This is a genomic window from Pyxidicoccus caerfyrddinensis, from assembly GCF_010894405.1.
GTDB lineage: Bacteria > Myxococcota > Myxococcia > Myxococcales > Myxococcaceae > Myxococcus > Myxococcus caerfyrddinensis.
The window spans coordinates 112,905-227,828 of sequence record NZ_JAAIYA010000011.1; the positions used below are offsets into that span (position 1 = coordinate 112,905).

General features: G+C 71.0%; 89 protein-coding genes (2 of these 89 running past the window's edge). 42 read left to right on the plus strand and 47 right to left on the minus strand.

Annotation, left to right across the window (positions count from 1 at the left end; genetic code table 11):
- On the minus strand, positions 1-418 hold the 5' end (the start) of the coding sequence (locus G4D86_RS26360; protein WP_163996800.1) for an EAL domain-containing protein. The gene continues 761 nt to the left of window position 1, outside the view; 418 of the gene's 1,179 nt are visible here — the first part of the coding sequence; it begins with the start codon at positions 416-418; its stop codon lies off the left edge, out of view.
- Positions 419-536: 118 nt separating this feature from the next.
- The gene (locus tag G4D86_RS26365) at positions 537-1,778 is read right to left on the minus strand and encodes a hypothetical protein (RefSeq protein WP_163996801.1); all 1,242 of its coding nucleotides are present in this window, start codon (positions 1,776-1,778) and stop codon (positions 537-539) included.
- Between the two features lie 72 nt (positions 1,779-1,850).
- Between G4D86_RS26365 and G4D86_RS26370 the strand changes: the two genes are divergently transcribed.
- Positions 1,851-2,879, plus strand: a complete 1,029-nt coding sequence (locus G4D86_RS26370) for a zinc-binding dehydrogenase (protein ID WP_240360483.1) — start codon at positions 1,851-1,853, stop codon at positions 2,877-2,879.
- A gap of 8 nt (positions 2,880-2,887) precedes the next feature.
- Here the strand turns inward: G4D86_RS26370 and ybaK are convergent, their stop codons facing one another.
- The 5 genes from ybaK to cglC all read right to left on the minus strand — a co-directional run bounded on the left by ybaK (position 2,888) and on the right by cglC (position 7,174).
- Complete coding sequence (ybaK, locus tag G4D86_RS26375) at positions 2,888-3,364, minus strand: Cys-tRNA(Pro) deacylase (RefSeq protein ID WP_163996802.1); 477 nt, start codon at positions 3,362-3,364, stop codon at positions 2,888-2,890.
- A 4-nt stretch (positions 3,365-3,368) separates the two neighbouring features.
- The gene (gene purK, locus G4D86_RS26380) at positions 3,369-4,511 is read right to left on the minus strand and encodes a 5-(carboxyamino)imidazole ribonucleotide synthase (RefSeq protein WP_163996803.1); all 1,143 of its coding nucleotides are present in this window, start codon (positions 4,509-4,511) and stop codon (positions 3,369-3,371) included.
- Positions 4,508-5,005, minus strand: coding sequence for a 5-(carboxyamino)imidazole ribonucleotide mutase (gene purE / locus G4D86_RS26385; RefSeq protein ID WP_163996804.1), 498 nt, complete (start codon positions 5,003-5,005; stop codon positions 4,508-4,510). The genes purK and purE overlap by 4 nt, the downstream gene beginning before the upstream one ends.
- Before the next feature lie 128 nt (positions 5,006-5,133).
- Positions 5,134-6,570 (minus strand): vWA domain-containing protein, encoded by a 1,437-nt coding sequence (locus tag G4D86_RS26390; RefSeq protein ID WP_163996805.1) that lies wholly within the window; start codon positions 6,568-6,570, stop codon positions 5,134-5,136.
- Between the two features lie 85 nt (positions 6,571-6,655).
- Entirely contained in the window at positions 6,656-7,174 is a 519-nt protein-coding gene (gene cglC, locus G4D86_RS26395) for an adventurous gliding motility lipoprotein CglC (protein ID WP_240360484.1), read from the minus strand.
- Between the two features lie 274 nt (positions 7,175-7,448).
- Here cglC and G4D86_RS26400 point away from each other — a divergent pair, with 274 nt between their 5' ends.
- The 6 genes from G4D86_RS26400 to G4D86_RS26425 all read left to right on the plus strand — a co-directional run bounded on the left by G4D86_RS26400 (position 7,449) and on the right by G4D86_RS26425 (position 14,585).
- Entirely contained in the window at positions 7,449-8,279 is an 831-nt protein-coding gene (locus tag G4D86_RS26400; RefSeq protein ID WP_163996807.1) for an outer membrane beta-barrel domain-containing protein, read from the plus strand.
- Entirely contained in the window at positions 8,276-9,058 is a 783-nt protein-coding gene (locus tag G4D86_RS26405) for an outer membrane beta-barrel domain-containing protein (RefSeq protein ID WP_163996808.1), read from the plus strand. Before G4D86_RS26400 ends, G4D86_RS26405 begins: the two co-directional genes overlap by 4 nt.
- On the plus strand, positions 9,055-11,112 hold the full coding sequence (gene gltC, locus G4D86_RS26410) for an adventurous gliding motility protein GltC (protein WP_163996809.1): 2,058 nt from the start codon (positions 9,055-9,057) through the stop codon (positions 11,110-11,112). The genes G4D86_RS26405 and gltC overlap by 4 nt, the downstream gene beginning before the upstream one ends.
- A gap of 101 nt (positions 11,113-11,213) precedes the next feature.
- Positions 11,214-12,494 (plus strand): MFS transporter, encoded by a 1,281-nt coding sequence (locus G4D86_RS26415; RefSeq protein ID WP_163997036.1) that lies wholly within the window; start codon positions 11,214-11,216, stop codon positions 12,492-12,494.
- Positions 12,495-12,504: 10 nt separating this feature from the next.
- Positions 12,505-13,542, plus strand: a complete 1,038-nt coding sequence (gene plsX / locus G4D86_RS26420; RefSeq protein ID WP_163996810.1) for a phosphate acyltransferase PlsX — start codon at positions 12,505-12,507, stop codon at positions 13,540-13,542.
- Positions 13,539-14,585, plus strand: coding sequence for a phosphatase domain-containing protein (locus tag G4D86_RS26425; protein WP_163996811.1), 1,047 nt, complete (start codon positions 13,539-13,541; stop codon positions 14,583-14,585). The genes plsX and G4D86_RS26425 overlap by 4 nt, the downstream gene beginning before the upstream one ends.
- Before the next feature lie 54 nt (positions 14,586-14,639).
- Here the strand turns inward: G4D86_RS26425 and G4D86_RS26430 are convergent, their stop codons facing one another.
- Positions 14,640-15,758, minus strand: a complete 1,119-nt coding sequence (locus G4D86_RS26430) for a hypothetical protein (protein WP_163996812.1) — start codon at positions 15,756-15,758, stop codon at positions 14,640-14,642.
- A gap of 28 nt (positions 15,759-15,786) precedes the next feature.
- Complete coding sequence (locus tag G4D86_RS26435) at positions 15,787-18,036, minus strand: TonB-dependent receptor plug domain-containing protein (RefSeq protein ID WP_163996813.1); 2,250 nt, start codon at positions 18,034-18,036, stop codon at positions 15,787-15,789.
- A 661-nt stretch (positions 18,037-18,697) separates the two neighbouring features.
- On the opposite strand from G4D86_RS26435, the gene pcnB reads away from it, so the two are divergent.
- Both pcnB and G4D86_RS26445 read left to right on the plus strand, forming a co-directional pair.
- On the plus strand, positions 18,698-20,431 hold the full coding sequence (pcnB, locus tag G4D86_RS26440; RefSeq protein ID WP_163996814.1) for a polynucleotide adenylyltransferase PcnB: 1,734 nt from the start codon (positions 18,698-18,700) through the stop codon (positions 20,429-20,431).
- A complete protein-coding gene (locus tag G4D86_RS26445; protein ID WP_163996815.1) occupies positions 20,428-21,363 on the plus strand; it encodes a DMT family transporter in 936 nt (311 codons plus the stop codon). Before pcnB ends, G4D86_RS26445 begins: the two co-directional genes overlap by 4 nt.
- A 57-nt stretch (positions 21,364-21,420) precedes the next feature.
- Here the strand turns inward: G4D86_RS26445 and G4D86_RS26450 are convergent, their stop codons facing one another.
- Entirely contained in the window at positions 21,421-24,147 is a 2,727-nt protein-coding gene (locus G4D86_RS26450; protein WP_163996816.1) for a galactose-binding domain-containing protein, read from the minus strand.
- Between the two features lie 225 nt (positions 24,148-24,372).
- Between G4D86_RS26450 and G4D86_RS26455 the strand changes: the two genes are divergently transcribed.
- Together G4D86_RS26455 and G4D86_RS26460 are read left to right on the plus strand one after the other, a co-directional pair.
- On the plus strand, positions 24,373-25,980 hold the full coding sequence (locus G4D86_RS26455) for a sigma 54-interacting transcriptional regulator (protein WP_163996817.1): 1,608 nt from the start codon (positions 24,373-24,375) through the stop codon (positions 25,978-25,980).
- Positions 25,981-26,077: 97 nt separating this feature from the next.
- The gene (locus G4D86_RS26460) at positions 26,078-26,581 is read left to right on the plus strand and encodes a cupredoxin domain-containing protein (RefSeq protein ID WP_163996818.1); all 504 of its coding nucleotides are present in this window, start codon (positions 26,078-26,080) and stop codon (positions 26,579-26,581) included.
- Here the strand turns inward: G4D86_RS26460 and G4D86_RS26465 are convergent.
- Together G4D86_RS26465 and dinB are read right to left on the minus strand one after the other, a co-directional pair.
- The gene (locus G4D86_RS26465) at positions 26,481-29,840 is read right to left on the minus strand and encodes a serine/threonine-protein kinase (RefSeq protein ID WP_240360485.1); all 3,360 of its coding nucleotides are present in this window, start codon (positions 29,838-29,840) and stop codon (positions 26,481-26,483) included. The genes G4D86_RS26460 and G4D86_RS26465 overlap by 101 nt on opposite strands.
- 226 nt (positions 29,841-30,066) lie before the next feature.
- The gene (gene dinB, locus G4D86_RS26470; protein WP_163996820.1) at positions 30,067-31,269 is read right to left on the minus strand and encodes a DNA polymerase IV; all 1,203 of its coding nucleotides are present in this window, start codon (positions 31,267-31,269) and stop codon (positions 30,067-30,069) included.
- A 48-nt stretch (positions 31,270-31,317) separates the two neighbouring features.
- On the opposite strand from dinB, the gene G4D86_RS26475 reads away from it, so the two are divergent.
- Positions 31,318-31,731 carry a secondary thiamine-phosphate synthase enzyme YjbQ gene (locus G4D86_RS26475; protein WP_163996821.1) on the plus strand — a complete coding sequence of 138 codons (414 nt, stop codon included), beginning with the start codon at positions 31,318-31,320 and terminating at the stop codon, positions 31,729-31,731.
- A gap of 130 nt (positions 31,732-31,861) precedes the next feature.
- Here G4D86_RS26475 and G4D86_RS26480 read toward each other — a convergent pair whose 3' ends face one another.
- Together G4D86_RS26480 and G4D86_RS26485 are read right to left on the minus strand one after the other, a co-directional pair.
- Positions 31,862-32,809: an RluA family pseudouridine synthase gene (locus G4D86_RS26480; protein ID WP_163996822.1), complete on the minus strand. Its 948-nt coding sequence runs from the start codon at positions 32,807-32,809 to the stop codon at positions 31,862-31,864.
- The gene (locus tag G4D86_RS26485) at positions 32,806-33,939 is read right to left on the minus strand and encodes a serine/threonine-protein kinase (RefSeq protein ID WP_163996823.1); all 1,134 of its coding nucleotides are present in this window, start codon (positions 33,937-33,939) and stop codon (positions 32,806-32,808) included. Before G4D86_RS26485 ends, G4D86_RS26480 begins: the two co-directional genes overlap by 4 nt.
- A 132-nt stretch (positions 33,940-34,071) precedes the next feature.
- Here G4D86_RS26485 and G4D86_RS26490 point away from each other — a divergent pair, with 132 nt between their 5' ends.
- On the plus strand, positions 34,072-36,165 hold the full coding sequence (locus G4D86_RS26490) for a serine/threonine-protein kinase (RefSeq protein ID WP_163996824.1): 2,094 nt from the start codon (positions 34,072-34,074) through the stop codon (positions 36,163-36,165).
- Between the two features lie 96 nt (positions 36,166-36,261).
- Here the strand turns inward: G4D86_RS26490 and G4D86_RS26495 are convergent, their stop codons facing one another.
- On the minus strand, positions 36,262-37,266 hold the full coding sequence (locus tag G4D86_RS26495) for a helix-turn-helix transcriptional regulator (protein ID WP_163996825.1): 1,005 nt from the start codon (positions 37,264-37,266) through the stop codon (positions 36,262-36,264).
- A gap of 128 nt (positions 37,267-37,394) precedes the next feature.
- On the opposite strand from G4D86_RS26495, the gene G4D86_RS26500 reads away from it, so the two are divergent.
- The 11 genes from G4D86_RS26500 to moaD all read left to right on the plus strand — a co-directional run bounded on the left by G4D86_RS26500 (position 37,395) and on the right by moaD (position 48,460).
- Complete coding sequence (locus G4D86_RS26500; RefSeq protein ID WP_163996826.1) at positions 37,395-38,351, plus strand: SDR family oxidoreductase; 957 nt, start codon at positions 37,395-37,397, stop codon at positions 38,349-38,351.
- Between the two features lie 167 nt (positions 38,352-38,518).
- A complete protein-coding gene (locus G4D86_RS26505) occupies positions 38,519-39,307 on the plus strand; it encodes an isoprenyl transferase (RefSeq protein ID WP_163996827.1) in 789 nt (262 codons plus the stop codon).
- Complete coding sequence (locus G4D86_RS26510; protein ID WP_163996828.1) at positions 39,304-40,134, plus strand: phosphatidate cytidylyltransferase; 831 nt, start codon at positions 39,304-39,306, stop codon at positions 40,132-40,134. The genes G4D86_RS26505 and G4D86_RS26510 overlap by 4 nt, the downstream gene beginning before the upstream one ends.
- An 84-nt stretch (positions 40,135-40,218) precedes the next feature.
- The gene (gene rseP, locus G4D86_RS26515; protein ID WP_205519744.1) at positions 40,219-41,856 is read left to right on the plus strand and encodes an RIP metalloprotease RseP; all 1,638 of its coding nucleotides are present in this window, start codon (positions 40,219-40,221) and stop codon (positions 41,854-41,856) included.
- A gap of 7 nt (positions 41,857-41,863) precedes the next feature.
- On the plus strand, positions 41,864-42,361 hold the full coding sequence (locus tag G4D86_RS26520) for a septal ring lytic transglycosylase RlpA family protein (protein WP_163996830.1): 498 nt from the start codon (positions 41,864-41,866) through the stop codon (positions 42,359-42,361).
- Between the two features lie 11 nt (positions 42,362-42,372).
- The gene (tsaB, locus tag G4D86_RS26525) at positions 42,373-43,110 is read left to right on the plus strand and encodes a tRNA (adenosine(37)-N6)-threonylcarbamoyltransferase complex dimerization subunit type 1 TsaB (protein ID WP_163996831.1); all 738 of its coding nucleotides are present in this window, start codon (positions 42,373-42,375) and stop codon (positions 43,108-43,110) included.
- Positions 43,111-43,162: 52 nt separating this feature from the next.
- Positions 43,163-44,197: an aspartate-semialdehyde dehydrogenase gene (locus G4D86_RS26530; protein WP_163996832.1), complete on the plus strand. Its 1,035-nt coding sequence runs from the start codon at positions 43,163-43,165 to the stop codon at positions 44,195-44,197.
- A 127-nt stretch (positions 44,198-44,324) separates the two neighbouring features.
- Positions 44,325-45,224 (plus strand): MXAN_2561 family MXYO-CTERM-anchored protein, encoded by a 900-nt coding sequence (locus G4D86_RS26535; RefSeq protein WP_163996833.1) that lies wholly within the window; start codon positions 44,325-44,327, stop codon positions 45,222-45,224.
- Positions 45,221-45,958, plus strand: coding sequence for an MXAN_2562 family outer membrane beta-barrel protein (locus tag G4D86_RS26540; RefSeq protein WP_163996834.1), 738 nt, complete (start codon positions 45,221-45,223; stop codon positions 45,956-45,958). Before G4D86_RS26535 ends, G4D86_RS26540 begins: the two co-directional genes overlap by 4 nt.
- Before the next feature lie 7 nt (positions 45,959-45,965).
- Positions 45,966-47,795, plus strand: coding sequence for a PKD domain-containing protein (locus G4D86_RS26545; protein ID WP_163996835.1), 1,830 nt, complete (start codon positions 45,966-45,968; stop codon positions 47,793-47,795).
- Complete coding sequence (moaD, locus tag G4D86_RS53885) at positions 47,792-48,460, plus strand: molybdopterin converting factor subunit 1 (RefSeq protein WP_163996836.1); 669 nt, start codon at positions 47,792-47,794, stop codon at positions 48,458-48,460. Before G4D86_RS26545 ends, moaD begins: the two co-directional genes overlap by 4 nt.
- A gap of 3 nt (positions 48,461-48,463) precedes the next feature.
- On the opposite strand, the gene G4D86_RS26555 is transcribed toward moaD, so the two are convergent.
- Together G4D86_RS26555 and G4D86_RS26560 are read right to left on the minus strand one after the other, a co-directional pair.
- Entirely contained in the window at positions 48,464-49,120 is a 657-nt protein-coding gene (locus G4D86_RS26555) for a hypothetical protein (protein WP_240360486.1), read from the minus strand.
- 150 nt (positions 49,121-49,270) lie between these two features.
- On the minus strand, positions 49,271-50,902 hold the full coding sequence (locus G4D86_RS26560) for a M50 family metallopeptidase (RefSeq protein WP_163996838.1): 1,632 nt from the start codon (positions 50,900-50,902) through the stop codon (positions 49,271-49,273).
- Positions 50,903-51,065: 163 nt separating this feature from the next.
- On the opposite strand from G4D86_RS26560, the gene G4D86_RS26565 reads away from it, so the two are divergent.
- The 3 genes from G4D86_RS26565 to G4D86_RS26575 all read left to right on the plus strand — a co-directional run bounded on the left by G4D86_RS26565 (position 51,066) and on the right by G4D86_RS26575 (position 55,306).
- Positions 51,066-51,542 (plus strand): hypothetical protein, encoded by a 477-nt coding sequence (locus G4D86_RS26565; protein ID WP_338050621.1) that lies wholly within the window; start codon positions 51,066-51,068, stop codon positions 51,540-51,542.
- 67 nt (positions 51,543-51,609) lie between these two features.
- Positions 51,610-53,565 (plus strand): acetate--CoA ligase, encoded by a 1,956-nt coding sequence (acs, locus tag G4D86_RS26570; protein ID WP_163996839.1) that lies wholly within the window; start codon positions 51,610-51,612, stop codon positions 53,563-53,565.
- A gap of 388 nt (positions 53,566-53,953) precedes the next feature.
- Positions 53,954-55,306, plus strand: a complete 1,353-nt coding sequence (locus tag G4D86_RS26575) for an aminotransferase class I/II-fold pyridoxal phosphate-dependent enzyme (protein WP_163996840.1) — start codon at positions 53,954-53,956, stop codon at positions 55,304-55,306.
- A gap of 45 nt (positions 55,307-55,351) precedes the next feature.
- Here the strand turns inward: G4D86_RS26575 and G4D86_RS26580 are convergent, their stop codons facing one another.
- The 14 genes from G4D86_RS26580 to G4D86_RS26645 form a co-directional block, all read right to left on the minus strand.
- The gene (locus G4D86_RS26580) at positions 55,352-55,981 is read right to left on the minus strand and encodes a histidine phosphatase family protein (RefSeq protein ID WP_163996841.1); all 630 of its coding nucleotides are present in this window, start codon (positions 55,979-55,981) and stop codon (positions 55,352-55,354) included.
- The gene (locus tag G4D86_RS26585) at positions 55,978-56,613 is read right to left on the minus strand and encodes a hypothetical protein (RefSeq protein WP_163996842.1); all 636 of its coding nucleotides are present in this window, start codon (positions 56,611-56,613) and stop codon (positions 55,978-55,980) included. Before G4D86_RS26585 ends, G4D86_RS26580 begins: the two co-directional genes overlap by 4 nt.
- Positions 56,610-57,488: a ribonuclease HII gene (locus tag G4D86_RS26590; RefSeq protein ID WP_163996843.1), complete on the minus strand. Its 879-nt coding sequence runs from the start codon at positions 57,486-57,488 to the stop codon at positions 56,610-56,612. The genes G4D86_RS26585 and G4D86_RS26590 overlap by 4 nt, the downstream gene beginning before the upstream one ends.
- A gap of 270 nt (positions 57,489-57,758) precedes the next feature.
- Positions 57,759-58,142 carry a carboxypeptidase regulatory-like domain-containing protein gene (locus G4D86_RS26595; protein WP_240360487.1) on the minus strand — a complete coding sequence of 128 codons (384 nt, stop codon included), beginning with the start codon at positions 58,140-58,142 and terminating at the stop codon, positions 57,759-57,761.
- A 47-nt stretch (positions 58,143-58,189) separates the two neighbouring features.
- Positions 58,190-59,668, minus strand: coding sequence for a B-box zinc finger protein (locus G4D86_RS26600; protein ID WP_163996845.1), 1,479 nt, complete (start codon positions 59,666-59,668; stop codon positions 58,190-58,192).
- Between the two features lie 11 nt (positions 59,669-59,679).
- Positions 59,680-61,458 carry a M61 family metallopeptidase gene (locus G4D86_RS26605; protein ID WP_163996846.1) on the minus strand — a complete coding sequence of 593 codons (1,779 nt, stop codon included), beginning with the start codon at positions 61,456-61,458 and terminating at the stop codon, positions 59,680-59,682.
- A 26-nt stretch (positions 61,459-61,484) separates the two neighbouring features.
- Positions 61,485-62,798 (minus strand): RsmB/NOP family class I SAM-dependent RNA methyltransferase, encoded by a 1,314-nt coding sequence (locus G4D86_RS26610; protein WP_240360502.1) that lies wholly within the window; start codon positions 62,796-62,798, stop codon positions 61,485-61,487.
- 868 nt (positions 62,799-63,666) lie between these two features.
- Positions 63,667-65,322, minus strand: coding sequence for a metallophosphoesterase (locus G4D86_RS26615; RefSeq protein ID WP_163996848.1), 1,656 nt, complete (start codon positions 65,320-65,322; stop codon positions 63,667-63,669).
- 131 nt (positions 65,323-65,453) lie between these two features.
- Positions 65,454-66,263, minus strand: a complete 810-nt coding sequence (locus tag G4D86_RS26620) for a hypothetical protein (RefSeq protein ID WP_163996849.1) — start codon at positions 66,261-66,263, stop codon at positions 65,454-65,456.
- Positions 66,260-66,961: a DUF4956 domain-containing protein gene (locus G4D86_RS26625; protein ID WP_163996850.1), complete on the minus strand. Its 702-nt coding sequence runs from the start codon at positions 66,959-66,961 to the stop codon at positions 66,260-66,262. Before G4D86_RS26625 ends, G4D86_RS26620 begins: the two co-directional genes overlap by 4 nt.
- Before the next feature lie 6 nt (positions 66,962-66,967).
- Positions 66,968-68,677, minus strand: coding sequence for a dTMP kinase (gene tmk / locus G4D86_RS26630; RefSeq protein WP_163996851.1), 1,710 nt, complete (start codon positions 68,675-68,677; stop codon positions 66,968-66,970).
- A 6-nt stretch (positions 68,678-68,683) separates the two neighbouring features.
- Positions 68,684-69,397 carry a VTC domain-containing protein gene (locus G4D86_RS26635; protein ID WP_163996852.1) on the minus strand — a complete coding sequence of 238 codons (714 nt, stop codon included), beginning with the start codon at positions 69,395-69,397 and terminating at the stop codon, positions 68,684-68,686.
- A gap of 20 nt (positions 69,398-69,417) precedes the next feature.
- Positions 69,418-70,737, minus strand: a complete 1,320-nt coding sequence (locus G4D86_RS26640; protein ID WP_163996853.1) for an ICP22 family protein — start codon at positions 70,735-70,737, stop codon at positions 69,418-69,420.
- A gap of 223 nt (positions 70,738-70,960) precedes the next feature.
- Positions 70,961-71,623 carry a hypothetical protein gene (locus G4D86_RS26645; RefSeq protein ID WP_240360488.1) on the minus strand — a complete coding sequence of 221 codons (663 nt, stop codon included), beginning with the start codon at positions 71,621-71,623 and terminating at the stop codon, positions 70,961-70,963.
- Positions 71,624-71,762: 139 nt separating this feature from the next.
- Between G4D86_RS26645 and G4D86_RS26650 the strand changes: the two genes are divergently transcribed.
- Positions 71,763-74,072 (plus strand): serine/threonine protein kinase, encoded by a 2,310-nt coding sequence (locus G4D86_RS26650; RefSeq protein ID WP_163996854.1) that lies wholly within the window; start codon positions 71,763-71,765, stop codon positions 74,070-74,072.
- Between the two features lie 18 nt (positions 74,073-74,090).
- Here the strand turns inward: G4D86_RS26650 and G4D86_RS26655 are convergent, their stop codons facing one another.
- Both G4D86_RS26655 and moeB read right to left on the minus strand, forming a co-directional pair.
- Positions 74,091-74,423 carry a rhodanese-like domain-containing protein gene (locus G4D86_RS26655; RefSeq protein ID WP_163996855.1) on the minus strand — a complete coding sequence of 111 codons (333 nt, stop codon included), beginning with the start codon at positions 74,421-74,423 and terminating at the stop codon, positions 74,091-74,093.
- Between the two features lie 8 nt (positions 74,424-74,431).
- Positions 74,432-75,598, minus strand: a complete 1,167-nt coding sequence (moeB, locus tag G4D86_RS26660) for a molybdopterin-synthase adenylyltransferase MoeB (RefSeq protein ID WP_163996856.1) — start codon at positions 75,596-75,598, stop codon at positions 74,432-74,434.
- A gap of 128 nt (positions 75,599-75,726) precedes the next feature.
- Between moeB and G4D86_RS26665 the strand changes: the two genes are divergently transcribed.
- A complete protein-coding gene (locus tag G4D86_RS26665) occupies positions 75,727-76,116 on the plus strand; it encodes a HesB/IscA family protein (RefSeq protein ID WP_163996857.1) in 390 nt (129 codons plus the stop codon).
- A gap of 112 nt (positions 76,117-76,228) precedes the next feature.
- On the opposite strand, the gene G4D86_RS26670 is transcribed toward G4D86_RS26665, so the two are convergent.
- From G4D86_RS26670 to G4D86_RS26685, 4 genes are all read right to left on the minus strand, one after another.
- A complete protein-coding gene (locus tag G4D86_RS26670) occupies positions 76,229-76,747 on the minus strand; it encodes an acyl-CoA thioesterase (RefSeq protein WP_163996858.1) in 519 nt (172 codons plus the stop codon).
- 136 nt (positions 76,748-76,883) lie between these two features.
- On the minus strand, positions 76,884-77,618 hold the full coding sequence (locus tag G4D86_RS26675) for a deoxynucleoside kinase (protein ID WP_163996859.1): 735 nt from the start codon (positions 77,616-77,618) through the stop codon (positions 76,884-76,886).
- A gap of 11 nt (positions 77,619-77,629) precedes the next feature.
- Complete coding sequence (locus G4D86_RS26680; RefSeq protein WP_163996860.1) at positions 77,630-78,451, minus strand: glycerophosphodiester phosphodiesterase family protein; 822 nt, start codon at positions 78,449-78,451, stop codon at positions 77,630-77,632.
- 88 nt (positions 78,452-78,539) lie between these two features.
- The gene (locus G4D86_RS26685; RefSeq protein ID WP_163996861.1) at positions 78,540-80,405 is read right to left on the minus strand and encodes a hypothetical protein; all 1,866 of its coding nucleotides are present in this window, start codon (positions 80,403-80,405) and stop codon (positions 78,540-78,542) included.
- A 417-nt stretch (positions 80,406-80,822) separates the two neighbouring features.
- Between G4D86_RS26685 and G4D86_RS26690 the strand changes: the two genes are divergently transcribed.
- Positions 80,823-83,294: a serine/threonine protein kinase gene (locus G4D86_RS26690; RefSeq protein WP_163996862.1), complete on the plus strand. Its 2,472-nt coding sequence runs from the start codon at positions 80,823-80,825 to the stop codon at positions 83,292-83,294.
- A gap of 219 nt (positions 83,295-83,513) precedes the next feature.
- Positions 83,514-84,260 carry a hypothetical protein gene (locus G4D86_RS26695; protein WP_163996863.1) on the plus strand — a complete coding sequence of 249 codons (747 nt, stop codon included), beginning with the start codon at positions 83,514-83,516 and terminating at the stop codon, positions 84,258-84,260.
- A 24-nt stretch (positions 84,261-84,284) separates the two neighbouring features.
- On the opposite strand, the gene G4D86_RS26700 is transcribed toward G4D86_RS26695, so the two are convergent.
- Both G4D86_RS26700 and G4D86_RS26705 read right to left on the minus strand, forming a co-directional pair.
- The gene (locus tag G4D86_RS26700) at positions 84,285-85,520 is read right to left on the minus strand and encodes a hypothetical protein (protein ID WP_163996864.1); all 1,236 of its coding nucleotides are present in this window, start codon (positions 85,518-85,520) and stop codon (positions 84,285-84,287) included.
- 90 nt (positions 85,521-85,610) lie between these two features.
- Positions 85,611-87,179 (minus strand): hypothetical protein, encoded by a 1,569-nt coding sequence (locus G4D86_RS26705; protein ID WP_205519747.1) that lies wholly within the window; start codon positions 87,177-87,179, stop codon positions 85,611-85,613.
- Between the two features lie 197 nt (positions 87,180-87,376).
- Between G4D86_RS26705 and G4D86_RS26710 the strand changes: the two genes are divergently transcribed.
- Entirely contained in the window at positions 87,377-87,814 is a 438-nt protein-coding gene (locus G4D86_RS26710; protein ID WP_163996865.1) for a metallothionein, read from the plus strand.
- Here G4D86_RS26710 and G4D86_RS26715 read toward each other — a convergent pair.
- From G4D86_RS26715 to nadA, 3 genes are all read right to left on the minus strand, one after another.
- A complete protein-coding gene (locus G4D86_RS26715; RefSeq protein WP_163996866.1) occupies positions 87,807-88,541 on the minus strand; it encodes a class I SAM-dependent methyltransferase in 735 nt (244 codons plus the stop codon). The two genes, G4D86_RS26710 and G4D86_RS26715, sit on opposite strands and share 8 nt — an antisense overlap.
- A 144-nt stretch (positions 88,542-88,685) precedes the next feature.
- Positions 88,686-89,285, minus strand: coding sequence for a zinc ribbon domain-containing protein (locus tag G4D86_RS26720; protein ID WP_163996867.1), 600 nt, complete (start codon positions 89,283-89,285; stop codon positions 88,686-88,688).
- Between the two features lie 78 nt (positions 89,286-89,363).
- Positions 89,364-90,296, minus strand: a complete 933-nt coding sequence (gene nadA, locus G4D86_RS26725) for a quinolinate synthase NadA (RefSeq protein WP_163996868.1) — start codon at positions 90,294-90,296, stop codon at positions 89,364-89,366.
- A gap of 355 nt (positions 90,297-90,651) precedes the next feature.
- Here nadA and G4D86_RS26730 point away from each other — a divergent pair, with 355 nt between their 5' ends.
- From G4D86_RS26730 to G4D86_RS26745, 4 genes are all read left to right on the plus strand, one after another.
- A complete protein-coding gene (locus G4D86_RS26730; protein WP_163996869.1) occupies positions 90,652-93,066 on the plus strand; it encodes a hypothetical protein in 2,415 nt (804 codons plus the stop codon).
- Positions 93,063-93,851 (plus strand): methyltransferase domain-containing protein, encoded by a 789-nt coding sequence (locus G4D86_RS26735; protein WP_163996870.1) that lies wholly within the window; start codon positions 93,063-93,065, stop codon positions 93,849-93,851. Before G4D86_RS26730 ends, G4D86_RS26735 begins: the two co-directional genes overlap by 4 nt.
- Positions 93,848-96,763 carry an ATP-binding protein gene (locus G4D86_RS26740; RefSeq protein ID WP_163996871.1) on the plus strand — a complete coding sequence of 972 codons (2,916 nt, stop codon included), beginning with the start codon at positions 93,848-93,850 and terminating at the stop codon, positions 96,761-96,763. The genes G4D86_RS26735 and G4D86_RS26740 overlap by 4 nt, the downstream gene beginning before the upstream one ends.
- Before the next feature lie 161 nt (positions 96,764-96,924).
- Positions 96,925-98,499: a peptide MFS transporter gene (locus tag G4D86_RS26745; RefSeq protein WP_163996872.1), complete on the plus strand. Its 1,575-nt coding sequence runs from the start codon at positions 96,925-96,927 to the stop codon at positions 98,497-98,499.
- Positions 98,500-98,585: 86 nt separating this feature from the next.
- Here the strand turns inward: G4D86_RS26745 and G4D86_RS26750 are convergent, their stop codons facing one another.
- Both G4D86_RS26750 and uvrA read right to left on the minus strand, forming a co-directional pair.
- Positions 98,586-100,040: a POT family MFS transporter gene (locus G4D86_RS26750; protein ID WP_163996873.1), complete on the minus strand. Its 1,455-nt coding sequence runs from the start codon at positions 100,038-100,040 to the stop codon at positions 98,586-98,588.
- Between the two features lie 370 nt (positions 100,041-100,410).
- Positions 100,411-103,308, minus strand: a complete 2,898-nt coding sequence (gene uvrA / locus G4D86_RS26755) for an excinuclease ABC subunit UvrA (protein WP_163996874.1) — start codon at positions 103,306-103,308, stop codon at positions 100,411-100,413.
- A gap of 185 nt (positions 103,309-103,493) precedes the next feature.
- On the opposite strand from uvrA, the gene G4D86_RS26760 reads away from it, so the two are divergent.
- The 3 genes from G4D86_RS26760 (at position 103,494) to G4D86_RS26770 (ending at position 108,698) form a co-directional block, all read left to right on the plus strand.
- Complete coding sequence (locus G4D86_RS26760; RefSeq protein WP_163996875.1) at positions 103,494-104,396, plus strand: DMT family transporter; 903 nt, start codon at positions 103,494-103,496, stop codon at positions 104,394-104,396.
- Between the two features lie 282 nt (positions 104,397-104,678).
- Positions 104,679-107,624: a choice-of-anchor D domain-containing protein gene (locus G4D86_RS26765; protein ID WP_163996876.1), complete on the plus strand. Its 2,946-nt coding sequence runs from the start codon at positions 104,679-104,681 to the stop codon at positions 107,622-107,624.
- 168 nt (positions 107,625-107,792) lie between these two features.
- On the plus strand, positions 107,793-108,698 hold the full coding sequence (locus G4D86_RS26770; protein WP_163996877.1) for a metallophosphoesterase family protein: 906 nt from the start codon (positions 107,793-107,795) through the stop codon (positions 108,696-108,698).
- A 19-nt stretch (positions 108,699-108,717) separates the two neighbouring features.
- On the opposite strand, the gene G4D86_RS26775 is transcribed toward G4D86_RS26770, so the two are convergent.
- Positions 108,718-109,926, minus strand: coding sequence for a dienelactone hydrolase family protein (locus tag G4D86_RS26775; protein ID WP_205519749.1), 1,209 nt, complete (start codon positions 109,924-109,926; stop codon positions 108,718-108,720).
- Positions 109,926-110,834 carry a phosphatase PAP2 family protein gene (locus G4D86_RS26780; RefSeq protein WP_163997039.1) on the minus strand — a complete coding sequence of 303 codons (909 nt, stop codon included), beginning with the start codon at positions 110,832-110,834 and terminating at the stop codon, positions 109,926-109,928. The genes G4D86_RS26775 and G4D86_RS26780 overlap by 1 nt, the downstream gene beginning before the upstream one ends.
- Positions 110,835-111,038: 204 nt before the next feature.
- Here G4D86_RS26780 and G4D86_RS26785 point away from each other — a divergent pair, with 204 nt between their 5' ends.
- Positions 111,039-112,514 carry an adenylate/guanylate cyclase domain-containing protein gene (locus G4D86_RS26785; RefSeq protein WP_163996879.1) on the plus strand — a complete coding sequence of 492 codons (1,476 nt, stop codon included), beginning with the start codon at positions 111,039-111,041 and terminating at the stop codon, positions 112,512-112,514.
- Positions 112,515-112,527: 13 nt separating this feature from the next.
- On the opposite strand, the gene G4D86_RS26790 is transcribed toward G4D86_RS26785, so the two are convergent.
- Positions 112,528-113,526: an SMP-30/gluconolactonase/LRE family protein gene (locus G4D86_RS26790; RefSeq protein WP_163996880.1), complete on the minus strand. Its 999-nt coding sequence runs from the start codon at positions 113,524-113,526 to the stop codon at positions 112,528-112,530.
- A 147-nt stretch (positions 113,527-113,673) separates the two neighbouring features.
- Between G4D86_RS26790 and G4D86_RS26795 the strand changes: the two genes are divergently transcribed.
- Positions 113,674-114,618, plus strand: coding sequence for a LysR family transcriptional regulator (locus tag G4D86_RS26795; RefSeq protein WP_163996881.1), 945 nt, complete (start codon positions 113,674-113,676; stop codon positions 114,616-114,618).
- Between the two features lie 42 nt (positions 114,619-114,660).
- Positions 114,661-114,924, plus strand: partial view of a GNAT family N-acetyltransferase gene (locus G4D86_RS26800; RefSeq protein WP_163996882.1) — the beginning only. The gene runs 546 nt beyond the window's last position; only the first 264 of its 810 coding nucleotides appear in the window; the start codon lies at positions 114,661-114,663; the stop codon falls past the right edge of the window.

Genomic DNA, 114,924 nt, shown 5'->3' on the forward strand with positions numbered 1-114,924 from the left:
CGTTGTCCTCGAACGCCGCCTTCTCGGTGATTTCGAGCACGAGGTGACGGGGCGTGAGGCCGTACCGGGCCAGCAGCGCCACGGTGGAGCCGTCCCCGAAGCGCGGGTCGCTCAGCACGTCCGGGCTGACGTTGAAGAAGAAGGGCGCGCGGCGCTGCTCGTCGTTCAGCGTGGAGATGCACTGCAGCGCGGACGTCCAGCACGCGCGCTCCAGCTCCCACGTAAAGCCCTCCGCCCGCGCCTGGGTGAAGAGCACCTGCGGCTCCCTCCACTGCCCGGGCCCCCGCGACAGGACCTCGTGCCCGATGACCTTGCCGTGCAGCAGGTCCACGATGGGTTGGAACACCGACGAGACGTTGGGTTCATCACCGTTCCACAGCCAGGCGGGGGCCTGGGTGGAAGCCGAGGAGGGGCTCATGTGGGGAAAGTGTAGCCCAAAGGGCCCACGGCTTCAGGCCACCCCCGTGAGAATGCCGTGGCGGCCGGGTAACGCGGGGCCCCCTCGTCCCCGCCTCCCCGGCCGGCCAGTCGGCCCCTCAGGCCTCCCGGACCCGCTCCAACCCCCCGGAATTCGAGGATTCTTCCTCGGAAGGGAGCGGGGAAACGGCCGGCAGCGGCTCTCCCCCAGTAGTGGACACTGGAGCCGTCACCGACAGCGCGGCCTGGGTGGCAACGGCGTCCAGGGCCTGGCCCTCCTCCCACTGAACCGAGGAAAGGGAGCGGAAACGGCGGGCCAGGGCGGACAGCTCCGCGGCCTTGAGCTGGGCCTGACCGCTGCGCAGCGACAGCAGCGCCACGCGGGCCCGCTCCAGCAGGGCCACTTCGGCGCGCAGCCGGGCGACGATGCGCTCGCGGCGCCCCTTCAGCTCGCCCAGGTGCGCCACCTCCTCCGCCAGCGAGGCCGCGGCCAGCTCCAGTTGCCGCCGCGCCACCGCGTCCGTGCTGGCGCGGGCGCTGCGCTCCAAATCTTCGCGCTCGGCCTGGAGCTCCGCCTGGGCGCGCTCCTCCAGCTGCGCCTCCACTCCGGCCCACTCGGACGCCAACTCCACCGCGTCGCGGGTGATGCGCGCCAGCGTGCGGGCCAGCTCCTCGCGAGCAGGCTCACGCGGCAACAGGGCCAGCGACTGGCCACATTGCCGGTACAGCGACAGGGCCCGCTCGGACAGGGTGCGGAAGTCACCCGACAGCTTCGGAAGCAGCTCCTCTGCGCGCGCCTCCACGGGGTCCGCGGACAACCCCAGGTGGGCGGCCACCGCGCTCAGGCCCACGAAGAGGCCGAGGATGCCGCCCGTCACGCCCGCTCCCAGCAGTGCCGGCGTGGCCAGGTCCGCCAAGCGGGCGGAGAAGACGCGCGCCACCTCGAGGCCGGCCAGGGTGAGCCCCACGCTCAGTCCCGCGCCCAGGCCGAAGTGCACGAGGGTGGGGCGCACCTCCGCCACCTGTCCCTTCTCACCGCGCTCGCTGAGCCGCGCACGCACCAGCAGCGCCCCCGCCGCCGCCGCGCTGCACGCCACTGTCCACCCGGGCGCCATGCCCAGCGCGTACGGAATCGCGGTGAGCAGCAGCCCCAGTCCCCCCAGGAGGATGCGGTCCCATCGGTCTCCCTGCGCGCACGCCAGCACCACGGCGGCGGGCACCAGCCACGCCAGCGGCAGCGGCAGCCCCACGCGCAGGGTGGCCAGGTGCACCAGTCCCGCCCCGGCGCCCGCGGCGAGGGCGCGCGTGACGGTCCGCTCGAAGGCTTCGCGGTGGTGGAATTGCAAAATGGTGGCGCTCATCGACTCCCCACGTAGTTGCGTCAGGCTGGGAATTCCCCCTTTCACGCGCGGGCGAATAAAAAGGTCTTCCGGATGAGCACCCCTCCCGTTCCCCAGACGATGCGAGCGTTGGTCCTCACCGCCTATGACGGGCGGCCGACGTCGCTGCAGGTGCAGACGCGCCCCGTGCCGAAGCCCACGTCCAGTCAGGTGCTGGTGCGCGTGGCGGCGTCCCCCATCAACCCGTCGGACATGATGTTCGTCCGCGGCATGTACGGGGTGAAGAAGCCGCTGCCCACGGTGCCGGGCTTCGAGGGCAGCGGCACGGTGGTGGCCGCGGGCGGCGTCACCGGCAAGCTGCTGGTGGGCCGGCGCGTGGCGTGCGTGGCCCCGGCCGAGGGGGACGGGCTGTGGGCGGAGTACGCGGTGGTGGGGCTGTCACAGGTCATGCCCCTGCGCTCACACATCACCGACGAGCAGGGCGCGAGCCTCTTCGTCAACCCCTTCACCGCCTGGGCGCTGATGGAGCGCGCGCGGGAGGGCGGGCACGTGGCGCTGGCGCAGACGGCGGCCGCGAGCTCGATGGGGCGGATGCTGCTCGCGCTGTCCCTGCGCGCGAAGGTGCCCATGGTGCACGTGGTGGGACGGCCGGAGCAGGTGGAGCTGTTGAAGAAGCTCGGCGCCGAGCACGTGCTCAGCAGCCACGAGCCCGAGTTCGAGGAGCGGCTGCGCCTCATCTGCCACGAGCTGAAGGTGTCGCTCGCCTTCGACGCGGTGGGCGGGAAGCTCACCGGGCAGCTGCTGCACGCGATGCCCGATGGCGGCACCCTCATCGTCCACGGCCTGCTGTCCGAGCAGGAGTGCCGCATCCACCCGGGCGAGTTCATCTTCGGCGGCAAGAAGGTGGAGGGCTTCTGGATGGAGCGCTGGGGGCGCCAGGGCTTCGGGCGCGAGAAGCTCAAGGCGGGCATGGCCGTGCCCGCACTGGTGGGCCGCGTGCTGGAGACACCCGTGCGCGCGCGCCTGCCGCTGGAGTCCGCGGGCGATGCTGTGCGCATCGCCTGCTCGGACATGACGGCGGGCAAGGTGCTCTTCGTGCCGGGGCAGGGCGCCGCCGCGTAGCGCGGGCGTCAGGCCTTGTCGCGGGAGATGGGGCCCGTCTTCGCCTTCGTCACGCGCAGGTAGTCCGCGGGCGTGAGGACGAGTTGCGTGCCGCGCACGCCCGCAGACACCGCCACCACGTCGAACAGCTCCAGCGTCTCGTCGACGAAGACAGGGTAGTCCTTCTTGCTGCCAATGGCGGTGCAGCCGCCGCGCACGTAGCCGGTGAGCGGCTGCAATTCCTTGAGCGGCACGGTGTCCACCTTGCGGTCGCCGGTGAGCCGCGCCAGCGCCTTCAAGTCCAGCTCCGCGTTGCCGGGCACCACCGCCATCAGCACGCCCGTGCGGTCGCCGCGCGCCACCAGCGTCTTGAAGACCTGCTCGGCGGGCATGCCCACCTTCGCGGCCACCGACTCCGCGGACAAGTCGTCCGGGTCCACCTCGTAGTCGCGCAGCTCGTACTTCACGCCGAGCGAGTCCAGGATGCGGGCGGCGTTCGTCTTCACGGCGTCACACCCCCAGGGCGGTGGCCGCGGCCTTCACGCGTGCGAGCGCGTCCTCGGGCGTGGTGCCCACCGCGGACAGGTGCCCCATCTTCCGGCCCTTGCGCGCGTCCCGCTTGCCGTACAGGTGCAGCCGGACGCCGGGCATGGCCAGCACCTGCTCGAAGCGCGGCCCGCCTTCCTTCAGCCACAAGTCTCCCAGCAGGTTGACGATGGCCGCGGGGCGCACCACCTCCACCGAGCCCAGCGGCAGGTTGCACGCCGCGCGCACCGCCTGCTCGAACTGCGACGTGAGGCACGCGACTTCCGTGGAGTGGAAGCTGTTGTGCGGGCGCGGCGCCACCTCGTTGACGAGCAGGCTGCCATCGCCCAGCAGGAACATCTCCACCACCAGCAGCCCCTCCACCTGGAGCGACTCGGTGATGGCGCGCGCCAGCTCCGTGGCCTGCGCCGACACCTGCGGCGGTAGCGGGCCCGGCAACAGCGACCACGCGAGGATGCGCTCCTCGTGGTGGTTGTACGCGGGCGGGTACACCGCCGTCTCGCCCTTCGGGCTGCGCGCCACCAGCACGGACAGCTCGGACTTCAAGTCGAGCGCGGCCTCCACCACCACGGAGCGCTCGCCCAGCTCCTTCCACGCCGTCGCGGCCTCGGAGGCGGACTTCACCTCCCACTGGCCCCGGCCGTCGTAGCCGCCCTCGCTGGACTTCACGAAGCAGCGGCCGCCCAGCGCTTGAATCGCCTCGGACAGCTCCTGCTCGGAGTGCGCCTCGCGCCAGGGGCCCAGGGGGAAGCCGCCCTTGGCGAGCCAGCCCTTCTGCCGGCCGCGATGCTGGACGATGCGCAGCACGTCCGAGCCGGGGCGCATGGGCGCATGGCGCGCCACCGCGTCCAGCGTGGCCAGGGACACCTTCTCGATTTCGAGCGTCACCGTGTCACAGCCGCGTGCCAGCTCCTCGGCGGCGGCGGTGTCGGAGAAGGACGCGGTGATGCAGCGGTCCACCACGGAGAGGGCGGGGCAGGTGGCGTCCGGGTCCAGCGCCTGCACCTGGAAGCCCAGCGTGCGCGCCGCCAGCGCCATCATCCGCCCGAGCTGGCCTCCGCCGAGGATGCCAATCGTCCCGCCAGGCAGCACCACGCGCGACTTCATGAAATCTCCCGGTGGGCCATCACCTCGTCGGTGCGCGCCTTGCGCCAGGCCGCGAGCCGCTCGCGCAGCTCCGGGTACTTCAGGCACAGGATGGCGGCGGCGTGCAGGGCCGCGTTGGCGGCGCCCGGCTTGCCGATGGCCTGCGTCCCGACGGGCACGCCCTTGGGCATCTGGACGATGGAGAGCAGCGCATCCAGCCCGCTGAGCAGCGTGGTGGGCATGGGCACGCCGATGACGGGCAGCAGCGTCTTGCTGGACACCATGCCGGGCAGGTGGGCGGCCCCTCCCGCGGCGGCGATGATGACGGACAGGCCGCGCGACTCCGCGGTGGACGCGTACTCCATCATCCAGTCCGGCGTCCGGTGGGCGGACACCACGCGCACCTCATGGGGGATTCCCAGCTCCTTGAGGATGTCGACGGCCGGCTGCAGGTACTCCAAATCGCTCCTGCCGCCCATGATGACCCCGACCCAGGGGGGAATCGTACTCGCCATGTGGTGTGCGCGCCTCCGTGCGCTCTCTCCGGCCGAAGGCGGAGGAAACGCGGAGATAGGGCGGGGGGATTCCGTCGGTCAACACGGAAGGTGAGGCGGTCCTCCAGTGGACGCCCGCCCGCCCGGCTTCAGTACGTCGAGCCCACCTTGCCGAAGCTCTTCATGGCCTTGACCTTGCTGCGCTTGACGGCCGAGCGCGTCTCCTCGTCGTTGTCCGCGCTGTCGTACTCGTCCAGGGTGGCCTGCTGCTCGGCCACGTCGGCGGCCACCGCGGCGGCGCCGGACACGGCGCTGGCCTCGTGGAAGAGGGCCTGGTTCTGCTGCAGGTAGCCCTTCGCCTCGTCCTTGCGGCCCCCGCGCAGGGCCTCGGCGGCCTTCTGCATGTTGACGGCGCTGCGCGCCCGGGCCGCGTACACCGTGGCCTCCTTGTCCTGCCGGGCCAGCACCTCCTCGCGGCGGTCCGTCACCACCGAGGACAGCGTGGCCGCGTTCTCCACGCCCACGTTGCGGATGAGGTCCGTGTAGGCCAGCTTCAAATCCGTCACCCGCACCGTGTGGCCCACCGTGTCATCCGTGACGTTCAGCCGCACCACCACGCGCTCCAGCTGGCCCGCGGAGAAGTCCGGCAGCGGCACGCTGACGACGTTGCCGGACTGGCTGGCGCGGTAGCCCATCACCTCGCCCAGCGACGTGCCCGGGGGCAGGGTGAAGGTCAGCGTCACGTCGCGCGCCACGGAAGTCGTGGCCTGCTGCAAATCCTTCTGGAAGAGGGTGGCCAGCTGCCCCGCGTCCTCGAGGAAGCCGTACGCACCCGCGCCGTACTCGGCGAACGCCTGCATCAGGTCCTCGTTGAAGTCGGTGCCCACGCCGATGGCGCTCAGGGTGATGCCGGCGGCGCGCAGCTCCCGCGCCTGCTGCGTCAGGCCCTCGTCGTCGGTGACGCCCTCGGTGGGCTGGCCGTCGCTCATGAGGATGAGGCGGTTGACGTGGAACTGCCCCTGCGCCGTGGCGAGCTGGAAGCGGCCGGCGGACAGGCCCGCGCCGATGTTGGTGCCGCCCTCGTCCCAGATGCCGTCCACGTACTGGAGCATCCGCTCCCGGTTGCCGGGCGTGGCCTGCAAGGACGGCAGGCTCTTCACGTCCGAGCCGTAGTGGACGATGGCCAGCCTGTCCTCGTCCCGCAGCAGGCTCACGAGGTGCCGCGCGGCCTGCTTCGCCTGCGCCAGCTTGTAGCCGCTCATGGAGCCCGAGCGGTCGATGACCAGCGCCAGGTTCACCGCGCTGCGCTTCGCCCCCGGCACCTCGGCGCCGGTGAGGTCCACCGTGGCAAAGACTTCAGAGGTGCCCGCGGGGATGTAGGGGTGCGACAGGCGGCTCGTCATGGTGAGCGAGCCGGGCGTCGCCGTCACGGGCTGGGGCGGGGTGGGGGGCACCGGCGGCGCCACCACCACCACGGGGACCGGAGGCTGCGGGGGCTTCACCACTCCCAGCTGCGGCAGCCCCAGCACCAGGGCGGTGAGGGCGAGGCCACCAGCGAGGCTGAGGAAGAGGACCGTTCGGTTCATGGCAGGGCTCCTGGCGCAAACGACGCGGGCCCTGCCTTTACGAACGAAGCGCGGGAAAAGGTCTACCCCCCGCGCCGGAAAACGTTCAGTTGCTGGACTGCGCCACCGGGGCGCCCGCGCAGAAGAAGGGCGAGTTGTTCTCGCCGAACGTGCGCCGGTAGAAGGCCTCGTCCGAGGAGCGCAGGGCCTCCAGCGTGTCCTGATCCAGCAGGAGCGCGCGGCAGCCCATGCGCTCCGGCAGCCCCTCCAGCACGCCGCTGGTGTCCTTCACCTCGCACGCGTTGGAGCCTTCCACGCACTCCTTGCTGCAGTAGCCCTTGGCCTCGGCGTTCTGGTTCACCGTGCCGTCCTCATTGGTGGCGCGGGGGAAGGCCGCGTCGCGCACGCAGATGAGGTCCTCGCACTCGATGGAGCCGAAGGAGATGAAGTCCTGCTTCGGAGCCACCTCCTTCTCGAGGATGGGCATGAACTTGCGGCCGAAAGTCGTTTCCTCCTCGGCGGACGCCTTGCGCACCAGGGTGCACTCCTTGCCGATTTCGCTGCTGACCTCGCAGCCACCCAGAAGCAGCGCGGCGGACATCAGGAGGGCGGTTCGCACGGACATCTTCATGACACCTCTAAGAAGGGGGGAGGGGCGCGGGACCTCTGGACCCGCGACGGCCCCAGGAAGGGTAGCACAGCACCCCCTGACGCCAACGCCCCCGTACCACGGTCTGAGCCTGTGGAAATGTGAAGGAATACCGGAGGGATACAGGGTAACCAGGCATGCGCGGCATGGTTGATGGTTGGGAATGCGACCGATAGGATGGGGAAACCGAGAGTCGCGCTGTACCCCCGGTGGCAGTTACGCCCCCCCTCCCTTCACGGAGCCTCCGGATTTGAACCGCCCCACGTTGCTGCTCGCCCTGTGTCTGGTGCCCTCCCTGGCGCCCGCGCAGAGCCAGGAAGGCATGGGACTCGACCTGACGAAGGAAGAGTCTCCTGCCGCGTCGTCCCCTTCTTCCGAGGACACACCCGCTGCACCGCCCGCGGAGGAGGCAGCGCCCGCCGTGGCCGCCACCGCGGAGGAGACTCCAGAGCCCGAGCCCATCGCACCGCTGACCGACATCACCCAGGAGGACCGGGTGAAGAGCGTCCAGCGCAAGGTCTACCGAAAGAAGGGTCGCTTCGAGCTGACGCCGCTGGTCAGCATCTCGGTGAATGATCCGTTCTACTCCAAGGTGGGCGCGTCGCTGCGCGGCGCCTGGTACCTGGCGGACACGCTCGCCATCGCCGGCCGCGCGTCGGTGATGCAGGTCGTGCCGTCCGACGACGTGCGGACGGCCAAGCGCACCTTCAACAGCAAGATCTACAACTCCGTGCCCGAGTGGTCCGCCATGGGCGACCTGGAGTGGAGCCCGCTGTACGGCAAGGTGGCGTTCCTCAACTCCATCCTCCACTTCGACGGCTACCTGCTCGCGGGTGCCGGCGTGGTGCGGACGGAGACGTCCGCGCTGCCCGACCGCGGGCTCAACCCGGCCGCCGACCTGGGCCTGGGCATGCGCTTCGTGGCCAAGGACTACCTGGCCGTGAACGTGGCCCTCATCAACACCTCCTATGTGGATCAGCCCCTGGGCAGCAGCAAGGGCGCCATCCAGAACATGATGACCCTCAACGCCGGCATCTCGCTGTTCCTGCCGTTCAGCTCGACGGGGAGGGACGCGGAATGAAGTGGACCCTTCGTCTGCTCCTGGCGCTGTGCCTCGTGGTGCCCGCGCTGGGCCACGCCCAGTCCTCCTCCAAGGAGGAGGAGGAGGCCGGCGACGTCTCCGAGGTGGACAAGGACCGGCTCGGGCCACTGCGTGAGCGCGTGCGTCCCGTCTCCGGGCACCTGTTCCTCAAGAAGGGGCGCTTCGAGTTCAGCCCCTCCGCCTCGGTGTCGCTGCGCGACGCCTTCTTCAGCAAGTACATCTTCGGCGGCACGCTCACCTACCACCCGCTGGAGACGCTGGGTGTCGGCCTGCGCCTGGGCTACGCGCTCAACACCGTGGCCGGCGCGGCGCAGATCTGCACCTTCACGGACGGCACCGAGGGCGGCGCCACGCGCGGCTGCGGCTCGCCCACCATGAACCAGCTCGACGGGCAGGCCCCCGGCCAGCTCAAGCTGCTGGCTGGCGCGGACGTCCAGTGGGCGCCCATCTACGGGAAGCTGTCGCTCTTGGCCGAGAAGTTCATCAGCTTCGACCTGTACGGCGTCGCGGGTGCCTCCGCGGTGCAGTACCGCGGCCCGGACCTGTCCACGCCCACCGGCGCGAAGAACTACATGACCGGCGGCGGCAACCTGGGCGTCGGTGCGCGCTTCTTCTTCAACCGCTGGGTGACGCTGCGCACGGAAGTGCGTGACCTCATCTACGTGGAGAAGAGCCGCACCGCCGACAACTACCTGCGCAACCAGCTGATGTTCGAGCTGGGTGTGTCCTTCTTCTTCCTCAACGGCTCCGAGTCATGATCCGCTCCTTCCGGCTCATCCGTCTCGCCGTCCTCGGGCTCGCGCTCGCCTGGACGGCCCCCAGCTTCGCCCAGAGCTTCGAGGGCCTGGACCTCGGCGCCGCGTCCAAGAAGAAGAAGCGCGGCACGACCCCCAGCAAGAAGAAGAAGACCACCACCACGCGCAAGACGCGTGGGGGCAAGTCGACCAAGACGCCGACGCCGCCGGAGGAGGACGCCGCCGCCTCCACCGAGACGCCGGCCGCCGAGTCCGCGCCCGCCGTGGCCACGCCCGCCGCTCCCGCGACGACCACGCCCGCTCCCGCGCCGACCCCGGCCGCGCCGCCGGCCTCCGCGTCCACTCCCTCGTCCGGTAGCTCCTCCGGTGGGCTGGGGTTGGACCTGACGCAGGAGGCGCCCAAGCAGACGGCGCCCACCATGTCCTTCGACGCGGTGGACGTGTCCGGCAAGACGGCGGACCGCCAGCGCCTGGACATCGCGGTCAACCTCTTCAAGAACGACGAGTACGAGAAGGCCGCCATGTCCGCGCACGAGCTGCTCGCGGACGCGAAGCTGGCGGGCCTGCACACCGAGGCGCGCTACGTCCTCGCCAAGTCGCTCTACCGCATGGGCATGTACCACTCGTCCCTGGGTGAGTTCTCCAAGCTGCTCGCCCTGGGCCCGTCCACCAAGTTCTTCAAGACGAGCCTGGAGTGGCTCTTCTTCATCAGCCGCAAGACGAAGAACGAGACGGTCATCCTCGACGAGATTGCCCGGCACGCGAACCAGGAGTTCCCCGAGAAGTACCGGAACGAGTTCCGCTACCTCCTGGCGCGCTACCACTTCGTGCGTGGCCGCGCGCTGGACCAGGTGGGCCAGCCGGCGGACGCGGACAAGAGCTTCGAGGAAGTGAAGCGCCTGTCGCTGAGCATTCCTCGCAATGACCCGTTCTTCCCGCGCGCGAAGTACCTGGAGGGCCTGTCCGCCTTCCGCAACGGCAGCCGCACGAAGGACGCGGCCTCCAAGCGCGGCAACGGGGAGATGCTGGCCTCCGTCGAAGCGATGAAGGAGGTCATCCGCCTCACCCGGCCCATGCCCGGCAAGTCCGCCGAGCAGGCGAAGCTGGACAAGTCCCTGCGCGAGCTGGCCTTCATGCAGCTGGCCCGTACGCACTACGGCATGCAGCAGAACCGCTACGCCCTCTTCTACCTGGGCAAGGTGGAGCGCGGTAACACGCAGTGGCTGGAGTCCCTCTTCGAGGCCTCCTGGGCCAACTACCGCGTGGGCCAGTACGAGCAGGCGCTGGGCAACCTGATTACGCTCTCGTCGCCCTTCTTCCGCGAGGAGTACTTCCCCGAGGCGCTCATCCTGAAGGCGGTCATCTATTACGAGAACTGCCGCTACCGGGAGTCCAACCTCATCCTCCAGGACTTCGAGCGCACGTACCTGCCGGTGCATGACCAGCTCGAGGCGCTGGTGAAGAAGAACATGGACGCCGGGGAGTACTACTCGGTGCTCGCCGAGGTGCAGAAGAAGAACAAGGACGGCCTGGAGAAGAACGAGACGGACATCATCCTGGAGCGCATCCTCCGCCTCGCCCTCACCGACCAGGACCTGAGCAAGACGAACGACTCCATCCTCGAGCTGGAAGGGGAGATGGACGCCTTCGCGAACCGGGCGGACACCTTCAAGTACTCCGACTTGAGCAAGACGCTGCTGGAGGGCCTCAAGGTCCAGCGCACCGCGCTCATCTCCAAGGCCGGCATCATGGCCAAGGGCAAGCTGGAGACGGAGCTCGTCGCGCTCAAGCAGCTGCTGGCCAACGGCCTGCGCATCAAGTTCGAGACGACGACGAAGGAGAAGGAGTTCCTCGAGGAGCAGCTCAAGGCGGGTGGCCGCACGGCCATCGTCAAGAAGTACAAGTACTCGGTGGCCGTCTCCGACGACCAGCTCTACTGGCCGTACGAGGGCGAGTACTGGCGCGACGAGCTGGGCACGTACCAGTACACGCTGACGAAGGGCTGCATCGAGCGCGACACGGCGAACCGGAACGTCCAGTCCGCCGAGGCGATGTAGTCGTACCCGTCACAACGGGGACTTCTCCACCCCACCCACCGCCGGGGGCGCTATGTTCCGCGCTCCCGGCGGTTTCGTTTTTGAAAAGGAAGGTGTTCCTGGTGGTGAGGCGGGCGGCGTCACTGCGCGTCGTCTTCGGAATCGTCGCGCTGGACCTCATCGGGTTCGGCATCCTGATTCCGCAGCTGGGCGTGTACGGGGTGAAGTTCGGCGCCTCACCGTTCACGGTGGGGCTGCTGATCTCCGTCTATTCGTTGATGCAGCTGGTGGCCGCCCCGGTGCTGGGCCGCTTGAGCGACAGGTACGGCCGGCGGCCGGTGCTGCTCATCAGCCAGGTGGGCTCGCTGGTGGGCTACGTGCTGTTCGCCTTCGCGCACTCGCTGCCGCTCCTGTTCGTGGCGCGCATCATCGACGGGGTGTCCGGGGGCAACATCTCCACCGCGCAGGCGGTGGTGGCGGACATCACCCCACCGAAGGACCGGGCCCGGGGCATGGGCGTCATCGGCGCGGCCTTCGGGCTGGGCTTCGTGCTGGGGCCGGCGCTGGGCGGCTTCCTGGGGGCGTGGGGAGGCAACCTCGCCATCGGCCTGTTCGCCGCGGGGCTGGTGGCGCTCAACCTCGTGTGCACCTTCTTCTTCCTGCCCGAGTCGCGGGCCCCGGGTGGCCCGGAAGGGCACGCGCGCACGCTGAAGGGCGCGTCGCTGGCCATGCACCTGCCGGTGGTGGGGCGGTGCCTGGTGCTGGTGCTGGTGTTCACCACCGCGTTCGCGCAGATGGAGGGGACCTTCTCCGTCTACCTGCTGACGCGCTTCCTCTCGACGGGGCCAGTGCCGCTCCAGGGCGGGCTGTTCCTGCAGGCGGCGCTGCCGGACGCGGCGGTGCTGCGCGAGGCGAGCCTGCGGGCCGGCTGGCTGTTCGCCGTGGTGGGCGTGCTGTCGGCGCTGGTGCAGGGGGGGCTGGTGCGGCGGCTGGTGGGCGGGGGAGAGGGCAGGCCCGGGCGCGAGGCCCCGGTGGCCGCGGTGGGCTTCGGGCTCACGGCCGCGGGGCTGGCGCTGCTGCCGGTGGCCCCCGGTTATGCGTGGCTCTTCCCGGTGATGGGGTTGTTGGCGGTGGGCTCGGCGCTGGTGAACCCGTGTCTGTCCGCCCTGGTATCTGTTCATGCCCCGCCGGAGCGGCTGGGCGCGGTGCTGGGGGCGTACCAGGCCTTCGGCTCGCTGGGGCGGATTGTGGGGCCGGCGCTGGGCGGGTGGCTCTTCACCCGTCTGGGGCCGGGGGCGCCGTACGGGACGGCGGCGGTGATGGTGGCGGGGGCGGGACTGCTGGCGTTATCGCTGGTGGCCCAGGCGAGAATGGCAGGCGCGGGGGCCGAGCAAAGGTCCTAAGATGGAGGCCATGGTGGGGACGCAGCCGCAGCCGGTGACGATTGCCTTCGATGTCATGGGGACGGACCACGGTCCCGCGGAAGTGGTCCGGGGCGCGGCGATGCTGTCGCTGGAGTCCCCCCACATCCACACGCTCCTGGTGGGCGACAGGACGCTCATCGACGAGGCGCTGGCCGAGGTGAAGCACAACGGCGAGCGCATCTCCGTGCAGCACGCGGCGGACTTCGTCGGCATGGACGAGAAGCCGGGCGAGGCGCTGGCGCGCAAGCCGAATGCCTCCGTGGCGGTGGCCGCGCGGCTGGTGGCCGAGGGCGAGGCGCAGGCGCTGGTGTCCGCCGGCAACACGGGCGCGGGCGTGCTGGCGTGCGCCCGTCACTTCCAGCTCATCCCCGGCGTGCGCCGCGCGGCGCTGGCCACGGTGTACCCGACGCGCTCGGTGCGTGGCGCGAAGGAGGACCCGTTCTCCCTCATCCTCGACGTGGGCGCCACGGTGGAGGCCAACGCGGAGGACCTGGTGACGTTCGCCGTCATGGGCTCGGCCTATGCGCGCATCATCTCCAAGAATGACAGGCCGAAGGTGGCGCTGCTGTCCAACGGCGTGGAGCCGCAGAAGGGCCCGCCGCGGGTGGTGGAGGCTCACGCGCGGCTGTCGGAGATGCACGACATCAACTTCATCGGCAACGTGGAGGGCATCGACATCCCGAAGGGCACCGCGGACGTCATCGTCACGGACGGCTTCGTGGGCAACGTGTGCCTGAAGATGCTGGAAGGCGTCCACGAGACGGTGGTGGAGCTGGCCCAGTATGCCTACAAGGAGAGCCTGCGCTGGCGCGCGGGCCTGGCCATGCTGTCCAGCGGCATCCAGCGCATCAAGGACATCACCGACTGGAACCAGTACGGCGGCGCGCCGATTCTGGGGTTCGACAAAATCTTCATCAAGGCGCACGGGCGCTCGAAGTCGCGGGCCATCGCCAACGCGGGGAAGGTGGCGGCGAAGGTGGTGGCGAACAACCTGACCACCGCCATCCGGGAAGGCCTGAAGAAGTGAGTCTGCCGGACCGCATCGACCCGCGTCCCCCGCGGCGAATCTACCGGTGGGACCTGGACAAGACGTACCTCCAGACGGAGTTCGACTCGCTCCGGGACCTGGTGCGTACGGCGTTCCAGAAGGCACACGAGAAGGTGGCGGTGCCGGGGGCGAGCGCGCTCATCCGCGAGCTGTCGGAGCAGGGTGACTCACGGCTGTGCATCGTCTCCGGCAGCCCCAAGCAGATGCGGGCGGTGCTGGAGGAGAAGCTCAAGCTGGACGGCGTGAAGTGGGACGAGTTCGTCCTCAAGGACAACGTGGGCAACCTCCTGCGCGGCCGCTTCCGGGCCCTGCGCGGGCAGGTGGGCTACAAGCTGCCGGCCATTCTGGAGAGCCGCGTGCACGCGCCGGTGGAGGCCGAGGAGGTGCTCTTCGGCGACGACGCGGAGGCGGACGCGTTCATCTACTCGCTGTTCGCGGACCTGATTGCCGGCCGTGTCGACGAGCGGGTGCTGTCGCAGGTGCTGGAGGCGGGCGGGGTGTACCCGGACGACCAGGCGCGGGTGCGCGAGGCGTGGAAGAAGATTCCGGTGTCGGACCCGGTGCGGCGCATCTTCATCCACCTGGACCGGCTGACGCCGCCCGCGCAGTTCTCCGCATATGGCCCGCGCGTGGTGCCCATCTTCAACTACTTCCAGGCCGCGCTGGTGCTGCTGGCGGACGGACACCTGACGGCGCCGCAGGTGCTCAAAATCGCCGTGGAGATGGTGCAGACGGCGGGGCACAACATCATCACCCTGTCGAACTCCTTCCAGGACCTGTTGCGGCGCGGGTTGCCGTTGCAACAGGCGGCGATTGCGCTGTCGCAGGCGCTGGAAGGGCCCAACAAGCTGCTGGCGGCGATGCGGCCCATGCCGGACATCCTGGCCGCGTTCAGCAAGCGCCTGGCCGCGCTGGGCACGCCGCCACCTCCGCCGCCGGTGCAGGCGGTGGACTACGTGAAGCTCATCCACCACGCGCTGCCGCGCACCCACAAGGGGCGGGGCAAGCCGTCGGAGGAGTAGGGCGCGAGGCCCGGCGCGACTCGCGCACCGGGCCCCGCGGGTGGACTCACGGAACTACGGGCAGGGGAACACCGCGTCGAGCGCGGCGACGGCGGCGTCCACGTCCACGTCCTCCGCGTTCGTCTTCGCCACCTCGGCCTTCAGCACGTCGGCCTTCGGCGGATTGATTTCGCGCACCGCGCGGTCGAAGAACGGGCCCAGCGTGTTGATGAAGGCCATGCGCGCCTGCGAGCCCTCCTCGTTGCCGCACGTCAGCTCCGTCAGGCGCTGGCGGAGGATGAGCGCGGTGCCGCGAAGCAGCGCCTTGTCGTACTGATTCCGGGCGCGCAGCTGCAGCTCCGTGTTCGCCGCGGTGCCGGACTCGTTGTCCAGGTTGCGCCAGCAGCGCACCGCGAGCGCGGCGTCATAGGCGCGCTCGTGCGTCTCCGGCGCCAGCTCTCGCACGTAGCGCGCCAGGCCCTTGGGCTCGCCGCGCGCGGTGCCGCCCGTGTAGTAGGCCCAGGCGCTGTCGCAGTCCTTCGGCGCGCTGCCGCAGCTCATCACCTCGGACAGCGGGGAGACGTAGAAGAACCAGAGCAGCGCCGCTTCGATTCGCGCGGCCTGCACGCGCGGCGCCTCACCCTTGCCGCCCCGGGTGAAGGCGTCGGTGATGATGGGCAGCAGCTTCGCCGGACCCACGCAGCGGTCGGGGGCTGTCGCCGGCACGCCCTCGTCCCGGCACCTTCCGCCGTTGGGCGCCGCCGGGTAGTGGACGTCCTCGCGGCGCTGCACGCGCGAGCCGATGCCCTCGGGCTGCGTGTACAGGTCGTACGTCTCCACGAACTCCTGCGCAGTGGGGACCTTGCCGCCCTTCCACAACTTCGTTGCGATTTCGTCGAACGCCGCCACACGCGCCACGGTGGAGATGTTGGGGTCGATGGGCGAGTACGTGTTCTCGTCCGAGATGCACGCGGGCCACGCGTCCGTGGTGCTGTTGTTCGCGGTGGCGTTGCGCGGCTGGTAGTCCGTGGCGGCCGGCTGGCAGGCGGTGACGTTCTCCGTGTAGTGCGGCGGGTTCGGACAGTCGACGTCGGTGCCGCCGGCGTCCGGCGGGTCCGTGGGCTTCGGGTCGTTGTCGTCGCAGGCGGTGGACAACAGGGCCACCGCGGCCAGGGAGAGGAAGATGCGCTTCATGGATTGCTTCTCCTGCGGGGGAAGGCGCTCAGAAGGGAGTCGCCTCCAGGGAAACCACGAGTCCTCGGCCCGGACCATTCACGCTCGAGCCGTGCGAACGGTATGCCGCGTCCGTCACGTTCTCCAACACGGCGGCCACGACGAACCGCGTCCCCAAGCGCCACGCGGCTCGCGCTTCGAGCACCGCGTAGCCCGGTGTACCGCCGAGCGGAATTCTCGCGTCCGAGCGGTCCGCCACCGCCAGCCGTGTCTGCTCTCTCGCCCAGCGCAGGCCGGTGCTCGCGGACAGGCCGGAAGGGTGGGCCCAGAGCAGCTCCACGGTGCCGTTGAGCGGAGGCACACGCGACAGTGGCACGCGAGGCGAGTAGGGCACGTCGGGGTTGCTGGGACGGTCCGCGAGGTTGGGGCCCTCGCCCCAGGTCCATGCGATGCCGGCCTGTGCGATGAAGGCCGCGGGCAGGCGCACGCGCGTGCTGCCTTCGAGGCCGTAGAGCATGCTCCGCTCCGGCGCGTTGACGAGCTGGAAGCGCGACCAGGACGCATTGCACTGCGGCGTCGACGGCGGGCAGTCCGTGACGTTGCGAGGCCGCCGGCTGATGGCTCCGTCCAGCCGGGTGGCGAAGCCCCAGCCCTCCAGCGTGACGTGGCGGGTGTGCACGCGTGAGCCCAGGTCCAGCGTGGTGGCGCGCTCGGGAGACAGCGCCGCGTTCTCGAACTGGAAGCCCGGGCCCGTCTGCTGCCGCGAGGTGAGGTCGTCCAGGTTGGGCGCGCGGAAGGAGCGGTCCACGTGCGCCAGCAGCGTGAGGACCTGTGCGGCCCGCCACTCGACGCCCGCGTGGCCCACCCAGGGCACCCACGTGTTGTTGACGGCGAGCGTGCCGGACTCGACGTCCTCCGGGGCCCGCGCGGACGCGAGCCCCAGCCGGGTGCCCGCGCGCGCGGTGACGTCCGGGTGCACCGACCACTCGGCATCCACGAAGGCGCCGCCCGTGAAGTAGCGCGAGCCCTGGAGGTACTGGCCACGGCTGCGCACCAACTCCACCTCGAGGGCGGTGAAGGTGGTGCGTGCCTTCGAGCGCACGAAGTCCTGCGCGCCGTCCGCGCCGAAGGTGAGGCGCAGGGGCCGTGAGGCCACGGTGTACGGCTTGGGAGTCACGCGCACCGTGGCGCCCAGGGTGTCCACGGTGTCCGTGCCCCGGTCCACCACGGCGAACGCGGGTCGGTTGAAGGTGCGCTGCTCGTGTTGCTGCTGCCACGAAAGAGTGGCGCGGGCGGTGAGGCCGTCGGGCTCCGCTCGGGACCAGGCCGCATACGCGAGCGTACGGAACTGCGCGTCGTACTGGAGGCACTCGTCGAAGCGGGAGAAGGGCGGCGCGCACTGGTCCGTGCGCGGGGCGTTGAACTGGCGATAGAGGTACGCCGCCGCCGTCAGCGAGTCCGTGGCGCTGGCCCGCCACACGAGGCGCCCGTCCGCCGTCACCTCATCGAAGCCCGTGCCGAGCTGCGTGCGGTCGTCCTCGTCGAAGCGAGGCACCTCCGGCAGTTGTCCGTCCGTGAGGTTGCGCACCGGGCCGCCGCTCTCCAGTAGACCGATGCGCCGGCCGCCCACGCCGCCGATGAAGCCGAGCCGCTCCGTGGCGCCCTGCACCTGCACGCGCCCGCCGCGCTCGCTGTCCGAGGTGGCGCCGCGCAGGAAGAAGGTGGGGCGGAAGGGCGTGGGCTGTCGGGGCGGCTCCAGCGGGTGGGCCAACATCACGCCCCCCAGCGCGTCCGAGCCGTAGGGCGTGGAGGCCCCGCCGCGCAGCACCTCGACCGAGTCCAGCGTGCGCGAGTCGAGCGTGAAGAAGTACTGGTTGGGCCCCTGGCGCCAGGTGCTCGTGTTGAGGCGGACGCCGTCGAACAGCGCCAGCGTCTGCTGCCCGGTGAGGCCGCGCACGAAGGCCGAGCCCTGCGCGTGCGCCGTCTGCTGCACGAAGACGCCTGGCTCCCAGCGCAGCGCATCGGGCGCGGAGCGGGGCAGCCGGCGCTCCAGGTCCGCGCGGGTGACGGTGCTCGACGCGCGGCCCTCCGGGGCGTCCTCCGTGGCCGCCTGGCCGGAGATGACCGTCTCCCGGTTGGAGGGCTCGCTGTGCGGGTCCGCCGGAGCCTGCGCCTGAACGGGCCTGTCCGCCGCCACCAGGTCCTGCGCCCACGTCGGCGCGCCGCACAGCAGCCCCAACGCCACGCCAGGGGCGAGCAGGGCGGAGCGCACGGACGGGGCGGGACGGGGAAGACGCATCAGGACCGGAAGACCCACGATACCCGGGCGCCGCGCCGTGTCAGCCTCGTGGCCGCACCTGGGGACCGCCACCGGCTCCGAGCTTGCCTGCCCGCCCACCAGCCATGCGGCATCTCCCGCCCGGCCCCTGCCCGAGCGGCCCGCAGCCCGCTTCCCGGGCGGCCTCCAGAACGTTTCACGTGCGTGGCGTGTTGATACGGGACAAAGTGCCCCGGAAGAACGGGTGTTTCCACGCGTTTCAGGCCAGTCAGCCACGTGAGCGACACCCTTCGACGTACCCGGAGCGAGCCCGGAGCAGGATGACCTTCCACGTCTCCCCGAATGTTCCACCGCGAAGGGATTCCCCGCCCATCCGCCCGTGGGGGTGCGGGGAAGACCCTACCCCCCGGGGAGGACGCAGCGGCGAGGGCCCGGTGGCCCCCGCCGGCCCGGTGACGCCGGTCAACATTGTCTTCACTCGCTACTCCCTGGCCGGGTGGATGCGGTATAGACGGCTGCCCTTGAAGCGCCCCCTGGGGGGCGTCTATTGGCGATGACGCGAGATTCGACTGAAACGCCGCCTGCCGGCATGACGCTGCCACCTGCGCCCGAAACTGACGCGCGCGAGGTTGCCTCCTTCGAGGCGGCAGCGACTTCCGAGCGCGGCGCACAAGAGGTTCCCATGAGTTCAAACCCGGAGCTGTCGGCGCCCCCCGAGCGGGCCAGCGCCTCCGAGCCCGTGGCCGCCGACGCGGCCCCTTCCGAAACCGAAATTCCTTCCACCCCCACCCCCGAGTCCCCCGAGCCGCCCGCCCAGGCCGCCCGCGCGGATGAAGAGGTCGACGACGACGAGGCCGACGACGACGAGGCCGAGGGCGTCTTCGACGAGACCGGCTTGTCCGCCGAGGCCGTGCTCGCCGCCGCCGAGGCCGCGGACGCCGCGGAGCGCGGCGACGAGGAGGTCGAGCAGGTCCCCGTCGTCCTCGAGCCCGAGCCCGAGCCCACCCCCTACGAGCGCGAATTGCACGCGCCCCACGTCCGCCCCACCGGCGAGCCGGCGGAAATCGACCCGGACGAGCTGGACCCGGACGCCCTCAAGGTGGTGCTGCGCCTGCACCAGCACGGCCATCAGGCGTACATGGTCGGCGGCTGCGTGCGCGATCTCCTTCTGGGCCGCAAGCCGAAGGACTTCGACATCGCCACCAGCGCGACGCCCAACGAGGTGCGCGGCATCTTCCGCAACTGCCGCCTCATCGGCCGGCGCTTCCGGCTGGCGCACGTCTACTTCAAGGGCGGGAAGATCATCGAGGTCTCCACCTTCCGCGCCAACCCGACGGAGCTGGAGCCGGCCCCCGTTGGAGAGGATGAGGGCGAGTCGTCCGGTGAGGACCTGCTCATCACCCACGACAACGTCTTCGGCACCGCGCAGCAGGACGCGCGCCGCCGCGACTTCACCATCAACGGCCTCTTCTACGACGTGGCCGAGGGACGGGTCATCGACTACGTCCGCGGCCGCCGGGATCTGGACGAGCGCTTCATCCGGACGATTGGCGACCCGGAGATTCGCATGCGCGAGGACCCGGTGCGCATCCTCCGCGCCGTGCGCTTCGCCGCGAAGCTGGGCCTGGACATCGAGTCGCGCACCTACGCGGCCATGGAGGGCGCGGTGGAGGACCTGCCGCGCTGCGCGCCCGCGCGCCTGCTGGAGGAGACCTTCCGCCTCATCCGCGGCGGCGTGTCCGCCCCGGCGCTCAAGCTGCTGGACGCGCTCGACGCGCTCAAGATCCTCCTGCCGCCCGTGAATGCGTACCTCAAGCAGCACGGCAAGGAGGGCGAGAAGACCTTCTACGCCTTCGCCGAGGCGCTGGACCGGCGCGTCGCCGCGGGCGAGCCGCTGGACGACGCCATCCTCCTGGCCACGCTGCTGATGCCCATCAGCCGCTCGCCGGGCCAGGACGAGGCGCAGCAGGCCCAGGCCGCGTCGCAGGAGGGGGCCCGCCCGTCGGTGTCGCACGTGGTGGAGGACCTGCTCGCGGGCTTCGTGCAGTCCGCGCGCCTGCCCCGCCGCATCGCCGAGCGCTGCCGCATGCTGCTGCTGGCCCAGCGCACGCTGTCCGGCGAGCGCCGCCGCCGCAGCGCCGCCTTCAAGCGCCACCCGCTCTTCAGCGAGGCACTCACCGTCTTCGAGATGACGGTGGAGGCCACCAGCGAGGGGCGTGAGCAGCTGGACGCGTGGAAGTCCGGCGAGGTGCCGCCGCCGCGCGCGGATGCGGCCGACAGCGAGGGCTCCGACGCCGGAGGCCAGCGCAAGCGCCGCCGCCGTCGCCGTCGCCGCCGTCCTTCCGGGGGCGGGGCCTCCGGTGAGGGGGCGTCGTCTGGTTCGTCCGCGTCGGGCTCCGACGCGGGCGACGCTTGAGCCTTCCGACTCCGACGACTCCGAGCCCCTCGCGGGCCCGGGTCTACGGAGGGCTGATGCTGGGCGTGGTGGCCGTGTCCTGGGCCGCCCCGCTCATCCGCTTCGCGGAGGCGCCTTCGCTGGCCATCTCCGCGTGGCGCCTCACCTTCGCCTCCGTGCCGCTGCTGCTCCTGGCGCTGCTGCGGGGCCGCGGTGAGTTCTCCGCGCTCACCCCGCGCACGTGGGGTTGGCTGACGCTGTCGGGGCTGGCCCTGGCGCTGCACTTCGCGACGTGGATTGCGTCCTTGCAGTACACCACCGTGGCCAGCTCGGTGGCGCTCGTCACCACGACGCCCATCTGGGTGGTGCTGTTCGCCTGGCTGTCCCTGTCCGAGCGCGTGGGTCCGCGCGGGCTCGGCGCCATCGGCCTGTGCCTCGCGGGCAGCGTGCTCATCGGAGCGCGGGACTTCGCGCTGGGAGGACAGGCACTCTGGGGCGACGTGCTCGCGGTGCTGGGCGCGATTCTGGCCGCGGCGTACTTCGTCATCGGCCGGCGCGTGCGCGAGGCGCTGTCGCTGGGCACCTACGTGGGCGTCGTGTACTCGGTGGCCGCGGTGGCGCTGCTGGTGGCGCACGCCTTCGTGGACTCGCCGCTCACGGGCTTCACGCCGCGCACCTGGTGGGTGCTCGTGGGGCTGGCCGTGGTGCCGCAGCTCATCGGCCACTCGATGCTCAATGCCTCCGTGCGCCACCTGTCCGCGCCCTTCGTCTCGGTGGCGGCCCTCGGCGAGCCGGTGCTGGCCACGCTGTGGGCCGTGCTGCTGCTGAGCGAGACGCCCGATATGGTGCAGCTCCTCGGTGGAGGCATGGCCCTGGTGGGCGTGGTGCTGATGGCCCGCGAAGAGGCCCTGCGCCAGCCCCCGCCGCCGGACATGGTGCCGGCGGCGGACTGACGTCCAGGCCCCGCCGCCCGCACGCCTCGTTCCCTGGGAGTGCGGGCGTCAGCTCCTTCACTCCAGCATCAGGGCCGGTGGATGCGCGAAGTCCCTCATCATGGGCGCTTCCGGCCCGGAGTTGAGCACGCACTCGCCGGTCCAGCGCTCGGCGATTGCACAGCCCGACTTGGGGTTGCCCCATCGGCCCGTGATGTTGAGCCAGGCCAGGCTGCCGGTGTACGTGCCCGGCTGCTGCCAGGGGAAGACGACCGGCCGCACCCACCCGTCCCAGGGGATTCCGCGGCTGGTGTCGTCGAAGAGGGAGTCCCCGTTGAAGAGCTCCCTGTAGGTGTGCCGGCCCGGCTCCGGGTAGAGGCCATGCGAGCCCAGCGCAGCGTAGAGCTCCGGGTTCCAGCCCAGGAGGGTCAGCCACTTGGAGCCGTAGAGCAGCGTCTGCCCTCCCGAGTGCTGGCTCAGGAACACCTGGTGCGGCCGGCCATCGATGAACCGCAGCGTCATGTGCTCCAGGTCTCCCACGTGGTTGCCGAAGGTGGAGTACTCGCCCATGCATCCAATCAAGTCATTGTACAATCCGAGGCACACCCGCTTGCCATTGTTGTACGGGTAGACGGTCCAGTAGATGAGGTCGGTGATGTTCGTGGGCTGGTCTCCCTGCGTGCGGTGGACGACCTCCACATAGAGCGGCACGTGCTTCTGTTCCGGATTCTGGCCCTTGAGGAATGGCGGGTTCGTGCAGGAGTCACAGCCCAGGTGCTCCTTGGTGACCAGGTAGTCGCCCCTGTCGTACACATTGGCCAGGAAGTACTCGACCGAGGAGGGCAAGTAGGACTCCGCCCAGTGCAGCCAGATGCGGGGCGCGAACTGGATTGCCGTCTGCCCGTCCACGGGCAGCCCCCTCAGCTCCGGGTTGGCGGTGGCGCTCTTGTTGAGGACCCAGAAGCGGCTGAGGTCGGAAGGGCCGTAGTGTTGCTGGCCCTTGAAGGTGGACAGGCTCAGGCCCCGGTGATCCTTGGGGTCCACCTGCGACAGGTTCACGTTGTATTTCGCGTGAGAGCCCGCGTCGTCCCAGACATAGGTGGAGGTGCCCGGGAGCACGTACTCGCTCTTCACGCACCGGATGAGCTGGGTGGAGGGCTTTTCGTAGCCCAGCGTCGTGACGGTGCCCAGGCAGGTGTAGCCCGCCGGAGGCACGGGGTCCCAGAAGGAAACCCTGTAGGTTCCCGGCGAGCCCTCGTTGTTCCAGATCCACTGGTAGTCGGTCGGAGGCGCGAGCAGGTCCCCCTCGCCGGACACCACGAAGGTCATCCAGGGCGCGTTGCCATGGCCGGGCATGGCCACGTCTCCGAGCGAGTAGTAGCCCGGATGCTGGTCGAGCTTCGCGCGGTAGACGGTCACGGCGTCTTTGGCTCCCGAATTGATGTCGCTGTAGATCCACTCGAACTGGTTCGTCGCCTGGACGAGGAGGCGCTGTGGGAAGCGCAGCAGGGCCCTGTCCGCGCTGACCGTGAACTCGGCGCTCTGGCCGGGGTCGCGGGTCGCCGCGACCAGCTTGTAGGTTCCCTCCGGAAGCATACGGGTGAGCCGCGCGTGGGTGCCTCCTCCGCCGTTGTCATCCTCCGCGAGCACGTTGTCGTTCGCGTCCAGCAGGTAGAGATAGGCATTGGCGGACGAGGTGAGCTGGAACGTCACCTCTTCGCTCGGTCCGGAGACGTCCACGAGGAGCTTCCGGTTGGCCGGGCTGGACGGGGACCGTCCGCCGGAGCTGATCCAGTGGCCATACACGACGTTGCCCACGCGGGCCGCCATCCCGGGCGATTGGGGAGCGAAGACCTGGACCTCGGCGAGGCTCAGGGCGTTGGTGCCGTCGAGCTGTACGCGGACGTACCTCGCCGGGCGGTTGATGGTGAAGGTGGTCTGCGTTGGCGCGGTGCCCGTGTAGGGGAAGTCCTGCCAGCTCGTCCCGTCCTCGGAGACACGCACCCGGAAGTTCTGGAGCCGGTCCGAGCAGCAGTCAGTGCGGTTGTGGAGGACCACGGTGGAGATGGGTTGCGCGCCCTGGAGGTCGACCTGCCACCAGGGCTGGGCCTGGTGGTTGGTGTGGGTGACGGAGCCTGCGCTCCAGTCACCGTTGGTGGAACCGTCCACCGCGAGCGCTGCCGCGCCGCCGACGCCCGGGTAGACGCTCGACTGCGTCGTCGGCTTGCCGAGCGCGAGGTTGAAGGACTGGAAGACCTGGACCTCGGCGAGGCTCAGGGCCGTGGCAGTGGTGCTGTGGAGCTGTACGCGGACGTACCTCGCCGGGCGGTTGATGGTGACGGTGGTCTGCGTCGGCGCGGTGCCCGGCGCGGGGGGGATGTCCTGCCAGTTCGTCCCGTCCTCGGAGACGCGCACCCAGACGTACTGGAGCCGGTCCGAGCAGCAGTCGGTGCGGTTGTAGAGGACCACGGTGGAGAGGGCGTACGTGCCCTGGAGGTCGACCTGCCACCAGGGATGGGCCTCGTAGTCGGAGTGGGTGACGGAGCCTGCGCTCCAGTCACCGTTGGTGATGCCGTCCACCGCGAGCGCCGCCTCGCCGCCGCCGCCCGGGTAGATGCTCGACTGCGTCGTCGGCTTGCCGAGCGCGAGGTTGGGGAGGGTGTCCACTGCTTCCCGCACGCTGGCGACGGGGGTGTCGTCGGGTGGCGGGGTGTCGGTGGGAGCCTCCGTGGAGCACGCGCCGAGGAGCGCGGCTCCCGCGAGGCATGAGAGCCAGGGGCGTATGAAGGTTCGTGAAAGGGCCATGTGCCTGCCTGTGGGGGGACGCACGACCGCTGGTGGCCGGCGAGATGCCGGCGAGCCGCGACCGCGCGACGGGGCCCAGAGCAGCCGGCGTGCCATGGCCTGCTCACAGGAGGCCGGCCCTCCCAGGCCGGGGCGGCGGGCTGTTTCCACGCGTGGAAACGGAGCTCCGACGCGTGGAGCTCCGACGCGTGGAAGTGCCGCGGGAAGTCTGCTTTGCTTCGGGCCGTGTCCTCCCAGCCCCGACCCCCGGCGTGGGACCACTCCACCGCCGATGCCTCGCGAAGCCCGCTCACCGCGGAGGGCTCCCGGCTCGTCCCGGCACTGACCATCGCCGCGCACCCGCAGGCCCATCGCGTCGGTGAGCGGCTGTTGCTGGAGTCGCTGGCCGCGGGCCGTCCGGTGCACCTGTCCCGCAACGAACCGGACTTCCTGCGGCCCGGAGGGGCCTTGGGCCTGCACCTGGCCGACCCCTTCCTGAGCCGCAAGCCGCTCGTCTTCGCGCCGGGCGCGGCGGAGGGCGGCGTCCGGCTGGAGCCGAGCGAAGGGGGCCGCGTGGCCGTCGGCGGCGAGGTGCTGCGCGCGCCATGGGAGCTGACGGCGCAGGAGGTGGCCGAGGGCGTGCCACTGGAGCTGGCCGGGCGCGTGCTGCTGGTGCTGCACCTGGCGGACGCCGCGGCGAAGCAGGCCGAGGACGCGCTGGGCATGGTGGGCAGCAGCGTGGGGCTCCAGCGCGTGCGCCAGCACATCATCCGGGTGGCGGACCTCGACGTACCGGTGCTCATCCGAGGAGAGACGGGCTCGGGCAAGGAGCTCATCGCCCAGGCCATCCACCGGCACGGCACGCGCAAGGACAGGCCCTTCGTCAGTGTGAACCTGGGCGCCATCCCCCGTGAGCTGGCGGCCGCGGAGCTGTTCGGCTCGCGCAAGGGGGCCTTCACCGGCGCGGTGCGGGACGAGCCCGGCTTCTTCCAGGCCGCCCATGGGGGGACGCTGTTCCTGGACGAGGTGGGCGAGGCGCCCCCCGAGGTGCAGGTGATGCTGCTGCGGGTGCTGGAGACGGGGCAGCTCTACCCCGTGGGCGAGCGCACTCCCGTCTCCGTCGACGTGCGGCTCGTCGCCGCGACGGATGCGCACCTGGAGGAGCAGATTCAAGCGGGGCGCTTCAAGGCGCCGCTGCTGCACCGGCTGGCCGGCTACTCCATCCGCGTGCCGCCGCTGCGGGAGCGGCGGGAGGACATCGGGCTGCTGTTCCACCACTTCGCTCGCGCGGAGCTGGAGGCGCTGGGGGAGGCCGGACGCCTGAATCCCGCGGAGCCCTACGCCGAGCCCTGGCTCCCGCCGGCGCTGGCCGCGCGCCTGGTGGGCCACCCGTGGTCAGGCAACATCCGCGAGCTGCGCAACGTGGTGCGGCAGCTCGTCATCGGCAACCGTGGCCAGCCGTGCCTGCGGCTCGACGCCCAGCTCGAGCAGGAGCTGTCCCTGGCGAAGCTGGCGCCCCCGGGCCGCCCCGCCGCCGCACCGCCGCCCCCGGCCGAGGCCCCCGCCGCGCCCCGCCGCAAGCCCTCCGGGATTTCCGAGGCGGAGCTGCTGGCCGCCCTTCATGAGAACGACTGGGACTTCCAGGCCGCCGCTGACCAGCTCCGCATCCACCGGTCGTCCATCTACGACTTGATAGACAAGAGCCCGAACCTGCGGACCGCCGGGGAGCTGAGCGCCGAGGAAATCACCCGCTGTTTCCACGAGTCCCAGGGGGACCTGGATGCGATGACCCGGCGCCTCCAGGTGTCGAAGCGGGCGCTTTGGCGTCGCGTGAAGGAGCTCGGCCTCGCCTAGGGGGCGCACCGGGGCCGGGAGGCCTCTGCTGTCGCGGAGTCTTGGATTTCTGGCATACCCGGTGTTCATGCCCGAGTCCGACGTGGGAGCCAACGCGATGAATCAGAGAGCTGAGCTGCGGAGTCATGCGTCCGAGGTGTCGCAACGCGGTGTGAGGCAGGCCCTGGCGCGCTTGCTGATGACGGGGCTGCTGCTGGGGCTGCCGTTCGCCGGGCTCGTGGTGGGCGCGACGTCGGAGGCCGCGCAGGAGGCGCTACCGCCCGACCCGGCGCCCACCAGGTGCAAGAGCTATCACCACGAGGTGGTCATCGACTTCAGCGGAGAGGGCATCGTCTTCATTCCGTCCCGGTGCCTCGAGGTGGGGGGCACGGTCCGGTTCATCAACCTGTGCGAGGAGGAGACCCTCGTCACCGTCCATGGACCCGAGCCGTACTTCGGCCTGTTGTTGCCTCGCGAAGGGAAGACCGACCGGGTCTTCAAGACGGAGGGCAGCTACATCATCAAGGCCGCCGAGGGGTGTCCCGAGATGCCCCACGACTCCAGGACCGGGACGCTGGAGGTGGCAACGGGCCCTGGCCCTGAAGAGGGTGCGTCGCCGTGAGTCGGGGGTTCAGCGCGAGGGCCTGCTCGCGGTCCTCGCGGGCCTGGCGTGTCAGCCCGGCTTCTTCACGCAGGCTTGAGCGCAGCAGCAGCGCGTCCGCCCAGCGGGGGCGCGCGGCCAGCACCTCGTCCGCCAGGGCGAGGCCGCGCTCCAGGGCGGGGCGCGGCTCCAGCCCCGCCGTCCTGCGCCAGGCGGCCCACTCGCGACAGAAGTGGCCGAAGGCGACGCGGTAGTCCAGGCGCTGGGGCTCCAGCTCGAGCGCCTTCTCGAAGGCGTGGGCGGCTTGCTCGAAGTCCTCGGGGCGCGCCCGCCGCTGGCGCGCGAGCCAGCGGGCCCGTAGCCCTCGCACCTCGCCCTGGGCGAGCCAGGCCAGGGGCTCCCGGGGGCCGCGCTCGAAGGCCTGGCGCAGGGCCGCTTCGGCCCGGTCGAGGCTCCCGCGCGGCTCCCCCGCGTGCTCCAGCTCGAAGGCCGCCCTCCGGGCATGGACCCGGGCCAGGCTGGCCGGGTAGTGCGCGCCGCCCGGAAGCAGCGCGCTGGCTTCCCGGTAGGCCGTCTCGGCCGCCAGGAGGTCGGGACGCGGGTCCTCCCCGGTGAGCGCGCGCCAGGTGGCGCGCTCGGCGTGGGCCTCGCCGACGTTGTGGTGGCCAAAGCCCTGCTGGGGGGCGACCTCGATGGCCCGGCGCGCGGCCTGCTCGGCCTGTTCGAGGAGGGGGAAGGGGGCGTCGCCGGAGTCCCACGCCACCCGCGCCTGCTCGATGAAGACCGCGCTCCGGCCGTTGTGCAGCTGCGCGATGCGGTCGTTGATGCGCAGGCCGTCGTCGAAGAACTCCAGGGCGGTGGCCAGGTCCGGCCCGGCGTCGCCTCCCTGGCTCCGGCGCCGCTGGGCGAGCTCCAGGTGCAGCGTGCCCCCCAGGAAGCAGGGCACGTAGTTGCGCGGGTTGAGTTTGCGCGAGGTGTCGAGCGCGGCCCGGGCCTGCTCCAGGTCCTCCAGGGGCGCCGCGGCGCGCGGCTGGGTGGCCCGCGTGAGGTAGGCGATGCCCAGGTTTATCCATGCGTCCGGCAGCCGCTCGTCGAGCCGGATGGCCTCGCGGTAGGCCGCGATGGCCTCCCCGCGATGGGCGCGCGAGTCCTCTCCCTTCTCGTCCTCGTAGTCCGCCTGGATCTTGAAGACGAGGCCCCGGGTGGCGTGGAACTCGTAGTCCTGGTCCTTCGCGGGAATGCTCTCCAGCAGCGCCACGGCCTGGCGGAGCGGGGCATCGGGGTCCAGGCTCCGGGCCTGGAGGGCGCGTGCCCGGCGCCAGAGGCTCTGCACCTGCTCCATCCGGGCCCGGGGCGGCTCGGGCACCAGGTGCATGGCGGCGCGCGCGGCCAGGAGGGCCTTCTCGAGCGGCTCCTCCACGTCACCGCCCCGGCTCATGCGGTACTCCGCCAGCCGGTTGTGGAAGCGCGCTTCCAGGACTCGCGCCAGCCCGAAGTCCGGGTCTGACTGGAGCGCGCGGGCGACCGCCTCCAGCCCGCGGGTGAAGGGGGGCAGGACGTCGCCCTGGCCGTAGAGCTCCATCACCATCGCGGTGTACTCGAGCCTCGCCAGGGACCTGTGGACCTCGGGCACGCTCTCGCCGGTGGCGGCGGCGGCGGTGTAGGCGCGGCGGCCGGCCTCGAAGTCGGCCAGCGCTCCCTCCCGGTCGCCCTGGTTCCACCGCCGGGTGGCGCGGGCCTGGAGGATGTCGCCCCGGAGCTGGGGCGCCTCGTGGAACCAGGGGAGGCGGTCCTTCATCGCGTCGAGCCAGGTGAGGGCCTCGTCCAGCCGGTCCTCGTAGAAGGCCAGCAGCGCCGCCACGTACTCGGGGGAGGGCACGTCGGCGCCGTGGCTCTGGCGCAGCCAGTCCAGGGCGGGCGCGCGGTACTGGCGCTGGACGTCCTGCTTGCGCGACTCGCGCTGCTCCGGGGCGCGGAGCCGCTCGGCCTCCAGGAGCTGCTCCTGGTACAGGTGCCCCAGCACCAGGGCCAGGGACCAGGCGACGCGGGGCTCACGGAAGCCCTGGCTCCAGGCGGCCTCCAGGTGCTCGCGGGCCAGGGCCTCGTCGCCCAGGGCCAGCGCGCCGCGTCCCAGGGCGTAGTGGCCCGGGCCCGCGGCCAGCGCGCCGGCCTCGTGAATCTCGGCCTCCAAGGCGCGCATGTGGCCGCGGAGGGCCTCGCGGTCCGCGCGGGTGTCGTGGAGCTGGGAGAGGCCGGAGTAGCGAGCCAGGGCCTCGATGCGCTCGACGCGCTCGGTGAACCGGCGTGAGAGGTCCTCGCGCCGGCTGGCCTCCTGCCGGGTGAGGGCGACCTGGACGGCGGCGAGCGCCACGGCGAGCAGGGCCGCGGCCGCCACGCCCACCACGATGCGGTGCTTGCGGAGCGTCTTGCGCAGCCGTTGGCCCGGGCCGGAGGGGCGCGCCCGCACGGGCTCGCCTCCGAGGAAGCGGTCCAGGTCCTCCGCCAGGGCGCGCGCCGAGTCGTAGCGGGCCGCGCGCTCCTTCTCCAGGCACTTGAGGACGATGGCCTCCAGGTCCACCGGCAGGGCGGGGTTGAGCGCGCGCGGCGGGCGGGGCTCGACCGTCGCGATGTTGCTGAGCACCTCCAGCCCGTTGTCGCCCGGGATGGGAGGCTGGCCCGTCAGGAGGGAGTAGAGCGTGGCGCCGAGGCTGTAGACATCGGCGCGTCGATCCAACCGGGACACCTCGCCGCGCGCCTGCTCGGGCGCCATGTAGTGAGGGGTGCCGAGCACTTCGCCGGTGGCGGTGAGGCCCGGCGCCTTCCAGTCGCGCGCCAGCCCGAAGTCCATGACATAGGGCTTGAGGCGGCCATCCTCGGTGCGCTCGACGAGGATGTTGCCGGGCTTGAGGTCCCGGTGGATGAGGCCGGCCCGGTGGGCTGCGTGGACGCCTTCGGCGGCGTCCCGGAGCAGGAGGGCCGCCTGCTCCACGGTGAGCTGGCCCGCGAGCTGGTTCAGCGGGAGCCCGTCCACGTACTGCATGGCGATGAAGGCGCGCCCCTGGACCTCTCCCACTTCGTACACCTGGCAGACCCGCTCGTGCTCGACACGGGCCTGGGCGCGGGCCTCGGAGAGGACGCGCCGGGTGAGCCCGCTGTCTGCTTCCCGCACGAACTTGAGGGCGGCATGGCGGCGCAGCCGCGGGTCATAGGCGAGGAAGACCTGCCCCATGCCGCCCTGGCCGAGGAAGCGCACGCCCTGGTAACGCTCCCAGCCGGGCACGGGAAAGACGGGAGCCTCCGGAGAAGGAGGCCGGGCCGAGGGGGGACCCTCCAGGGTGGGTGCACCCGCTGCTCCGTCTCCGACGGCCCCGCTCATGGCTCGCGCTCCCGTGGATACGGCAAGGCGTCAGCGTAACGCCGTCGAGCCGGGTGAGGCGACCGCGCGGACGCCGGAGCCCTCCCGCGCGATGGCGAGGCCGGGTCCGCGTCCCCTCGGTGAAGGGGAGTCAGCGCTTGGGCTTGTCCACCGGGCGCTCGGAGCGGTGCTCGTCGTCGGCGGGGGCCTCGCTGCCGGCGATGTCCGCCGTCGTTATCGCCTTGCTGCCGAAGCGCTCCGCAATCTTGTCCAGCGCCGCGTTCAACTTCGCGGCGCGCGGAGGCGCCGCGGGGAAGAGGCCGAGCTGCGGAGGCACCTCGTCCAACTGCACACTCACGCCGGTGAGGCGAATCGGCTTGCCCTCATGCGAGCGCTCCATCAGCTCCAGCGCCGTGCGGTAGATGGCCTGCCCGTCGTCCGTGGCCTCGCGCAGCGTGGTGCGCCGGGTGATGAGCGTGAAGTCCGCAAACTTCAGCTTGAGCTGCACCACGCGGCCCTTCACTCCCGCGCGCCGCAGCCGGCGCCCCACCCGCAGCGCCTGCGAGTGCACGTGCGTCTTCAGCGCGTCCATGCCGGTGAGGTCCTCCTCGAAGGTGTCCTCCGCGCCCACGCTCTTGGCGGCGCGGTCCGGCACCACCTCGCGCACGTCGATGCCCTGGGACAATTCCCACAGGTGCCGGCCGCTGGAGCCGAGCCGCTCCTCCAGCCACTCCGGCTCCCGCGCCGCCACGTCGCCAATGGTCCGAAGCCCGGCGAGCTTGAGCGCCTCCTCCGTCTTCGGCCCCACGCCCCACAGGCGCGACACCGGCAGTGCCGCGAGGAAGGCCACCGTCTCCTCCGGCCGCACCTCGCGCTGGCCGTTGGGCTTGGCCAGGTCCGAGGCAATCTTCGCCACGAACTTCACCGTGGCGATGCCCGCGGAGGCCGGCAGGGACAGCTCGTCCGCAATCTCCTTGCGGATGCGCCGGGCGATGTCCGCGGGCGAGCCGAACAGGCCCACCGACGCCGTCACGTCGAGGAAGGCCTCGTCGAGCGAGAGCGGCTCGATGAGGGGCGTGTAGCGCTCGAAGATGGCGAAGACCTGCTCGCTGGCCTCGGCGTACGCGGAGAAGCGCGGCTTCACCACAATCGCGTGTGGCGCGGCCTTCATGGCGCGGGCCATGGGCATGGCGCTGCGCACCCCAAAGGGACGGACCTCATAGGACGCGGCGACGACCACCCCTCGCTGTGCGTGCCCGCCGACAATGATCGGCTTGCCTCGCAGGGCCGGGTTGTCGCGCTGCTCCACGGACGCATAGAAGGCGTCCATGTCCACATGGATGATGGCTCGCATGGTGTGAGTCACTGTAGTGGGCCCCTCTGACGCTCGATGGCCGCCGACATGAAGACCCTGACCGAGTACCTGTGGTTCGAAACCAAGGAGCGGCGCGAGCTCGTCCGGCTCACCGACACGGTGGCGGGGCTGGTCCGCAAGAGCGGCATCCAGGAAGGGATGGTCCTCGTTTCGGCCATGCACATCACCGCCGGCGTCTTCGTCAACGATGACGAGTCCGGCCTCCATGAAGACATCTGGGAGTGGCTCCAGACGCTGGCGCCCTTCGGTCCCGACTACCGCCACCACCGCACCGGCGAGGACAACGGCGACGCGCACCTCAAGTCCATGCTCGTGCACCACCAGGTCATCATCCCCATCACCGCGGGGAAGCTGGACCTGGGGCCATGGCAGCAGGTGTTCTACGCCGAGTTCGACGGACAGCGCCGAAAGCGCGTCATCGTGAAGGTGATGGGCGCGTAGGGCTACACCCTGAGAGGGCGTCTCCGCGAGGAGGACGTGGAGGGTGGGACGGGGCGGACGCCCCGGCACGCCGCGACTGAGCAGGAGCCGCGGAGGAGGCTCCTGCTTCGCGCAATGCAGCGGTGTCGAATCAGTCCTGGCGCTCGCCCGGCAGCGGCAGGCCCAGGCGCTCCAGCTCCGCGCGCAGCTCCGGGGGCAGGGGGCTGCTCACGCGGAGCTGCTGCTGCGTCTGGGGATGGGGCAGGGACAGCGAGCGCGCGTGCAGGAAGAAGCGGCCCAGGCCCGGCGCCTCGCGCCCGCCGTAGAGCGTGTCCCCGACGATGGGGGCACCCACGCCGGCAAGGTGCGCACGCACCTGGTGCAGCACGCCGGTGAGGATCTGCACCTCCACGAGGCTGAAGTCCCCCGTGCGGGCCAGCACCGTGAAGCGGGACACGGCGTCACGCGCGTCGTCGGCCCCGAAGGGCGCGGGCTCCACGCGGTCCGGGTGGCGCGGGTGGTGGCGCAGGGGCACGTCGATGTCGCCCTCGTCCGCCAGCGGCCCCGTCACCAGCGCCACGTAGCGCTTGTCCACCGTGCGTCCACCGAAGGCCTCGCGCACAGTGGTCCACGCCTCGCGCGTGCGAGCCGCCACGAGCACGCCGGACGTCTCCACGTCCAGCCGGTGGCACAGCCCGCCCTCACGCGGGTCCACCGAGGCCTGCGCGCACTCGGGGTAGCGCGCCACCAGGGCGTTGGCGACCGTGCCCGTCTCGCCGGGCTGCAGGGGGTGCGAAGGCCGGCCCGCGGGCTTGTCCACGAACACCAGCGCCGCGTCCTCGTGCAGCACCACCAGCGGGAAGTCGGTGTCGGGCACGGCCTCGCGCGACTCCTCCTCCACTTCGACGGCGATGCGCTGCCCGGCCTCCAGCGTGAGGCCCTTCTTCGCGGTGCGGCCATTCACCTTCACCGCGCCGGACTCGAAGAGGCGCTTGAGGCGTGCGCGGGACAGGCCGAGCGCTTCGCCGATGAAGAGGTCCACCCGCTGGCCCGCCTTGTCGGCGTCCACGGTGAGGGAGTGCAGCTTGGGGGGATTCACTCGGAAAGGGCCTCGTAGACTTCCTCGGCCGTCTGGAACCGGTCGTCCGGCTCCTTGCGGATGAGGCGGTGGGCCACGCGCGCGAGCTGCGGGTCCCCGTGAAGATTCAGCGCCAGCACCGGTGGCGGCTCCGTCTCCAGCACCTGGCGCCAGAGCTCGTGCGGCGTCTTCGCGTCGAAGGGGGGCCGCCCGCTCAAGAGCTCATAGAGGATGACCCCGAGGCTGTACAGGTCGGAGCGTCCGTCCAGCGGCTCGCCCAGAATCTGCTCCGGCGCCATGTAGCGGTAGGTTCCCACCAGCTTGCCGGCCTCCGTAATCGCCACGTCATCCGCGAGGAACTTGGCGAGGCCGAAGTCCATCAGCCGCACCTGCCGGTCCTCGTCCACCATGATGTTGGACGGCTTGAGGTCGCGGTGCACCAGCCCGTGGCCGTGGATGTAGGCCAGCGCCTCGCACACCTGGAGCATCGCGTCCTTGAGGCGCCCCATGCGCTCGGGGCGGTTGAGCTCGTCCACGCGAACCACGTGGCCGCGGTCCTCGACTTCGGGCTTGCGGGGCGCGGGGGGCGGCGGGGCGAGGCCCTCCAGCGAGTCGTCCGAGTCGTACGCGGCCGACATGCCACCGGCCAGGCCGCCGCCCGCGAAGCTGGCGAGGTCCTCGCTGGGAGCCTCATCGGCGAAGGCGGCCAGGCCGAAGACGGCCTCGCCGCTCTCCTGGGACTCGGAGAGGCTGTCGCTGCCGGTGCCGAAGTCGTCGTCGGCGGTGCGCCGCACGGAGAGGGGGCTGCGCGGCGTGAGGCCGTTGGCGTTGGAGAGCAGGTCCTCGCCGCTCATGTCGAGGTAGTGACGGAGGGTGAGCCCCTCGATGAGTTCCATGGCGAGGTACGGCCAGCCCTGGTGGACGCCGGACTCGAAGACCTTCACGACGTTGGGGTGGGACAGGTCCGCGAGCGTGTTGAACTCGCGGGCGAGTCTGCGCGCGGCACGAGCGTCCAGCGCGGGGCCGGCTGAAAGCAGCTTCAGCGCGACCTCGTCGTTGGTTCGGCGGTCCAGGGCCCGGTAAACGGTCCCGGCCCCGCCACTGCCAAGCGTCTCCAGGACGCGGTAGGGACCAATGACCTTCGGGGGCATGGGGTGCGGGGATCCTACGGACCGCGTCGGGTCAGGGTCAAACGCGATTCGTGCCCGTTTGCCTGGAGTTGGGCAGAGCGAGCCGGGCGGGATTTCACTTTTCCATCAAACCTGGGAGAACCTGACTCCAACATGCACTCAGGGAAGTACCAGCTCGTTCGCAAGCTCGCCACGGGGGGCATGGCGGAGGTCTTTCTCGCGAAGGCCGCCGGGCCGATGGGCTTCGAGAAGACGCTCGTGCTCAAGCGCATCCTTCCGCACCTGGCGGAGGACCCGGCCTTCGTCGAGATGTTCCTCGGCGAGGCCCGGCTGGCGGCCCAGCTCGAGCACCCGAACGTGGTGCAGATCTTCGACTTCGGTGAAGCCGAGGGCAGCTTCTTCCTGGCGATGGAGCTCATCGACGGGCCCAACCTGCGCAAGTTGGTGAAGCGCGCGCAGGAGGTGCCACTGCCGCCACCCCTGTGCGCGAAGCTGGTGGCCTTCGCCGCGGAGGGGCTGGCGTACGCGCACGAGTTCCGGGACCCGGCGACGGGCGAGCCGCTGGGGCTGATCCACCGCGATGTGAGCCCGGACAACATCCTGGTGTCGCGGCAGGGTGCGGTGAAGGTGGTGGACTTCGGCATCGCCAAGGTGGCGGGGCAGGGGCACCGCACGCAGACGGGCGTGGTGAAGGGGAAGGTGGCGTACATGCCACCCGAGCAGCTCCAGACGAAGCCGCTGGACCGGCGGGTGGACGTCTATGCGCTCGGGGTGGTGCTGTACGAATTGCTCACGGGGAAGCGGCCGTTCGACGCGACGACGGACGTGAGCATGATGCAGGCGATTCTGTTCGAGCCGTTCGTTCCTGCCTCGCAGCGGCGGCCGGATTTGCCGGCGGCGCTGGTGCAGGTGCTGGAGCGGGCGCTCGCGAAGGACCGGGACAAGCGGTACCCGGACTGCCGGGCGCTGCAGGCCGATTTGGAGCGGTTCGTGATGTCCACCGGCGAGTCGGTGGGCGCGTACCAGATTGCCCAGTTCGTGGCGCAGTGGATGGCGGATGGGGGCAGTGTCCCGGTGGGCGTGACGCCGCAGGCGGTGGCGCCGCGAGTGCAGACGGGGCCGAAGCCGGCGACGGCGCCGAGGTCCATGGTGGCTCCGGTGGAGCCGCTCGTGGACTCCACGTCGCCCACGACGCCGATGCCGATTTCGATGCGCTCGGTGGTGGGGGAGGTGCCCCGGCCGACGATTGAGGAGCTTCCGGCGTTGCACTCCGATGCGGGTGCCCACGTGCGGTCGACTGTCGAGGACCTCCCGGCGCTCGGCCCCGCGCCACGTGCCACGGTCCAGGAGCGGGCGAATCCCGCGTCCGGACGGGAGCCGTCGTCTTCGCGGCCTCGAACGGAAGCGATTCCCGCGCCCGGTCTGGCCGTGGCTGGACGTCGCTCGGGCGAAGCGTGGAAGCCGCCGGAGGCCGTGGTGATGGAGGCGGTGGGGCCCGTGGCTCCGTCGGCGCCGGTGCGTGCGGAGGCTGCCGCGAAGGTCGACGCGGACGATGCGGTGCATACCCGGAGCGCGGAGTTCGCCGCGCCCCAGCCGGTGCGGAAGGACTCTCGGAAGCTCGTCGCGGTGGCCGTGGGTGGGGTGTTGCTCGCGCTGGGCGGAGCCGTCGTGCTGTTCGGCTCGAGTTCGGAGCGCGCGGTGCCGGTGTCCATCAAACCGCTGCCGGAGCAGGTGGCTCCTGTGGAGGCGGAGGCGGCTCGGGGGCCGGCGACTCCGACTCCGGAGGCTGTGGCGGCTCCTGTGGCTCCGTCCTCGGAGAACAGTGTGGCGGAGAGCGCGGCGCGGCAGCCGGTGGTGGCGGCTCCGTCGCAGATGGGCGCTCCGTCGGGGGCTTCGGAGAGCAAGCCCGTGACGGCTCCGCCTCCTATCAGCGGGGCCGCGACTCCGGTGGCTGAGCCCGTCGTGGAGAAGAAGGCGGCGACTCAGCCTCCTCCGCGTCCGCGAACGGTTTCGCGTCCTCCGGCCGTTGTCGCCAAGGGCTCGCTGGAGTTCCGCATCCGCCCGTATGCGGTCGTGTCACTCGACGGGAAGGTGCTCGGCCAGACGCCGCTCGCGGCCGTCGAGGTACCCGTGGGCAAGCACACGCTGCGGCTCGTGAACAAGGAACTGGGCAAGGACGTGACGAAGTCCTTCGAGGTGAAGGCGGACCAGCCCAACGTGTTCAAGCTCAATCTGGAAGCGGAGTAGGCGTCACGGGTACCAGGTGGGCACTGGCTGGGGAATCACGCAGGTCAGATAGGTGCCTTGCGCACTGCACTGCTGCGTACCGCCGCAGAATGACAGTCAACGCTTCATCTTCCGCGAGACGCCTCGTCGCGGAGCCACATGGCCATGCGCAGCCAGAATCCCGTTCGCCAGTCCGAGCAGGCGGTTCCGCAGACCCTCCGGCGTAAGCACTTCGAAGCCGCCGCTCACCTCACAGAGTTGGCCGACGGCGATGCTCTCACGCTCGAAATCCACGGTGACAGTCTTCAACCCAGCTCGCGTTCTCGCAGCCGCATCGAAGCGCGCATGCTCCGTCCGCGGACGTATCTGCCGCAGCTTCTCCGCCGCCTCCACGGTGAGCCGCAGAGTGACTTCAAAACTCGCCCGCTTCTCCGCGAAGCGCTTGCACCACTCCCTCCAGAACGACGACAAATCAAAGCGCGCCGGCCGGGCGAACGTTTCCGCCAGCATCCGCGCCCCCTCTACCCGTGAGCCCCGGTAGACGCGCGGCTCGCCTTCCTTTCCCGCGACGAGGTACCAGCGGTCCGCCTTGATGACGAGCGCGTACGGGTCCACCACCCGGCTGCTCTGCTTCCCGTCGAAGTCCCGGTACACCAGCGACACCCGGCGGTCCTGCCACACGGCATCCCGCAGCACGGCCAGATACGGAACAGGCTCGCGCTCGGCGAACCACGAGGACGCGTCCACATGGATCCGCTGCCGTGCGTACTCCAGCGCCGGCTGCTGGATGGCCGGCAGCGCCGCCGCGAGCTTCACCAGCCCCGTGCGCAGCGGCGCCGACAACCCCAGATCCTCCAGCGCCCCCGGCGCACCCACCGTCGCCAGTGCATGCAACTCCGCCCGGGTCATCCCGGTGAGCTGCGTGCGCCAACCTTCCAGCAGCGCCACACCGCCCTCCGCCCCGCGCAGCGCGTACACCGGCACGCCCGCGCTGGAGAGCGCCTCCACATCCCGATGAATCGTCCGCTCGGATACCTGGAGTTCACGCGCCAGCGCGCCCGCCGTCATCTTCGGGCGCGTCTGCAGCAACAACGTCAACCTCACGAGTCGGTCGGCTCTCATTCGCCACGGACTGTACGCGGGGAATCATGACAGCAGATGTCAGGATTTACCCAATAGGGTGCCCGTCAGAACGACCGGCGAACCCCGCGAATGCCTCCACCATCCCGGTCCTCAAGGAGAGCCCAGCCATGAAGCCACTCGAAGGACGCATCGCCCTCGTCGCAGGCGCCACGCGCGGGGCAGGGCGCGGCATCGCCGCCATGCTCGGAGAGGCCGGGGCCACCGTGTACTGCACCGGCCGCAGCGTCCGGGGCCAGCCTGCCTCCGGCCCCAAGCGCCCGGAGACCATCGAAGAAACCGCCGAGCTCGTCGATGCGCGCGGAGGCAAGGGCATCGCCGTCCGCGTGGACCACTCCGTGGAAGAAGAGGTCATCGCCCTCTGCGAGCGAATCCGCCGCGAGCAGGACCGGCTCGATATCCTCGTCAATGACATCTGGGGCGGCGAGAAGCTCGTCGAGTTCGGCCCGCCGTTCTGGAAGCAGTCCGCCGCGAAGGGGCAGCTCATGTTCGAGCGCGCCGTCTTCACCCACCTGCTGACGAGCCGCTACGCCGTCCCGCTCATGGTGGAGCAGGACCGCGGCCTCATCGTCGAAGTCACCGACGGCAACATCTTCGGCTACCGCGGCAGCCTCTGGTACGACCTGGTGAAGATGTCCGTCATCCGTCTGGCCTTCGGCATGTCTCGCGACCTACGCCGCACGAAAGTCACCGCGCTCGCCCTGACGCCGGGCTTCCTGCGCTCGGAGGAGATGCTCGAGGCCTTCGGCGTCACCGAGGCCAACTGGCGCGACGGCGCGAAGGTGGAGCCGGACTTCATCTGCTCGGAGTCTCCGTTCTTCGTGGGCCGCGCCGTCGCCGCGCTCGCCGCCGACCCCAACGTGGGCTCCAAGGCCGGCCGCGTCTTCGCCTCCTGGGACCTCGCGCGCGAGTACGGCTTCACCGACGTCGACGGCACCCAGCCGCACTGGGCCGAGCACTTCGAGCGCACCTACCGCACCCCGTACAAAATCGCGGACGAGGCCGCCTACGCGTCGTGGCTCGACGGCTCCATCGAGACCGTGCGGCCCAACTGGCCCGTCTACTGAGTCCGCGAGCAGGCAGGCGAGCAGAGGAGGGTCTGCCTACTCCGCCCCACATCTTGAAATCGCCTCGGCCGCTCAACCCCGTCGAGCGACCGGCCGGGGGCCCGGGGTGACGGTTGGGCCACGCGCCCGTGGACGCAACGCGGCGGCGTGGATAGGGTGCGCGGCTCATGGATCGCCCCTTGGTTTCCGCCCTCGAGCTTCAGGTGAAGGCCCGTCCCGTGCCTCGCCATGTGGGCATCATCATGGATGGCAACGGCCGCTGGGCGGAGTCCCGGGGCCTGCCCCGGCTCGAAGGCCACCGCGAGGGCAGCTCCAGTGTGCGTGAAGTCACGCGGACCGCGCGCCGCCTGGGCATCCAGGCCCTCACGCTGTACGCCTTCTCCTCGCAGAACTGGGCCCGGCCCGCCGAGGAGGTCGCCGGCCTCATGGAGCTCCTGCGCGACTACCTCGAGCGCGAGCGCCCCGAAATCCTCGACAACGGCATCCGTCTCAACGCCATTGGCGACGTGGAGAAGCTGCCCCGCTACGTGCGTGATCCACTGGACCGGCTGATCGCCGACTCCGCGCACAACACCGGCATGGTGCTGTCGCTGGCGCTGTCCTACGGCGGGCGCGAGGAAATCCTCCACGCCGCCACGCGCATGGCGGAGGCCATTGCCAAGGGTGAGCTGGCGGCCGGCCGCGTCGAGGAGAAGGACTTCGAGCAGTTTCTCTGGACGAACGGGCTGCCCCCGCTGGACCTGGTGGTGCGCACCAGCGGCGAGCTGCGCGTGTCCAACTTCCTGCTCTGGCAGGTGGCGTACGCGGAGCTGTGCTTCACGGACGCCCTGTGGCCGGACTTCCGCACCGATGAGTTCCTCCGCTGCGTGTCTCAGTATCAGCAGCGCGAGCGGCGCTTCGGACTCACTTCCGCCCAGGTGAAGCGGGAGGATCCTCCCCAGCGGGCCAAGGCGTGAACGACAAGAACCGAAACCTCGTCATCCGCGTCGTCTCGGCAGTGACGCTCCTGCCGCTGGTGCTGCTGCTCCTGTTCCTGGGAGGCATCTGGAGCGCCGGACTGCTCGCCGTGGCCGCCGCCGCCTGCGTGGGGGAGTACTACCTCATCGTCCAGAAGCGGCTGACGGTGGCCGCCTGGGTGGGGATGCTCTTCGCCGCGGCGCTGCCCTTCCTGCCGCTGAAGGACGCCGCCCGCACCGGTGAGACGGCCTTCTGGCTGACCATCGTCTTCGCGTTCTTCGCGTGGATCTACCACCTCTTCAAGGGCCCCCTCGCCGAGGCCCCCACGCGCACCGCGCACCTCGTCAACGGCTTCCTGTACGGCGCGGTGGGCCTCACCGCCCTGTCCGCCCTGCGGCTGTTGCCCGGGGACGGCCTGGCGTGGGTCATCTGTGCGCTGGTCATCACCTGGGCCAACGACACCGCCGCCTACTTCTTCGGCCGCTTCCTGGGGAAGCACAAGCTCTACCCCGAGGTGAGCCCGAACAAGACGTGGGAGGGCTTCTTCGGCGGAATGGTGGGCTCGGTGGGCGGCATGTTCATCGCCCGGGGCTTCTTCTTCCCCGTCTTCACCGTGTGGGACTGCGTGCTCCTGGGCGTGGTGGGCGGAATCCTGGGGCCCATCGGCGATTTGTGCGAGTCCATGCTCAAGCGGGCGTACGGCGTGAAGGACTCGGGGTTCCTCATCCCCGGGCACGGCGGCGTCCTGGACCGCATCGACGCGCTGTTGTTCAACGCACCCCTGGTGTTCGTCTACGTGCAATTCGTCCGCGGTCTCCTCCCGTAGCCGCGCGCGATTTCGCCCGCCCGCCTGCCTGGCAGGCCCCGTTGAGCGTTGTCCGGCCGGGCGCCCAATATTACTGTTGCGCCCATGCCTCAGCTCCAGAACGCTGGATTCTTCATCCTGCTGTTGGGCGTGCTCGTGACGGTGCACGAGCTCGGCCACTTCCTCGTGGCCAAGGCCTGTGGGGTGAAGGTCCTGAAGTTCTCCATCGGCTTCGGACCGAAGCTGATTGGCTTCACCAAGGGTGAGACGGAGTACCAGATTGCCCTGCTGCCCCTGGGCGGCTACGTGAAGATGGCGGGCGACCTGCCCCACGAGGAGCTCAGCCCGGAGGAGGCCAGCCGGGGCTTCCTGGCGCAGCCGCCCTGGAAGCGCGGGCTCATCGTCCTGGCGGGGCCGGCGTTCAACCTCATCTTCCCCATCCTCATCTACTTCTTCGTCTACCTCGGCCCGCACCAGGCCAGGTCCACCCTGGTCCGCACCGTCGTCCCCGGCCAGGCCGCCGCCGCCGCCGGCATCCGTCCTGGAGACCGGGTGCGCTCGGTGGATGGGGTCGAGACGAAGACCTTTGGCGACATGCGGGAGGTCTTCGTCGGTCGCTACGAGCGGCCCGTCCCCGTGGTGGTGGAGCGGGAGGGCAAGCAGGTCACCTTCCAGGTCACGCCGCAGAAGAAGGTGGACTCGACGCCCATCGAAACGGTCGAGCGAGGGGAGATTGGCGTGGGCGCGGACTCTCCGCCGGCCATCGTGGGCGTCGCGCGGGGCTCCGTCGCCGAGCAGGCGGGCCTGCGCACCTTCGACCGCGTCCTGTCCGTCAATGGCGTCAAGGTGGAGGACGAGGGGCAGCTCGAGCAGGCCCTGGAAAAGCTCCCCGAGGGGACGCCGCTGCAGCTCGCCGTGCGCCGGCTGGACGCGGTGGAGGCGGGGGCGGTGATGGGCCGCCTTCCGCGCGTGGTGCAGGTCACCGTGCAGAAGCAGGCGGGCGCGGGGCTGGCGGCGCTGGGTGCGGAGCGTGCGGACATGTACCTGGCCATCGTCGCCCCGGGCAGCGCGGCGGCCAGGGCCGGCATCCAGCCGGGAGACAAGGTCGTCTCCATCGATGGAGAGCCGCTCGAGTCCTTCCAGGAACTGCAGCAGAAGCTCAGCGGCCTGAAGGAGCAGCCCTTCACGCTCGTGTGGCGGGGAGCGGCCGGAGAGCGCACGGAGAAGCTGGCCCAGGCCCCGCTGCCGGTGACGGATGGGATGGGCAACCCGAGCACGTCCCTGGCGCTCGGCGTGCGCGGCTGGCTGTTGACTCCCTCGGACGTGCCCCCGGCGGATGAGGTGACGGTCTACATCGGGCCGGGCGAGGCGCTCCGCGAGGCGGCGCTCATCGTCCCGAAAATCGTCGGGCAGATGGTGAAGGTCCTCGGTGGCCTGTTCGTGGGCACGGTGCCCCTGAACACGGTGGGCGGGCCCATCATGATGTACCAGATGGCGTCCAAGACGGCCGAGCAGGGCCTGGACAGCTTCCTCAACCTGATGGCCCTCATCTCCATCAACCTGGGGGTGATGAACCTGCTGCCCATCCCCGTGCTGGACGGCTTCCACCTGCTGTCCGCCGCGTGGGAGGGCGTGCGCCGCCGCCCCATTCCGGTGCGCGTGCGCGAGGTGGCCAACATGGTCGGCCTGGCGCTGCTCATCATGCTGATGCTGCTGGCCGTCAAGAACGACATCATGCGCTAGAGGTGCCATGCGAGCTCCCGCCGTTGCCTTCGTTCTCGGGTTGAGCCTCCTCGCGGCGTGCGCACCGCGCGCCGCGAAGCCACAAACGCCGGAGACGACGGCCACGCGGCAGGAGCCGAAGTCCTCCGGCTCGCCGCGCGTGACGAAGCGCGAGCAGATGCCGCGCACGTACCTGGGCGAGGGGCTGGCGTCCTTCTACGGCCCGGGCCTGCACGGCCGGCCCACCGCCAGCGGCGAGCGCTTCAACCAGAACGCCCTCACCGCCGCGCACCGCAAGGAGCGCTTCGGCTCGTGCGTGCGCGTGGTGAACATGGAGAACGGCAAGCAGGTGGACGTGCGGGTGAATGACCGCGGGCCCTTCGTGGAGGGCCGCATCATCGACCTCTCCAAGGCGGCCGCGCAGAAGCTGGACATGCTGGACAAGGGCGTGGCGCGCGTGCGGCTGTACCGGTGCGAGACGCCCGTCTCGGAGATTCCCCGGGCGTCGTGGGCCGCGCCGGTGTAGGGAGCGGCCCCATGTTCCTCTCGCTGGACACCTCCACGCTGACGCTGTCGCTCGCCCTGGTGGAGCGCGAGCCCTCCGGCGCCCTGCGCGCCCTGGAGCACGTGGTGGTGCCCCCGCCCCAGAAGCAGAGCGAGCTGCTGCCCGGCGTGGTGGGCGAATTGCTCTCGCGGCACGGCGTGAAGCTGGCGGACTTGGAGGGGCTGGCGGTGGGGCTGGGGCCGGGCTCCTTCACGGGGCTGCGCATCGGCCTCGCCACGGTGAAGTCGCTGGCGTACGCGACGGGCCTCAAGGTGGCCGGGGCGTCGTCGCTGGCGGCGGTGGCGCTGGAGGGGCCGGAGGGCGTGCCGCTCTACTGCCTCGCGGTGGCGCGCAAGGATGACCTGTACCTGGGCGCGTACCAGCGCACGGGCACCACGGTGGAGGCGCTGGAGCCGGAGACGGCCATGTCGCCCCAGGAGGTGGCGGCGCGGCTGGCGGCCGAGCCTCGCGCGGTGGCGCTGGGCCCCGCGCTGACGGACTACCGCGCCGCGCTGCAGTCGCACGGGGTGGCGCCAGAGCGGCTGTTGGCCGGGCCGGCCTTCCCTTCCGCGGTGGAGCTGGCGCGGCTGGTGCGCTTCCCGGAGGAGCGCTCGCTGCAGGCGCTCTTCGCGCTGGAGCCGCACTACGTGCGCGCCTCCGAGCCGGAGCGCAATCCGAAGTTCCCCCCGCTGCCGGGGCCGGTGCCCACGGCGCGGTTGAAGGAAGACTGAAGCGCACGCGCGGTGCTCGCCGCGTCGTGCGCGGTGACGTAAAGGACGCGCCATGAAAAACGATTTCAGTATCGCCGTGGTGGGTGCCACCGGCGCGGTGGGCCGTGAGGTGCTGGCCGCGCTGTACGCCCAGGACGTGCCCGCCGAGCGCGTGCGCGCCTTCGGCTCGGAGCGCTCGAAGGGGCTGGAGGTGGAGTACGGCGAGGACTCGCTCGAGGTGGAGCGCGCCACGGCGGAGGCCTTCCGGGGAATCGGCGTGGTGCTGCTGGCCACCCCGGCCGAGGCATCCCGCACGCTGGCCCCGGCCGCGCAGGCAGCGGGGGCGTGGGTGGTGGATGCGAGCTCCGCCTTCCGGAGCGACGGCAACGTGCCCCTGGTGCTGCCCGGCTTCAACACCGAGGCGCTGGGCCCGGGCTTCACCTTCAAGGGCCGCGTGGTGTGTCTGCCGGGCGCCGTCACCACCGCGGTGGTGCACGTGGTGGAGCCGCTGCGCCGGGCCTTCGGCGTGGCGCGCGCGCAGGTGACGGCGATGATGGGCGTGTCCAGCGCGGGCGTGCGCGGGGTGGCGGAATTGGAGAAGCAGACGGCGGACCTCTTGTCCGGCCGCGAGCCGGAGCCCCAGGTCTTCCCCCACCGCGTGGGCTTCAACCTGGTGCCCCAGGTGGGCGGCTTCATGGTGAACTCGCCGTGGACGGAGGAAGAGGGCGGCTGGACGCTGGAGGGGGCCCGCCTGTTCTCCGCGCGCGGCGACGTGCCCGTCATCGCCGGCACCGCGGTGCAGGTGCCCACCTTCTACGGCCACGGGATTTCGCTCCACGTGCAGCTCAAGAAAGCGGGGCCCGTGGAGCAGGTGCGCGCCGCCCTCAAGACGTCGCCGGTGCTCAAGGTGCTGGACACCCCCGGCGAGCGCATCTACCCCATGCCCATGCTCGTCATGTCGGACCCCGCCGTGCACGTGGGCCGGGTGCGCGCCTTCCCCCAGGCCCCGGAGTGGGTGACGCTCTTCGCCGCCGTGGACAACGCCAGCCGGGGGGCCGCCCTCAACCTGGTGGAGGCCGGCTTCAAGCTGGCCGAGCGCCCCGCCTGACAAATTGGCAGACCGCCCCCGGCCGCCCCCTGCCTGTTTGGCGCGGGGCGGCCGTCCGCCCCGGGGGAAATGCGCCGGCACAATGGGGGTTGTGGGTGGCCTCCCGCTTGCTAGCGTGCGCGTACCCATGCGTTTCCTATTCGTTGGTCTCCTGCTCTTCGCATCGACCGCCCTGGGGCAGACCCTCTCCCTGACGGTCGACAACATCACCGATACCGCCAAGGTCATCGGGCTCAACGGCGAGGATTGCGGCGACAAGCTGCAGGTCCGCTGGACCTTGACCGGGGGCGTTGCCTGTCAGGACATGCTGCTGTGGGTCACCAAGGACAGCTCCTGTAAGGACGCGCCGGTGACAGCGACAGGGGACTATGAGCTGCCGTCGGTGGCCATCACCAGCGTCAACAACCCGGGCAACCTGTTCCGCGAGATTGAAGTCGACAAGCTGCCCGTCTTCGCGGCGACGGACGGAGGTGCGGGCACGTGCTCCACGGCAAAGGTGGAGCAGACGATGCGCGTGTGCGCTTCCGTCAAGCTGACGAACGTCAACATCTGTAGTGACACCGCCCTCCGGGTGGCGACGCCCGTGCTGGTGCGCTTCGACACCCAGCCCCCGCCCAAGCCCACCATCGACGCGGTGTCGCCCCGCGACTCCGCGCTGGGTGTCACGGTGTCGGCCGAGGCGGACTCCACCGTGGTCGTCACCGCCACCCTTCCGGACGCGGATGGAGGCACGGGGACGGTGGTGGCCACGGACGAGACGACGGCTGTCGAGGGCATCGCGAACCTGGAGGGCCTGGAGAACGGGGTGACCTACCAGGTGACCGCCAAGGCGACGGACGTCGCGGGCAACTCCACCGACTCGGACCCGTCCGAGGGCACACCCGTCAAGAGCGACGGTTTCTATGAGGCCTATATCGGCGCGGGCGGCACCGAGACGGGCGGCTGCGGCGCGGCGGGCGGAGGCCTCGCGGGTGGCGCGGTGCTGGCCGCCCTGGGGTTCTGGCTGTCGAGGAGGAAGCAGTCATGAGGCGGGCAAAGGCCCTCGGTTTCGCGGCGCTGCTGGCCGCGCTTCCGGCATGGGGACAGGATACGACTTCGTCGTTGGTGGAGGAGAAGGTGCCGGTGGGCTCGCCGCGCACGGGCGCCATCGTCCTCCGGCTGGGCGGGTACAGGCCCCTCATCGACGAGGAGGAGGCGCTCAACGGCGCCACGCCGTACAAGGACACCTTCGGTGACGCCTCGCTGCTGCTGTTCGAGGCGGAGCTGCAGCGCTTCTTCTACCAGGGCATCGGCACGGCGGGCTTGAGCCTGTCCGCCGGCTACGGGGAGAAGTACGCGGCGGCGAGGCTGTCCGACGGTAGCAAGGCCGGGGAGCAGACGGCGCTGCGGGTGATTCCGCTGGGCTTCAACCTCTTCTACAAGTTCGACTATGCGGCCTTCGAGTGGGGCATCCCCCTGGTGCCGTACGGCAAGCTGGGCCTCATCTACACGCCGTGGTGGATTACCAAGGGCAGCGGCACCGAGGTGGTGGGCGGCAACCAGGGCTCCGGCGGCAAGTGGGGCTGGGGCGCCACCGCCGGCGTGGCCTTCATGCTCGACGTGCTGGAGCCGCGTTTCGCGCGCGACTTCGACTCGGACCTGGGGGTGAACCACTCCTACCTGTTCGCCGAGTACATCTACGCGGATGTGAACGATTTCGGCGGGGGCGGGCTCAACCTGTCCAGCCGGCGCTGGATGTTCGGACTGGCGCTGGACTACTAAGCGGCTCATGCCGCTTTCCCCGCGCCGCGCTGCTTCGCTTGTCTCGCTCCTGCTGCTGACGGCCGCCGTGGGCTCCACGGTGGCCGGCTGCCGCCGCGCGGTGCGCCCGGACCTGGGGCAGGACCGCACGGTGGAGGCGGGCGTCCCGGTGGAGCTCGGCTCGCGCGAGGAGGGCGCTCCCGCCGTCACCTGGGAGTTGGGTGACGGCACCGCCTCCCGGCAGGCCGCGCGCCTGTCACATGCCTTCGCGAGGCCCGGCACGTACACCGTGCGCGCGCTGCACGAGGGCCAGGAAGTGGGCCACGTGCAGCTCACCGTGGTGCCCCGGCCGGTGCTGCGCGCGGTGCCCGCGGGCGCGCAGACGGTGCTGTGGGTGCCCCGGCTGCGCGGCAGTGTGGAGCCGCTGGTGGACTTCTACGAGCGGCTCATCGGCCCGGAGAACGCGCGGCGCTCGCTGGAGGAGGCCCCGCTGGTGTCGCTGCTCCTGCGCGGCCTGTACGGCGGCCCCGGCGGCGTGGTGGACCCGGAGGAGGGCTTCGGCTTCTTCCTCATGCCCGACTTCGACGGCGTGGTGGCGCTGCTGGGCGTGTACGAGCCCGCCGAGGCCCTGGACGCGGTGGGGCGCGAGCTGGAAGAGGCGGGCCACACGGTGATGCGGCAGGAGGACGGCTCGGCGCGAGTGGTGCCCGAGGACAACGGCCCGCCGATGCTGCTGTTCGAGGACCGGGGCTACGTCTACCTCGTGGTGCCGGAGAGTCCCGACGCGCCGGAGGAGGGCGAGCCCGTGCAGGCGCAGCTCGTGGTGTCTCCGGACCCGGAGGTGGTGCGGCGCCAGGTGAAGGGGCTCACCGGGGCCGGCCTGTCGGAGGAGCCGCTGCTGGGCGAGCTGCGCGGGAAGGTGGCCGAGGGCAGCGCGTACCTGTACTCGGGCGCGCGGCCGGAGCCTCAGGAGGAGCCGGGCCCGGTGCGCGGCTTCTTCGCGTCGCTGGGCGTGGGCGCGGGGGCGGAGACGATGGAGCTGGATGGCTTCCTCGCCTCGTCGCGGCCGCTGTTGCGCGGCGAGGGCGCGCCGGAGTCGGCGCTGCTGGAGCAGGCGGCGCTGGGGCCCATGGCGGCGGCGCAGCTGTCGGTGCCGCCCGAGGAGCTGGCGAAGCTGGCCTTCGGCGCGCCGGGCTCTCCCCGCCGCGAGCGCACGCTGGAGCGGTGGCGCCAGCAGGGGCTGGACGCGGAGGCGCTGTTGAAGGCGCTGCGCGGCGACGTGGCGATGCTGGTGTACTTCGACGCGCCCGCCTTCTTCCGCAACTTCATCCGCAACAAGCGGCCGGAGCCGAAGGGCACCGTGGTGGTGGAGGCGGGCCTCACCTCCGCGGAGGCGGTGCGCAAGCTCATCGACCAGCAGCTCCAGGACACGTCGCTGCGCTACACCACGCAGCCGCTGCCGGACGGCGTGCTGTACCGCACGCAGGTGCGTGAGCAACCCGTGGAGCTGCGCATCACCGAGCAGCGCGCGACGCTGCTGGCGGGCGAGCTGCTGGAGGGGCGCCCGCGCGGAGACGTGGGCGCGGCGCTGCGCGAGCGCTTCGGCGGCGCGGCGTTCGGCGCGGGGCACGTGTCGGTGATGGTGGACCTGGGGCGGCTGCGCGCGGACCTGCAGGCGCCGGAGGAGGTGCCGGGCGTGCCGGCGGGGCAGCTCGACGCGGCGCAGGCCTTCACCGGGGCGCTGTTGGATCAGCTCACGCCGCTGGACTCGGCCTTCCTGGACTTCTCGCTGGCGGAGGGCGGTGCGCGGCTCAAGGGGCGCGTCTCGCTGCGCGGCACGCGGGAGGTCTCGCGTTGAGCGGGCGAGTCACGGTCCTCTACTTCGCCGCGGCCCGGGAGCGCGCGGGCGGGGCGCGCGAGGCGCTGGAGGTACCCGAGGGCGCGCTCGTGCGCGACGTGCTGCGGCTCATCACCGAGCGGCACCCGGCGCTGGCGCCGCTGCTGCCGCACCTGCGCGTGGCGGTGGACCAGGAATTCGTGGGCCCGGAGGCGCCGGTGCGCGGTGGCGCGGAGGTGGCGCTGATTCCGCCGGTGGCGGGCGGCTCGCCGGGGTTGTTCCGCGTGGTGGACCGGCCGCTGCGCCTGGAAGAGGTGGTGGAGGCGGTGGGCGGTGAGGCCTTCGGCGGGCTGGTGACGTTCAGCGGCTCCGTGCGGAACCAGACGAAGGGCCGGCGCGTGCTGCGGCTGGAGTACGAGGCCTACGCGCCCATGGCGGAGAAGAAGCTGGCGGAGATTGGCGCGGAGGCGGCGGCGCAGTGGCCCGGGACGCGGCTGGCCATCGTCCACCGCGTGGGCACGCTGGTGCCGGGGGAGCTGGCGGTGGTCATCGCCGCGGCGGCGCCCCACCGGAAGGAGGCCTTCCGCGGCTGTGAGCACGCGATTGAGCGGCTCAAGCAGGACGTGCCCATCTGGAAGAAGGAGTTCTTCGAGGACGGCGACGTCTGGGTGGGCCTGGGGCCCTGACGCTCAGCGGACGCGGAAGAAGCCGGGGACGTGGATGTCGGTGCCGGCGTCGGTCTGCTGGGCGCGCTCGTCGTCGGTGAGCGGGCGCAGCGGGGTGTTCAGGCCCATGGCCTTGCGGCGCGCGGCTTCCTGTTCGGCGGCGGCCTTCAGGGCGCGCGCGTTGGACTCGGCGGCGCGCTCCGGGGTGGGGCCCGCGATGAGGAAGCCCACCGGCAGGCTGAGGAAGAGGGCGCTGACCACCATCAGCCAGCCGAAGTCCTTCAGCTGGAGGCGGCCGACGCGCTCCTTCACCACGGAGCTCTGCACCACCAGGTGGAGCTGTCCCTCGGTGAGGCGGAGCGTCGTGCCCTCGGACAGCTCCACGGACGTGCGGCCGTCCTGTCGGCGCAGGTCGGTCTCCGGGACGGAGCCGAAGGCATCTCCGCGCACCCGGCGCAGGGTGCTCACGGCGGGCGGCAGGTGGATGCGCCAGCCGCGCTCGGTGCGCTCGGCCAGGAGGAAGGGCTCTTCAGGGAGCGTGAAGCCGTAGAGGGGCAGGGCGGCCTTCTCGTCCGGGGCGGCGTGGACCTGGTCCTGCTCGGGGCCGTAGCTCCACGCCTCGGACAGGTTGGTGCCCCAGTAAAGCTCGCAGTACAGCCCTCCGCTCGGCTTGGTGCTCATCGCGCGCTGAAGCATAGGTCCTTCACCATTCCACGGCCCTTCGAAGTGTCCCGAGACGTCCCGCAGGCGACGTCCGCCGCCTGGCAGGTCCCTGGACAGCCGGGAGGGGGAAGAGGTTCCACGGGGCGGCACGCGTGTGCCGGGACCCCGTCACGGAGGCGTGCCCGCGGCGGTCGTGGGCTGACTGCCTTGTGTCGGCGTTGAGGGGGCGGACGTCGGCGCCGGAGCTTGCCCGGCCTCTACGCGCACGGTTCCACCCGAGGGTGTTGGGGGCGTCGCGGCCGGTACCGCGGCCTGGGCGGTCTCCCTGGTTCCAACCGTGCCCGGCGAAACCGGAGGCGAGGCGGCCGCCGGCGGTGCTCCTGGGGAAGCGGGTGTCGCTCCGCCGGATGCGGCGCCGTTGCCGGCCGCGACGGTCGGCGCGGCAGGGACGGGGAGCGCGCCCGCATCCGATGCCATCGCGGCGGCCGTGCTCTCGGTCGCGGCAACCGTGGCCGTGGTGCCCGCGTCGGCCGCTGCCGCCGGAGCCGGAGCACTCCCGGTGGCCACCGTCGCGCCCTGTGCCGGTGTCGACGCATCCAGCGCAACCGTGCCGCCCGTGGCGACCGCGCCCGCATCCGAGGGAACGACCGCCGCCGCCGGCCGTGCCACCGGAGCTCCACTTCCTGGCGCGGCCGTCACCGGTGCGGAGGCCGCTGGCACGGGCGCTCCCGGTGGAGTCGCCGCGCCCGCCACCACCGGTGCTGGAGGCTGCGCCGGCTCCGGAAGCGCCCGGCGAATCTCCGCGCCCGCCATCGCGACAATCGCCACGGCGATGCCGAGGAAGCCCACCGTCTGCGCCACCGTCTCCACGCGCGCGGGCAGCTTGCGTCCGCTCGCCGCCTCCACCAGGAGCAGCACCACCCGGCCGCCATCCAGCCCCGGCACGGGCAGCATCGTCAGCAGCGCCAGCGCCACCGAGGCGGCCACCAGCGCCCGCAGCAGCGCGTCCGCCCCGGAGGCCGCCGCGTCGGACGACTCCTGCCGCATCAGCGCCCCGGGCCCCACCGTGTCGTCCTGCCGCGGCCCCTTCACCAGCCGCACGAGCATCGCCAGCCCCTCGGTGGCCACGTTGCCCATGTGCGCGAACGAGTGCCTCAGCGCCTCACCGGCCTGGTGCGTCCGGTACACGTACTGCTGGCTCACGCCGATGCGGCCCGTGCCTCGCTCGTCCGGACGCGGGCGTACCCGCACCATGCGCTGCTCGCCATGCCGGTCCACGCCCAGCTCCAGCGTGCGGCCCGGCGCCTCGGCCACCTTCTCCACGAAGTCCGTCCAGCTGCGCAGCGGCTGACCGGCCACGCTGACGATGCGGTCTCCCGGCAGCAGCTGCGCCCGCGCCGCCTCCGAGCCGGGCTGCACCGTGCCCACCGTCAGCGGCACCACCACGTGCGTGCCCGACGTGTACAGCGCGAAGAGGATGCCCAGCGCCAGCGCCGCGTTGGCCAGCGGTCCCGCCAGGATGATGAACGCCCGCCGCAGCGGACCCACCGCGTGGAAGCTGGCCGGCTCCGCCGCGTCCGCGCGGTGCGGGTTCATCCCCTGCACGTGCGCGGTGGCGCCCAGCGGCACCGCGGCGAACACGTACTGCGTCCCCCACAACCGGAAGGACAGCAGGGGAGGACCGAAGCCGAACACGAAGCGCGGCACCTTCACGCCGAGCAGCCGCGCGGCGACGAGGTGCCCCAGCTCATGCAGGGCCAGCAGGGCCCCGAGGGCCAGGAGGACGAGCGCGTAGTGCATCCGCCGAGTGCCGTGTCCCTACAGCTCGTAGGCCCGGCAGTCGGAGAGGAGGGTGCCGTCCACGGTGGACTGGGGGTTGCGGTATTCAGCCATGAGGCCGAGTCTAACCGCGGCCGCCACGGCGCACTGCACCCAATGCGCCCCGTGGGGTATGGTGCGCGCCGTGTCCACCCCGAGACGCTTCCAGCTCCTCGTTCCCGCCCTCCTCGTGGTCGGCCTGGCCGGCTGCCTGCCCTATCCCCAGGACCAGGGCGACTATGTCCTCACCCCCGTCGAGGTCTTCCGCGACGAGTGTGGGCTGTACGAGTCCAATCGGGACAAGTTCGCGGGCACCCTGCAGGTGACCGGCCGTGTCGTCAGCCTGGACTTCGGCCTGCTGGACAGCCGGCTCACCGGCTACTTCCTGGAGAACGGGGACGACTTCGCCATCGACGGCAGCGTGGTGAACGCCGTCGCCGAGGTGAATGGCGAGGAGTGCCTGCTCGACCAGGTCAACCTCCACCTGGAGGGCACGACGCAATGTGAGACGCAGTTCGACGGCGTGCTGCGCGTGCGCTACGAGGCCCAGCGCCCGGACACGTGCGTGTGCGAGCTGTGGATGCGCTACGAAGCCGTCAAGGATTCGAAGCGCTGCGACTAGTTCGCTTGAGCCTTTCCCCGTGGGTTCCTAGAACAGAGGGGCGGTAGCCCATTCTGCGGAGGAGCCCATGGCTGAAACGCAGCACGAGATCCAGTCGGTCCTGACGGAGACACGCGTCTTCCCCCCGCCCGAGGCCTTCGCGCGGCAGGCCCACCTGCGCAGCATGGCGGACTACCAGCGGCTCTGGGACGAGGCCGCGAAGGACCCGGAAAAGTACTGGGGAGACAGGGCCCGCGAGGAGTTGTTCTGGAAGGAACCCTTCCGCACGGTGCTCGACTGGAAGCCGCCGCACGCGCGCTGGTTCGTCGAGGGCCGCACCAACCTGACCTACAACTGCCTGGACCGGCACCTGGACAAGCGCCGCGACAAGCCCGCCATCCTCTTCGAGGGCGAGCCCGGTGACCGGCGCCGAATCACCTACGGCGAGCTGTCCGCCGAGGTGAACCGCCTGGCCAACGGGCTCAAGTCCCTGGGCATCCGCAAGGGAGACCGCGTGGGCATCTACCTGCCCATGGTTCCCGAGGCGGCGGTGGCCATGCTGGCCTGTGCCCGCATCGGCGCGGTGCACTCGGTGGTGTTCGGCGGCTTCTCCGCCGAGGCGCTGCAGGAGCGCATGAACGACATGGGCGCGCGACTGCTGCTCACCGCCGACGGCGGCTGGCGCAAGGGCGCGGTGGTGCCGCTGCTGAAGAACGTGGAGGCCGCGCTCCCCCACATGCCCACCGTGGAGAAGGTGGTGGTGCTGCGGCGCACGAGTGACTCGCTGGCGTTGTCCGGGCCGAAGCTGCTGGCGTGGGACGCGCTGGTGAAGGCCCAGTCCGACGTGTGCGAGCCGGAGTGGGTGGAGAGCGAGCACCCGCTGTTCATCCTCTACACGTCCGGCTCCACCGGGAAGCCCAAGGGCGTGCTGCACACCACGGGCGGCTATGCCGTCATGACGTCGCTCACCATGCGCTGGGTGTTCGACCTGCAAGAGAACGACGTCTACTGGTGTACCGCGGACGTGGGCTGGGTGACGGGGCACAGCTACGTCGTGTACGGCCCGCTGATGAACGGCGTCACCACCGTCCTCTACGAGGGCGCGCCCACGCAGCCGGGGCCGGACCGCTTCTGGGAAATCATCGCGCGCTACAAGGCCACCATCCTCTACACCGCGCCCACCGCCATCCGCGCATTCATGCGCCTGGGCGAGGACCACCCGCGCAAGCACGACCTGTCCTCGCTGCGCCTGCTGGGCAGCGTGGGCGAGCCCATCAACCCCGAGGCCTGGATGTGGTACCGCGAAGTCATCGGCGGCAACCGGTGCCCCGTGGTGGACACGTGGTGGCAGACGGAGACAGGCGCCATCATGATTTCGCCGCTGCCGGGCGCCACGCCGACGAAGCCTGGCTCGGCGACGCTGCCGCTGCCCGGCATCCACGCGGAGATTCTGGACCGGCAGGGCAACGCGGTGCCGAAGGGGCAGGGCGGCCTGCTGTTCATCACCCGGCCGTGGCCCTCCATGCTGCGCACCATCTACGGAGACCCGGAGCGGTACGTGCGCACGTACTTCAGCGAGCTGCCGGGGAAGTACTTCACCGGCGACGGCGCGCGCACGGACCCGGATGGATACTTCTGGCTGATGGGCCGCGTGGATGACGTGGTGAACGTGGCCGGTCATCGCCTGGGCACCGCCGAGGTGGAGAGCGCGCTGGTGGCGCACCCGCGCATCGCCGAGGCCGCCGTGGTGGGCCGCCCTGACGATTTGAAGGGCACCGCGTTGGTGGCCTTCGTCACGCTCAAGCAGGGCAACGCGCCGTCGCCCGAGCTGAAGAAGGAACTCGCCGCGCACGTGGGCAAGGAGATTGGTGCCATTGCCCGGCCGGATGAAATCCGCTTCGCGGAGGCGCTGCCGAAGACGCGCTCCGGGAAGATCATGCGCCGGCTGCTGCGCGACGTGGCCGCGGGCAAGCAGTCCACGCAGGACACCACCACGCTGGAGGACCTCAACGTCCTCGCGGCGCTGCGGCAGAACGACGAGTAGCGCACGCAGGCTCGCACCGTGGGGCAATGACAGGCCCCGGAGTCGCCTCGAATCAACGGGCGGCGCCGGGGCCTTCGCATGTGCGGCTCCCAGGTGCGCGGCAGCCACTCCGACCCACCCGGTCACCCGCTCGAACATGTCGAGACAGACGGCTACCGGTGAGTCTCCAGGCAAGCGCTTGCTCGGATTGCCTGAGTCGCATGCAAGGGCAGGTTTTCGCTCTGTGCCGCACATTCCTTCGAGTCGGAAGAAACGAATACAGCCCGGTCGTCTTAGTAGCCCGGTTGACAGTGAAAAGATGCAAAGGCATTAAATACGACCCGGCTCGCCCCCCAAGCGTCTTGGCTCTCGTCCCCGCGATGCCCCCCTCCTCCCCTGGAAGTGCTTCATGGATTTGCGTGACCAGTTGGAATCCCCCCTCTTCACCCACTTCATCTCCAACTACGCGCAGCCGACGGGGCCGGACCTGCTGGGGCGGACGGAGGAGTTCTTCCAGTGGCAGGAGGCGCGGCGCCAGACGGGACTCTGGCCGTACTCGCGGAGCCTGGAGTCAGCTCCCACGGCGGAGTGCGGAGTGCGGGCGGAGACGGGTGAGGCGCAGCTGGGATTGAACTTCGGCTCGCAGGACTACCTGGGGCTTTCCACGCATCCGGAAGTGGTGGCCACGGCGCACAGGGCCATCGAGCAGTACGGTTTGCACAGCGCGGGCTCGGCGATGCTGGGGGGCAACACGGCGCCGTCGCTGATGCTGGAGAAGGCGCTGGCGGAGCACCTGCAGATGCCGCACGTGGCGCTGTTCTCCACGGGCTGGGGCGCGGGCTTTGGCACCATCGTCGGGCTGGTGCGCCCGGATGACCACGTGGTGCTGGACGCGCTGTCGCACCAGTGCCTGCAGCAGGGCGCCGCCGCCGCCACGCAGAACGTGAGCCGCGTGCCGCACCTGAGCAACCGCGCCATGCGCCGCAAGCTGCAGGAGATTCGCGCCCGCGACGCGCGCAACGGCGTGCTCGTCGTCACCGAGGGCCTGTTCTCCATGGACTCGGACGTGCCGCGGCTGGAGGAGCTCCAGTCCATCTGCCGCGAGTTCAGCGCCACGCTGCTGGTGGACGTGGCCCACGACCTGGGCGCGCTGGGGCCTCGCGGCACGGGCAGCCTGGGCGTGCAGGGGCTGCTCGGGAAGGTGGACCTGGTGGTGGGCGCCTTCTCCAAGACGTTCGCCTCCAACGGCGGCTTCATGGCGACGCGCAACCCGGCGGTGCGCCAGTTCGTCCGCGTCATGGGCGGGCCGCACATCTTCTCCAACGCACTGCTGCCCATCCAGGCGGCGGTGGTGCTGGAGGCGCTGCGCATCGTCCGCTCGGAAGAGGGTGAGGCGCTGCGCATGAAGGCCCGGGAGAACAGCGTGGCCCTGCGCACCGCGTTCTCGGAGCGCGGCATCGAGTGCCTCGGTGAGCCCTCCAACGTCGTGCCGGTGCCGGTGGGCGACCCGAAGGTGGCCCGCCTGGCCGCCAAGCTCGTCTTCGAGCGCGGCATCTTCTCCAACCTGGTGGAGTACCCCGCGGTGCGCCTGCGCGAGACGCGCTTCCGCATGCAGGTCATGGCGACGCACACGCCGGAGCAGGCGCGCCACGCCGCCGAGGTGGTGTCCGGCGCGATTGAAGAGGCCCGCCGGCTGGTGAAGTCGCAGTCCCGGCCCTCCCGCGCGGCGCTGCGCGAGGAGCGCACCCACGTCGAGCTGTAGCCGGTGCCCGCGAGGCCCCGCTCCATTCACGGAGCGGGGCGCCGCTCACGTGTCGTCGCGGCTGACGTCCTTCAGGTGGGTGACGTCGCCCCACGTCACCAGCCGCAGCGTGCCGTCGTGGTCGTCGAACTGGTTCCACCCCGCGTTGAGCACGGAGAAGGCGCGGGGCGTGCTGTGCGGAATCCCCAGGCTGTGGCGGAACAGCAGGCTCAGCACGCCGCCGTGGGTCACCGCCACCACCCGCTCTCCCCGGTGGCGACTGCCCAGCTCCCGCAGGCACTCCATCGCGTGCGCCAGCCGTTGCCCCGTGCTCTCTCCCTCGGGGACGACGTAGTCCGGCCCGCCATTGGAGTAGCGCTCGAACACCTCCGGGTGGCGGTGGTTCGCCTCTTCCCGCGTCAGCCCCTCGAGGATGCCCAGGCCCCGCTCGCGCAGCCGCGTGTCCGGGACGACGGCGTGCCCCGTGCGCGCGGCGATGCGCCGGGCCGTCTCCAGCGCCCGGCCCAAGTCACTGCTGTAGAGCGCCTGGAAGCGCACCACCGCGAGTCGCACGGCGAGCGCATCCGCCTGGCGCAGCCCCTCGCGGCTCAGCGCGCTGTCCCGGTGCCCCTGCAGCCGGTTCTGTGAGTTCCACTCCGTCTCGCCGTGTCGGATGAGGATGAGCTCGGTCTTCAACGGGCCCGCTCCAGGTGGGTCATCGCTTCTTCGAGCAGCGCGGCCACGCCCCGGCGCACCACGTGCACCACCTTGTGGCTGTAGGCCGGCCCGCCGTGCGTGTAGTGCCCGCTCACCTTGTGGTGCAGCTCCGTGGCGCCCCACACCAGCACCAGGTCCGCCCAGTCCAAGTCACTGCGCGCCCGGTCCGACGTGCGCCGCTCGGTGCCGTCCACCATGCGCAAATCAATCTGGTCCCCGAGCTTCTCCTCCAGCTCCTCGCGCACCGCCGGCGAGCCGCCCACGATGACCACCTTGCGCACGCCGTGGCGACGGCAGCTCTCCACGAAGGCCACCTCCGCGCGCCGGTTGGCCGAGCCCCCGCACCGCGCGCAGTGACTGCGCGGCTCCACGCGCAGCGGCTCCTTGCCGCTCGCCTGCGCCACCTTGAGGCACGCCGTGTCCGCGCACACGTAGAAGAAGCGGCCGTCCAGCAGCTCGGCGGCCTTGAGCAGCTTCGGCTCGCTCATGCGCTGCTTGCCTTCGCGGGTGAGCTTCGCCTCCTCCAGCACGGCGCGGGCGCGGGCGCGGGCGTCGGGCAGGGTGATGCCTCGCGCCGCCATCCAAACGTCGATGTCCTGGTCCGAGCTCACGGTTTCGTCGTCGGGGAAGGCATAGCGGGGAACAGCTCCGTCTGCACGGCGGAGGGCGTGGAGGCGGGCCCCAGTCCGAGCGCCTCGCGCACCGGCGCGAAGCTCCGGCGGTGGATGGGCAGCACGCCCTTCTCCTTCAGCGCCTGCACGTGCTGCGGCGTCGGGTAGCCCTTGTGGGCGGCCAACCCGTAGCCGGGGTACTGCGTGTCCAGCTCCGCCATCAGCCTGTCGCGCGTCGTCTTCGCGAGGATGGAGGCCGCGGCGATGCTCATGGAGAGCGTGTCACCCTTGATGATGCCGCGCTGGGGCGAGGGGCACTCCGGAATCTTCCGCGCGTCCACCAGCACGAAGTCCGGCCTCAGCCCCAGGCCCTCCACCGCGCGGCGCATGGCCAGCAGGCCCGCGTGGTAGATGTTGATGCGGTCGATTTCCTCCACCTCCGCCCGCCCCACCGCCCACGCCACCGCGTCGCGCTTGATGGCCACCGCGAGCTCCTCGCGCTTCTCCGCGTCGATAATCTTCTTCGAGTCGTCCAGCCCCTTGAGCCGGTAGCCCTTCGGCAGCACCGCCGCGGCGGCCACCACCGGGCCGGCCAGCGGCGCCATGCCCGCCTCGTCCACGCCCGCCACGTGCGTCAGGCCCTGCTCCCACAACTCCACCTCGAACTTCAGCAGGTGGCGCAGGCGCTGGCCCTCGGAGCGGTTGCGCTCCTGCCGCGCCCGGATGCGCCGGGCAAGCTCCCGCGCGCCCCGCCGCGAGTCCTCGTCCAGGGCCTCCAGCAGGCCGGCGGGCACGGGGTGGGAGTGGGTGACGTAGCGCTCCGTCAGCTCGGAGAGCGCGCACTGGAGAAGCTGTTCCACGCTGTCTGTGGACATGATGATGACCGGTGATGCCTACCCGAGAGGTAGCGCGCCGGCATGACCTCGTGGAGGGGGAACCCGTCTTCCGCCCGGACACGTTCCCCCTCCCGCGCACGGGACGGCGCCCGGCTGGCGGGTCGCCCTGGAGGCGGAGAGGGTGGGGCGCAGGGAGGGCAGGCGGGCGTTGCGCATGGCGTTAGCCGTACCCCAGGCGAAGGGGGCAGCACAACCTCCCCGGTGCGAAGCCCGGAAGTCCCGCGCGCAAAAGCGGGCCGGGCCCCGGCCCTACGGATTCAGCTCGAGCTGCAGCGTACCCGGTTCCGGTACGCAGTTGCAGGTGTCACACGTCCACTCGACGCGCTGCGCGGACGACACCTTGGAGCCGGCGTTGGCCACCACGCGCACCGGGCTGGGCGCGAGCGACTCGTTGATGGCGGTGGTGACACCGAACTCGTCGGTCACCCCGGTGATGCTCACGTTCGACGTCAGGTTGGTGGCCGTCACGGTGGCACCCCGGACGCGAGCCCCCTCCGCCGTCACCACCTCCACCCTCAACGCCACCAGCTCCGCCTGACAATCATCCTCTCCGCGCTCGACACGCGGAGCCTCGTCGCAGCCGGCGAGGAGAGACAGACCAAGGAGCCACCACCACCCACGCACCCGAACCATGATGCGCTTCAAGGTGGTGCTCGACGGGGCTCGCGGCAACGCTGTTGTCAGTCGGAAGACGGAGGCACGCGCTCTCGCGCGAAGCGCGCCGCGCTCGAGTCCGGATAGCGGTGCAACACGTACCGGTAGACCTCTTCCGCGCGCGCCGTTTCGCGCATCCGCTCGCCCAATACACGCGCCAGAAGTACCAACGCACGGGGCGCGGTGGGGTCATCTGGCGCCACATCTGCCGCGGACTCCAACGCCGCTACCGCCAGTGGGAAGTTTCCTTCCACGGCCGCGGCCTGTCCGACGAACAGGTGGTGCGCCGGAGGGACTCGCACCTCTGACTGCACCCGCAGTGTCGTGTACAGGGCCATTGCCTGGGGCACGTCCCGCGCCTCCACGGCGGACGCCAGCGCGGAGAGCCCGTCGCTCATGGTCTGCCGGGCCGCGTCCTTCACCTCGGTGAACGATTCCACCCCGTCCGGCAGGGTGGGCAGCGGCGCGTCCTCGCGCAGGGGCGGGGCCACCAGGCGCGGCCCGGTGTCTCCGAGGATGGGGACCCAATAGTCCCGCGCCACGCCGTACCCCAGCGAGTCCCCCCGGACGAACAGCAGCAGCCCCAGCACGTGCGCCGCAGTGAAGGGGGCGACGAGCGTGACAGCCTCCGCCAGCACGCGTGAGATGAAGACCAGGTCCAGCCACCGCAGCGCATGGGCGATGCCGTGCGCCCCCAGGTGCACCACGCCCAGGAGCACGAGCGCGCCCACGGTGAGCAGGTAGTCGCGGCCCAGGGCGCGCACCATCCGCAGCACGGCCGGCACGTTGTAGATGGCCGTGGGCGGCATGCCCGCCGCCGTGACGAGCAGCGCCTGGGGCTGCCACACGACGCCCAGCAGCAGCAGGCCCCAGAGCACCGGGTCTCTCAGCAGCTCAGGGGGGACGTTGTCCCCCGTCAGGATGAAGCCGAGGCCGTACCAGCCGGTGTGCCCCGGGCGCAGGAAGGCGGTGTAGACGATGGCCGGCATCCACACCGCGGCGAAGGCCGTCAGCCCGCGGATGCCGGGGATGATTGCGTCGTTGAAGAAGTCGGTGAACTCCGGCGTCTCCAGCTCCGTGTCACCCAGGGAGGATCGCCGCACCAGGATGAAAAAGGTGGCCCAGAACATGCTGCCGTACAGCGCCAGGGGCAGCACCTTCAGGAAGGGGGCGGTCGTCTCCAGCAAGAACCCGAGGGCGGCCAGCACGAGGCTCACCGCCGTCAGCACCTGGAGCCCGGACGCGGTGAAGACGTAACGCCAGGCGCGCGTCAGTCGCCGGGCCAGTGGCTCGCGGCCGCGGTGGGCGAGGATGGGCTGGGCTCCGCCTCCGCAGAGGCCGCACGCCACCAGCTCCACCGTCTGCGCGCGCCGCCCCACCGCGCAGTCGGGGCACAGCGCCGCCTCGCACGTCTGGCAGCGCCAGCCGGCGGGCGCGCGCGGATGTTGCTGGCAGAAGGGCTGCGGCGAGTCCGCGTCCACGGCATCCGGGGGAAGGGCGTTCATCGCCCCGGAGCCTATGACGGGCCGGGGGCCTCGTCCCAGGGGGCTCCGAGCCACGCCTGGAACGCCGCCTTCTGCGCGTCCGTGGGGCGCTCCACCCGGGACAACCACACGACCTCGGCGGGCTTCTGGCCCAGCACCACCGGCACCTCCAGCAGCCTGTCCCGGCGGAACACCGTCACCCGCACCGTCTCCCCGGGCCGCCGGTCCTCGCACCGGCCGAGCAGGCCCGCGCCGTCCACCTTCCACCCGTCCAGCGCCACCACGTCGTCTTCCACGTAGAGGCCGGCCTCCTGCGCGGGCGAACCCTCCAGCACCAGGGCCACCGTGGAGCTCCCCTTCGTGGTGAGGCCCAGCCAGCCCTTCGCACGGACCTCGCCGGCCTTGCCCTTGGGAGGCGGGGTGCCGCCCTTGTCATTGGCGGACTCGCGCGGCCGGAAGCTGGGCTCCAGCCCCACGTGCGAGAAGACGGAGTAGTCCAGCTCCTCGGTGGTGCGCAGCGCCCGGTCGAAGAAGGGCGTCAGGTCCGTGCCGGCCACCTCGCTCGCCGCCGCCTCCACGCCCTCTTCGGGGACTCCGGAGCCGTCGCCGTAGCGCTGCCACAACAGGCGCATCACGTCGTCCAGGCTCTTCACGTCGCCGGTGGCGCGGCGGATTTCGAGGTCCAGCAGCGCCGAGACGACCTCACCCTTCAGGTAGTACGAGATGGCGCTGTTGGGCGAGTGCTCGTCCGGGCGGTAGTGCTTCACCCAGCTCACCAGCGACGCCTCGGCCAGCGTCTGCACGCGGCGTCCCGGGGTGGAGTGGAGCGTGGTGAGCGTCTCACCCAGGCGGGTGACGTAGCGCTGCGCGGACATCAGCCCCGCGCGGCGCACGAAGAGGTTGTCGTAGTACGCGGTGGAGCCCTCGAAGGCCCACAGCAGCGAGGTGTAGTTCTCCTGCGAGTAGTCGAAGGGCACCAGCGCCCGGGGCTTCACCCGCTTGATGTTCCACAGGTGGAAGTACTCGTGCGCGGCCAGCGTGAGCAGGTCCTCCCAGCCGCGCGAGCTGGACAGCCCCGCGCGAGGGAAGAGCAGGGCGGTGCTGGCCTGGTGCTCCAGCCCGCCGCGGCCCTTGTCCGTCAGGTACACCAGGAAGAGGTAGCGGGGGACGGGCAGCCCGCCGTACAGCCGCGCCTGGGCCTCGCAGATGCGCTGCAGGTCCGAGCACAGCCGCTCCGCGTCGGACACGGTGTCACCCCACACGACGACTTCGTGCGGCACGCCCGCGGCGGTGAAGGTGAGGGGCGTGTGCGGCCCCACCTCGAAGGGGCTGTCCACCAGCGTGTCGTAGTCCCGCGCGATGAAGGCGTCCTCGCGCTGCCCCAGCGCGCAGAACGCCCGCCAGCCCGGAGGCGCGTCCACGGTGACGTGGTGCTCCAGGTCGCGCGTGGCCTCCGTGTAGAGGAAGACACAGGCGCCGTTGAAGAAGGCGTGCGTGCCGTCCAGGTGGCTGGTGCGCACCGTGAGCTCGTTGGCGTAGACGCGGTAGCGCAGGGTGACGGCGCGGCCGCCCGCCTGCACGCGCCAGGTGCGCTTGTCCACCCGCCCCACCGTCAGCGGCGCGCCGTCTGGCCCGGACGCGGCCATGTCCTGCACGTGCCGGGCGAACTCGCGCACCAGGTAGCTGCCGGGCGTCCACACCGGCAGCATCGCGTGGAGCACGTCGTGCCCCTCCGGGAAGGTGGCCTCCACCTCCAGCAGGTGCGAGTGCGGCCGGGACATGGAAACGCGGTAGCGGACGGCGTGGGGCATGACCGGGGTCTCTCTGCTCGGGGAGGCTACTTCGCGCGGACGAGCACGGCGCCGAAGAAGCCGTCTGTGCCGTGCGTGTGCGGTGCCAGCCGCAGGTAGGGGCCGGGGGCCACCTTCGGTCCCAGCTCCGGGCCCAGCAGCTCCGCCACCGGGCGCACGGTGAAGTCGGGGTGCTTGGCCAGGAAGTCCTCGATGACGCCCTCGTTCTCCGCTTGGAGCACGCTGCACGTGCCGTAGATGAGGCGGCCGCCGGGCTTCACCAGCATGGCGAAGCGCGCGAGCAGCGCCTTCTGCCGGCCCACGTGCATCTCGAGGTCCTCGGGCGTGAGGCGGTAGCGCGCGTCCGGCTTGCGGCGGAAGGTGCCGGTGCCGCTGCACGGTGCATCCACGAGCACGCGGTCCGCCTTGCCCTTGAGCGGCTCCAGCGCGGCGTCCGCCTCCGGTCCCTCATGGGGGATGAGCTGGGCGCGCACGTTGTGCACCCCGGCGCGGCGCGCGCGCTTCTTGAGGTCCTCCATGCGGCGCTCGTCCACGTCCAGCGCGTGCAAATCTCCGCGGTTCTTCATCTGCGCGGCGAGCTGTAGCGTCTTGCCGCCAGCGCCCGCGCACGCGTCCACCACGCGCGTGGGCGGCGCGTCCACGAGCATGCCGAGCAGCTGGCTGCCTTCGTCCTGCAGCTCCAGGAAGCCTTCGCGGAAGCTCTCCAGGGCGAAGACGTTGAGGCGCGACTCCAGGTGCAGGCCCATGGGGGACAGCGGGGTGGGGGTGGTGTCCACGCCCTCGGCCTTGAGGCGCTTGGCGAGCGCGTCGCGGTCGCCCTTGAGGAGGTTGGCGCGGCCGGTGAGGGGGGCGCGCTCGTTCATCGCCTCGGCGGCGCGGGCGGCGTCGCGGCCGAACTGCTTGCGGAAGAGGTCCGCGAGGAAGTCCGGCAGCGAGGCGGCGATGGGGAAGCGCTCGCGCTCCGGCAGGGCCTCCAGCACGGCGGCGGCTTCCGGCAGCGAGCCGAGGGCCGCGGCGTCAGCCGGGCTCAGGGCGCTGGTGCGCACCACGGTATCGACGGGCTCACCGTAGAGGACGCGCGAGGTGGCCAGGCGCAGTACGTCCTGGCGCGTCTTGTCGAGCGCGTCGAAGCGCGGGTGGGCGCGGGAGAGGAGGAAGTCCACCGTGCGCTGGCGGCGCAGCAGGCCGTAGACGCGCTCGGCCACGGCGCGGCGCTCGTTGGAGTAGAGGTTCTTCTTGTGGCGCAGGACGAAGTCGAGCGCGCGGTCGGACAGGCGGCCCTCGTGACGGACGGCGCCGTAGGCCTCGAGGCACGCCTGGAGGACGAGGTCCTCGCGCACGGGGCGCTCGTAGCGCTCGGGGTTCCGGGCGCGCTCGGCGGGGGAGACGCGCTCGGGGCGCTCGCCGCGGTCAGCGCGCTTGGAGTGGCCGAAGCGGCCGGTGCCGTCCGAGCGCCAGGCGCGCTCGGTGCGGCCGGTGCCCTCGCCACGGTCGGAGCGGCCCGGGCGCTCGGAGCTCTCGGAGCGCTCGTGCGACTCGGTGCCACGTGCCTGCTCGGCGCGGCGCGGGCGCTCGGTGTCACGCGGGCGCTCGGAACCCTCGGTGCGGCGCGGACGCTCGGAGCCCTCGGTGCGGCGCGGGCGCTCGGAACCCTCGGTGCGGCGCGGGCGCTCGGAACCCTCGGTGCGGCGCGGACGCTCGGAACCCTCGGTGCGGCGCGGACGCTCGGTGTCGCGCGGACGCTCGGACCGCTCGGCGCGAGGCGGGCGCTCGGCGTCGCGCGGACGCTCGGCGTTGCGCGGGCGCTCGGTGTCGCGCGGGCGCTCGGTGTCGCGCGGACGCTCGGACCGCTCGCTGCGTGGGGGGCGCTCGGAACGCTCCGGGCGCTCGGTGCGGCGCGCGTCTTCGGAGCGCCGGGGGCGCTCGGTGGACACGGGCTTCTTCCCGGACCCTTCGGCGGAGAACTTCTTCGGGGCCGGCCGGGAGACCGGGCGGGACTTGCGTTTGATTGCCATGGCGGAATGGGCCTTTGCATTCCCCAGGCCGGGTTGACAAGCCCGGAAAGCAAAACCGGGTGTCCGATGGACTCGAGTCCACCGGTCCACCCGGACGGGCCGCCGTCTCCCCGGAGGGGCGCGGAACCCCTCGTTTCAGAGGGGAGTGGAGCCCCCGCCCGGTGCTCCGGGCGAGGGATGGGGGTTCACGTTGCTACTTGCGGCGACGACGGCGGGCCAGCCCGGCCACCAGCAGGCCCAGGGCGGGAATCAGGGTCGCCGTGGGGCTCGCGGCGCAACCGCCGCCCCCAGGACCCGTGCCGTCATTCGTCGCGTCCGTGGTGTCCGGCGGGGTCGCGGGCAGGCCCGGGCGATCCTCCACCGGCGTGTCCGTGCCGGGGTCCGTCGGCTCCGGGTCCGCGGGCGTCTCACCCGTGTCCCCCGAGGCGGCCGTCACCTGCACCACGGCGGTGGCCGTCTGCAGCTGCGTGCCCTGCGTGGCCGTGGCCGTCACCGTGTAGTTGCCCGCCTTCGCGTAGGTGTGCGTCACCGACTCGCCCTCGGCCGTGCCGCCGTCGCCGAAGTCCCACGTCACCTTCGCGCCCGCCACGGGCGGGGTGGCGCGGAAGAGCGCCTGGTGCGGGGCCACGCCGCGCTCGCCCTCCACCGTGACGGTCAGCGTGCCCGCGGGCGGCTGCTCCAGCGGGGGCAGGTCCTTCCTCAGCGTGAAGCTGTCCAGCACCTTGCCGTCCGTCTTGATGAGGTTCGCGGTGAGGGTGCCGTCGACGACATTCACGTCGAGGAAGCCGTGGGCCTGGTCGTCGCGGATGAGGCTCCAGTCCGGCCGGGACGTGGCGAAGGGACGCAGGGACGCGCCGCCGCCGCCCACCACGAGGTAGGGGATGCCCTTGCCCGCGGCCGCCACGGCGTCGCCCTGCATCGGCTTGCTGCGCTCGTAGTTGTGGTCATGCCCGGTGAGCACCAGGTCCACGCCGTACTTCTCGAAGATGGGCGCGAAGTTGCGGCGCATCGCGAGCTGCGAGCCGTGCTCGCCGCTGGACCAGGGCGGGTGGTGGAAGAACACAATCTTCCAGGGCTGCGTGGTGGCGGCCAGGTCCTTCTCCAGCCACGCCTTTTGCGCGGCCAGCGCGCAGCGGTCCGCCGACGCCAGGCCGATGGCGCAGTTGGAGTCGAGCGCCACGAAGTGCACATGACCCCAGTCGAACGAGTAGTAGCGCTCGCTGTTCGCCGGGTTGTTGGACGGCAGGTAGAGGTTGTCCAGGTACGGCTGCCCCTGGTTCGTCACGTACTCGTGGTTGCCGAGCGACGCGAAGAGGGGCACCTCGGCCAGCAGGTCCGCCATCGGCGTGAAGAGGTTGCTCTGGATTTCGGACTCGGTGCCGGACGAGTAGGCGTTGTCGCCCAGCGCCACGAACAGCTCCGGCTTCGTCTTGAGCATGGCCGAGGCCACCAGCTTCTGGTCCGTGCCGCCGGTGCCGAAGTCACCCACCGCGGTGAAGTGCACGTTGCGGGTGCCGGGCACGGGCGCGGTGCGGAAGTGCTTCGCCGGCGTCGTCTTGCCGCAGGCGTCCACCACGTAGGTGTACTCGGTGGCGGGCTTCAGCCCCGTCAGCACCACCGCGTGGATGCGCCCCTTGTCCACCGAGGGGACCGTCTGGTCGGCCGCTCCCACGCCATACCGCACGGCGGGCGAGCAGTCGGCCGCGAGGCGGAAGGCCACCGTGGCGGTGTCCGGTCCCACCTTCTGGAGGAACGGGTCGCGAGGCAGCACGCCCGCGCAGGCGACGCCTGTCACGAGCATCAGCGCCGCCACCAGGGGCGCGAAGGTGATGGTGGAAGTCCGGTGCATGAGGCCTCCTCCCGAACCAACTCGGGGCGGAAGCCCAACCGTTCATTCACCAACCTTCATCCACTCATCGTTGTGTGACGGGCAGGCGGCGGAGCGAGCCCTGTTGCGTCCGCCGCCTCTCCGGACGGGCGCTACTTCTTCACGTCGTAGGAGACGAGCTCCTCGGTGCGCTCGCCTTCCTCACGAATCTTCCCCACGCCGGGCGCGAGCCAGTAGGTGCGCTCCTTGCCCTCCTTCACCTCTCCCGCGTCGTTGAGCTTGTCGCGCTGGACCTTGATGACGTTGGTGAAGGTGCCTGCCTTCGTCTGGAGCGTCAGGCCCTTCTCCACCACGCGCCAGCTGTACGTCGGGTCGCTGTCCTCCTTCGTCCCGTCGCCCAGCACCGTCTGCTCCTGCACCGCGCTCTGGTAGGACCAGGGCAGGGACTCGGGCGCGCGGGCCACGGACTTCACCGTGGCCGGCGACCAGATGGTGGCGCGAATCTGCGCGCCGTCCTTGTGGTCCTCCTCGCGCAGGCGCACCACCAGGCCGTTGGTCAGCTCGAGCTGCCACGAGTACTCCTCGTAGACCATCCCGCTCTGCGTGCGGTCCTGCCGGCTGTGCACCAGCACCGCCGTCATCTTCCCCTGCGTGTCCGGCACCTCGCGCGGGCCCAGCACCGTCACCGTCTTCTTGAACTCGCCCTGCACGGGGTCCTTGATGTCGTAGACCCACGAGGAGCCCGTCGTCAGGGGCCACAGCGAGGTCGACTCCGCGGGCGTTTCGTCCGGATTGTTGTCATCCGGGTTCACCACGTCACCGGGCAGGTCGATGCTGCCGTCCGGGTTGCCGATGGGGGGATTCTGCGAGTCGTCCCCCGGTCCCGGAGGCAGGCTGCTCCCGCCACCACACGCCACCAGCACCCAGCCCGCCGCGAGCGCGGCCATCCACCTGCGCGTCATACCATGTCCTCCCGTGCCCCCTTCGGGCTCACCGTCGTCCACCGCAGCCCCCTCAACGGCGTCCCCTCGGTGCGGCCCATCGCCGCCGCGAGAGAGCCCGGCTCCGGCTCCTCCACTTCCAGCTCCACGCGCCGCCCGTCGAAGTCGAGCGCGCAGCTCTTCACCAGCACGTTCCGCTCGCGCAGCGCCCGCCGCAGCGTGGCCTCCGCGCCCACGAGGTCATCGGCCTGCGCGGACAGCAGCAGTCGCTGCTTCGGCGCGCTCTTCTCCTCGCGGTTGAACAAGTCCAAAACCCACAGCAGCCCGGCCACGAACAGCGTGCCCATGCCCGCCAGCCCCAGGCTGCCGTGGCCGCACGCCATGCCCAGGCCAATCATCAGGAAGAGGATGGCCGCGTCGCGCGGGTCCTTCAGCCCCGAGCGGAAGCGCACGAAGCCGCCCAGGCCCACGAGGCCGAAGGCCTTGGCCACGCTGTCGCCAATGACGGCGGTAATCACCGCCGCCGCGGCGCACAGCAGCACCTGCGCCTGAATCATCTCCGCCTTGGGCAGCGGGCGCTTCATCAGCAGCCGCCAGGGCCGCAGCGACAGCAGCGCGCCGATGAGCGTCGCCGCCAGCATGCGGGGGAACATGGCCCCCGCGTGAATCGAGCCCAGCTCCGACTTCGCGCCTTCGAGCAACGACGAGAACGGGTCCATGTGCCTCTAGCCCTGGGCTTCCGCGCGCACCGAGATGTCCGCCTCGGGGCGCGTCGTACGGGTGGGCGCGGTCGCGAGGGTGCGCGCGGTGGCGATGACGGCGTACGCGTTGCGCAGCACCGGCAGCCGGCCGGGATTCGCCTCCAGCACGCGGTCGATGAGCGCGCGGGCATGCGGCCCGAGCGGCAGTCCCTTCAGAGACGACAGCACCGTGGAGGGCCAGCGGTTCGCGTACGTCACCCGCAGCTTCCACGCGCGCGGGTCGTCCAGCCCGTCCACCGAGTCCAGCGCTTCCTTCGTCAGCGGCGCGCCCCTCTCGCGCAGCGCCCAGGCCTCGTCCGTGGTGAGGCCGGTGAGCGAGCGCAGCACCAGCTTCAGCGCCTTGTCCGCCAGCGCCTCGCGCAGGCCGCGCGCCACCGGCGTGTCCAGGCCGTGGGTGCTGCGCAGCACCGCCAGCCGGTCATGCGGCAGCAGCACCTCGCGCAGCGCATCCGCGCGCGCCGTGGTGAGCCCGCCCAGGCTGCGCGCGACTTCCGCGTACAGCTTGCGCTGCATGCCCGCCTCGCGCACCACCCAGGACTCGTCGCCGTCCACGCCGGAGAGTCCGGAGAGCACGTCCGCCAGCCGGCCGTCCTTCATGCCGCGCTCGCGCAGGGCCCAGGCCTGGGGTGAGCTGTCCCGCTTGAGGCCGGACAGGACCTCCGTCGGCGCCTGCGCATACAGGCGCTCGCGCAGCATCAACGCCCGCGCGCCCGTCAGGCCGCCCAGGCTGGAGGCCACCTCCGCGGGCGCCGCCGATGCCAGCACCTCGCGCAGCGTCCAGGCCGGCTCGTCGTCCAGCCCGCCCAGGCCGCGCGCGGTGAGGGTGGGGAAGCGCTCCGTATAGGCCAGCCGCCGCTGGTGCGCGGGCAGGCCGGGCATGCCGCCCACCATCCACGCCGCCAGCGCGGGCTCGCGCACCTCCACCGAGTCCAGCGCGTGGAGGAAGCGCTCCTCCAGGTTCTCCACCGTCGTCGGGCCCGGGGGCAGGGCGGCCGGCGCGGGGACGATGCGCTGCACCGGCATCTCCCGCCCCTCCAGCCGCGCCACCACCGCGTCCACCAGTCGCTGCTCCAGCACGCGCAGCGGCACGTCGTTGTTCTCCAGGATGAGCCAGCGCTGCGGGTCCTTGCGCGCCAGGTCCAGGAAGGACTCGCGCACCCGCACCGCGAGGCCCGCGCCGGCCAGCCCCTTGCGGCTGTCGCCGTCCGACACGCGCGCGCTCTGCACCTTGCCCAGGCGCTTGCGCCAGCGCGCCAGGTCCGGGTCCACGTCCACCAGGATGACCAGGTCCGGCCACAGGCCCTGCGAGGCCAGCTCGCACGCCGGCATCAGCTCGGCCATGGGCAGTCCGCGCCCGCCGCCGCTCAGCGCCAGCTGCGAGTACAGGTAGCGGTCGGTGATGCACACCTCGCCCCGACGCAGCGCGGGCGAAATCACCTCTTCCAGTTGCTGCGCATCCCTTGCCAGGTTGAGGAAGAACTCGGTGCGTGGAGACATCTCCAGGAGCCGTGAGTCACGCGTCAGCTCCCTCACGCGGCGCGCGGCGGGGGCCTGCAATTCGCCCCCTTCCCGCGCATGTGCAACCCGGTAGCCCAGTTTCTTGAGCCGCGCGGCCAGCAGGTTGGACAGTGTGGTCTTCCCGCTGCCGTCAATACCCTCGAAGTCGATGAACACGGTGCCCTATCCCCCTACGACCCCATCCGTGGCGAAGGCGTAGACCCTCGCCATCCCTTCCGCGAACTTGCTGTAGGCCGGCGCTCCGCCCCGATTGAGCGACGCCAGCCACTCGGGCAACTCACACCCGAGGTGCTTCACTTCCACCACCACCCGACCATCCATCGACTGGGGTGGACCCAACCGCTCCGCCGTCAGCGACAGCTGCGACAGCGCCAGCTCCGGCGAAATCGAGTGGAAGGCGATGTCCCGGTCCACCGTCACCCGCCACTCCTGCGTGGCCTGGTACACGTGACGCTTGTACGTGACGGCCAGCACCGGCACGAGGCTGCCTCCCGCGATGAGCGGCAGCAGGCCGGCACCGCCGCGCAGCACGCGGCCCAGGTCCGTGCGCGGCACCCACACCCGGCGCTTCTGCGTCAGGCCGTGCCGCTCGCGCTTCACCTCCAGCACCACCCGCTGCTGGCCACCCGCGCCCAGGTCCGGCGAGTACTCCTTGGTGCGGACCTTGAGGCAGTCGTCCGGCGTGCGCAGCGCGCGCTCCGCCAGCGGGCAGCCCGGCCGGTCGAAGTAGACGGAGACGATGCGCGTGGGCGGAGGCAGGTGCCCCCCCAGTTCGCGCGACAGGCGCCCGCAGAAAGCCGGTGCCGCTGACTCCCCCAGCACGAGCTTGAACTCACGCCGGAGCCTGGTGACTTCACCTTCAGCAAACGAGAGCATGGTGTCTTGTCTCTCCGCGCTCAGAAACGGGTGGCGAGCTGCAGCGAGTACTCGAGCGCGGCGGCCTCGTCCCCTGGACGCAGCGCGCGCTCCGCCTGGAACATCGCCTTGAAGCGGTCTCCCAACAGGACATTGAGCCCGCCCACCAGCGAGTGGCCCTTGCCCTCCACGTCGCCGCGAAGCTGGAGCGCCTCGAAGCCCGCGACGGGCTGGAGCGCCCACTCGTCGCCGCCCACGGGCAGCGTGTAGTGCGCCAGGAGCAGCTGCGCGGTGAAGGGGCCCAGCGGCAGCCGGCCCGTGACGACCTCACCGGTGAGGGCCAGCGCGCCCAGGCTCAGCTCCGCGTCCGCGGCCACCGCGTGCTTGCGCACGACTTCCAGCGCCTCCGCGACGTAGGTGCTCACGCCCACGGTGAGCGCCTTGAACGGGCGGATGCTCAGCCGCGCGGCGACGTCCTCCTTCATGCGCACGCCCGCTTCGTCCTTGGCGCCCTCGAAGAAGCCCGCGGACAGCTTGAGGCCCCACGCGTCCTTCAGGCGCATCTCGCCCATGAGGCCCAGCCGGCGTCCGCCGAGCTGGTGTACCTCGGTGAGGTAGTCCTCCACGAGCCCGCGGCTCACCACGGGCAGATCCCACGAAGATTCCAGCGAGCGCTGGAGGAAGGGCGACTTGAACTGGCCGCCGTACAGACGGAAGCGCTTCGAGTCGTCCGCGAGGCGCACGAAGGCGTCCTTCAGAATCGACTTGTCCGCGAGGTCCGCCGTCACCTCCGCCTCGAGGTTGGACAGCGACGTGCTGACGCCCACTCGCGCGGAAGGGATGCTCAGCGTGCGCTGGTACTTCTGGCGCTCGTCCGCGCTGGCCCTCGCGTACACGCGGCCGAAGACGCGCAGGTTCTGCTTGTCCTCGGCGGCCGTGTCGTCCACGGCGTCGGGGTTCTCACCCAGCGACTCGTCCTGCGGCTCGCCGGGCTTCGCCTTCTTCTTCTTCTTGCCCTGCTTCTCCGACACCGGCTCGGACTTGCCCGGCACCGGGCCCACGGGTGACACCTGCTCCTCGGGCCTCCCCTGCGCTGGCACGGCTTCCGCCAGTGCCCCCTCCATCACCTCGCCCGAGTCGTCACCCGTGGGCCCCTCCGTGGCCGCACCCGCCGGCTCACCGCCCCCCGTCCCCTCCACGCCATCCACCACACCGCCTGAGAGCGTGTCTTCCTCGGCATCCGTGCTGGAAGCCACTTCCTCCGGGGCAGTCGCTCCCGCGCTTGCAAGCGCGGGCATGCCCAGGAGGACTGCGGCGAGTAGGCCCCGCCTCGCCCGTTCATCGAACCGCCACCCGCCCATGTCCCTCGCCTCCCCGCCGCAGTCGGAAGGCTTCCTGTGCAACACCGGTGCCCGCCCGTGGGACGTCGGGTGGCGGACGGATGAGAGCCAGATGAGAGCGGGATGAGCGCGCGATGCGTCCAGTAGCGTGCGTCACGAGGCGTTCACCTGCCCGTGACTGGGAACGAAAGTTCCCACGCCCCAGGCAGGCGGCCCTGTACGAATGCCCGTCCGTTGGAAGGAGTTACTGGGTGGACGACGGATCCGTCGGCGGGGTGGGGGACCCGCTGCTGGACTCCGGTGCGGCGACAGGCTCGGCCCGCGGCTCCGAAGTCGGCGGCACGGTGACCACGGCCGATGCGGCGGGGGCCGCGGGGGGGGCGGTGCTCACGGGCGGCGGACTGGCCGCGGATCCGCTGGCGCCCTCGGGCCTCGCCGTCGACGCGCGGATGCGATGCAGCACTTCGCGCATGCCGAGCACCAGCGCCGTCACGGCCGCCACGCTGATCAACCCCCAGCCCAGGCCGCGCGGCAGGGGTGGATCCGTCACCGTGAATTGGGCGGTGAGCACCTTCAGGTGCGTGTTCCGGTAGCGGACCTCCAGCTCCCACAGGCCGGTCTCATCCGGCGTGAGCTCGGTGTGCCAGTTGACCCCCTGTCGGGTCAGGGTCCGCGTCACCTGGGCGGGGGCGCCGGGCTGCTGGAAGGTGAGGGTGATGGGGCCGTCGAACTCGGCGCCCTGGAAGTTGCCCACATGGAGCGACAGCGTGACGGGCTCGCCCGCCCGGGGGAGGGCGGGGTACAGGGTGCCCTGGAGCCGCTCCTCGGCATCCGCCCAGCGCAGCTCCAGCAGGTCTCCCCGGCGCTCCACGCGGATCTGATCGTTAGAGGGCGCGGCGGCCGCCATGCCGGCCAGCACCAGGCAGGCAACCAGTGCCCACCTTGATTTCCTTGAGACCTGCCTTTGCCATGGAGGCGGCGGTCCTCTAGTATGCGGTGCCCTGACGCATTCCACCTGAGCTGCTCCCTGCGGCCAGAGTCCCGGGATGAACCCTCAATCATTCGGGAAATACCAGCTTCTGAAGAAGCTCGCCACGGGCGGCATGGCCGAAGTCTGGCTTGCCCGCCAGATGGGCATCGAGGGGTTCCAAAAGAACCTCGTGGTGAAGCGCATCCTTCCGCACCTCGCGGAGGACCGTGAGTTCGTGGAGATGTTCCGGAACGAGGCGCTGATCGCGGCGCGCTTCAACCACCCGAACATCGCCCAGGTCTACGAGTTCGGCGAGGCCAACGGCACCTACTACATCGCCATGGAGTTCATCCACGGCGAGGACCTGGGCCGGGTGATGCGCAAGGCGGCGGGCTCCGGGCAGTGGGTGGCCCGGCCGCTGGCCATCCGCATCGTCGCCGCCGCGTGCGAGGGCCTGCACTACGCCCACAGCCGCACGGACGACGCAGGCCGGCCGCTGCGCGTGGTGCACCGCGACATCTCGCCGCAGAACATCCTCATCAGCTTCGACGGCTCGGTGAAGCTGGTGGACTTCGGCATCGCCAAGGCGGCCGACCAGGCGTCGCTGACGAAGTCCGGCGCCATCAAGGGCAAGTTCGCGTACATGGCCCCGGAGCAGGCCTCCGGCAAGCCGCTGGACGGGCGCGCGGACATCTTCGCCATCGGCCTGGTCCTCTACGAATTGCTCACCGGCGTGCGGCCCCTCAAGCGGGACTCCGAGCTGGCGACGCTGCAGGCCGCCATGGAGTGCGCCATCAACGCGCCCTCGCAGGTGGCGGACGTGCCGGAGGAGATGGACCCGGTGGTGATGCGGGCCATCGCCAAGAACGCGGACGACCGCTACCGGGACGCGCGCCAGTTCCAGATGGCGCTGGAGGAAATCCTCGTCGGGCAGCGCTGGGTGGCCGGCTCGGTGCAGATCTCCGAGCTGATGGAGACGCTCTTCGCGGACCGGCTGGCCGACGAGAAGGCCCAGGGCCAGGTCGTCCCGGTGGGCGAGGACTCCAACAACTCCGGCACGCCGCAGCCGCCCCCGCCGCCCCAGGAGAAGGGCCGGAGCCGCTCTTCGCCCGCGGCGGACATGAGCTGGGAGGCGCCCCCGGGAGAGGCCTCCCACCCGGTGCGCCCGCGCGCTTCCTCGGCCCGCGCCTCGGTGCCGCCCCCGCCGCGCCGTGCCTCGGCCGTCGCCCCGGCGGTGGAGCCGGAGGACCCGGGCGAGTGGGAGGCGCCGTCGGGCACGGACGAGCATCCGCAGCGCCGGCCGTCCGAAGGGGTGCGCCGCCAGTCCAACCCCAACGCCACGCAGGTGGCGCGCACCAACTCCCGCGCGGACCTGCGCCGGACGCCCACGGGCGAGCAGCCGCTGCCGCCGCGCCGCTCCAGCACCCGCGCCCCCGCGCTGGCGGACGAGGACGTGGAGACGCTGCCGCCGCCGCCTCCGTCCCGGTCGCGCGCCAACATTCCGCAGGTGGAGGAGCGCGGCCGCGAGGACGAAGAGGAGGACGACGAGCGCACGCTCCTGCCGCCTCCGCCAGAGCCCGTCGCGCCGCCGCGCCGCCGCAGCACCGGCATGCAGTCCGCCGTGGAGCCGCCGCGCCGTCGCACCAACAGTCGCGTGGACAGCCGCGCGGAGATGCCGGAGCCGCCGCCGCCCCGCCGCTCCTCGGGCGCCTCCGCGGCGGTGCGCCGTGAGGAAGACGACGCGGTGGACCGCGCCCTCGCGGATTCCGCCCAGCGCACGCGCCGCACCATGGCCACGCGCAACGTGGCCACGGTGGGCTTCATCGTGGGCCTGCTGATTGTCATCGCCATCTTCCACAAGCCCATCCTCTCGGTGCTCAACGGCACGGCGCAGGACGGGCAGGGCGTGCACGTCACCGTCAACACCAACGAGCGGGTGAAGGTGTCGGTGAAGCACACGCCCAAGTGCCACAGCGACCAGCCGGTGACGGAGCTGGGCTACACGCCGCTGACGCTGGCGCAGGGCGCGCACCTGCAGGACACGCTCATCCTGGAGAACGAGCAGCAGGGCATCTACCGCGAGGACAGCGAAGCGCTGGCCTTCGGCGAGCCCGGCCAGCCCAAGGTCGTCACGTACGAGTTCAAGCGCGGCCACCTCCAGCTCACGCTGAAGCCCGAAGGCATGCGCGGCATCACCGTGCGGCGCAACGGCCAGGACGTGGGCAGCTACTCGGGGAGCAAGGGCCTGAAGATGGAGCTGATGGAGGGCCGCCACAAGCTGGAGCTCAACGGCGGCCCCCTCAAGGAGCCCTTCTTCTTCGAGGTCGACATCAAGCCCGGCGTCATCAACAAGGAGACGCAGGACCTCAGCGCCTTCGTGGGCTAGTAACGCGTCAGCGAGGCGTCAGTAGCGGGGCAGGGTGGGGTCCACCTGCCGCGAGTACAGGTCGATGCCGCCCTTGAGCGACACGGCCTCCAGTCCTTTCGACAGCAGATACGCCGTGCCATCCAGGCTGCGCACGCCGTGGTGGCAGTAGACGACGACGGGGCGTCCGCGCAGGGCCTCCAGCTCGTCGGCGCGCTCGTCCAACTCTGGCAGCGGAATGAGCACCGAGTCCGGGAGCGCCACCCACGCGTGCTCGTCCGGGAAGCGCACGTCCAGCAGCGCGGGCCGGGACTCGGGAGGCCCGGCGAGCAGCTCGGCGAGGCGGGTGGGGAGGATTTCGGGGATGGGCATCTCGGGCCTCAAGCGGCGGTGGGGGCGGAGCAGAACTGCTCGTAGTCGATGAGCTCCACCTTCGCGCCCGGCGCGCACACCGGACACTTCGGGTCCTTGCGCAGCTTCAACTCCTGGAAGCGGGTGCCCAGCGCGTCGAAGGTGACGAGCCGGCCCGTGAGGGGCTCGCCCCTGCCGAGGATGAGCTTGAGGGCCTCGTTGGCCTGGAGCAGGCCGATGATGCCGGGCAGCACGCCCAGCACGCCGGCCTCCGCGCATGACGGGGCCAGCTCCGGCGGCGGCGGGGCGGGGTAGAGGCAGCGGTAGCAGGGGCCCTGGCCGGGGACGAAGGACGTCACCTGGCCCTCGAAGCGGAAGATGGAGCCGTGGATGTTGGGCTTGCCCCGCATCACGCACGCATCGTTGAGGAGGTAGCGGGTGGGGAAGTTGTCCCCACCGTCCAGCACCAGGTCGAAGCCCTCGAGCACGCGCAGCACGTTCTCCGAGGTGAGCCGCTCCTGGAAGGGCACCACCTTCACGTCCGGGTTGAGCGCCTCGATGGCCGCGCGGGCGCTGACGACTTTGGGCTGGCCCTGGAACTCGCGGGTGTGGATGACCTGGCGCTGGAGGTTGCTCAGGTCCACCACGTCCGAGTCGACGATGCCCAGCGTGCCCACGCCGGCCGCGGCGAGGTACAGCGCCGCGGGCGAGCCCAGCCCTCCGGCCCCCAGCAGCAGCACCCGGGCCTGGAGCAGCTTCGCCTGTCCCTCCTCGCCCACCTCGGGGAGGATGAGGTGGCGGCGGTAGCGCTCCTTCTGCTCGGCGGTGAGGACGAAGGGCTTCTCCACCGGGTGGGCCGCGTCGCTCCAGCGGTTGTAGCCGCCCGCCATGGACGCCACGCGCGTGTAGCCCAGCTCCTTCAGCGTCTTCGCGGCCAGCGCGGAGCGGGTGCCTCCCGCGCAGTAGACGACGACGTCCTCGTCCCGGCGGGCCCGGTCTTCAATCCGCAGCTCCAGGTAGCCCCGGGGGATGTGCAGGGCGCCGGGCAGCCGGCCGCCCGCGTACTCGTCCGCCTCCCGTACGTCCACGAGCCTCACGGGGGCCCGGGCGTCCAGCAGGCGCTTCACCTCGTCCACGGAGACCTCGCGGATCTCCTGCTTCACTCCGGCCAGCAGCTCTTGGAAGGTGGGAGCCATGACGCCGGGTATAACCCGCCGTCCCCGGCCCGTCCGTCCAGATGTGGGCCCTCGGGCGAACGGACGGCCGGCCCCATGGATTTTCCCGGCCCGGGCGTTATAAGTCGCGTCATAGGAGAGCAACCGACATGGAAAGCACCACGACGACTTCCGCCCCCGGCACCGCGACGGCCCCCCAGGCCACCCCGGGCGTGGCCGTGCGCCTGACGGAGGCCGCCATCAATCAGGTGAAGGCGGTCATCAAGGCCCAGGGCTTCGAGGGCTACTTCTTCTCCATCCGCGTCGTCCCCGCCGGCTGCAGCGGCCTGGGTTACGACTTGAACCTGGTCAAGGAGACCAAGGCCGGCGACGCCGTGTGGGAGCAGGACGGCGTGAAGATCGCCTCCGACGCGATGAGCAGCCAGTACCTCGAGGGCACGGAGATCGACTACGTCTCCGCCATCACCGGCTCGGGCTTCAAGTTCAACAACCCGAACGCGAAGTCCTCCTGCGGCTGCGGCACGTCGTTCACGACCTGAGCTGAGCGGCGCGGTGGTTCGCAGGTGGCGCCCGTCTTGAGACGGGCGCTCCAGACCGGGGTGGGGCGGGTTGCCCTCCCCGGCCGTGTCAAATCCCTTCGCTCGCGGGCCTTCAGGCCCCGGCGAGGGGCTTCATCACCTTCAGCCAGTTCTGGTTCTCCTTCTGGCGCGCCAGGCGCTGGGTGCGGCGGGCCTCCGCTTCGCGGAAGGCCTCGCGCTCGGCGTCCGTCGCCATCAGCACCGGCGGCACCTGCACCCGGCCTCCGTCCTTGTCGATGGCCACGAAGGTGAGCAGCGCGCTGGTGGTGAGGAAGCGCTCCCCGGTGAGCGGGTTCTCCGCGTGCACCGTCACCCCCACCTCCATGGACGTGCGGAAGGCGGCCAGCACCCGCGCGTGCAGCAGCGCCACCCAGCCCACCTTGATGGGGGCGTGGAAGTGCAGGTCATTCATGGACGCGGTGACCACCACCTGCCGGCAGTGACGCTGTGCCGCCACCGCGCCGCAGATGTCGATCCACTCCATCACCTTCCCACCGAAGGCGGCGTTCAGGTTGTTGGCGTCCGGAGGGAGGATGAGCTGGGTCATCACCACCTCCGTGTCTTTCGGGTTCTTCGGGCTCAGGTCGGGCATTTCACACCTTCGGTTCTGGGACGCGGCGCCTGGGGACAGGGTCGATGTCGTCCCGTGAATGGCTCAGGGGTTTAACGCGCGCAAGCGCGGAGAACCCGGCTGAGATTCGGGGGCTCGTCCCAATCAGGCGTGCGCTTCAGGCCAGGAAGGTGGAGACGCGGTCGAGGAACTCCTCGCGTCCCTTCCCGCGGCGGATGTCCTGGGAGGACACGTCCATCACGAGGCAGTCCACGCCGTACTTCTCCTGCAGCACCAGGGGGAAGCTCGCGTAGTAGCCGTTGAGGCCGCGCAGGAACTGGTGGCGGATGCCCTTCTCCTCCTCGCGGCCGCGGGTGCGGATGCGCTGCAGGAGCACGTCCACGCTGCCCACTTCGAAGCAGATGACCTTGTCGGGCTGGATGATGTGGCGCGACAGGCGCTGGAAGTACTCGTAGTACAGGTCCAGCTCCGCGTTCGTCATGTGCCCCAGGCCGTGCAGGTACTTGGCGAAGATCTCCGGGTCCTCGTACAGCGTGCGGTCCTGCACGCAGCTGCGCTTGTACGAGTGGATGAGCTCGTGGTGCTCCACGCGGCGGATGAGGAACTCGAGCTGGAGCGTGAAGGACCAGCGCGACATGTCCGCGTAGTAGTCACGCAGGAAGCGGTTGTCGATGACGGGCTCGTCGAAGAGCTGGTAGCCGAAGCTCTGGCAGATGAGCTTGGCGGCCGTCGTCTTGCCCGCGCCGATGTTGCCCGCGAGCGCCACGAAGCGCCGGGCCCGGGGCACCTTCACCCGGAGGGTGTTGCGGGGGCGGGAGGCGGTTTCGGCTTCGTCCCCTGCGGGGGCGGCCGGTGCGGCGGACGGGCGCTGGCGCGAGGTGGTGCGGGGCATGGAACCTGGGCTTAACCCGGCTTCGTGGAGGCGTCCATTCGCTGCCTCAGCAGGTCCGGCCGGTCGGTCATGATGCCGCCGACCCCTTCCTGTAGCAGCTGCTCCATCTCCGTCGCGTCATCCACCGTCCAGACGTTGACCCACTTGCCGCGGGCGGCGCACTCGCGGAGGAAGGCCGGGTCCACCAGCCGGATGTCCCCGAAGTACAGGGGCATGTCGAGAACGGTGAAGCGCGGGTCCTCCGGAGGCGTCTCCCCGCCGCGCAGGGCGATGACGAAGGCGGCCAGCGCGTCGCGCGGGTAGAAGTGGCAGGCGTCCGGCAGTCGCGCGGCGAGCCGCTCTCCCACCACGTCCTGCTCGCTGCCCATGCACACCCGCTCCAGGGCGCCTTCTTCCTTCAAGAGCCCGGCGAAGACGTCCTCGATGCCGGGCACGTCCGGTTTGAGCTCGATGTTGAGGCGCAGTGCGGGGAAGGCGCGCAGCACCTCGCGCAGGGTGGGGATGCGGACGCCCTGGCCCCGGAAGGAGAAGGTGCGGCCCTCGTCCGGGCTGAAGTGGAAGCCCGCGTCCAGCCGCTTCAGCTCCGCCAGGGTGAGGGCGGCCAGCGGCCCGGTGCCGTCGGTGCAGCGCTCCAGGGTGGCGTCATGGGCCACCACCACCTCGCCGTCGCGGGTGAGGTGCACGTCCAGTTCCAGCATGTCCGTGCGGTAGCGCTCCACCGCCTGGCGGAAGGCCTCCAGCGTGTTCTCCGGAGCCAGCGCCGCGCCGCCGCGGTGGGAGATGTGCAGCGTGGGCCGCAGGCCCCGGAGGAAGGGGAGAAGGGGAGGGGACATGCTGCCATTGTAGCGGCGGCGACAAAAAACGAAGGCCGCAGCCCCCAGAAGGGAGGCTGCGGCCCGGTACTTCAGACGTCGTCCGCGACTAGCGCTTGGTGCCCGGGGTGGGCAGCGCGATCTCGAAGTCGGCCTTGTTGTTGTTCGTGTCCAGCACGGCGCCGGACACGTCGGGGTTCACCTTGCGCTGGAAGGACACGTCGTTGGTGTTGTTCTCGAAGAGGTCGGTCGGGGTGCCCTCGGCGAAGGAGAGCTCCTTGTCACCCGCGCCCGTCGCGATGGTCCCGGTGAAGGCAGTGGGGGCGGCGGCATCCTTGGAGGCCTCGTACCAGAGCGCGTCCGTCAGCACGCCGGTGGGGTAGTAGAGCAGGCCGACCGAGTCGTCCGCGCCGTTCTGGATGATGTCCGTGAGCGGGTTGGTGATGGTGACGCGCAGGGTGCCCGCGGGCAGCGCGCTCGTCACGGTGGCGGGGCCGAGGACGAGCACCGCGCCGGGGGCGAGCGTGTCGGTGGCGGTGGTGCCATCCGTCACGGAGGACAGCTCGAAGCGGCGGTACTCCTGGCGGTTGGCGGCGGGCGCGGTGGGCGGGTTGCCGCTGGGGGTCGCGTTGACGAGGACCACCACCATGTTGCCCACGTGCACGGCCGCGTCGGAGTTGTTGATGAGCTCGATGAACTCCTTGTCATCCACGGCGCCAGTCGTCGCCGCGACGTTGTCACCCTCCACCTCGTTGATGAGCAGTCCGGTGGGCGCCGTGTCGCTGGAACCCCAGAAGATGGTCGTCGCCGCGGTGGTGCTCACGGGAGCCCCGTTGGTGCCGCTCAGGCCCGCCGCCGTCACGGTGTAGCGGGTGCCCTCGACCTGGGCCGCGGTGGTGAGCTTCACCTTGTTGCCCGTGACTTCCACCGCACTGACGGCGAGGTCCGGGGTGATGGTGAAGTCAGTGGCCGCCACGGTGGCCGCGTCCACGTTCACGTTGAAGAGCACCTCCGCCGAGGTCGGGCTCAGCGAGCGCCCGCCCGACACAGTGACGGGGCAGGCCAGGATGAGGTCGCTGGCGCGGAACGGGGAGATCTGCGCCGTGGTGCCGAAGCGGCCGTAGGGCACGGCCACCGCGGTGAAGTTGCACTGCTGGGCGATGCCGGAGGCCGTCACCACGGTGTTGGGGATGCGCAGGATGAAGCTGCTCGACGGCGTGGGCGAGCCCGCGGTGGTGAAGGTGAAGGTGGTGAAGCTGCTGCCCGAGGCGGTGGCGGGGCCGGCCACCGTGCCGCGCACCTGCACGAGGTCCGACTCGTAGGCCGCGAGCGCCGCGGTGCTCTTCACGTCCGTGCGGCCGCTGATGTCCACGGTGAGGCCCGGGGTGCCGGCGTCCACCAGGTTCTGCACGGGGGCGCCCTGGCTCACGCGGGTGAGGCCGGTGATGGCGCTCGCCTGGTTGAGGCCGTTGAAGAGGGTCTTCTCCGTCACGTTGAAGGAGATCTTGTCACCCACCGCGAGCGCGGGCGTCTGGGCGGCGGCGTCCAGCTTCACGAAGAAGGAGGGGCCCGGCGCGGTCGCCTGCACGTAGAAGCCCGTCGGCGTGGAGCCGAACGCGGGCGCGATGTACGTGACGAACACGTTGGTGATGGGCAGCGGCGGGTTCACCGGGGTCGCGGTGCCGCTGGTGTTCGCGGTCGCCGCGATGAACGCCGTGATCTGCGTGTTCTCGGGGCTGGTCAGGTCCGCGGGGATGTCCGTCGTCGTCGGGCCGGCATCCGTGCCCGCGTCGGTGCCGGCATCCGTTCCGGCGTCGACCGGGGTCGGAGTCACGCAGACATTGTCCGTGCAGACCTGGCCGGTGGCGCAGTCGACCTGGGTGTCACACTCGTTGTCGTCACGGCCAGAGCAGGCCACCGCGGCGAGCGCGGTGAGACCAGCCACCAGCACCAACCGCCCATTGCGAAATACCATTGGGTCATGCCTCCAGGATGCGTTAGGTGGTCCCGCTCTTACACCGCAGCCCGGGGGGGCGTCCAATCGCGGATCCATGTGGAAACGGATGGAAACGGAGCCGTCACAATCCCTTGAATTCCCTCTCGGAGAAGCCCCGCGTTCCCGCACGCTCCATGCGTGGATGCAGAATCCGCAGCGCACCCGACGGCGGCTCCGGGGGCTGCTTCTCGGGATGCGGGCGTAATTCCTGGCACCGGTGGATGATCCGCCGCTACTCGCCCGTCCCGGGCGGAGCGGTTTCTTTTCCTGGATTGTCCGGTCCTGTCAGGTACCTACCGAAGCGGGTGGAGGCGCTGGCTTCGCCAACCCTGTGATTGTGGGTAAGCTCAGGAAAAGTACGCCTCACCCACCCCCAGACAGACTGCGTTGCCTTCCGTGAGCTCGCCCCAGACGGCCATTCCGTTCGGAAAGTACCTGCTGATCAAGCGGCTCGCCGTAGGCGGCATGGCGGAGCTGTTCCTGGCGCAGCGTCCGCCGGACCCCGAGCTGGTGGTGCTGAAGCGGATCCTCCCGTACCTGTCGGAGGAGCCGGAGTTCGTCCAGATGTTCCTGGACGAGGCGCGCATCGCCGCGCAGCTGCACCACCCCAACATCGTGCAGGTGTCCGAGCTGGGGAACTGGGACGACAACATCTTCATCGCCATGGAGTACGTGGAGGGCGTGGACCTGCGGCGCGTGGTCGCCGAGGAGGCCAAGTACGGCGCCACGGTGCCCTGCGGCGTGGCGGCGCGCATCTGCGCGAGCGTGGCGGCGGGCCTGGACTACGCGCACCACAGCCGGGGCGTGGACGGGCGCCCGCTGGAGCTCATCCACCGCGACGTCAGCCCGCAGAACGTGATGATTGCCTACGACGGGCGCATCAAGCTCGTCGACTTCGGCATCGCCAAGGCCGGCGCGTTCATGGAGCGCAGCAAGCCGGGCGTCATCAAGGGCAAGTTCCTCTATCTGGCGCCGGAGCAGGTGTCGCAGGAGCGGCTGGACCACCGCGCGGACATCTTCGCGCTGGGCACCATGCTGTACGAAATCACCACCGGCCGGCAGCCCTTCTCCAAGCCCACCACCGAGGGCATCCTCTACGCCATCCGCTACGAGGACCCGGCCCCGCCGCACCTGTTGCGCGACGACTACCCCGAGGAGCTGTCGCGCATCATCATGCGCTGCCTCACCAAGGACCGGGGGCAGCGCTACCAGCGGGCCTCGGCGGTGCGCGCGGATCTGGAGTCCTTCCTCGACTCGGGCGTGCTGCGGCAGAGCCTGGACGTGTCGGAGTACATCGCCCGGCTGCTGGGCGCGGAGGAGGAGCGCACCGTCCTCCACATCCCCGTGGCCCGGGGCGCCGGGCGCCGCGACGCCACCGTGCCGTTGCCGGCCACGCGGCCGCCGGTGCCCGAGCCGATGGAGCGCCGCTCCGTCCTGGAGAGCACTGCCCCCACGCTGTCCTCCACCACGCCCTCCTCGGAGCCTCACGCGCTGCTCACGCCGGGCCTCACCGCCCGGCCCCTGCGCCGCGCCTCCGGTGACGCGCTGCCGGTGCCCTCCTACGGTGACGAGCCGGAGCCCGCGACGCAGATGGCGCGCCCGCGCGAGTTGCCCACCTTCGGCCGGGACGACGAGGACACGGCGGACGTGTCCACCGCCATCAACACCGCGCCCAGCGGCAACGAGCTCGCGGCCGAGGTGGTGGCGGAGCTGGAGTCGGACGACGCCGAGGACGCCGAGTACACGGTGCCGCAGCGCGGTCGCCTCCGCGATGAGCGCCCCCGCACGCCCTCCGCGCCGCCGGTGCCCACGCGCCGCTCCTCCGGCCCCCACCACGCCGAGCCGCCACCGCCGCCGCGTGCCTCCAACATCTCGGAAGGGCCGCGCTCGCGCCGCGTCTCGCCGCCGCCGGCTCCGGTGACGGTGCCGCCCCGCCGCACGCCCCGCCCGGACGAGGAGTCCGTCTCCGTCACGCCTCCCTCGGCGCCGCGCCGTCCCTCGACGGTGGACGCGGAGGCGTCACAGTCCGTCTCCATCACCCCGGCCACCGTGAATCAGCGGGCCGCGTCGCGCCCCGGCCTGCCGTCCTCGCGGCTGGCCGCGCCGGACGAGGAGGACGACTACTTCCCCACCGACTCGGGCATGTCCACGGTGGAGTACACGGACCCGACGCCCACGCTGCGGCCGGACCCGGACGACGACGAGTCCACCGCGGGCTACGACAGCTACGCGGGCGACCTCGACGAGTCGGGGGGGATGTACGCGAACACGAATGCGAACCTCCCGCGGCGTCGCTTCCCCGTGGCCCTGCTGGTGGCCGGCGGCGGCGCGCTGCTGCTCGCGCTCGGCGCCGGAGTCATCTGGGCCCTGCGCACGCCCCAGGTGGCGGTGACGCAGCCGGACCTCTCCGCCACCGTCCTGCAGCCGCCCGCGAATCCGAAGCCCGTCGCGCCGCCGCCCGCGCCCGTGCCGCCGAAGCCCACCGTGGAGGCGCCCTCGCCGGGGGGTGACGAGGCGAGCGTGAAGCCGCTGGTGCCGGACGCGGGCAGCGCGAGCGTCGCGCCCACGGGTGAGGACTTGCCGGAGCTCGAGCCCGCCGTCGCCACCGCCGACGCGGGCACGCCCGAGCCCGCGCCGGAGCCGGCCCTGGTGGACGTGCGCTTCGACGCGCCGGCCCGCACCGTCCTGCGGCAGGAGGGGGGCGAGCGGCTGCCCGTCAACAAGGTCATCTCCCTGCCGCCTGGCACCCTCAAGGTGCGCTACGCCTGCCCGGGACGTCGGGCTCCCAAGGGTACAAAGCCCTACCTTGTAGAGGCGGCAGGCGAGGGGCCGCTGGTCCTCTCGATTCCGTGCCGGGGCCGCCGCTAGTCGTGTCGGGCACTTGGCCCGTATGCGGCATCCTGCCCCCGGGGCGGACACGTGGGACCGGGTGGGCTTGAGTGTCCTTAAGTCGTTGGAATTCCTAGATTTTCATCGTTCTGGGCGCATTGATACATGTCAGACGGGTCCGTAGAATCCGTGACCCTTATGGCGCGCCCGAAGAGTCAGAAAAGCGTAGTCACGAAGAGGAGTTACACGGCCGGCCGGGTGGCCCGGCAGCTTCCCGTCGCACCGGAGCCCAACAGGCTCCTCAAGGTGTGGCGGCGCGTGCTCGAACGTCGCCTCCGCACGCGGTTGCGCGCGAAGGTCGCGTTGGAGATCCACGACAACACGCACACCATGCTGACGTTCCAGCGCCAGCGCTCGATGTGGCGGCTGCGGCTGCACCACATGTTCCTCGCCGCGCCGGATGACGTGGTGCAGGCGCTCGCCAGCTTCGTGCGCAAGGGCGACCCGGATGCGAGCGTGATGTTGGACCGCTACATCGAGCGCAACCGCGCCTACATCCGCAGGCTGTCCCCGGCGCAGATGCGCAAGCGCATCCGCCTGGAGCCGGAGGGCCAGCACCACGACCTGGAGCGCATCTTCGCCCGGCTCAACGAGCGCTACTTCAGCAGCCGCATCGACGCGGCCATCACCTACGGCCCGGCGCCGCGGGTGAAGGGGCCTCGCAAGAGCATCAAGATGGGCTCGTACTCGGCGGACTCGAAGGTCATCCGCATCCACCCGGCGTTGGACCAGCCGGTGGTGCCCCGCTACTTCGTGGAGTGGATTGTCTTCCACGAGATGCTCCACCACGTGTACCGGACGCGGCGGGGCGATGACGGGCGGCGCTGCATCCACCCGCCCGAGATGATGGAGCACGAGCGGCGCTTCCACGACTTCTCGCGCGCCCAGGCCTGGGAGCAGGAGAACCTGGATCTGCTGCTGCGCGCCCGCGTCACCTCTTCGTAGTCAGGTACGCCCCCTCCCGGCGCTTCAGGGGAGGATGAGGCCGCCGGGGCTGCGCCGCTCCAGACTGGGAGCGGGCGCGGCCGCGGGGGCCGCCTTCGGATTCGTACCTGGGGGCTGGGTCGTCGCGGCCCCCTGGGCTTCGGCCCGTGCACCGGCGGCGGCCACGAGGGCGAGCACCTTCTCGAAGAGCCGCTCCACGAAGCGCGAGAAGGGCTCCTCGGCGCCGTGGAAGAGGCGGCGGGCCTCACCCCGGGCCACCTCCGCCTCGTGCGCTCGGGCGGTGCGCTCGAAGAAGTCGGCCATCCGCCACAGCCGCAGGGCGTAGCGCTGGCGGGCCTCCGGGGTGGCGAGGAAGTCGCGCGCCACGGTGCGCACCGCCGCCTGGAGCTGCTCCTGGCGCTGCACGTCGCTGAGGGCCAGCGGGCTGTGCATCACCTCGTCCAGCTTCTGCAGCAGCCGCTTCACCTCGGACTCCGGGGGCAGCCACGTGGACATTTCCGGCGTCGCGTGGAGCACGTCGCCTTCGAGGACGCGGCGCACGTCCTCGGGCTCGGGCGGGGGCAGGGCGGTGGGCTCCGTCTGGGGCTGCACGCCGAAGTGGCGCAGCGCCAGGTCCAGGCCGGGCGGGAAGGGCGTGCGCGCGCGGAGGTTGGTGCCGGCGGCCTCGGCGAGCAGGGCGGCGGCCTCGTGCTGGGGCAGCTCCACCGTGCCGCCCTTCTCCAGGGACTCCTTGAGCAGGCGCCGGAAGTTGCCCCGGCTCTTCTCGCCCACGCGCAGCTCCACCACGCCCTCGGTGTCGGTGATGAGGGCCTGCACCATCTCCACGCCGCCGCCGCGCTGCACGCGGCCCAGGACGAGCGCCCGCTCGCCCGCGTTGGTGATGGTGGAGGCCATCGCCGGCAGCGCGTCCGGCGCGGGCGTGGCGGCGCGAGGGGCCTCCGGGGCGCTGGGGCGCGGGGCCTCGGCCACGGCGACGCCGCGCGAGCGCAGCCGGTACAGCGCCTTCTTCGCCGCCTTGGCCAGCGGCTTCACCGCCGACGCGGACAGGGCCTCGGGCAGGGCGGGCAGGCCCTCCAGCACGGCGGCCTCCAGCACCGCGGCGGCGAGGGCTTCCGGCAGGGGCTCCACGGCGGCGGGCGTGGCCGCGCGCACGTCCCGCGCGAGCGCCCGGGCGCTCTCCACCGCGTCGGCGGGAAAGGCGGGCAGTGGGGTGCCGGCGCGCAGCGCGTCCAGCAGGGGGCGGGGCTCAGTGGGGCTCATGCCCGCGCCTTGTACTGCACGCGGTACGGCGCGGGGCACGCGACGTGAGGGACGTGCGCCCACTGGCCCACACTCGCCACGTGTCGCGCTTCAGCGGCGGCGCACCAGCCAGCTCCGCTCGGACTGCGCCACCACCACCAGCTCCGACTGGAGCCGCTCGCCGAACACGCGCGAGGGGTGCACGCCGCGCACGAGGAAGTGGTCGTACCAGGCGCCCTGCGTGGCGTAGTCCAACTGCTGCGGATTCCACTCGGAGGGGAAGGTGGGGGGCACCTCGCCGGGGTAGCGCAGGGGCGAGTGGGGCGTGGAGGCGAAGGTGAAGTTGGGCACGCCGCCGCGCGCGCGGGCCAGCACGGCGGCGCCGTGGATGTAGACGGGGAAGCGCACCACGCGCGACTGCGTGTCGAAGATGAGCCCCATGACGCGCGGCCTCGGCGCGGTGGCGGCGACTAGCGGCTCCCACTCGGCGGCGGCCTCGCGCGAGAAGGCGCGGTAGCCGCTCGTCATGACGAAGGCCAGCACCAGCGCGCACGCCGCGGCCGCCATCCCCAGGGGGCGCCGCCACGCGTGCACGGTGGCGGGCATGGTGGCCACCAGCAGCGCCGCGGCCAGGTGCGAGTAGCGCGTGTTGAGGTAGTAGACGTAGCCGCGGATGTCGAAGGGCAACAGGAAGTAGAGCGCGAGCGCCAGCACGCCCAGCCCCAACAGCCGCGCGCTGGCCACGGGCCCTCGCGTCGCCGGGCGCTCCGGCCGCAGCAGGCCCGCCAGCCACCCGGCCACCGCCACCGCGCCCACCGCGTACAGCGCCCACCGGTCCGAGCCGTCGCGGAAGGTGTTGGCCAGCACGTCGAAGAGCTCGGCCCGGTTCTGCTCGAAGCTCTTCCACGCCAGGTTCTGTGGCGAGAAGGTGGGCCCCCACGCCTTCCACGGCACCCCCGGCTGGATGTCCGCCGGCTCGCCGAAGCGCAGCACCACCCAGCCCAGGAAGAGCGCCACGCCGGGCACCACGCCCACCAGCGCCGGCACGCGGGGCCGCAGCCGCGCGGCCACGCCCTTCGCACCCGCGTCCTCCGGCACCGCCGTGGTGAGGAGCAGCCACGGCAGCCCGAAGGCGAGGAAGCCGAAGGCCTGCACGTGGAAGAGCAGCACCGCGACGAGGCACACGGCCAGCCCCACGGCCCACGTGCGGCGGCGGGGCGCGTCCTCCAGCGCGCGCACGAAGAGGCCGCAGCACAGCAGCGTCAGCGGCAGCGCCGCGCAGTAGTTGACGAAGCCCCAGCCGAAGCTGTCGCCGTACGCGAAGGGCAGCGCCAGCAGCGACGGCCACATCGGCCGGCCCAGGCTGCGCAAGAGGAAGCCCAGCCCCAGCGGCAGCCCCACCACGTACGCGGTGAGGAAGACGCGGTTGGCGGCCTCCAGCGGGAGCAGCCAGTTGAGGGCGCTGACGAGGTAGTAGTAGCCGAGGTACGGCGTCAGCGCGTGCCGCGCGGCGAAGAACTGCGGGTACAGCGTGGTGGGGTCATCCAGCCGGTGCAGGACGGAGATGAGGTACAGGTGCTGCGGCAGGTCCGCCATGGGCAGGTAGCGCGACGCCCAGAGGGGCAGGGCGCCCAGCACCAGGGCCGCGGCGTAGACGAGTCGGTCGGGTCGGTTCGTCACGGAGGGCGCGGACTGTACGCGCCGCCTCCGGACCTCGCGAGCAACCCGTGCGAGCAACCCGTGCGAGCAACCCGTGGAGCAGCCGGTCAGGCTTCACAGGTAGACAAAGGTGCGGCCTTCATCCTTGGCAGGGGGCGGGGGCTGCGGTATGAGCGCGGCGAGTGGGTGCCGTGGCGGTATCCCGAAGGAGAACGGACATGACACGCATCGCGACGCTGGTGGCCGCGGGGCTGATGGCCGGAGGGCTGCTGCTGGCGCCGAACCCGGCGCACGCTTGCGAGGCCCACGCACGGGCCGCCGCCGAGGCGAAGAAGGCCGAGGCCGCCAAGGCCGACGCGAAGAAGGCGGACGTCTCCAAGCCCGACGCCGCCAAGGCCGACGAGGCCGGCGCGGTGGACGCGAAGCCGTCGCCCGCGCGCGGCGAGGTGGAGCGCCCGCTGGACGCGCTGGACTCGCTCATCGCCGGCAAGTGCGACTGCGGCAGCAAGGCGGACTGCACCTGCAAGAAGGGCTCGTGCGACTGCGCCAAGTGCCAGAAGCCCAAGCGCCAGGTGATGGACGCGCTGCGCGGCCGTCCCGCCGAGCTGAAGCTCCAGGAGGCGCGCTACGACGCCTCCGCCGGCATCTTCATCTGAGGGACTCGGCGGAGCCCTTCTCCGCCTTGAGCACCAGCAGCGGTGGCAGCGCGACGCGCTCGAAGCGCACCAGCCCCGCCGCCGCCGCCTCCGTCCGCAGCAGGGCCTCTCCGCGCGGGTGCAGCCCCAGCCGCCGGTGCACGAGCGCCGCGGCCGCGCCTGGAGGCACGTAGGTGCTGGCCACCCAGCGGCCACCGGGGCGCAGCACCCGCGCCACCTCCAGCATCAGCCGGCCCAGGTCCGCCACGAAGTGCAGCGAGCCGGCCATCAGCACCGCCCCCAGGGAGTGGTCCTGGAAGGGGAGGTGGGGCGCCTCGGCGCGGAGGAAGTCCACCGCGGCGCCGGCCTCGCGCGCCTGGGCCACGCCCTCCTCCAGCATGGCGCGCGACACGTCCATCGCCGCCACGGCGGGGAAGTCCGGCTCGCGCGCCAGCCGCCGCGCCAGCAGGCCCGTGCCGCAGCCCACGTCCAGCACCGGCGCCTCCGGGCGGCCCAGCAGGCTGCGGTAGAGGAGGTACTCGCTGTCGCGGTCCAGCTCCTGGCGGGTGAGGGCGCGCTCGAGGACGGGGCGCACGTAGCGCTCGTAGGAGCGCGCCACCCAGCGGTTCTCCAGGCCGCGCTGCACCGTGCCCGCGGCGGAGTGCTCCACCACGAGGTCCGCCACGCCCTCGGCCACGGGGTACGTCGCGCGGCACTCGCCGCAGCGCAGCGGGCCGAAGAGCAGCACCGCGGCGTCCGCCTCCGGCTGGAGACCGCCACGCCGGCATCGGGGACATCGCAGGAGGGGAACGAGCGCGCGCCGCATGGAGCCGGCGAGGCTACCGCCCCCGGCCCCACACGAGAACCGCTTTCACGGAGGTACGCCCGGCGCTCAGGCCGAAGGAGGATTGCGCGTGACGCGCTTGTCCTCGGCCACCAGCACCGGCCAGCCGCGCGCCATGGCCTCGCGGAAGAAGGCCGCCAGCTCGCGCCGGCTGTGGTTCACCGCGCCCAGGAACGGGTCGATGAGCGCCTCCTCCCCCAGGCTGCGCGGGGACGTCAGCTCCACCGGGTTGCCGCACCGCTCGCAGCGGATGGACACCTGGCGCACCAGCGCTACCGGCACCGCGTAGCGGGCGCCGCACTCGGAGCACTTCCACACCAGGGCGCGCTCGCCGGCCTCGCGCTTCGCCAGGTTCTCCAGCTCGTCCGCCAGCCGCAGCAGCGCCGGCAGGTCTCCCGGCGGCTGCGCGAAGATGGCGGAGGGGCCGAAGCCCGCCTCGGGGGCGCCCAGCGTGGGGGGACGGTCCCCCTGAAGCAGGGCGCGCATCCTGTCGCGGGCGCGCACGTCGCGGAACTCGGCGCCCGTCAGGGCACGCTCCACGGCCTCGTGCACCGGAGGCAGCTCCGGCTCGAGGCGCTCATCGTCCGGCAGCGACTGGGGGTAGTTCACCAGACGGTGCGCGGGGACTGCGAGGAATCGGAAGGCCACGCCTGCTCCATTGCACCCTGCCGTTTCCGGCGCAAGGCGCGAGTTGGAAAGTGTCCGCTGCTGCGAGTTCTCCCGCCCCTAGACCGACCACTCCAGCATGCGCTGCAGCGGTGCCCGCGCGGCTTCGCGCAGGTCCTCCGGCATCACCAGCTCCGGCGTCCGGTCCTTCATGCAGCGCCACAGCTTCTCCAGCGTGTTCAGCCGCATGTAAGGGCACTCGTTGCACGCGCAGCCATTGTCCGGAGGTGCGGGGATGAACGTCTTGTGCGGCGCCCCCTTCTTCATCTGGTGGAGGATGCCCGCCTCCGTCACCACGATGAACTTCTCCTTCGGGCTCTTCAGCACGTAGTCCAGCAAGCCCTTGGTGGAGCCGATGAAGTCCGCGTGCCGCAGCACCGCCGCCTCGCACTCCGGATGCGCCACCACCTCCGCCTCCGGATGCTCCACCTTCAGCTGCACCAGCTTCTTCTCGCTGAAGATTTCATGGACGATGCAGCTGCCCGGCCACAGCACCATGTCGCGACCGGTCTGTTTCATCACGTAGCGCCCCAGGTGCTGGTCGGGAGCGAACAGCACCTGCCGGTCCTTCGGCACGTGGTTGACGATTTTCACCGCGTTGGAGGACGTGCAGATGACGTCGCTCATCGCCTTCACCGCGGCGGAGCTGTTCACGTAGCTCACCACGAAGGCCCCGGGGTGCTTGTCCTTGAAGGCCTTGAAGGCCGCCGGCGGGCACCGGTCGGACAGCGAGCAGCCGGCCTTCAGGTCCGGCAGCAGCACCTGACGCGACGGGTTGAGGATTTTCGCCGTCTCCGCCATGAAGTGCACGCCGCAGAAGACGATGACGTCCGCCTTCGTCGTCGCGGCCGCCTGCGCCAGCGCCAGGCTGTCCCCTACGAAGTCCGCCAGGTCCTGAACCTCGCTCTCCTGGTAGTAGTGCGCCAGGATGACGGCGTTCATGGAACGCTTGAACTCCTGGATTTCCCTCGCGTAATCCACCTCGGCGCCCATGGCACCTCCCTGGAACCGACATTTAACCGGGTCCGCGAAGGCAGGCCAGGGTGCGGTTTACCCCACTCCCCGAATGGCCGGGCGGCCGTGACTCAGGCTGCCGGCCCTTAATCGAACATCGCCCCTGTCCTCATGCAGGGCACTCCCTTCCCCGGGAGGTTCGTTAAGATGGCCGCCTGAGCCGGACGCATCGCGTGGCCTTCGCGCCACTGCGACTGGGGCTTTCGGAAAGCGGGGGATGTGAGCGGGCGCCGTCGGGGATCCCGGCGGGGTCGCAGTGAGCAATTCTCATCCCCGGACCTGAGAGGTTGTTTTTCCGGAAGACAGTCTGATGACGCCCGGTGGAGGAGGACATATGACCGTGACGACGCGCGCAGTGCTGGTCGTGCACCCGGATGCGGAGCGTCGTACGCAGCTTCGGTCCGTGCTGGCGGGTTACGAAATTTTCGAGGCCTCCAACCGCGAGGAAGCGGTCGAATTCCTCAAGAAGGGCGCGCCGGTGCTGGTGCTCACCCACCCGGACCCCTTCCCCCGGCTGCTGAAGGACCTGGAGCGCCACGCGCCCCGCGCCATCCGCGCAGTGCTGTGTCCCCGGGACAACGTCCGCACCCACCACAGCCTCGTGGACGTGGCGGCGGCCGGACACATGTTCTTCACCCTCGACGACGAGCCCTCGCCCGCGCTGCGCCGCGCCGTGCTGGATATCCTGGAGCTGCGCGAGTCCGAGCGCCGCGTGCCGCAGGGCACGCTGGAGGCGCGCTTCGTGGCGGACGGCACCCCGTTCCGCGCCGAGCTGCTCGACGTGGGCACCGGCGGCCTGGGCCTGCGCCTGGAGCCCAGCGTCCGGATTGAGCGGCTGACGCCGGGCACGGAGCTGGAGGGCCTCCAGGTGTTCCGGAGCAACGCGCTGGTGCTGCGCGCCGGCCATGCCACGGTGCGCATGGTGCGCCCGCTGCGAGCGCAGGAGGGCGGCGGCTTCCAACTGGGCGTGTCCCTGGAGAAGCCCATGGAGCACACGCGCACCACGCCCACGCCGCTGCTGCAGGACGCGGTGCGCATCCGCGGCCTCCTGCGCCGCGCGGTGCGCGCGGGCGTGGGCTTCGGCCTGCGCACGCACGAGGGCAACCGGCTGGTGGACTTCGCCAGCGCGGAGGTGCACCCGGAGGCGTCGCGGCTGGTGCTCCGCGAGCAGACGCGGCCCGGCGGGCTGTTCCACCCCGGTGACGTGGTGCAGCTGTGTCTGGACTTCGGCGGCGTCTGCCACGTGGGCACCACGGCCGTGCTGTCGGTGGAGGAGCACCAGGTGGAGGTGGCCCTGCCGCGCTCCCTGAGCCTGCACCACCGCCGCAACAGCCTGCGCTTCCGCTCCACCGCGGAGCGGCCCTTCGCCGTGTCCTTCGACTCCCCCCTCACCGGGGAGTCGCTCTACCGGCCGCTGCTGGATTTGCACACCGGCGGCTTCGCCTTCCCCTTCGACGCCGGCCACGAGGTCTTCCCCGCCGGGCTGGTGCTGGACGAGGTGACGCTGCACCTGCCGGACGGCACGCGCTCACGCTGCCGCGCCCAGGTGCAGGACACCGGGCAGCTCACCGTCGCCGACGAGAATGGCGGCATGAATCGCCCCCGCCGCTGCGGTGTGCGCATCCTCGAGCTGGCCCCGGAGGCGCGCACCGCCATCCTGGACGCCTTCATCCAGGCGCGCTGCCCGGACGCGCGCGACGGCTCGGAGCTGGCCTTCCCGGACATCTGGGACCTCTTCCGCGCGGCCGAGGTGCGCTTCCCGGACTACCCGTACCATGACGGTCCGCCGCAAGAGGCGCTGATGGCGTCCCACCGGGCGCTGGGCAACGGCACCCACGGGCTGTCCAAGGCCATCGTCTACCAGCGCGAGGGCCGGCTCTACGGCCACATCTCCGGCCTGCGCATCTACTCGAAGACGTGGCTGTCCCAGCACCTGGTGGTGCGGCCGGGCTACCACCGCCACGAGTCCATCTCCCAGGAGCTGGTGGCCCTGGCGGCCGACTACGCGGAGAGCCTGGAGGACGTGGAGTACCTGCGCGCCCTCTGGCGCTGCCGCAACCGGTGGACGTCGCGCATCTACGGCGCCATCGCCAGCCGCCTGGAGCGCCCGGGCCTGAGCTGCCTGCACGCCTTCACCCCCTGCCGGCTGCCGGTGGACGCGGCGCTGCCGCCGCCGCGCGAGGATTTGCGCGTGCGCCCGGCGGAGACGTCCGACTTGCGCTGGCTGGAGCAGCACCTGCGCGAGACGGAGGACGTGGTCCGCCTGCGCAGCTCGGACCTGGTGGAGGGGGAGATGTCGCTGGGCACGCTCGGCGGCCGCTACACCGACGCGGGCCTGCGCCGCTCGCGCACCATCGCCATGGTGGAGGGCCGCGAGGGCCCACAGGGCTTCGTCCTCATGGAGGACTCCAGCCCGGGCCTCTTCTGGGCCGAGTGGTACAACGCCTTCTCGCTCGTCATGGTGGAGAAGGACGCCCAGGAAGCGGACGCGGTGCGCCGCGCCCTGGTGACGCACGCGGTGGCGGACTCGGCCCGGCGCGGCCGCACCACCGCGGAGTGCCTGGCCACGGACGCGGACCTGCCCTCGCTGGAGGGGCTGGGCTTCCACAACCTCGGCAAGGTGATGGAGTTCACCGCGCATCGCCGGCTGGTGCGCGACTGGAACGCCTACCTGCTCGCCGTCTTCGAGCGGCTGGCCGCCAATCCGCGCGGCACCGTCAAACTGGACGACAAGGACATCGCGGCATGACCTACCTCATGCAGTCGGACGAGGAGGTGCGGCGCCTGAAGGCCCAGGCGAGCGCCAACTCCTATGCGGACCGGCTGCGGCTGACGGGACTTTCGCCGGGGCAGGTGGCGCTCGACGCCGGCTGCGGGCCGGGCATCATCACCTCGGAGATGCTGGACGTGGTGGGGCCTTCCGGGCGGGTGGTGGCCATTGAACCGCTCGCCGCGCACTTCGAGGCGGCGCGCGCGCTGCTCTCCGGGCGCCCCAACGTGGAGGTGCTCCAGGGCGCGTTGCCGGACACGAAGCTGCCTTCCAGCCACTTCGACTACGTCTGGTGCCAGTACGTCTTCGAGTACCTGCACGAGCCGATGCCCGCGCTGGAGGAATTGGTGCGGGTGGCGAAGCCCGGCGGCCGGGTGGTGGTGGCCGACATCGACGGGGTGGGGCTGTGGAACTGGCCTTACCCGGAAGACCTGGAACAGGAGAGCCAGAAGCTGCTCCTGGCCCTGCGCGAGGCCCGCTTCGACCTGCACGCCGGGCGGAAGATGTTCCACCTCTTCCGCAAGGTGGGGCTGGCGGACCTGCGCGTGCACGTCTCACCCTTCTACGTGGCGGCGGGCCCGGTGGACGCGCGGCTGCACGAGGACTGGGTCATCCGCTTCCGCACCCTGCGTCCGCTGGCGGAGCGGTTCTTCGGGGGCGCGCAGCCCTATGACACCTTCTGCCAGCGCTTCCTCGCCCTCCTGGATGACCCCGACACCCTCAAATATGCGATGGTGTTGACCACGGAAGGAGTGAAGCGTTGACCGTCCCCGCGGACCTGGCGACCGCACCGCCAGCCCCCGACACGCCCGAGATCAGCGTCAGGATGTTTCGCGCCCTGCTGCTGCACTACGAGCGCACGTACGGGCGCGAGCGGCTGCAGCGCGTCTGGCGCCGCGAGGGACTGCCGCTGTCGCTGGAGTACGTGGAGACGCTCACCAACTTCGTCTCGCTGGACTTCACCGAGCGCCTCTTCGACGTGTTGGACCGCGACTCGGGGGACCCGGACTTCATCACCAAGGCGGGCCGCCGCATCGCCAGCCCGGAAGCGGTGGGCTTCCTCTTCTACATGATGAAGGCGGTGGCCACCCCGCGCAGCGTCTACGAGCGCGCGCTGGAGCTGGACCACACCTACAACCGCGTGGGCGGCTTCCGCATCCTGCAGATGGCCGACTCGTGGGTGAAGGTGCAGTACTCCAGCCGCATCCGCGAGAGCAACCGCAACCTCTGCCGCACGCGCCAGGCCAACCTCGCCGCGTTCCCCACCGTCTGGAACCTGCCCCTCGCGGATGTGAAGGAGCTCCAGTGCCAGGTGGAGGGGGCGCCCTGTTGCGAGTACGAGTGCCATTGGCAGAACCTGCCGCCCCTGGCCTGGCGCTTCGCCGCGGGCGGCCTGGTGGGGATGCTGGGTGGCCTGGCCTGCGGGGCGTTGGACTGGGCGCCGCCCGTGTTCGCCGTCACCGCCCTGGGCATGGCGGGCGTCGCCGTGGGGACGTGGCTGGACACGCGCGGGGCCCTCCTGCGCAAGGACGCGCTGCTGTCCGAGCAGCACCAGGGCCTGCGCACCTCGCTGGAGGACTTGCAGCGGCGCAACGAGGAAATCTTTCGCGCCAACGTGGCCCTGGAGGACCGCGTCGCCGAGCGCACCCAGGCGCTGTCCGAGGCCAACGCCAAGCTGGAGCTGTCGCTCTCCCGGCAGCAGGAGCTGGACAGGCTCAAGAGCGAGTTCTTCGACAACGTGAGCCATGAGCTGCGCACGCCGCTCACCCTCATCCTGCTGACGCTGGAGTCGCTGGAGAAGCGCGCGGAGGGGCTGCCGGCGGTGGTGGAGCAGCACGTGTCCACCATGGAGCGCAGCGCGCAGCGACTGCTGCGGCTCATCAACAACCTGCTCGACCTGGCCCAGCTGGAGTCCGGCAAGGCGCGGCTGCGCTACCAGCCGCTGGAGCTGCACGGCTTCTTGAGCTCGGTGCTGCCGCCCTTCTTCACCATGGCGGAGCGGCAGGGCGTGTGGCTGAAGCTGGAGGGCCAGGTGCTGACGCCCGTCCAGGTGGACCACGAGCGCATCGACATCGTCTTCCAGAACCTGCTCTCCAACGCGCTCAAGTTCACCCAGAAGGGCGGGGTGACGGTGCGCGTGAGCGAGGACGCGACGGACGTGCACGTGGAGGTGGAGGACACCGGCCAGGGCATCTCCCAGCAGGACTGCGCCGTCATCTTCGACCGCTTCGCCCAGGCGGACAACAGCGGCACCCGGCGCTTCGGCGGCACCGGCATCGGCCTGGCGCTGGTGAAGGAGACGCTGGAGCTGCACTCGGGCGGCATCACCGTGAAGAGCGAGCTGGGCAAGGGCTCCACCTTCCACGTCCGGCTGCCCAAGGGCTCGGCCCACATCCGCGAGGACTTGCGCGAGCGGCGCCGGGCGGACGCCGTCGTTCCGGTGCGCAGGGATCGCCGCACCTCCGGAGCCTTCCCCGCGCTGGAGACGGGCGGCCCGGCCGGCACCGTCTCCTCGTCCGCGCCCGGGAGGGACCACGCGGGCCCCAGGCCCGATGCGCCCCGCGTGCTGGTGGTGGAGGACGACGCCGAAATCCGCAGGTTCGTCACCGGCCTGTTGTCCCAGCACTACCAGGTGCTGGAGGCCGTCAACGGCGAGGAGGGCCGGCAGCGCGCGCTGACGGAGCGGCCGCACCTCATCGTCTCCGACGTGATGATGCCCGTGCTCTCCGGCCTGCAGATGCTGGTGGCGCTGCGCGCCGACTCGCGCACGGTGGACATCCCCATCATCCTCCTCACCGCGCGGCAGGAGGTGTCCGCGAAGGTGGAGGCCCTGGGCACTGGCGCCAATGACTACCTGGGCAAGCCCTTCAGCCCGCGCGAACTGCTGGCGCGCATCGAAACCCAGCTGCGCCTGCGCGAGGCGGCGGTGCGCGCGGCGGAGAACGAGCGGCTGGCGGCCATCGGCCTGCTCACCTCCGGCTTCGCGCACGAGGTGCGCAACCCGCTCAACGGGCTGATGAACGCGCTGCAGCCGCTCAAGGACATGATGGCCGGCGGGCCCGAGGAAGGGGACATGGGCAAGGCCATGCTGGAGGTGGTGGAGGAGTGCGGCCAGCGCATCCGCCACCTGGCCGAGTCCCTGCTCTCCTTCACCCGCACCAGCGACACGCCGGTGGCGCTGTCCCTGGACGCGTCGCTGGAGTCCACGCTGAGCGTCCTGGCGTGGAAGGTGCCCTCCGGCGTGACGGTGGAGCGCGCCTACCAGTGCACGGAGATGCTGCTGGGAGACCCGGGCACCCTCAACCAGGTGTGGCTCAACCTGCTCGACAACGCCCTCAAGGCCGTGGGCGAGCACGGCCGGGTGAAGGTGGCCACGTTGTGCCGCGGCGACGAGGCGGTGGTCACCATCAGCGACGACGGGGTGGGCATCCGCAAGGAAGACATGGAGCGCCTCTTCCAGCCCTTCTTCTCCACCCGCGCGGCGGGGGAGGGGACGGGCCTGGGCCTGGCGCTCAGCCGTCGCATCATCCTGCGTCATGGCGGGCTCATCTCCCTCACCAGCGCGCCCGGCGAGGGCACCCAGGTGGAGGTCCGCCTGCCTTTGCGTCCCCCGACCGTCACTCCGAACGGGCACTCCGAGCCCGCCCCGGAGCAGCGCGTCGGACGCCTGGGCTGAGCCGGCCGCCAACGCCCGCCTGCCCGGACCGGCAGTAGGGTTGCCCATTCAGTGAGTAGGGAATTCTCCGTGTCCCCAGGTGTCCTCCTGGGCACGGCCAGCGTGTCTGCTACAGTCACGCCTCTTTTCCGTTACACCCCTCCTTTCAAGGAAACCACGGCATGCAAGCCACCGACGCCGCGGGCGCCGCCCGCAAGGGCCACCCCCGAGGGCTCTACCTCCTGTTCTTCACCGAGATGTGGGAGCGCATGTCCTATTACGGCATGCGCGGCCTGCTGGTGCTCTTCCTCACCGACAAGGTCGCGGGCTGGGGCTGGACGACGGGGAACGCGCTCTCGCTCTACGGCACGTACACGGGCCTCGTGTACCTGACGCCAATTGCAGGTGGCTACATCGCCGACAACCTCATCGGGCAGCGCAAGGCCGTGGTCTTCGGCGGCACGCTGATGATGATTGGCCATCTATTGCTCGCACTGCCCGGGCAGGCCGTCTTCTTCACGGGGCTCGGTTTCCTGATCGCCGGCAACGGCTTCTTCAAGCCCAACATCTCCACCATGGTGGGTGGCCTGTACGAGCCGGGTGACGGCCGCCGCGACGGCGCCTTCACCATCTTCTACATGGGCATCAACCTGGGCGCGGTGCTGGGCAACTTCATCTGCGGCACCCTGGGCGAGAAGGTCGGCTGGCACTGGGGCTTCGGCGCCGCCGGCGTGGGCATGTTCCTGGGCCTCGTCACGTTCCTCGCGCTGAGCCGCGGCCTGCTCGGCAAGGTGGGCCTGACGCCCGAGAAGACGGACGCCGAGCGCCGCGAGGCGTGGCGCCGGGTGGGGATGTACGCGGTGTCCATCGCCATCGCCGTTGGCGTCTTCTACGGCCTGGCCGCCCTGGTGCCGTCGCTCGCCGAGGACACGGCCGTGGCCACGCTGGTGCGCTTCATCGCCGCGGGCGCGGTGTTCGCGGTCGGCGCGGTCATGGGCAACAACGTGCTGAACAAGGGCCAGAGCGCGGCTGAGGCGCAGGCCGGCGCGCTGACGAAGCAGGAACGCGACCGCGTCATCTCCATCTTCATCATCGCCATCTTCGTCGTCCTCTTCTGGATGGGCTTCGAGCAGGCCGGCGGCCTGATGAACCTCTACACGGACCAGAAGGTGGACCGCGGCCTGTTCGGCTGGCAGATCCCCACGACCTGGTTCCAGAACTTCAACTCCGCGTTCATCGTGATGCTCGCCCCGCTCATGGCGGCGCTCTGGAGCCGGCTCGCCGCGAAGGGCAAGGACCCGAACGTGGCGGTGAAGATGGCGTTCGGCCTCATCTTCATGGGCCTGGGCTTCCTCTTCATGGTGGGCGCCTCGCGCGAGAGCGCGCTGATGGGCAAGGCGGCCGCCTGGTGGGTCATCATGGCGTACCTCTTCCACACCGTGGGCGAGCTGTGCCTCTCTCCGGTGGGCCTGTCCATGGTGACCAAGGTCGCCCCGGCGCGGATGGTGAGCGCGATGATGGGCGTGTGGTTCCTCGCCAACGCGGCGGCCAACAAGCTGTCCGGCGTCGTGGGCGGCTACAGCGAGCAGATGGGCGAGTTCAACGTGTTCCTCTCGCTCGTCGCGGTGGGCGTGCTGGGCGGCGGCCTCCTGTGGGCGCTCAGCGGCAAGGTGAAGTCGCTCATGCACGGCACGGACGAGGTGAAGCCCGCCGCGCCCGCCACCAACACGCAGGGCGGCTCCGTGGCCGCGGCCTGAGCCACGGCTTCCGCTTCAAATGAAAACGCCGGAGCCCCCGCGAGGGTGCTCCGGCGTTTCTCTTTTCAGGCCTCCCGGACGCCGGGCTACGCCGTCTTCGCCGTCGCTCCGGCCGTGGTGTGCTCGCCGGTGGGGACGGGGGCCGCCGCCTGGAAGTAGTCGCGCACCTGGAACTTGCGCGCCACGAGCCAGAGCATGAGTCCCGCCAGCAGCGCGAGGCTGCCGTAGAAGAAGAACTGGCTGGGGCCCTTGAACGCCTGGATGCCCGAGATGAAGGCCACGAAGATGTTCGCGAGCGCCGTCGTCACCAGCCACAGCGACTGCACCACGCTCTTCATCTCGCGGGGCGCCTGCGTGTACGCGAACTCCAGGCCCGTGGTGGACACCAGGATCTCCGCCACCGTCAGCACCGCGTAGGGCAGCACCATCCACGCGATGTTGAGCACCTCCTTCTCGTCCATGCGTATCTGGAAGAAGCCGGCGATGACGTAGGAGGCCGCGCACAGCACCATGCCCAGCGGCATGCGGCGCAGCGGCGTCAGCTCCCAGCCCAGGCGCTTGAACAGCGGGTACACCGCCACCGTGAGCAGCGGGATGAGAATCATCACCAGGCCGGGGTTGATGAGCTGAATCTGGCTCGGCTGGAAGGTGAAGGGGCCCACCTGCGGGTCCATCGCCTTGGCCTGCAGCACCAGCGTGGACGCCTTCTGGTCGAAGATCATCCAGAAGAACATCACCGGGATGAAGAGCAGCACCAGGCGGAGCACCGCCTTGACGCCCTCGACGGCGGGCTCGGGGTGCTCGGCCCGCGCGGCGTCCAGCCAGTGCGCGCCCTTCACGCGCTCGCCCTTCGGGGACAGCGCCGACATGACCACGTGGAGGAACGAGTGCGGGTTCTTCCCCGTGGGCGGCACCAGCACATAGTGCCGGCGGCCCAGCCAGTAGATGGCCGTGGCGATGAACATCAGGACGCCTGGGATTCCGAATGCCACCGACGGCCCGTACTTCGCCAGGATGGCCGGGATGAACAGCGCCGCGAAGAACGAGCCGAGGTTGATGCTCCAGTAGAAGATGGAGAAGATCTTGTTCACGAGGTGCTTGTTGGACTCGTCGAACTGGTCCCCCACCATCGCCGCGACGCACGGCTTGATTCCGCCCGAGCCCATCGCGATGAGCAGCAGCCCGAAGTAGAAGCCCAGCGGCACGTCCTCGAAGAACGCCAGGCACGCGTGGCCCGCGCAGTACACCAGGCTCAGCCAGAGGATGACCTTGAACTTGCCGAACACCCGGTCGGCGAGCCACCCGCCCACGAGCGGGAACCAGTACACGCCGAACATGAAGAGGTGGAAGTAGCTCTTCGCGAGGGCGGCGCGGTCATCTCCCTCTCCCGCGGTCTGCCGGAGCAGGTAGTCCGCGAGGAACACGGTGAGGATTCCGCGCATCCCGTAGAAACTGAACCGCTCACAGGCCTCCTGGCCGATGATGTACGGGATTTGCGGGGGGAACTTGTTGCTCTGCGCGGCGGCGGTGGGCTGTGCCATGCGACAGGGTACTCTCTCGTGGCAGAAGGTGGGGGCTCCAAGAAAACAAGGATTCGAACCCTACCCAACCCCTCGCGCGGACTCCACCCCCGCCCGGCACGCTCAGCCGCACCCCTACCGGAATTCTCCCGCGAGCATGGGCGCTCGATTCCGATACAGATGATGTTTCACGATACAACTCGATTAGTTCTCACGCGTTTGACAGGGATTGAGACGTCCCTATCATGTGACTCGCGGTACGTCTCACTTCGCGAGCCACACCCCTCCCGTGACACCATTCCTCCAAGGTGGACGGGGGGTTGGGGGTGAATGAAGGCACCCCCGCCCCCCGCTCCATTGTCACGGAAGCGGCGGCCGGTGCGGTGGGACGTCAGCTCGCTTCCTGCAGACCTGGCCCCGGGCCATCCACGCGCTGGCCCACGCGAGCCCTGCGCGCCTTCGTCAGCACGTGCCCGAGGTAGCGGCCGGTGTGGCTGCCCTCCACTCGAGCGACCTGCTCGGGCGTGCCGGTGGCCAGAATCCTGCCGCCGCCCGCGCCGCCCTCGGGGCCCAGGTCGATGACCCAGTCCGAGCTCTTGATGACATCCAGGTTGTGCTCGATGACGAGCACGCTGTTGCCCGCCTCCACCAGTCGGTTGAGCACGGACAGGAGCTTGCGGATGTCCTCGAAGTGCAGGCCCGTGGTGGGCTCGTCGAGGATGTAGAGCGTGCGGCCGGTGGCCACGCGCGCCAGCTCACGTGCCAGCTTGATTCGCTGGGCCTCGCCGCCGGACAGGGTGGGGGAGGGCTGGCCCAGGCGGATGTAGCTCAGGCCCACGTCATGCAGCGTCTGCAGCACGCGCATGATGTCCTTGTGCGCGCCGAAGTGCTCCATCGCCTCGCGCACGCTCATGTCGAGCACCTCGGCGATGTTCTTCCCCTTGTAGCGCACGCGCAGGGTGGCCTCGTTGAAGCGCTTGCCGGCGCACACCTCGCAGGGCACGTACACGTCCGCGAGGAAGTGCATCTCCACCAGCTTCACGCCGTCGCCCTCGCACGACTCGCAGCGGCCGCCCTTGATGTTGAAGCTGAAGCGGCCCGGCCCGTAGCCGAAGGCGCGCGCCTCCGGCGTCATCGCGAACACCTCGCGGATGTTGTCGAACAGCTTGGTGTATGTGGCCGGGTTGCTGCGCGGCGTGCGGCCAATGGGGCGCTGGTCGATGTCGATGACCTTGTCCAGGTGCTCGAACCCCTGGATGGACTTGTGCTTGCCGGGCGACTCGCGGCTCTCGTAGAGGTGCCGCGCCAGGGCGGGGTAGAGGATTTCGTTGATGAGCGTGGACTTGCCCGCGCCGGACACGCCGGTAATCGCGCTGAAGACGCCGAGCGGAATCTCCGCGTCCACGTTCTTCAGGTTGTTCTCCGTCGCGCCCTGGATGACGAGCTTGCGCTTGGGGTCCGGCTTGCGGCGCTGCTGCGGAATCTCGATTTCCTTCCGCCCGGAGAGGTACGCGCCCGTCTCGCTGTCCTCGTTCGCCATCACCTGCGCGGGCGTGCCCTGGGCCACCACCTGACCGCCCAGCTCGCCCGCGCCGGGGCCGAAGTCCACCAGCCAGTCCGCCTCCTCCATCGTCTCCTCGTCGTGCTCCACCACGAGGACGGAGTTGCCCAAATCCCGCAGGCGCTTGAGCGTGGTCAGCAGCTTGCCGTTGTCGCGCTGGTGCAGGCCGATGGAGGGCTCGTCGAGGATGTAGATGACGCCCGTCAGCTCGCTGCCCATCTGCGACGCCAGGCGGATGCGCTGGCTCTCGCCGCCGGACAGCGTGGACGCGGTGCGGTCCAACATCAGGTAGCCCAGGCCCACGTCCACCAGGAAGGACAGACGGCTGCGAATCTCCTTCAACAGCTCGGTGGCGATCTTCCGCTCGTGCGCGGACAGGCCCATCTCGCCGAGGAAGCCCAGCGCGTCGGAGATGGTCAGCCGGCTCAATTGCACAATCGTCTGGCCGTGGACCTTCACCGCGCGGCTCTCCGGCTTCAGGCGCTCGCCCTTGCAGGAGGGGCAGGGCTTGTTGCTGAAGTACTTCTGCAGCTCGGCGCGGCGCGCCTCGGAGGTGGTGGTCTTGAAGTTGCGCATCATGCGCTCGACCAGGCCCTCCCACTCCATCTTGTACTGGCCGCCCTCGCCCCACTCGACGGTGAAGCTCTTGCCGTTGGAGCCGGACATCAGCGTGTCCTTCTCGCGCTTGGACAGCTTCGCGTAGGGCACGTCCAGATCAATCTTGAACGCCTTGGCCAGGCTCTCCACGAAGTCGGCCGTCCAGCCCTCGCCGCGATTCATGCCGTTGGCCCACGGTTCAATGGCGCCGTCGCGGATGCTGCGGGACGGGTCCGGGACGATGAGGTCCGGGTCCATCTCCGGCTTGGTGCCCAGGCCGTTGCAGTCCGTGCACATGCCCAGCGGGTTGTTGAAGGAGAAGGACGCGGGCGTCAAATCCCCGAAGGACAGGCCGCAGGTGGGGCACGCGTTGAGCTCGGACATGACGCGGTCCGAGGCCGGGGTGCCCTTCTCGTCGGTGACGATGAGGGTGCCCTTGCCCTCGCGCAGCGCCGTCTCCACGGAGTCGGTGAGGCGCGTCTTGAGGTCGGGCTTGAGCACGAGCCGGTCGATGACGAGCGCGATGTCGTGCTTGGACTTCTTGTCCAGCTCGATGCGCTCCTCCAGGCTCTTCAGCGCCCCGTCGATGCGCGCGCGAGAGAAGCCGCGCTTCTGCGCCTCGGAGAGCAGCTCCTTGTGCTCGCCCTTGCGGTTGGTGACGAGCGGCGCGAGCACCTGGAGCTTGCTGCCCGCGGGCATCTTCAGGATTTCGTCGACAATCTGCTGCGCGCTCTGCTTGCCCACCTTGCGCCCGCAGTTGGGGCAGTGCTGCACGCCGATGGAGGCGTAGAGCACGCGCAGGTAGTCGTGCACCTCGGTGACGGTGCCCACCGTGGAGCGGGGGTTGTTGCTGGCCGCCTTCTGCTCGATGGAGATGGTGGGCGACAGGCCGCGGATGGTGTCGTACTTCGGCTTCTCCATCTGCCCGAGGAACTGCCGGGCATAGGCGGAGAGGCTCTCCACGTAGCGGCGCTGGCCTTCCGCGTAGAGCGTGTCGAAGGCGAGGGAGCTCTTGCCAGACCCCGAGACACCCGTGAAGACGACGAGCTTCTTCTTCGGGATGTCCAGGGAGACGTTCTTGAGGTTGTGCTCCTTGGCGCCTCGGAGGGAGATGACGTCGGGCTCGGACATGATGGGCGGGCGTTTACCACTGAATGGGTGTTCCGGTGCGAGGAAACTCGCACGGGTGGAGTGAATGACGGCCAACGCGCCGGGTTTCAACGCCCATCCCACATGTGCCAGGTCCCCAGACGGGCGGGCAGGGCCGGCAGGGCAGGCTGCCGCCCCATGGGTTTCCCTGTAGGGTGCGCCCGTCCATGAACGGCTGGGTCCTCCCCGAGCGCTACCGCGGCACCCCCCTGCTCGTCTTCTCGAGCTTCCTCTTCGCGGTGATGGCGCTGTGCACGCGGCTGTTGGCGGGCCGGCTGTCCCCCGGGCAGGTGGCGTCCGGGCGCTTCCTCATCGGGCTGGTGTTCCTGGCCATCTACTTCCCGGCCCTGGGGCGCAAGCCGCGCTACGGGCGCCTGTCTTTGTGGGTGCTGCGCGGCATCTTCGGCGGCGCGGCCGTCTACCTGTATTTCATCGCCATCGACCGGATGACGGTGGGGCCGGCAGTGCTGCTCAATGCGTGCTGGCCCATCTACGCGGCCATCATCGGCTGGCTGTTCCTGCGCGAGCGCGTCACCGGGCCGCTGCTGGCGGGGCTGGCGCTCACCACGCTGGGCGCGGGCCTGGTGATGTGGAGCAGCATGGCGGGCGGCGCGTCGCTGTCACTGGGCCTGGGGGCATGGGCGGGCATGGGCTCGGCGGTGCTGGGCGGCGCGGCGGTGGTGGTGGTGCGCGCGCTGCGGCACGACACGGACTCGGCCACCGTCTTCTTCTCCTTCTGTCTCTTCGGCCTCCTGTTCAGCCTGCCCTTCGCGATTCAAGACTGGCGGCCGCTGGGGTGGGACGTGGTGCTGCCGCTGCTCGGCGTGGGGCTGACGTCCGTCGCGGCGCAGATGACCTTCACGTATGCCTTTGGCTACGTCACCGCGGTGGCGGGCGGTGTGGCCACGCAGCTCACGCCGGCCTTCTCGTGGGTGATGGGCGCGCTGCTGCTTGGCGAGCCCGTGTCGCCGCTCGCCGTCACCGGCGCGCTGGTGTGCGTGGGCGGCGTGTTGTGGGGCACCGGCGTGGTGGGACGGCTGTTGGCACCGGCATCCCGTCCCACGGTCTGAAACGTCGCCCGCTGAACCCGGCAGCCCCTCCCGGCCGTCGGATTCGTCGGTGTGTTACCGGCGCTTCCTGAAGGAATTCCAGTCCTTCAGCCCGAATGGGAAATGTTGTTCCACGCGCGGTGCCAGTCCTTTCCCATAGAGGCCAGAGGCTTGCCGCGTCGGCCTGCCGACGTCTTCCCCCCATGGAGCGTGGGCACCCGGGTTGCAGAGAGCCCTCCGCCGGAGCCGTGGATCACCGCGGCTCACGAAATTCGTGGTCCCCGGGCGTGGCGGGAGGTCGTTATGAGCAGGGCGCTGTGGGTGGCGTGGGTGGCGGCGGCGGTGTTGGTGGGGGTGGGGTGCGAGCGGCCGTCGTCCCAGAAGGCAAAGAGCGCCTTCCTGGTTCGCCCGGAGACGATTGAGTTCGGCCCCGCGGCGCTGGGACGCACCAAGAGCTTCAAGCTGAAGATCGCCAACGGGGGCCGCGCCTCGTACCGCGTGGAGGGCGCTGTCTCCACCGTGCCCAACGTGGAGATTCCTCCCTTCGCGCCCTTCGTCCTGAACGCCGGAGGCGAGCAGGAGATCGAGGTCCGCTTCACGCCGCAGGTGGAGGGCGTGGTGCAGGGCATGGTGGAAATCATCAGCGACGCCGAGTCGGACGGGCTGGTGCCCGTCAACGGCCGCGGTGTGAAGGCCTTCGTGGAGGTGCCGGAGACGGCGCTCGACTTCGGCAACGTGGCCATGGGCATGGTGGAGATGCGCGAGGTGACGGTGCGCAATCCCTCCGACGTGGAGAGCCCGCTGGTGCTGTCCATCCAGGGCACGGACGCGGACCAGTTCACCGCCGGAAGGGGACAGTCCTCGGTGCTGGCCGCGGGCGAGGAGCGCGTGGTGCCGGTGGCCTTCGCGCCGGGCCGCCTGGGCTCGGCGGAGGCCGCGCTGCACGTGGTGGTGTGCGAGGGCTGCGAGCCGGCGGTGATTCCGCTGCACGGCCTGGGCATCGCCTCCAAGCTGGAGGTGACGCCGCTGCGCTTGGACTTCGGGCGCGTAGCGCTGGGGGCTACGGCGGAGCAGTCGATTACGGTGCGCAACCAGGGCACGGTGGCGCTGAGCTACTCGGGGGTGCAGCTGCTGGACAACCCGGGCGGCGTCTTCAAGGTGGTGAACGAGCCGGTGGTGCCTGGCGGGGTGCTGGCCGCGGGCGCGTCGGTGGAGCTGCGCGTGGCCTTCACGCCGGTGGCGCTGGGGCGCGTGCGCGACGGCCGGGTGGAGGTTGGCGTGAGAGACCAGGGCTCGAGCGCGCCGGGGCCCAAGGTGTCGCTGACGGGTGAGGGCGGCGCCTCATGTGTCACGGTGCTCCCGCGCAAGGTGGACTTCGGCGTGGTGGCCGAGGGCATGACGGCCACGCGTGAGGTGCAGGTCATCAACCGCTGCCGTGACAGCGTGCTGCTGAGCAACCTGCAGCTCGATACGACCCAGGGCGGCTTCTTCACCCTGGCCCAGGCGCCCGCGAGCGTGACGGTGCCGGCCGGTGAGACGGCGAAGGTCGGTGTGACGTTCAGCCCGCGCGTGGGCCTGACGGCGGCCAGCGCCGGGCAGCTCGCGGTGACGGTGCGCACCGGCACGGGCTCAGCCACGGAGGCGGTGACGCTGTCGGGTCAGGGCCGCGTCTTCAAGCCCTGCCAGTACGAGATGCCCAAGACGCTCAGCTTCGGGAAGGTGCCGGTGGGCGCGTCGGTGGCGCTCGGCGTGTCGGTGCGCAACACCGGCGCGGAGGCGTGCTACCTGGCCTCCATGCAGCTGTCTCAGGGCTCGGATTCGGCCTTCAGCTCGCTGGACGTGGACAACCGCGTGCTGGAGCCGGGGCAGAAGGCGACGCTGGTGGTGAGCTTCAAGCCGGAGTCGGAGGGCATCTTCTCCGGCATGGCCGAGGCGTGGGTGAACCACCCGACGGCGGGACACCCGCTGGTGCAGGTCTCCGGCGAGGGCGTGAAGCACTGCTTCGCGGTGCAGCCCACCACGGTGGACTTCGGCATCACCAAGCTGTCCTGCGGGCCCCGCGTTCGCGAGGTGCTCGCCATCAACAACTGCCTCGGCCAGGTGCAGCTGACCGGCATGGCGCTGGAGCAGGTGGGCAATGAGTTCACCGTGGCCTCGCTGACGCCCTTCCCCCACACGCTGCCCCAGGGCGGCCGGGTGCGGGTGCTCGCCACGTACACGCCGGAGGACGACGGCGACGACACGGCGGCGCTGCGCTTCACGCTGGATGACGGGTCTGTATTCACTGCGGGCTTCATCGGCCGCGGGGTGACGAAGGCGGAGCAGACGGACCGCTTCTTCCAGGAGTCCGAGGCGAAGGTGGACGTGCTCTTCGTGGTGGATAACTCCGGCTCCATGATGGAGGAGCAGCAGAGCCTGGGGCAGAACTTCGCGGCCTTCCTGAGCGCGGCGAACCAGGCGGCGGTGGACTACCGCATCGGCGTCACCACCACGGGCCTGGACCCGTCTCCGGGCGGCTGGTCCGAGTGCCCGGGCGGCGCGCAGGGCGGTGAGAATGGCCGCCTGTTCCCGGTGGATGGCTCGCGGCCGCGCATCATCACCCCGTCCACGCCCGACGCGGCGGGCGTCTTCGCCAGCAACACCCGGGTGGGCGTGTGCCATTGGAACGAGCAGGGCCTGGACGCGGCGCACCGCGCGCTGTCGGACCCGCTGCTGTACCAGCAGGACGACCCGCGCACCCCGCTGGCCAACGACGGCAACGGCGGCTTCCTGCGCGAGGACGCGAAGCTGGCCATCATCTTCCTGTCGGACGAGGAGGACTTCAGCTCGCAGCCGGTGTCCTTCTACGAGACGTACTTCCTGGCGCTGAAGGGCAATGACAAGACGCGGCTGAGCATCAACGCCATCGTCGGTCCGGCGGACCTGGGCACCTGCCCGACGTCCAGCAGCTCCGGCAGCCGCTACATCCAGCTGGCCCAGGCCACGGGCGGCGCGGTGGAGAGCATCTGCACGCCCAACTGGGCCGCGTCCCTGGAGAAGCTGTCCAACAGCGCCTTCGGCCCCAACCGCCGCTTCACGCTGTCCGAGCAGCCGGCGGACCCGGAGCGCATCGTCGTCGAGGTGGATGGCGTCAAGGTGACGGACGGCTGGGCGTATGACGCCAGCAACAACTCCATCCTCTTCGAGCGCGACGCGGCCCCCGCGCCCGGCTCCATGGTGGAGGTGACGTACCCGCTGGGCTGCAACTAGCCCGCGCCGCGAGGTCGGGTTGTTTTCCGGGGCGCTCCCATCGCGAGGTGGGGGCGCCTCTTTCATTTCTTCAGCCTGCGCTGCGGCGGCTATCTGTCAGCCATTGACCCCCAGGTGACAAAGATGACTCGACAGGGCGGGGCAGGCGCGTGCAGCCTTCCGGGCGAAATGCCGGATTCCCTTCTCGTCGCCGCCCTGGGTGACATCCACGGTCGCTTCCACCGCGTGGAGACGTGGCTGGACGCGCTGGAGCAGGCGCGTGGCCGCCGCGTGGACGTGGTGCTGGCGGTGGGGGACGTGGAGGCCTTCCGCCGCGCGGACGACCACCGGCGCAAGGCGGCCAAGCGCACCATGCCGGCGGAGTTCGCGGAGTACGCGGACGGCGTGCGCCGGGTGAAGCGGCCGCTGTACTTCATTGGCGGCAACAACGAGGACTTCGAGGCGCTGCATGACTTGCAGGCCGGCGGCGAGCTGGCCCCGGGCGTCTGCTACCTGGGGCGCGCGGGCCTGCGCGAGCTGCACGGGCTGCGGGTGGCGTATCTGTCGGGCATCCACGCGCCGCGCTTCATCGAGCAGCCGCTGAAGCGGCCCACCACGCAGGACACGATGAAGCAGGCCGGCTACTTCCGCACGGCGGAGGTGGAGCAGGTGTCCGGGCTGCGAGACGTGGACCTGCTGCTGGTCCACGAGTGGCCGCGAGGCATCGTCCAGCGGGCGCGCGAGGAGAACCCGATGCCGCCGAGGCCGCTGCCCTCGTATTGGATTGGCAATCCGGTGACGCGGCGACTGGTGGACATGGTGCATCCGCGGTGGGTGCTGTGTGGCCACTCGCACAAGGCCTTCGCGGTGACGCTGGAGGGGCCGGGTCGGCCGGCCACGCGCATCGCCTGCCTGGACCAGGCGGCCCGGGCGCAGGAGTCCGTCTTCTGGCTGGAGTACCAGGGACGCGAGGCGATGCGCGCGGGCTGGGGCACGTCCGGTGACGTGTCGTGGGAGTCCGGTCAGCGGTGGGATTTGTCCTCGCTGCCGCCGCCGCAGGAGGGTGACAGCGAAGGGGCTTCGGCGGAGTACTGACGCCTCTCGGAGGGCTCGCTCAGGGCTGCCCTGGTGCGAGGTGCGTCACGGTGAGCGCGGGCCTGGCGCGAGCCGGGCCCGGCGGTACCGCGAGCGACTCGAGTGCGCGCGCCTGCTGACGGACGTTCGCTTCCAGGAAGACGCGCGTGGCATGGGCACAGGCGGCCCAGCCGCGTGAGGTGGCCGCGGACTGGCCCTCGGGTGCCAGGGCGGGGGCCACGGCGGTGGCGGCGCCGACGCTGGTGAAGTCGAAGTGCCGCAGCCCCGCGACGCGCACGAGCCACCGGTCCGCGCCGCGCAGCGAGCGCACGAGGTCGAAGTCGGGCACCACCACCGCGTCGCCCTCCTGGTAGAGGTGGAGCAGCGGCACGTGGAGGTCTTCCGGGCGGAAGTCGGTGAGTCCGGTGAGCCACTCCTTGCCCATGCGGTTGGCGATGCCACCGTCCAGGCTCACGAGGGCCTCTGTCTCCGGGTGTTCCCGCGCGAAGAGGAACGCGGCGCGAGCCCCGAAGCTGTGCGCCACCAGGGCCACGTGGGAGGCGTCCACGCTCGTGTCCACCTTCATGACCTCGAGCGCGCGCGCAAGCTCCCGGGCCTGTCCCCGTGCGATGGCGAGGACGTCCTCGTTCTCCGAAGGGGGCGCGAGGTGCGTGGGGAAGGGCGTGGTGGCCACGACGTAGCCGTGGCTCGCGAGGAACTCGGCCAGCACCGCCTGGTGGTGCGCGGAGTGGAAGCGGCCCTGCGCCACGAGCACCAGCGGATAGCGGCCCTGGGCCGGAGTGGCTCCGCGCACGGCGGCGACCTCGGTGCCCAGCCAGGCCGACACGTCCGCCGCGGGCAGTCCCATCCCCGTGACGAGTTGCTGGTAGCGGGCCACGGCGGCCTCGGAGACGGCCGGGTCCTCCGAGGACTCTGGATGCTGCTCGGAGCCGGTGAGGCCCACGTAGTCGCGGTAGTGCAGGCGTGAGGCGGAGGCTCCGGCGCGCGCGGGATACCAGACGGTGAGCTGGAGCGGGTGCGCGTCGGCGGCGTCCTTCCCGGCGGGGAGGGCCCGCACGCGCAGGCCCACGTCATGGGGGCCCATGCGGAGCGGACCCCAGATCGCGGGGGCGGTGCTCGCGGGGGCCGGTGCCACCAGGGGACGGAAGGTGGGGGCAGGAGGGGTCGCGCTGCAGCCGGACAGGACGGACAGCGCCAGCAGCCAGGTCCCGAGCGCGCGCGTGCCCATCAGAAGGTGCCCGAGATTCCCGCCATGTGCGCGCCGGCCATGGGCATCATCCGCACGGTGCCCGGACGGTCCGGGCCCGTGGTGGCTCCGGTGCGTTTGTGCAGCAGGAGAGGGACGGCCACGCCGAACGCCGAGCCCATCACGGCGCCGGTGACGACATCGGTGAGGTAGTGCTTGTCGGCGCCCATGCGCAGCAGGCCCACGGAGGTGGCGAGCGGCAGGCCCACGGCCCAGATCCAGCCCTGGTGCTCATAGCCGCGCATCGCGGCCACGGTGCCCGCGGACACGACCATGGAGAACATGAGGTTGGTGTGGCCGCTGTAGAAGGAGAGGTTGTTGTCGCTGGGGTGGGCGGTGAGGCCCTTCTGGTCTTCGGGGAGCTGGTGCACGAAGGGGCGCTCGCGGCCGACGATGAACTTCACCGTCTGGTTGGCCACGGACGCGAGCACGGCGCTCTGGAGGATGATGGTGGCGTCCTCGGCGAAGAAGCGATTGGGCATGCCGGAGCCGCGGCCCACGGCGTACTGGACGCCGAGGATGCTGGCGGGCACCACGGCGAAGCCGAGGACGTTGCTCCAGGTGTCGGCGCGCTTGCGGGACTGCTCCGTCTCACCCGCGAGCCCTCGGCCCCAGCGGTCCAGGCGGTTGAGGGTGTCGGTGCCGTCGGGAGCGCGGTCGCACCAGCGGCACTGCGCGGGGGCGAGGTCGTCCTTGAAGAGGGCCTCGCTGGAAATCCACAGCGCGGCAGCGGTGCCGGTGATGAGGCCGTCCCGCTTCCAGTCGAAGCGGAGCTCGTGGAGCGTGGGCTGTTTCGAGTCCTCCTGCGCGGAGGCGGGCGACAGGGGTGCGAGGGCCAGCAGGAAGGCCAACACGACGGCGGTGGGAGCAGGGCGCACGGAGCCGAGCATAGGGGGCTCCCGCATCACCGTTCCACCTCCCGACGGCCCATACCTCCGTGAAATTGAGGCCGGTGGCGCCGGTGCTCGCGCCACACTCTCTCGTGAGCCCTTCTGCCTGCCCGCTCGCTGGACTCCGCCGACCCGCCGCGTCAGCGCCGGGGCTCGGTGAACGCCCTGGCGGTGGATGGCCTAGAGTCGCGGGGCGAACACGCCATGACGACTTCCTTCGCCACCCGGTTCCCGCTCAAGGTCCGCCTCGCGCTGCACGGAGGCACGCTCCTGGTGGGCGCGTTCACGTACCTCTACGCGCGGCTCGTCTGCACGTATATCTGTTCGCTGTCGCCTCCCGTGCTGTTGAGCACCGTGCTCGGGCTCTCCGGCGTCCACATGCTCCTTCGGGAGGCGGTGTTCCGGTTCGCACCCGAGCCAGACGCGAGCCGCACTCCGGCTCGCCATGCCTATCTGCTCTCGGTCGGCACCTGGGTGGTGATGGGCTTCGCGGCCTTCACGCTGCACCTCTTGCTCTACCGGGACTTCCCATTCTTCAGTCACGTGAAGCTCGCCGTCGGGTACTGGCTGCTCGGCGGCGGCATCGTCGCCCAGGTGGAGTACCTCCTCTTCGAGCAGCTCCACCCCTCCACGTCCTCACCCGTGGCGCAGCTGCGCGAGCGCCTGGGCCACCGGCTCATGGAGGGCTACGTCGTCTTCACCACCATCCCTGTGCTGGTGCTGATGCTCGTCCTGGTGCGCATGGTGGGTGAGTTCCACGGCTCCCGGCAGACCCTGATGGAAGCCTCGATCCTCGCGGTCCTCATCACCGCGGCCGCACTCGTCGCGGCCATGGCCTATGGCACCAGCCTGCGGCGGGACTCGGAGAAACTGCTGGAGGCGGTGCGCCGCGTCGGCAGCGGAGACCTCCATCCCGCCGCGTCCACGAGCCGCCCGGACGAATTGGGGCTCATCGCCCTGGGCATCAACGACATGGCCGACGGGCTCCGCCTCCGTGAGCGCATCCGTGAAGCCTTCGGCCGCTTCGTCTCACCGCAGGTGGCCAACGAGTTCATCGAGAACTACGCGCGCCCGGGACGCACCGCCGAGCTGGGAGGACGCCGACGCGACATGGTCCTCCTCTTCAGCGACCTGCGCGACTTCACCCCGCTGTCCGAGTCGCTCTCCCCCGAGGACCTCATCGAGGTGCTCAACGGCTACTTCGGGGAGATGGTCGCCGCCATCCAGAAGCACGGCGGTATGGTGGACAAGTTCATCGGCGACGCGGTGCTCGCGGTCTTCGGTCTCACCGAGGGCACGGACAATCCGGCCGCCGCCGCCGTGGCCGCCGCGCGGGAGATGCAGCAGCGCCTGAAGGACTACAACACCCGGCTCGCCGGACGCGGGCTGCACCTCCAGGCGGGCATCGGCGTGCACGCGGGCGAGGTCGTCGCGGGCTACCTCGGCTGCGCGGAGCGGCTGGAGTTCACCGTCATCGGTCACGCCGTCAACGTCGCCGCCCGCATCGAGAGCCGTGCCCGCGAACCACTGCCTTCGCTCCTCTTCAGTGACGAGGTGGCCCGCCGCGTCGCGGGGAGGCTCGACGTCCGCGAGGTGGAGTCCGTCACCCTCAAGGGCGTCGCGGAGCCGATGCGCCTCTTCACGTTGGCGCGCGGGGCCGAAGACAGCCAGGCCGCGTAGGCACGGACACCGCTCAGTTCTGGGTGGACAGCGCCGTCACCCAGAACGCGTCCGGCACCTTCGCCGCCGCTCCCTTCAGGAGCCGGTCGCGCAGCCGGGCCTCGGTGACCCAGACGCGGCCATTCGCTTCCACCGTGAGGTTGACGGGGGACTCCATTCCGGAGGCCAGCACCTCGATGCGCCTCGGACCCGCGGCTTTCCCGAGCACCTCGATGCGGACCACGCGTCCATCGCCGCTCTGGGACGCGCCCTCCAACACGAGCAGGCGGCCATCCGGTGCGAAGCGCATCCCATCCGGATTCTCCAACCTGCGCGGCAATTCCACCTCGCTCACGGAGGGAGTCGCTCCCGCCGCACCCGGGCGCACGAGGAAGAGCCGGCCGGGCCCAAACGTGTTGATGGCGAGCGTCTTCCCGTCCTGAGCCAGGGCGATTCCCGCGGGCCCGATGCCGGAGAGCCCCGTGGCCTTCGACGCGAAGCGCGCGTCGGACACGTACGTCTCCAGACGCTCACCGCCGGGCCTCAGGTAGAGGACCGCGGCCCGCGTGCTGTCCGTCACGTACAGCCCGCCATCCGGTGCGACGGTGATGTCATTGCCCAGGCCTCCCTCGGGCACGGGGATGATGCGTCGTACCTCGCCGGTACGTGCATCCACCGCGAAGAGCCGGTGCGCACGCCTCCCCAGGGAGTCATCCGGGCGCATCAGCCCCATGACGTCGGGAGAGGTCCCCCACAGCAGGCCGCGCGGTGCATCCAGTCGCAGGCTCGTCACGGCGAAGACCTCCTCGGATCCGGGGAACAGCACCGTCCACCCACCTCCCGGAGCCCGTCGCAGGATGCGCCCGCTCGACACCGAGCCGACGTAGAGCGTCCCGTCCTCCGAGTGGGCGATGCCGTTGGGGTATGCGAAGCCTTCGGGGAGGGACAGCCGCTCGCGGCTCGGGGGTACGCCTTCGGGTGTGGCAGTGAGGAGGGTTGCGGCGAGGGCGGCAACGAGGTGAAGGCAGGTCATGGCGGGCCTCGAGGGGACGTGAGGGCCATCGACGGGCCCCCGTGCTTCCAGTGCGTGCCATGCACCAGTAGCTCACGGCGCGTGTCCCATCATCGGGGGATGCCGCACTACACTCGTGCACGGCACGCAACAATGTGGAGGCGTGGGATGGAGCGCGCGGCACTGAGGGACCGGCTGGAGGACATGCTCAGCTTCACGGCGGTGGCGCGGGCCTTGAGCTTCGCGGATGCGGCACGGGAGCTCGGCATCAGCGCCTCCGCGTTGAGCCGGCGCATCGCGAGACTGGAGGACGCGCTGGGCACCGCGCTCCTGCGGCGCACCACGCGCCACGTGTCGCTGACGGAGGCTGGGACGCTGTACCTGGAGCGGTGCGGCGACGTGCTAACCCGTGTGGAGGACGCGGAGGCGCTCGTCTCGGGCCTGGCGGGTGAGCCCCGGGGACGGCTGCGGGTGGCCGTGCCCAACCTGTTCGGCCAGCTCCAGGTGGCGCCGCTGCTGCCGGACTTCCTGCGCCGCTACCCGCGCATCGGACTGGAGCTCTCGTTCATGGACCGCTACGTGGACCTCGTGCAGGAGGGCTTCGACGTGGCCATCCGCATCGGCGCGCTCACGGATTCCAGCCTCGTCGTGCGCCGGCTCGCGACGAACCACCGCATCCTCTGCGCGGCCCCCTCCTACCTCCGGGGCCGCCGGCCGCTGGCGAAGCCCGAGGACCTCGTCCACCATCCCTGCCTCTTCTTCAGCCCGCTCGCGGACGGGCAGGTGTGGAACCTCCACCGGGGAGAGGAGCAGGCGGCGGCGAAGGGCCGTCCGGTGCTCGTCGCGGACAACGCCGAGGCGCTGCGACTGGCGGCGGTGGCGGGCTGTGGCGTCACCATGCTCGCCACGTTCCTCATCGCGGAGGACCTGCGCGCCGGGCGGCTCGTGCGGGTGCTGGAGGGCTGGTCGGTGCCAGACACCGGTATCTTCGCGGTGCACCCGCCGGGGCGGCTGGTTCCGTCGAAGGTGAAGGCCTTCGTCTCCTTCCTCGCGGAGCGGTACGCGGGCATGCCTCCGTGGGAGCGGGTGGGTTCGCGTCGCTCGGGGGCGTGAGGATTTGCTAGACAACGGCAGCCTCACGCCTGGAAGGACTTCATGGAACTCAGCCTCGCTTCGGACCTCTCGCCGCGCGCGCTCTCCACGCTCTTCGCCCGCTCCTTCGAGGGCTACTTCGTCACCGTCCCCGACGCACCCGTGCTGTTCGACGCGCGCGTGCGGACCGAGCACATCTCCCTGGCGGACAGCCGCGTCGCACGGGTGGACGGCGAGCCGGTGGGGCTGGTGCTGATGGCCCGGCGGGGAAGGGTGAGCCGCGTCGCCGGCATGGGCATCGTGCCGTCGCACCGCAATCGCAAGCTG

What these genes read in the sequence shown, in the direction of transcription:
- G4D86_RS26365 (WP_163996801.1), bottom strand. Translation starts at nt 1,778, where the DNA reads ATGAGCGCCACCATTTTGCAATTCCACCACCGCGAAGCCTTCGAGCGG.
- G4D86_RS26370 (WP_240360483.1), top strand. Translation starts at nt 1,851, where the DNA reads ATGAGCACCCCTCCCGTTCCCCAGACGATGCGAGCGTTGGTCCTCACC.
- purK (WP_163996803.1), bottom strand. Translation starts at nt 4,511, where the DNA reads ATGAAGTCGCGCGTGGTGCTGCCTGGCGGGACGATTGGCATCCTCGGC.
- purE (WP_163996804.1), bottom strand. Translation starts at nt 5,005, where the DNA reads ATGGCGAGTACGATTCCCCCCTGGGTCGGGGTCATCATGGGCGGCAGG.
- G4D86_RS26390 (WP_163996805.1), bottom strand. Translation starts at nt 6,570, where the DNA reads ATGAACCGAACGGTCCTCTTCCTCAGCCTCGCTGGTGGCCTCGCCCTC.
- cglC (WP_240360484.1), bottom strand. Translation starts at nt 7,174, where the DNA reads ATGTCCGTGCGAACCGCCCTCCTGATGTCCGCCGCGCTGCTTCTGGGT.
- G4D86_RS26405 (WP_163996808.1), top strand. Translation starts at nt 8,276, where the DNA reads ATGAAGTGGACCCTTCGTCTGCTCCTGGCGCTGTGCCTCGTGGTGCCC.
- gltC (WP_163996809.1), top strand. Translation starts at nt 9,055, where the DNA reads ATGATCCGCTCCTTCCGGCTCATCCGTCTCGCCGTCCTCGGGCTCGCG.
- plsX (WP_163996810.1), top strand. Translation starts at nt 12,505, where the DNA reads ATGGTGGGGACGCAGCCGCAGCCGGTGACGATTGCCTTCGATGTCATG.
- G4D86_RS26430 (WP_163996812.1), bottom strand. Translation starts at nt 15,758, where the DNA reads ATGAAGCGCATCTTCCTCTCCCTGGCCGCGGTGGCCCTGTTGTCCACC.
- G4D86_RS26435 (WP_163996813.1), bottom strand. Translation starts at nt 18,036, where the DNA reads ATGCGTCTTCCCCGTCCCGCCCCGTCCGTGCGCTCCGCCCTGCTCGCC.
- pcnB (WP_163996814.1), top strand. Translation starts at nt 18,698, where the DNA reads ATGAGTTCAAACCCGGAGCTGTCGGCGCCCCCCGAGCGGGCCAGCGCC.
- G4D86_RS26450 (WP_163996816.1), bottom strand. Translation starts at nt 24,147, where the DNA reads ATGGCCCTTTCACGAACCTTCATACGCCCCTGGCTCTCATGCCTCGCG.
- G4D86_RS26460 (WP_163996818.1), top strand. Translation starts at nt 26,078, where the DNA reads ATGAATCAGAGAGCTGAGCTGCGGAGTCATGCGTCCGAGGTGTCGCAA.
- dinB (WP_163996820.1), bottom strand. Translation starts at nt 31,269, where the DNA reads ATGCGAGCCATCATCCATGTGGACATGGACGCCTTCTATGCGTCCGTG.
- G4D86_RS26475 (WP_163996821.1), top strand. Translation starts at nt 31,318, where the DNA reads ATGAAGACCCTGACCGAGTACCTGTGGTTCGAAACCAAGGAGCGGCGC.
- G4D86_RS26485 (WP_163996823.1), bottom strand. Translation starts at nt 33,939, where the DNA reads ATGCCCCCGAAGGTCATTGGTCCCTACCGCGTCCTGGAGACGCTTGGC.
- G4D86_RS26490 (WP_163996824.1), top strand. Translation starts at nt 34,072, where the DNA reads ATGCACTCAGGGAAGTACCAGCTCGTTCGCAAGCTCGCCACGGGGGGC.
- G4D86_RS26495 (WP_163996825.1), bottom strand. Translation starts at nt 37,266, where the DNA reads ATGAGAGCCGACCGACTCGTGAGGTTGACGTTGTTGCTGCAGACGCGC.
- G4D86_RS26500 (WP_163996826.1), top strand. Translation starts at nt 37,395, where the DNA reads ATGAAGCCACTCGAAGGACGCATCGCCCTCGTCGCAGGCGCCACGCGC.
- G4D86_RS26505 (WP_163996827.1), top strand. Translation starts at nt 38,519, where the DNA reads ATGGATCGCCCCTTGGTTTCCGCCCTCGAGCTTCAGGTGAAGGCCCGT.
- rseP (WP_205519744.1), top strand. Translation starts at nt 40,219, where the DNA reads ATGCCTCAGCTCCAGAACGCTGGATTCTTCATCCTGCTGTTGGGCGTG.
- G4D86_RS26520 (WP_163996830.1), top strand. Translation starts at nt 41,864, where the DNA reads ATGCGAGCTCCCGCCGTTGCCTTCGTTCTCGGGTTGAGCCTCCTCGCG.
- tsaB (WP_163996831.1), top strand. Translation starts at nt 42,373, where the DNA reads ATGTTCCTCTCGCTGGACACCTCCACGCTGACGCTGTCGCTCGCCCTG.
- G4D86_RS26530 (WP_163996832.1), top strand. Translation starts at nt 43,163, where the DNA reads ATGAAAAACGATTTCAGTATCGCCGTGGTGGGTGCCACCGGCGCGGTG.
- G4D86_RS26535 (WP_163996833.1), top strand. Translation starts at nt 44,325, where the DNA reads ATGCGTTTCCTATTCGTTGGTCTCCTGCTCTTCGCATCGACCGCCCTG.
- G4D86_RS26540 (WP_163996834.1), top strand. Translation starts at nt 45,221, where the DNA reads ATGAGGCGGGCAAAGGCCCTCGGTTTCGCGGCGCTGCTGGCCGCGCTT.
- G4D86_RS26545 (WP_163996835.1), top strand. Translation starts at nt 45,966, where the DNA reads ATGCCGCTTTCCCCGCGCCGCGCTGCTTCGCTTGTCTCGCTCCTGCTG.
- G4D86_RS26555 (WP_240360486.1), bottom strand. Translation starts at nt 49,120, where the DNA reads ATGAGCACCAAGCCGAGCGGAGGGCTGTACTGCGAGCTTTACTGGGGC.
- G4D86_RS26560 (WP_163996838.1), bottom strand. Translation starts at nt 50,902, where the DNA reads ATGCACTACGCGCTCGTCCTCCTGGCCCTCGGGGCCCTGCTGGCCCTG.
- acs (WP_163996839.1), top strand. Translation starts at nt 51,610, where the DNA reads ATGGCTGAAACGCAGCACGAGATCCAGTCGGTCCTGACGGAGACACGC.
- G4D86_RS26575 (WP_163996840.1), top strand. Translation starts at nt 53,954, where the DNA reads ATGGATTTGCGTGACCAGTTGGAATCCCCCCTCTTCACCCACTTCATC.
- G4D86_RS26590 (WP_163996843.1), bottom strand. Translation starts at nt 57,488, where the DNA reads ATGTCCACAGACAGCGTGGAACAGCTTCTCCAGTGCGCGCTCTCCGAG.
- G4D86_RS26595 (WP_240360487.1), bottom strand. Translation starts at nt 58,142, where the DNA reads ATGGTTCGGGTGCGTGGGTGGTGGTGGCTCCTTGGTCTGTCTCTCCTC.
- G4D86_RS26600 (WP_163996845.1), bottom strand. Translation starts at nt 59,668, where the DNA reads ATGAACGCCCTTCCCCCGGATGCCGTGGACGCGGACTCGCCGCAGCCC.
- G4D86_RS26605 (WP_163996846.1), bottom strand. Translation starts at nt 61,458, where the DNA reads ATGCCCCACGCCGTCCGCTACCGCGTTTCCATGTCCCGGCCGCACTCG.
- G4D86_RS26615 (WP_163996848.1), bottom strand. Translation starts at nt 65,322, where the DNA reads ATGCACCGGACTTCCACCATCACCTTCGCGCCCCTGGTGGCGGCGCTG.
- G4D86_RS26620 (WP_163996849.1), bottom strand. Translation starts at nt 66,263, where the DNA reads ATGACGCGCAGGTGGATGGCCGCGCTCGCGGCGGGCTGGGTGCTGGTG.
- G4D86_RS26625 (WP_163996850.1), bottom strand. Translation starts at nt 66,961, where the DNA reads ATGGACCCGTTCTCGTCGTTGCTCGAAGGCGCGAAGTCGGAGCTGGGC.
- G4D86_RS26635 (WP_163996852.1), bottom strand. Translation starts at nt 69,397, where the DNA reads ATGCTCTCGTTTGCTGAAGGTGAAGTCACCAGGCTCCGGCGTGAGTTC.
- G4D86_RS26640 (WP_163996853.1), bottom strand. Translation starts at nt 70,737, where the DNA reads ATGGGCGGGTGGCGGTTCGATGAACGGGCGAGGCGGGGCCTACTCGCC.
- G4D86_RS26645 (WP_240360488.1), bottom strand. Translation starts at nt 71,623, where the DNA reads ATGGCGGCCGCCGCGCCCTCTAACGATCAGATCCGCGTGGAGCGCCGG.
- G4D86_RS26650 (WP_163996854.1), top strand. Translation starts at nt 71,763, where the DNA reads ATGAACCCTCAATCATTCGGGAAATACCAGCTTCTGAAGAAGCTCGCC.
- G4D86_RS26655 (WP_163996855.1), bottom strand. Translation starts at nt 74,423, where the DNA reads ATGCCCATCCCCGAAATCCTCCCCACCCGCCTCGCCGAGCTGCTCGCC.
- moeB (WP_163996856.1), bottom strand. Translation starts at nt 75,598, where the DNA reads ATGGCTCCCACCTTCCAAGAGCTGCTGGCCGGAGTGAAGCAGGAGATC.
- G4D86_RS26665 (WP_163996857.1), top strand. Translation starts at nt 75,727, where the DNA reads ATGGAAAGCACCACGACGACTTCCGCCCCCGGCACCGCGACGGCCCCC.
- G4D86_RS26670 (WP_163996858.1), bottom strand. Translation starts at nt 76,747, where the DNA reads ATGCCCGACCTGAGCCCGAAGAACCCGAAAGACACGGAGGTGGTGATG.
- G4D86_RS26675 (WP_163996859.1), bottom strand. Translation starts at nt 77,618, where the DNA reads ATGCCCCGCACCACCTCGCGCCAGCGCCCGTCCGCCGCACCGGCCGCC.
- G4D86_RS26680 (WP_163996860.1), bottom strand. Translation starts at nt 78,451, where the DNA reads ATGTCCCCTCCCCTTCTCCCCTTCCTCCGGGGCCTGCGGCCCACGCTG.
- G4D86_RS26685 (WP_163996861.1), bottom strand. Translation starts at nt 80,405, where the DNA reads ATGGTATTTCGCAATGGGCGGTTGGTGCTGGTGGCTGGTCTCACCGCG.
- G4D86_RS26700 (WP_163996864.1), bottom strand. Translation starts at nt 85,520, where the DNA reads ATGAGCCCCACTGAGCCCCGCCCCCTGCTGGACGCGCTGCGCGCCGGC.
- G4D86_RS26710 (WP_163996865.1), top strand. Translation starts at nt 87,377, where the DNA reads ATGACACGCATCGCGACGCTGGTGGCCGCGGGGCTGATGGCCGGAGGG.
- nadA (WP_163996868.1), bottom strand. Translation starts at nt 90,296, where the DNA reads ATGGGCGCCGAGGTGGATTACGCGAGGGAAATCCAGGAGTTCAAGCGT.
- G4D86_RS26730 (WP_163996869.1), top strand. Translation starts at nt 90,652, where the DNA reads ATGACCGTGACGACGCGCGCAGTGCTGGTCGTGCACCCGGATGCGGAG.
- G4D86_RS26735 (WP_163996870.1), top strand. Translation starts at nt 93,063, where the DNA reads ATGACCTACCTCATGCAGTCGGACGAGGAGGTGCGGCGCCTGAAGGCC.
- G4D86_RS26745 (WP_163996872.1), top strand. Translation starts at nt 96,925, where the DNA reads ATGCAAGCCACCGACGCCGCGGGCGCCGCCCGCAAGGGCCACCCCCGA.
- G4D86_RS26750 (WP_163996873.1), bottom strand. Translation starts at nt 100,040, where the DNA reads ATGGCACAGCCCACCGCCGCCGCGCAGAGCAACAAGTTCCCCCCGCAA.
- uvrA (WP_163996874.1), bottom strand. Translation starts at nt 103,308, where the DNA reads ATGTCCGAGCCCGACGTCATCTCCCTCCGAGGCGCCAAGGAGCACAAC.
- G4D86_RS26760 (WP_163996875.1), top strand. Translation starts at nt 103,494, where the DNA reads ATGAACGGCTGGGTCCTCCCCGAGCGCTACCGCGGCACCCCCCTGCTC.
- G4D86_RS26765 (WP_163996876.1), top strand. Translation starts at nt 104,679, where the DNA reads ATGAGCAGGGCGCTGTGGGTGGCGTGGGTGGCGGCGGCGGTGTTGGTG.
- G4D86_RS26770 (WP_163996877.1), top strand. Translation starts at nt 107,793, where the DNA reads ATGCCGGATTCCCTTCTCGTCGCCGCCCTGGGTGACATCCACGGTCGC.
- G4D86_RS26775 (WP_205519749.1), bottom strand. Translation starts at nt 109,926, where the DNA reads ATGGGCACGCGCGCGCTCGGGACCTGGCTGCTGGCGCTGTCCGTCCTG.
- G4D86_RS26780 (WP_163997039.1), bottom strand. Translation starts at nt 110,834, where the DNA reads ATGCTCGGCTCCGTGCGCCCTGCTCCCACCGCCGTCGTGTTGGCCTTC.
- G4D86_RS26785 (WP_163996879.1), top strand. Translation starts at nt 111,039, where the DNA reads ATGACGACTTCCTTCGCCACCCGGTTCCCGCTCAAGGTCCGCCTCGCG.
- G4D86_RS26790 (WP_163996880.1), bottom strand. Translation starts at nt 113,526, where the DNA reads ATGACCTGCCTTCACCTCGTTGCCGCCCTCGCCGCAACCCTCCTCACT.
- G4D86_RS26795 (WP_163996881.1), top strand. Translation starts at nt 113,674, where the DNA reads ATGGAGCGCGCGGCACTGAGGGACCGGCTGGAGGACATGCTCAGCTTC.